The 115,343-nt window shown below is 40.8% G+C and carries 114 protein-coding genes, 8 pseudogenes and 2 riboswitches (2 of these 124 cut by a window edge); of the genes and pseudogenes, 91 read left to right on the forward strand and 31 right to left on the reverse strand.

What is annotated here, in order from left to right; translation table 11 throughout:
- The 7 genes from MUO15_RS01845 to phoU all read left to right on the forward strand — a co-directional run.
- On the forward strand, positions 1–764 hold the 3' portion of the coding sequence (locus tag MUO15_RS01845) for an MFS transporter (RefSeq protein WP_245033028.1). It extends 472 nt beyond the left edge of the window; the window shows 764 of its 1,236 coding nt (coding positions 473–1,236); the start codon falls outside the window, past its left edge; its stop codon occupies positions 762–764.
- A gap of 92 nt (positions 765–856) precedes the next feature.
- The gene (locus MUO15_RS01850) at positions 857–2,992 is read left to right on the forward strand and encodes a peptidoglycan D,D-transpeptidase FtsI family protein (protein ID WP_245033030.1); all 2,136 of its coding nucleotides are present in this window, start codon (positions 857–859) and stop codon (positions 2,990–2,992) included.
- 161 nt (positions 2,993–3,153) lie between these two features.
- On the forward strand, positions 3,154–4,149 hold the full coding sequence (locus MUO15_RS01855; RefSeq protein WP_245033032.1) for a PstS family phosphate ABC transporter substrate-binding protein: 996 nt from the start codon (positions 3,154–3,156) through the stop codon (positions 4,147–4,149).
- A 72-nt stretch (positions 4,150–4,221) separates the two neighbouring features.
- Positions 4,222–5,169, forward strand: a complete 948-nt coding sequence (gene pstC / locus MUO15_RS01860) for a phosphate ABC transporter permease subunit PstC (RefSeq protein ID WP_245033035.1) — start codon at positions 4,222–4,224, stop codon at positions 5,167–5,169.
- Positions 5,169–6,047 carry a phosphate ABC transporter permease PstA gene (pstA, locus tag MUO15_RS01865; RefSeq protein ID WP_245033037.1) on the forward strand — a complete coding sequence of 293 codons (879 nt, stop codon included), beginning with the start codon at positions 5,169–5,171 and terminating at the stop codon, positions 6,045–6,047. The genes pstC and pstA overlap by 1 nt, the downstream gene beginning before the upstream one ends.
- A 23-nt stretch (positions 6,048–6,070) precedes the next feature.
- A complete protein-coding gene (pstB, locus tag MUO15_RS01870) occupies positions 6,071–6,907 on the forward strand; it encodes a phosphate ABC transporter ATP-binding protein PstB (RefSeq protein WP_245033039.1) in 837 nt (278 codons plus the stop codon).
- Positions 6,908–6,932: 25 nt separating this feature from the next.
- Positions 6,933–7,592, forward strand: a complete 660-nt coding sequence (phoU, locus tag MUO15_RS01875) for a phosphate signaling complex protein PhoU (RefSeq protein WP_245033041.1) — start codon at positions 6,933–6,935, stop codon at positions 7,590–7,592.
- Positions 7,593–7,704: 112 nt separating this feature from the next.
- Here the strand turns inward: phoU and MUO15_RS01880 are convergent, their stop codons facing one another.
- Positions 7,705–8,163 carry a hypothetical protein gene (locus MUO15_RS01880; RefSeq protein ID WP_245033043.1) on the reverse strand — a complete coding sequence of 153 codons (459 nt, stop codon included), beginning with the start codon at positions 8,161–8,163 and terminating at the stop codon, positions 7,705–7,707.
- Complete coding sequence (locus tag MUO15_RS01885; RefSeq protein ID WP_245033045.1) at positions 8,160–8,531, reverse strand: hypothetical protein; 372 nt, start codon at positions 8,529–8,531, stop codon at positions 8,160–8,162. The genes MUO15_RS01880 and MUO15_RS01885 overlap by 4 nt, the downstream gene beginning before the upstream one ends.
- Positions 8,532–8,711: 180 nt before the next feature.
- Here MUO15_RS01885 and rpmG point away from each other — a divergent pair, with 180 nt between their 5' ends.
- The 4 genes from rpmG (at position 8,712) to MUO15_RS01905 (ending at position 11,425) form a co-directional block, all read left to right on the forward strand.
- A complete protein-coding gene (gene rpmG / locus MUO15_RS01890) occupies positions 8,712–8,861 on the forward strand; it encodes a 50S ribosomal protein L33 (RefSeq protein ID WP_079530279.1) in 150 nt (49 codons plus the stop codon).
- A gap of 51 nt (positions 8,862–8,912) precedes the next feature.
- On the forward strand, positions 8,913–9,479 hold the full coding sequence (locus MUO15_RS01895; RefSeq protein WP_245033047.1) for a 5-formyltetrahydrofolate cyclo-ligase: 567 nt from the start codon (positions 8,913–8,915) through the stop codon (positions 9,477–9,479).
- Positions 9,480–9,555: 76 nt separating this feature from the next.
- The gene (locus tag MUO15_RS01900; RefSeq protein ID WP_245033049.1) at positions 9,556–9,735 is read left to right on the forward strand and encodes an autophagy-related protein 27; all 180 of its coding nucleotides are present in this window, start codon (positions 9,556–9,558) and stop codon (positions 9,733–9,735) included.
- 151 nt (positions 9,736–9,886) lie between these two features.
- Positions 9,887–11,425, forward strand: a complete 1,539-nt coding sequence (locus MUO15_RS01905; RefSeq protein ID WP_245033051.1) for a rhomboid family intramembrane serine protease — start codon at positions 9,887–9,889, stop codon at positions 11,423–11,425.
- On the opposite strand, the gene MUO15_RS01910 is transcribed toward MUO15_RS01905, so the two are convergent.
- Positions 11,419–12,270 (reverse strand): hypothetical protein, encoded by an 852-nt coding sequence (locus tag MUO15_RS01910; RefSeq protein WP_245033053.1) that lies wholly within the window; start codon positions 12,268–12,270, stop codon positions 11,419–11,421. The genes MUO15_RS01905 and MUO15_RS01910 overlap by 7 nt on opposite strands.
- Positions 12,271–12,359: 89 nt before the next feature.
- Between MUO15_RS01910 and MUO15_RS01915 the strand changes: the two genes are divergently transcribed.
- From MUO15_RS01915 to MUO15_RS01935, 4 genes are all read left to right on the forward strand, one after another.
- Entirely contained in the window at positions 12,360–13,400 is a 1,041-nt protein-coding gene (locus MUO15_RS01915) for a M42 family metallopeptidase (protein ID WP_245033055.1), read from the forward strand.
- Between the two features lie 195 nt (positions 13,401–13,595).
- A complete protein-coding gene (locus tag MUO15_RS01925) occupies positions 13,596–13,814 on the forward strand; it encodes a YqgQ family protein (RefSeq protein WP_245033057.1) in 219 nt (72 codons plus the stop codon).
- Positions 13,811–14,761, forward strand: a complete 951-nt coding sequence (locus tag MUO15_RS01930) for an ROK family glucokinase (RefSeq protein ID WP_245033058.1) — start codon at positions 13,811–13,813, stop codon at positions 14,759–14,761. The genes MUO15_RS01925 and MUO15_RS01930 overlap by 4 nt, the downstream gene beginning before the upstream one ends.
- Before the next feature lie 267 nt (positions 14,762–15,028).
- The gene (locus MUO15_RS01935) at positions 15,029–16,897 is read left to right on the forward strand and encodes an LTA synthase family protein (protein WP_245033060.1); all 1,869 of its coding nucleotides are present in this window, start codon (positions 15,029–15,031) and stop codon (positions 16,895–16,897) included.
- An 80-nt stretch (positions 16,898–16,977) separates the two neighbouring features.
- Here MUO15_RS01935 and MUO15_RS01940 read toward each other — a convergent pair whose 3' ends face one another.
- Complete coding sequence (locus tag MUO15_RS01940) at positions 16,978–17,142, reverse strand: DUF2759 domain-containing protein (RefSeq protein ID WP_245033062.1); 165 nt, start codon at positions 17,140–17,142, stop codon at positions 16,978–16,980.
- 149 nt (positions 17,143–17,291) lie between these two features.
- On the opposite strand from MUO15_RS01940, the gene MUO15_RS01945 reads away from it, so the two are divergent.
- Entirely contained in the window at positions 17,292–17,915 is a 624-nt protein-coding gene (locus MUO15_RS01945; protein WP_245033064.1) for an MBL fold metallo-hydrolase, read from the forward strand.
- A 49-nt stretch (positions 17,916–17,964) separates the two neighbouring features.
- Here the strand turns inward: MUO15_RS01945 and MUO15_RS01950 are convergent, their stop codons facing one another.
- From MUO15_RS01950 to comGA, 8 genes are all read right to left on the reverse strand, one after another.
- Positions 17,965–18,210 carry a DUF2626 domain-containing protein gene (locus MUO15_RS01950; protein ID WP_245035802.1) on the reverse strand — a complete coding sequence of 82 codons (246 nt, stop codon included), beginning with the start codon at positions 18,208–18,210 and terminating at the stop codon, positions 17,965–17,967.
- A gap of 294 nt (positions 18,211–18,504) precedes the next feature.
- The gene (locus MUO15_RS01955) at positions 18,505–18,885 is read right to left on the reverse strand and encodes a hypothetical protein (RefSeq protein ID WP_245033066.1); all 381 of its coding nucleotides are present in this window, start codon (positions 18,883–18,885) and stop codon (positions 18,505–18,507) included.
- A complete protein-coding gene (gene comGF / locus MUO15_RS01960) occupies positions 18,857–19,270 on the reverse strand; it encodes a competence type IV pilus minor pilin ComGF (protein WP_245033068.1) in 414 nt (137 codons plus the stop codon). Before comGF ends, MUO15_RS01955 begins: the two co-directional genes overlap by 29 nt.
- On the reverse strand, positions 19,251–19,574 hold the full coding sequence (locus tag MUO15_RS01965) for a hypothetical protein (RefSeq protein WP_245033070.1): 324 nt from the start codon (positions 19,572–19,574) through the stop codon (positions 19,251–19,253). Before MUO15_RS01965 ends, comGF begins: the two co-directional genes overlap by 20 nt.
- On the reverse strand, positions 19,564–20,004 hold the full coding sequence (comGD, locus tag MUO15_RS01970) for a competence type IV pilus minor pilin ComGD (protein WP_245033072.1): 441 nt from the start codon (positions 20,002–20,004) through the stop codon (positions 19,564–19,566). Before comGD ends, MUO15_RS01965 begins: the two co-directional genes overlap by 11 nt.
- 1 nt (position 20,005) lies before the next feature.
- The gene (gene comGC / locus MUO15_RS01975; protein WP_245033074.1) at positions 20,006–20,314 is read right to left on the reverse strand and encodes a competence type IV pilus major pilin ComGC; all 309 of its coding nucleotides are present in this window, start codon (positions 20,312–20,314) and stop codon (positions 20,006–20,008) included.
- Between the two features lie 14 nt (positions 20,315–20,328).
- Positions 20,329–21,387: a competence type IV pilus assembly protein ComGB gene (gene comGB, locus MUO15_RS01980; protein ID WP_245033076.1), complete on the reverse strand. Its 1,059-nt coding sequence runs from the start codon at positions 21,385–21,387 to the stop codon at positions 20,329–20,331.
- Complete coding sequence (gene comGA, locus MUO15_RS01985; RefSeq protein WP_245033078.1) at positions 21,368–22,354, reverse strand: competence type IV pilus ATPase ComGA; 987 nt, start codon at positions 22,352–22,354, stop codon at positions 21,368–21,370. The genes comGB and comGA overlap by 20 nt, the downstream gene beginning before the upstream one ends.
- 100 nt (positions 22,355–22,454) lie before the next feature.
- On the opposite strand from comGA, the gene MUO15_RS01990 reads away from it, so the two are divergent.
- Together MUO15_RS01990 and MUO15_RS01995 are read left to right on the forward strand one after the other, a co-directional pair.
- Entirely contained in the window at positions 22,455–22,964 is a 510-nt protein-coding gene (locus MUO15_RS01990; RefSeq protein ID WP_245033081.1) for a shikimate kinase, read from the forward strand.
- 23 nt (positions 22,965–22,987) lie between these two features.
- The gene (locus MUO15_RS01995) at positions 22,988–23,170 is read left to right on the forward strand and encodes a YqzE family protein (RefSeq protein WP_245033083.1); all 183 of its coding nucleotides are present in this window, start codon (positions 22,988–22,990) and stop codon (positions 23,168–23,170) included.
- A gap of 107 nt (positions 23,171–23,277) precedes the next feature.
- On the opposite strand, the gene MUO15_RS02000 is transcribed toward MUO15_RS01995, so the two are convergent.
- On the reverse strand, positions 23,278–24,078 hold the full coding sequence (locus MUO15_RS02000; RefSeq protein ID WP_245033085.1) for a YqhG family protein: 801 nt from the start codon (positions 24,076–24,078) through the stop codon (positions 23,278–23,280).
- Positions 24,075–25,718: a DEAD/DEAH box helicase gene (locus MUO15_RS02005; protein ID WP_245033087.1), complete on the reverse strand. Its 1,644-nt coding sequence runs from the start codon at positions 25,716–25,718 to the stop codon at positions 24,075–24,077. Before MUO15_RS02005 ends, MUO15_RS02000 begins: the two co-directional genes overlap by 4 nt.
- Before the next feature lie 165 nt (positions 25,719–25,883).
- A riboswitch (glycine riboswitch) is annotated at positions 25,884–25,976 on the forward strand.
- A 3-nt stretch (positions 25,977–25,979) separates the two neighbouring features.
- Positions 25,980–26,085: riboswitch (glycine riboswitch) on the forward strand.
- Positions 26,086–26,148: 63 nt separating this feature from the next.
- Here MUO15_RS02005 and gcvT point away from each other — a divergent pair.
- The 3 genes and pseudogenes from gcvT to gcvPB all read left to right on the forward strand — a co-directional run bounded on the left by gcvT (position 26,149) and on the right by gcvPB (position 30,072).
- The gene (gcvT, locus tag MUO15_RS02010) at positions 26,149–27,249 is read left to right on the forward strand and encodes a glycine cleavage system aminomethyltransferase GcvT (RefSeq protein WP_245033089.1); all 1,101 of its coding nucleotides are present in this window, start codon (positions 26,149–26,151) and stop codon (positions 27,247–27,249) included.
- An 18-nt stretch (positions 27,250–27,267) separates the two neighbouring features.
- Positions 27,268–28,617 (forward strand): aminomethyl-transferring glycine dehydrogenase subunit GcvPA, encoded by a 1,350-nt coding sequence (gcvPA, locus tag MUO15_RS02015; RefSeq protein WP_245033091.1) that lies wholly within the window; start codon positions 27,268–27,270, stop codon positions 28,615–28,617.
- Positions 28,610–30,072 (forward strand): annotated as a pseudogene (gcvPB, locus tag MUO15_RS02020) (aminomethyl-transferring glycine dehydrogenase subunit GcvPB). The gene gcvPA and the pseudogene gcvPB overlap by 8 nt, the downstream one beginning before the upstream one ends.
- 37 nt (positions 30,073–30,109) lie before the next feature.
- Here the strand turns inward: gcvPB and MUO15_RS02025 are convergent.
- On the reverse strand, positions 30,110–30,490 hold the full coding sequence (locus MUO15_RS02025; protein ID WP_245033093.1) for a rhodanese-like domain-containing protein: 381 nt from the start codon (positions 30,488–30,490) through the stop codon (positions 30,110–30,112).
- Positions 30,491–30,907: 417 nt separating this feature from the next.
- Between MUO15_RS02025 and MUO15_RS02030 the strand changes: the two are divergent.
- The 4 genes and pseudogenes from MUO15_RS02030 to MUO15_RS02045 form a co-directional block, all read left to right on the forward strand.
- Positions 30,908–32,352: pseudogene (locus MUO15_RS02030) on the forward strand (vitamin B12-dependent ribonucleotide reductase); the annotation flags it as partial.
- Positions 32,353–32,612: 260 nt separating this feature from the next.
- Positions 32,613–33,740, forward strand: a pseudogene (locus tag MUO15_RS02035) (vitamin B12-dependent ribonucleotide reductase); the annotation flags it as partial.
- A 171-nt stretch (positions 33,741–33,911) separates the two neighbouring features.
- Entirely contained in the window at positions 33,912–34,349 is a 438-nt protein-coding gene (gene mntR / locus MUO15_RS02040) for a transcriptional regulator MntR (RefSeq protein WP_245033095.1), read from the forward strand.
- Between the two features lie 102 nt (positions 34,350–34,451).
- Positions 34,452–35,324 carry a patatin-like phospholipase family protein gene (locus MUO15_RS02045; RefSeq protein WP_318036185.1) on the forward strand — a complete coding sequence of 291 codons (873 nt, stop codon included), beginning with the start codon at positions 34,452–34,454 and terminating at the stop codon, positions 35,322–35,324.
- Positions 35,325–35,339: 15 nt separating this feature from the next.
- Here MUO15_RS02045 and MUO15_RS02050 read toward each other — a convergent pair whose 3' ends face one another.
- Together MUO15_RS02050 and MUO15_RS02055 are read right to left on the reverse strand one after the other, a co-directional pair.
- Positions 35,340–35,741, reverse strand: a complete 402-nt coding sequence (locus tag MUO15_RS02050) for an SA1362 family protein (RefSeq protein WP_245033097.1) — start codon at positions 35,739–35,741, stop codon at positions 35,340–35,342.
- Positions 35,742–35,944: 203 nt separating this feature from the next.
- On the reverse strand, positions 35,945–36,103 hold the full coding sequence (locus tag MUO15_RS02055; RefSeq protein WP_245033099.1) for a hypothetical protein: 159 nt from the start codon (positions 36,101–36,103) through the stop codon (positions 35,945–35,947).
- Positions 36,104–36,217: 114 nt separating this feature from the next.
- Here MUO15_RS02055 and MUO15_RS02060 point away from each other — a divergent pair, with 114 nt between their 5' ends.
- The 26 genes and pseudogenes from MUO15_RS02060 (at position 36,218) to MUO15_RS02185 (ending at position 60,519) form a co-directional block, all read left to right on the forward strand.
- Complete coding sequence (locus MUO15_RS02060; protein ID WP_245033101.1) at positions 36,218–36,736, forward strand: YqhR family membrane protein; 519 nt, start codon at positions 36,218–36,220, stop codon at positions 36,734–36,736.
- Between the two features lie 224 nt (positions 36,737–36,960).
- Positions 36,961–38,022 carry a M24 family metallopeptidase gene (locus MUO15_RS02065; protein ID WP_245033103.1) on the forward strand — a complete coding sequence of 354 codons (1,062 nt, stop codon included), beginning with the start codon at positions 36,961–36,963 and terminating at the stop codon, positions 38,020–38,022.
- Between the two features lie 31 nt (positions 38,023–38,053).
- Positions 38,054–38,610: pseudogene (gene efp, locus MUO15_RS02070) on the forward strand (elongation factor P).
- Between the two features lie 157 nt (positions 38,611–38,767).
- Positions 38,768–40,198: a stage III sporulation protein AA gene (spoIIIAA, locus tag MUO15_RS02075; protein ID WP_245033105.1), complete on the forward strand. Its 1,431-nt coding sequence runs from the start codon at positions 38,768–38,770 to the stop codon at positions 40,196–40,198.
- 17 nt (positions 40,199–40,215) lie between these two features.
- Positions 40,216–40,422 carry a stage III sporulation protein AC gene (gene spoIIIAC, locus MUO15_RS02080; RefSeq protein ID WP_244753321.1) on the forward strand — a complete coding sequence of 69 codons (207 nt, stop codon included), beginning with the start codon at positions 40,216–40,218 and terminating at the stop codon, positions 40,420–40,422.
- Positions 40,423–40,427: 5 nt separating this feature from the next.
- Positions 40,428–40,826 carry a stage III sporulation protein AD gene (spoIIIAD, locus tag MUO15_RS02085; protein ID WP_245033107.1) on the forward strand — a complete coding sequence of 133 codons (399 nt, stop codon included), beginning with the start codon at positions 40,428–40,430 and terminating at the stop codon, positions 40,824–40,826.
- Between the two features lie 73 nt (positions 40,827–40,899).
- Positions 40,900–42,006 (forward strand): stage III sporulation protein AE, encoded by a 1,107-nt coding sequence (gene spoIIIAE, locus MUO15_RS02090; RefSeq protein ID WP_245033109.1) that lies wholly within the window; start codon positions 40,900–40,902, stop codon positions 42,004–42,006.
- Between the two features lie 12 nt (positions 42,007–42,018).
- The gene (gene spoIIIAF / locus MUO15_RS02095; protein WP_245033111.1) at positions 42,019–42,570 is read left to right on the forward strand and encodes a stage III sporulation protein AF; all 552 of its coding nucleotides are present in this window, start codon (positions 42,019–42,021) and stop codon (positions 42,568–42,570) included.
- Positions 42,571–42,612: 42 nt separating this feature from the next.
- Positions 42,613–43,224: a stage III sporulation protein AG gene (gene spoIIIAG, locus MUO15_RS02100; RefSeq protein ID WP_245033113.1), complete on the forward strand. Its 612-nt coding sequence runs from the start codon at positions 42,613–42,615 to the stop codon at positions 43,222–43,224.
- A gap of 12 nt (positions 43,225–43,236) precedes the next feature.
- A complete protein-coding gene (locus MUO15_RS02105) occupies positions 43,237–43,779 on the forward strand; it encodes a SpoIIIAH-like family protein (RefSeq protein WP_245033115.1) in 543 nt (180 codons plus the stop codon).
- A gap of 215 nt (positions 43,780–43,994) precedes the next feature.
- Positions 43,995–44,492, forward strand: a complete 498-nt coding sequence (gene accB / locus MUO15_RS02110) for an acetyl-CoA carboxylase biotin carboxyl carrier protein (protein WP_245033117.1) — start codon at positions 43,995–43,997, stop codon at positions 44,490–44,492.
- A gap of 15 nt (positions 44,493–44,507) precedes the next feature.
- Positions 44,508–45,880, forward strand: a pseudogene (gene accC, locus MUO15_RS02115) (acetyl-CoA carboxylase biotin carboxylase subunit).
- Complete coding sequence (locus MUO15_RS02120; RefSeq protein ID WP_245033119.1) at positions 45,880–46,281, forward strand: Asp23/Gls24 family envelope stress response protein; 402 nt, start codon at positions 45,880–45,882, stop codon at positions 46,279–46,281. Before accC ends, MUO15_RS02120 begins: the two are co-directional and overlap by 1 nt.
- Before the next feature lie 242 nt (positions 46,282–46,523).
- Positions 46,524–46,901, forward strand: a complete 378-nt coding sequence (nusB, locus tag MUO15_RS02125) for a transcription antitermination factor NusB (RefSeq protein ID WP_245033121.1) — start codon at positions 46,524–46,526, stop codon at positions 46,899–46,901.
- 21 nt (positions 46,902–46,922) lie between these two features.
- Positions 46,923–47,774 (forward strand): bifunctional methylenetetrahydrofolate dehydrogenase/methenyltetrahydrofolate cyclohydrolase FolD, encoded by an 852-nt coding sequence (folD, locus tag MUO15_RS02130; RefSeq protein ID WP_245033123.1) that lies wholly within the window; start codon positions 46,923–46,925, stop codon positions 47,772–47,774.
- 13 nt (positions 47,775–47,787) lie between these two features.
- Positions 47,788–49,134 carry an exodeoxyribonuclease VII large subunit gene (gene xseA / locus MUO15_RS02135; RefSeq protein WP_245033125.1) on the forward strand — a complete coding sequence of 449 codons (1,347 nt, stop codon included), beginning with the start codon at positions 47,788–47,790 and terminating at the stop codon, positions 49,132–49,134.
- The gene (locus tag MUO15_RS02140; protein ID WP_245033127.1) at positions 49,131–49,367 is read left to right on the forward strand and encodes an exodeoxyribonuclease VII small subunit; all 237 of its coding nucleotides are present in this window, start codon (positions 49,131–49,133) and stop codon (positions 49,365–49,367) included. Before xseA ends, MUO15_RS02140 begins: the two co-directional genes overlap by 4 nt.
- On the forward strand, positions 49,368–50,249 hold the full coding sequence (locus MUO15_RS02145) for a polyprenyl synthetase family protein (protein ID WP_245033129.1): 882 nt from the start codon (positions 49,368–49,370) through the stop codon (positions 50,247–50,249).
- Between the two features lie 703 nt (positions 50,250–50,952).
- Positions 50,953–51,555 (forward strand): hypothetical protein, encoded by a 603-nt coding sequence (locus MUO15_RS02150; RefSeq protein WP_245033131.1) that lies wholly within the window; start codon positions 50,953–50,955, stop codon positions 51,553–51,555.
- 11 nt (positions 51,556–51,566) lie between these two features.
- A complete protein-coding gene (dxs, locus tag MUO15_RS02155) occupies positions 51,567–53,456 on the forward strand; it encodes a 1-deoxy-D-xylulose-5-phosphate synthase (RefSeq protein ID WP_245033133.1) in 1,890 nt (629 codons plus the stop codon).
- 1 nt (position 53,457) lies between these two features.
- Entirely contained in the window at positions 53,458–54,282 is an 825-nt protein-coding gene (locus MUO15_RS02160) for a TlyA family RNA methyltransferase (protein ID WP_245035806.1), read from the forward strand.
- A gap of 61 nt (positions 54,283–54,343) precedes the next feature.
- Entirely contained in the window at positions 54,344–54,793 is a 450-nt protein-coding gene (gene ahrC / locus MUO15_RS02165) for a transcriptional regulator AhrC/ArgR (RefSeq protein ID WP_244753305.1), read from the forward strand.
- Positions 54,794–54,811: 18 nt separating this feature from the next.
- Positions 54,812–56,539, forward strand: a complete 1,728-nt coding sequence (gene recN, locus MUO15_RS02170) for a DNA repair protein RecN (protein ID WP_245033135.1) — start codon at positions 54,812–54,814, stop codon at positions 56,537–56,539.
- A 243-nt stretch (positions 56,540–56,782) separates the two neighbouring features.
- Positions 56,783–58,045, forward strand: coding sequence for a SpoIVB peptidase (gene spoIVB, locus MUO15_RS02175; protein ID WP_256464160.1), 1,263 nt, complete (start codon positions 56,783–56,785; stop codon positions 58,043–58,045).
- 234 nt (positions 58,046–58,279) lie between these two features.
- A complete protein-coding gene (gene spo0A, locus MUO15_RS02180; RefSeq protein ID WP_245033137.1) occupies positions 58,280–59,053 on the forward strand; it encodes a sporulation transcription factor Spo0A in 774 nt (257 codons plus the stop codon).
- Positions 59,054–59,169: 116 nt separating this feature from the next.
- A complete protein-coding gene (locus tag MUO15_RS02185; RefSeq protein WP_245033139.1) occupies positions 59,170–60,519 on the forward strand; it encodes an aspartate kinase in 1,350 nt (449 codons plus the stop codon).
- 19 nt (positions 60,520–60,538) lie between these two features.
- Here the strand turns inward: MUO15_RS02185 and MUO15_RS02190 are convergent, their stop codons facing one another.
- The 3 genes from MUO15_RS02190 to MUO15_RS02200 all read right to left on the reverse strand — a co-directional run bounded on the left by MUO15_RS02190 (position 60,539) and on the right by MUO15_RS02200 (position 63,535).
- Positions 60,539–61,285 (reverse strand): 3'-5' exonuclease, encoded by a 747-nt coding sequence (locus MUO15_RS02190; protein WP_245033141.1) that lies wholly within the window; start codon positions 61,283–61,285, stop codon positions 60,539–60,541.
- Entirely contained in the window at positions 61,285–63,192 is a 1,908-nt protein-coding gene (locus tag MUO15_RS02195; RefSeq protein ID WP_245033143.1) for a DUF294 nucleotidyltransferase-like domain-containing protein, read from the reverse strand. Before MUO15_RS02195 ends, MUO15_RS02190 begins: the two co-directional genes overlap by 1 nt.
- Before the next feature lie 109 nt (positions 63,193–63,301).
- Positions 63,302–63,535: a DUF2627 domain-containing protein gene (locus MUO15_RS02200; protein WP_245033145.1), complete on the reverse strand. Its 234-nt coding sequence runs from the start codon at positions 63,533–63,535 to the stop codon at positions 63,302–63,304.
- 137 nt (positions 63,536–63,672) lie between these two features.
- Between MUO15_RS02200 and MUO15_RS02205 the strand changes: the two are divergent.
- The 12 genes and pseudogenes from MUO15_RS02205 to MUO15_RS02260 all read left to right on the forward strand — a co-directional run bounded on the left by MUO15_RS02205 (position 63,673) and on the right by MUO15_RS02260 (position 77,258).
- A pseudogene (locus MUO15_RS02205) lies at positions 63,673–65,741 on the forward strand (sigma 54-interacting transcriptional regulator).
- Between the two features lie 58 nt (positions 65,742–65,799).
- Positions 65,800–66,699, forward strand: coding sequence for a phosphate butyryltransferase (yqiS, locus tag MUO15_RS02210; RefSeq protein WP_245033147.1), 900 nt, complete (start codon positions 65,800–65,802; stop codon positions 66,697–66,699).
- Positions 66,700–66,713: 14 nt separating this feature from the next.
- Positions 66,714–67,807, forward strand: a pseudogene (gene bcd, locus MUO15_RS02215) (branched-chain amino acid dehydrogenase).
- 21 nt (positions 67,808–67,828) lie between these two features.
- Entirely contained in the window at positions 67,829–68,914 is a 1,086-nt protein-coding gene (gene buk / locus MUO15_RS02220; protein ID WP_245033149.1) for a butyrate kinase, read from the forward strand.
- 176 nt (positions 68,915–69,090) lie between these two features.
- A complete protein-coding gene (gene lpdA, locus MUO15_RS02225; RefSeq protein ID WP_245033151.1) occupies positions 69,091–70,512 on the forward strand; it encodes a dihydrolipoyl dehydrogenase in 1,422 nt (473 codons plus the stop codon).
- Positions 70,513–70,587: 75 nt separating this feature from the next.
- On the forward strand, positions 70,588–71,526 hold the full coding sequence (locus MUO15_RS02230) for a thiamine pyrophosphate-dependent dehydrogenase E1 component subunit alpha (protein WP_245035810.1): 939 nt from the start codon (positions 70,588–70,590) through the stop codon (positions 71,524–71,526).
- Positions 71,527–71,543: 17 nt separating this feature from the next.
- On the forward strand, positions 71,544–72,527 hold the full coding sequence (locus tag MUO15_RS02235; RefSeq protein WP_245033153.1) for an alpha-ketoacid dehydrogenase subunit beta: 984 nt from the start codon (positions 71,544–71,546) through the stop codon (positions 72,525–72,527).
- A gap of 18 nt (positions 72,528–72,545) precedes the next feature.
- Complete coding sequence (locus MUO15_RS02240; RefSeq protein ID WP_245033155.1) at positions 72,546–73,847, forward strand: dihydrolipoamide acetyltransferase family protein; 1,302 nt, start codon at positions 72,546–72,548, stop codon at positions 73,845–73,847.
- A 213-nt stretch (positions 73,848–74,060) separates the two neighbouring features.
- Entirely contained in the window at positions 74,061–75,005 is a 945-nt protein-coding gene (locus MUO15_RS02245) for a nuclease-related domain-containing protein (protein ID WP_245033157.1), read from the forward strand.
- Positions 75,006–75,225: 220 nt separating this feature from the next.
- Positions 75,226–75,663 carry a BrxA/BrxB family bacilliredoxin gene (locus MUO15_RS02250; RefSeq protein WP_245035812.1) on the forward strand — a complete coding sequence of 146 codons (438 nt, stop codon included), beginning with the start codon at positions 75,226–75,228 and terminating at the stop codon, positions 75,661–75,663.
- Between the two features lie 83 nt (positions 75,664–75,746).
- Entirely contained in the window at positions 75,747–76,697 is a 951-nt protein-coding gene (locus MUO15_RS02255) for an aromatic acid exporter family protein (protein ID WP_245033158.1), read from the forward strand.
- 51 nt (positions 76,698–76,748) lie between these two features.
- Positions 76,749–77,258, forward strand: coding sequence for a L,D-transpeptidase (locus tag MUO15_RS02260; RefSeq protein WP_245035814.1), 510 nt, complete (start codon positions 76,749–76,751; stop codon positions 77,256–77,258).
- 286 nt (positions 77,259–77,544) lie between these two features.
- Here the strand turns inward: MUO15_RS02260 and prli42 are convergent, their stop codons facing one another.
- Complete coding sequence (gene prli42 / locus MUO15_RS02265) at positions 77,545–77,664, reverse strand: stressosome-associated protein Prli42 (RefSeq protein WP_245033159.1); 120 nt, start codon at positions 77,662–77,664, stop codon at positions 77,545–77,547.
- Between the two features lie 177 nt (positions 77,665–77,841).
- Between prli42 and MUO15_RS02270 the strand changes: the two genes are divergently transcribed.
- The 7 genes from MUO15_RS02270 to MUO15_RS02300 all read left to right on the forward strand — a co-directional run bounded on the left by MUO15_RS02270 (position 77,842) and on the right by MUO15_RS02300 (position 86,450).
- Positions 77,842–79,497 (forward strand): acyl-CoA mutase large subunit family protein, encoded by a 1,656-nt coding sequence (locus MUO15_RS02270; protein WP_245033160.1) that lies wholly within the window; start codon positions 77,842–77,844, stop codon positions 79,495–79,497.
- Positions 79,498–79,513: 16 nt separating this feature from the next.
- Complete coding sequence (gene mce, locus MUO15_RS02275; protein ID WP_245033161.1) at positions 79,514–80,326, forward strand: methylmalonyl-CoA epimerase; 813 nt, start codon at positions 79,514–79,516, stop codon at positions 80,324–80,326.
- A gap of 2 nt (positions 80,327–80,328) precedes the next feature.
- Positions 80,329–81,879 (forward strand): acyl-CoA carboxylase subunit beta, encoded by a 1,551-nt coding sequence (locus tag MUO15_RS02280; RefSeq protein WP_245033162.1) that lies wholly within the window; start codon positions 80,329–80,331, stop codon positions 81,877–81,879.
- A 238-nt stretch (positions 81,880–82,117) separates the two neighbouring features.
- Positions 82,118–83,245 (forward strand): M20/M25/M40 family metallo-hydrolase, encoded by a 1,128-nt coding sequence (locus tag MUO15_RS02285; RefSeq protein ID WP_245033163.1) that lies wholly within the window; start codon positions 82,118–82,120, stop codon positions 83,243–83,245.
- Between the two features lie 87 nt (positions 83,246–83,332).
- Entirely contained in the window at positions 83,333–84,580 is a 1,248-nt protein-coding gene (locus MUO15_RS02290; protein WP_245033164.1) for a DNA polymerase IV, read from the forward strand.
- Between the two features lie 78 nt (positions 84,581–84,658).
- Positions 84,659–84,886: a hypothetical protein gene (locus MUO15_RS02295; RefSeq protein ID WP_245033165.1), complete on the forward strand. Its 228-nt coding sequence runs from the start codon at positions 84,659–84,661 to the stop codon at positions 84,884–84,886.
- Between the two features lie 229 nt (positions 84,887–85,115).
- Positions 85,116–86,450, forward strand: a complete 1,335-nt coding sequence (locus MUO15_RS02300) for a Glu/Leu/Phe/Val family dehydrogenase (protein ID WP_305853263.1) — start codon at positions 85,116–85,118, stop codon at positions 86,448–86,450.
- 685 nt (positions 86,451–87,135) lie between these two features.
- On the opposite strand, the gene MUO15_RS02305 is transcribed toward MUO15_RS02300, so the two are convergent.
- Together MUO15_RS02305 and MUO15_RS02310 are read right to left on the reverse strand one after the other, a co-directional pair.
- Positions 87,136–88,578 carry an aldehyde dehydrogenase family protein gene (locus tag MUO15_RS02305; RefSeq protein ID WP_245033166.1) on the reverse strand — a complete coding sequence of 481 codons (1,443 nt, stop codon included), beginning with the start codon at positions 88,576–88,578 and terminating at the stop codon, positions 87,136–87,138.
- A 12-nt stretch (positions 88,579–88,590) separates the two neighbouring features.
- Complete coding sequence (locus tag MUO15_RS02310; protein ID WP_245033167.1) at positions 88,591–90,222, reverse strand: acetolactate synthase large subunit; 1,632 nt, start codon at positions 90,220–90,222, stop codon at positions 88,591–88,593.
- 292 nt (positions 90,223–90,514) lie between these two features.
- Between MUO15_RS02310 and MUO15_RS02315 the strand changes: the two are divergent.
- Positions 90,515–90,829: pseudogene (locus tag MUO15_RS02315) on the forward strand (SDR family NAD(P)-dependent oxidoreductase); the annotation flags it as partial.
- Positions 90,830–90,917: 88 nt separating this feature from the next.
- Here the strand turns inward: MUO15_RS02315 and MUO15_RS02320 are convergent.
- Positions 90,918–91,487, reverse strand: coding sequence for a helix-turn-helix domain-containing protein (locus MUO15_RS02320; protein WP_245033168.1), 570 nt, complete (start codon positions 91,485–91,487; stop codon positions 90,918–90,920).
- 107 nt (positions 91,488–91,594) lie between these two features.
- Between MUO15_RS02320 and MUO15_RS02325 the strand changes: the two genes are divergently transcribed.
- Positions 91,595–92,569, forward strand: coding sequence for a DMT family transporter (locus MUO15_RS02325; RefSeq protein ID WP_245033169.1), 975 nt, complete (start codon positions 91,595–91,597; stop codon positions 92,567–92,569).
- 56 nt (positions 92,570–92,625) lie between these two features.
- On the opposite strand, the gene MUO15_RS02330 is transcribed toward MUO15_RS02325, so the two are convergent.
- From MUO15_RS02330 to MUO15_RS02355, 6 genes are all read right to left on the reverse strand, one after another.
- Positions 92,626–93,264 (reverse strand): YczE/YyaS/YitT family protein, encoded by a 639-nt coding sequence (locus MUO15_RS02330; protein WP_245033170.1) that lies wholly within the window; start codon positions 93,262–93,264, stop codon positions 92,626–92,628.
- A gap of 194 nt (positions 93,265–93,458) precedes the next feature.
- Positions 93,459–93,698, reverse strand: coding sequence for an aldehyde dehydrogenase family protein (locus MUO15_RS02335; protein ID WP_245033171.1), 240 nt, complete (start codon positions 93,696–93,698; stop codon positions 93,459–93,461).
- 148 nt (positions 93,699–93,846) lie between these two features.
- Positions 93,847–94,191: an aldehyde dehydrogenase family protein gene (locus MUO15_RS02340; protein WP_245033172.1), complete on the reverse strand. Its 345-nt coding sequence runs from the start codon at positions 94,189–94,191 to the stop codon at positions 93,847–93,849.
- A 363-nt stretch (positions 94,192–94,554) separates the two neighbouring features.
- Positions 94,555–95,481, reverse strand: coding sequence for a ribonuclease Z (gene rnz / locus MUO15_RS02345; protein WP_245033173.1), 927 nt, complete (start codon positions 95,479–95,481; stop codon positions 94,555–94,557).
- 164 nt (positions 95,482–95,645) lie between these two features.
- On the reverse strand, positions 95,646–96,662 hold the full coding sequence (gene namA / locus MUO15_RS02350) for an NADPH dehydrogenase NamA (protein WP_245033174.1): 1,017 nt from the start codon (positions 96,660–96,662) through the stop codon (positions 95,646–95,648).
- Between the two features lie 487 nt (positions 96,663–97,149).
- Positions 97,150–97,896: a glycerophosphodiester phosphodiesterase gene (locus MUO15_RS02355; RefSeq protein WP_318036186.1), complete on the reverse strand. Its 747-nt coding sequence runs from the start codon at positions 97,894–97,896 to the stop codon at positions 97,150–97,152.
- 81 nt (positions 97,897–97,977) lie between these two features.
- On the opposite strand from MUO15_RS02355, the gene MUO15_RS02360 reads away from it, so the two are divergent.
- From MUO15_RS02360 to MUO15_RS02380, 5 genes are all read left to right on the forward strand, one after another.
- Positions 97,978–99,594 carry a M20/M25/M40 family metallo-hydrolase gene (locus MUO15_RS02360; protein ID WP_245033175.1) on the forward strand — a complete coding sequence of 539 codons (1,617 nt, stop codon included), beginning with the start codon at positions 97,978–97,980 and terminating at the stop codon, positions 99,592–99,594.
- 128 nt (positions 99,595–99,722) lie between these two features.
- On the forward strand, positions 99,723–100,688 hold the full coding sequence (locus tag MUO15_RS02365; RefSeq protein WP_245033176.1) for an MBL fold metallo-hydrolase: 966 nt from the start codon (positions 99,723–99,725) through the stop codon (positions 100,686–100,688).
- 5 nt (positions 100,689–100,693) lie between these two features.
- On the forward strand, positions 100,694–101,488 hold the full coding sequence (locus MUO15_RS02370; RefSeq protein ID WP_245033177.1) for an SDR family NAD(P)-dependent oxidoreductase: 795 nt from the start codon (positions 100,694–100,696) through the stop codon (positions 101,486–101,488).
- A gap of 284 nt (positions 101,489–101,772) precedes the next feature.
- Positions 101,773–102,108: an iron-sulfur cluster biosynthesis family protein gene (locus tag MUO15_RS02375; RefSeq protein WP_245033178.1), complete on the forward strand. Its 336-nt coding sequence runs from the start codon at positions 101,773–101,775 to the stop codon at positions 102,106–102,108.
- Positions 102,105–102,329 (forward strand): YqkE family protein, encoded by a 225-nt coding sequence (locus tag MUO15_RS02380; protein WP_245033179.1) that lies wholly within the window; start codon positions 102,105–102,107, stop codon positions 102,327–102,329. Before MUO15_RS02375 ends, MUO15_RS02380 begins: the two co-directional genes overlap by 4 nt.
- A gap of 69 nt (positions 102,330–102,398) precedes the next feature.
- Here the strand turns inward: MUO15_RS02380 and MUO15_RS02385 are convergent, their stop codons facing one another.
- Positions 102,399–103,319 carry an aldo/keto reductase gene (locus MUO15_RS02385; protein ID WP_245033180.1) on the reverse strand — a complete coding sequence of 307 codons (921 nt, stop codon included), beginning with the start codon at positions 103,317–103,319 and terminating at the stop codon, positions 102,399–102,401.
- A 464-nt stretch (positions 103,320–103,783) separates the two neighbouring features.
- On the opposite strand from MUO15_RS02385, the gene MUO15_RS02390 reads away from it, so the two are divergent.
- The 14 genes from MUO15_RS02390 to MUO15_RS02455 form a co-directional block, all read left to right on the forward strand.
- Positions 103,784–104,332 carry an NUDIX hydrolase gene (locus MUO15_RS02390; RefSeq protein WP_245033181.1) on the forward strand — a complete coding sequence of 183 codons (549 nt, stop codon included), beginning with the start codon at positions 103,784–103,786 and terminating at the stop codon, positions 104,330–104,332.
- Positions 104,329–105,504, forward strand: coding sequence for an endonuclease Q family protein (locus tag MUO15_RS02395; protein WP_245033182.1), 1,176 nt, complete (start codon positions 104,329–104,331; stop codon positions 105,502–105,504). Before MUO15_RS02390 ends, MUO15_RS02395 begins: the two co-directional genes overlap by 4 nt.
- 71 nt (positions 105,505–105,575) lie before the next feature.
- Positions 105,576–106,214, forward strand: coding sequence for a stage II sporulation protein M (gene spoIIM / locus MUO15_RS02400; RefSeq protein ID WP_245033184.1), 639 nt, complete (start codon positions 105,576–105,578; stop codon positions 106,212–106,214).
- A gap of 113 nt (positions 106,215–106,327) precedes the next feature.
- A complete protein-coding gene (gene fur / locus MUO15_RS02405) occupies positions 106,328–106,792 on the forward strand; it encodes a ferric iron uptake transcriptional regulator (protein ID WP_245033186.1) in 465 nt (154 codons plus the stop codon).
- 350 nt (positions 106,793–107,142) lie between these two features.
- On the forward strand, positions 107,143–107,361 hold the full coding sequence (locus MUO15_RS02410; protein ID WP_245033188.1) for a YqzK family protein: 219 nt from the start codon (positions 107,143–107,145) through the stop codon (positions 107,359–107,361).
- 5 nt (positions 107,362–107,366) lie between these two features.
- Positions 107,367–108,254, forward strand: coding sequence for a site-specific tyrosine recombinase XerD (xerD, locus tag MUO15_RS02415; protein ID WP_245033190.1), 888 nt, complete (start codon positions 107,367–107,369; stop codon positions 108,252–108,254).
- A gap of 95 nt (positions 108,255–108,349) precedes the next feature.
- Positions 108,350–109,528, forward strand: coding sequence for a phosphopentomutase (gene deoB / locus MUO15_RS02420; RefSeq protein ID WP_245033192.1), 1,179 nt, complete (start codon positions 108,350–108,352; stop codon positions 109,526–109,528).
- A 14-nt stretch (positions 109,529–109,542) separates the two neighbouring features.
- Positions 109,543–110,361 carry a purine-nucleoside phosphorylase gene (locus MUO15_RS02425; protein ID WP_245033194.1) on the forward strand — a complete coding sequence of 273 codons (819 nt, stop codon included), beginning with the start codon at positions 109,543–109,545 and terminating at the stop codon, positions 110,359–110,361.
- A 14-nt stretch (positions 110,362–110,375) separates the two neighbouring features.
- Positions 110,376–111,677: a pyrimidine-nucleoside phosphorylase gene (locus MUO15_RS02430; protein ID WP_245033196.1), complete on the forward strand. Its 1,302-nt coding sequence runs from the start codon at positions 110,376–110,378 to the stop codon at positions 111,675–111,677.
- 181 nt (positions 111,678–111,858) lie between these two features.
- Positions 111,859–113,031: a D-alanyl-D-alanine carboxypeptidase family protein gene (locus tag MUO15_RS02435; protein WP_245033198.1), complete on the forward strand. Its 1,173-nt coding sequence runs from the start codon at positions 111,859–111,861 to the stop codon at positions 113,029–113,031.
- Positions 113,032–113,123: 92 nt separating this feature from the next.
- A complete protein-coding gene (spoIIAA, locus tag MUO15_RS02440) occupies positions 113,124–113,477 on the forward strand; it encodes an anti-sigma F factor antagonist (RefSeq protein WP_245033200.1) in 354 nt (117 codons plus the stop codon).
- Complete coding sequence (gene spoIIAB / locus MUO15_RS02445) at positions 113,474–113,914, forward strand: anti-sigma F factor (protein WP_245033202.1); 441 nt, start codon at positions 113,474–113,476, stop codon at positions 113,912–113,914. The genes spoIIAA and spoIIAB overlap by 4 nt, the downstream gene beginning before the upstream one ends.
- A 4-nt stretch (positions 113,915–113,918) precedes the next feature.
- The gene (gene sigF, locus MUO15_RS02450; protein ID WP_245033203.1) at positions 113,919–114,668 is read left to right on the forward strand and encodes an RNA polymerase sporulation sigma factor SigF; all 750 of its coding nucleotides are present in this window, start codon (positions 113,919–113,921) and stop codon (positions 114,666–114,668) included.
- A 176-nt stretch (positions 114,669–114,844) separates the two neighbouring features.
- Positions 114,845–115,343, forward strand: partial view of a stage V sporulation protein AA gene (locus MUO15_RS02455; protein ID WP_245033204.1) — the 5' portion only. The gene runs 119 nt beyond the window's last position; the window shows 499 of its 618 coding nt (coding positions 1–499); it begins with the start codon at positions 114,845–114,847; the stop codon falls past the right edge of the window.

Below are 115,343 nucleotides of genomic sequence, written 5' to 3' on the forward strand. Positions count from 1 at the left end.
GTCCACTTTTTGCAGGATTTGTTATTTCAAGATTGAATAATTTTACTGGATACACGGTTATTTTTACAATTTCGTTTGCTCTGTTCATTATTGCCGTTGCTGTAAGTTTTGGGCTATCAAGGCGGAAGGCGAAAGGAAACTTTTCATTTCGGAGAATTATGGATGAGAGAAAACGTAATAAAAATTGGAATCGAATTTTGCAGGCTCATGTTTCCCAGGGCTTTAGAGAAGGCTCATTCCTGTTCGCTGTGTCGATATGGATTTTCATTTTGACAAAAAGTGAGTTTTCACTTGGCTTGTATAATTTAGTATATTCAGGTTTTTCCTTCCTTTTTTTCTTTTTAGTGAGTAAGTGGCTAAGACCGAGATATAGAAAAAAGGCGATTTTCTGGGCGGGGCTGGCGCTGACCCTATCTGTGGTGCTGTTAATAGTATCGGATAGCATCGGATTCCTATTTTTGTATGCTGCCATTGCAGGACTCTTTTTCCCACTCTTCTATGTGCCTTACGTTTCTTTAACGTATGATGTGATTGGGAAGTCGTGGAATGCAGGCGAAATGCGTATCGAATACATTGTTGTTAGGGAGATTTTTCTTGATTGCGGTCGTGTTCTTTCTATCTTGTTTTTCTTGCTTGCGATTATGTTTATCCCGCCTGAAATAGGGATTCCTTACATCTTGTTAATCGTAGGAGCGGGTCATTTTGTAGTGTATTTTCTAATTAAGGATATTGATTTGAAAAAAATGAAAATCGTACAAGAATGAAACTTTTTCTTCTTAGCTTCGTCTATTCTCATACAGCCATAAATGATATACTAGAATGTGGTAACTATGTAAGGTAGGGAGAGGAAAAATCTATGGGGAAGAAGAAAAAGAAAAAATCACATGTACCTTTCCGTTTAAATATCATCTTTTTTGTTGTATTCCTGCTATTTGCGGCACTTATTTTGCAGTTAGGAGTCGTTCAAATTTTAACAGGTGAAGCGGCACAGGATAAAGTGAATCGTACAGAGAATACAACGACCACGATACCTGTTCCTAGAGGTGAAATGTATGATCGACATGGCCGACTAATCGTTAATAATGAACCACTTTATTCGATTACATATACACCACCTAAGGGAGTACAGTCCAAAGATAAACTGGAACTTGCGAAAAAATTAGCAAAGTATATTGATATGGATTTTGAAAATGTACTTACTACACGTGATTTAAAAGAATATTTTTTCCTTGAAAATGAAGAAGATATTCGAAAGCGTGTAACGGAAGAAGAAGCCAAAGGGCTGGATAATGGAGAAGTGTATCAGCTTCAGTTGGACAGTATTACAGAGGAAGAAATCAATTCGTATGATGATCAAACAAAGGAAATTATAGCGATTAAGAAGGAATTAGATAAAGCTTATGCCTTAGCACCGCATGTCATTAAAAATGAGGATATTTCTCAGAAAGAATATTCGACCGTTGCTGAGCACTTATCTGAGCTTCCAGGCATTAATGTGACTTCTGATTGGGAAAGAGAATACCCGTTCGGCACCACATTTAAGAATTACGTAGGGGACATTACCACTCGAGAGCAAGGAGTGCCGCGTGAGGAACTTGAGTACTACATGTCACTTGACTATAGCCGTAATGACCGAGTTGGTACAAGTGGTCTTGAGCAGCAATATGAAGAAGTATTGCGCGGAACGAAAGAGAAAGTGCAATATACGACAGACAGCAGTAACAATATTATTGATTCTAAAGTAATCAGACAGGGTTCCCGAGGGAAGGATCTTGTGTTAACACTAGACATGGAGCTTCAGCGTAAAGTCGATAACATTGTAAAAGAAGAACTGGTTTCAGCTGTTCAGCAAGCCCCTTACGAGAATCGTTTTTTAGAAAATGCGATTGTTGTCATGTCTGACCCTATGACAGGTGAAGTCCTTGCAATCTCTGGCCAGCACTATAATCATGACCGTGAGTCCGGGGAAGAACTAGTATCTGATTGGTCTCACACAGCTGTTTATAATGCCTATGCTCCCGGTTCTACAGTTAAAGGAGCGACCGTGCTAACCGGTTTTAATGAAGGGGTGATTACACCATCTACCACCGTTAATGACCGGCCTATTAAAATCAAGGATACACCAGAGAAAAGTTCTTACGCTTCGCTTGGACCGGTGAACTATCTAACGGCATTAAAAGAGTCCTCAAACGTCTATATGTTCTTCATTGCCATTTGGATGGGTGGAGGTCATTATGAGAGACAGGAGCCATTAGGTTTGGCGAGCGATACATTTCAACGCTTCTTGTATAACTTCCAGCAATTTGGTCTCGGTGTTGAAACGGGGATTGACTTGCCATTTGAAGCAACAGGGTTCAAAGGTGAAAACCCTGCCTCAGGTAACCTTCTTGACTTTGCGATTGGTCAGTATAGTACGTACACCGCTATGCAGCTTAACCAATACGTCTCAACAATTGCAAATGGCGGTCAAAGATTAAAGCCAAGGCTGGTAAGTGAAATACACAACCCAAGCCGTGTAGGTGAGGGGTTAGGAGACATTTATAAAGATTATGACCCTAAAGTGTTAAATACACTTGAAATGAGTGAAGAAAATATTGAACGTGTCCAAAGAGGATTTCGAGAAGTTTTCACAGGTCCCTTACCGGGATCACCGGCCGGGACAGCCTATAGCCATTTTAGAAATGTAGACTACATGCCAGCAGGTAAATCAGGAACAGCAGAAACAGCCAAATATATTCCGATTAACGGAGGGGAAGATACAAAAGTGATCGATACAGAAAACTTATCCCTTGTCGGTTATGCCCCATACAATGATCCGGAAGTTGCCTTTTCTGTTATGGTTCCATATGTGGGTAATGAAGCTAATACTCCGATCAACTATAAAATTGGCCGGAGAATTATGGATGCTTACTTCGAGTTAAAAGAGCAACGTGCAGAGGAAGGAATCGACAAGAACCTTCTCTCTGATGAGGAGAAGCAGGAAGAAGGGTGATGCACACTAGTGCATTGCTCTTTTTTTTATACAAAATTCCTTTGTTATTTACAAAACCTTTACGTTCATTTTATATCAACTTAACTTTCTATCATTAGTATACAAATTGAGAGTTGGCCGAGCTAACTCCGTATCATTTTAGAATTATAGGGGGAGAAAAAATGAAAAGCTTTAAGAATGCAGCATTGTTATTAGCTTTTATCCTAGTAGTTGGAGTGCTCTCAGCATGTGGATCGGAAGAGAATGCAAATGGTGAAAGTAGTGATGGTGGTTCCGACAGTGAATCAACCGAAAGTGTATCAGGTCCGATTACTATCGATGGTTCTTCAACCGTCTTTCCTATTATGGAAGCATTGACTTATCAATATCAAAAAGAACACCCAGAGACGGAGCCAACGGTGAACAGTTCAGGGTCTGGTGGTGGATTCAAGAAATCTACTCGTGGTGAAATTGACCTAAGTAATGCTTCTCGTGAAATTAAACCAGAAGAACAAGCGATCGCTGAGGAGAATGGTGTTAGACTTGAACCGCTTGAAATAGCAAAGGATGGTATCTCTATAGTAGTCAGTCAAAAAAATGACTTTGTAGAAAACCTAACGATTGACCAACTAAAACAAATTTTTCTAGAGTCTTCAGATGCTACGAAGTGGTCAGATATTAATCCTGAATGGCCTGATGAAACGATTAAAATCTTCAGCCCTGGTCATGATTCCGGTACATTTGATTACTTTAATGAAGTTATTCTTGAAGAACAGCCATTAAAAGAAGGGGAAAACACAACCCTCTCTGAAGATGACAACGTACTTGTCCGCGGAATTTCTAATGACCCCTATGCAATTGGATTTTTCGGTTATGCCTATTATGCGGAGAACAAAGACAAACTTAAAGTGCTAGGCGTTGACAATGGTGAAGGTGAACCTGTAAAGCCTACAGATGAAACCATTCAGAGTGGTACCTACACACCACTGTCTCGTCCACTTTACACTTACGTGAATGTTGAATCCTTAAAACAGAAACCACAGGTTCTTGATTTTGTGAAATTCACGCTTGAAAATGCAGGTGAAGCAGCACAACAAGTAGGTTATGTTGCTCTTCCAGAGGAGAAGTATCAGGAGCAGCTAGAAAAAGTGAAGCAATGGGCTTCTGAAGAAAAATAGAGAAAAAAACTTAACATGGTGAGGTGAGGCGACTCCGTCTCACCTTCCCTCATGGATGAGAGGAGTTTACACATGGACAAACTTTTACGGTCTGAGGGAACAGAGTTTAATGTCCAACAGTTAATAGAAGAAAAAAAGCAGAAGAAAGGTATTGCAAAGAGACTTGAAAAGGTCATACCTGTCTTTTTATTTTTATGTGCAAGTGTGAGTGTGTTAACAACGGTTGGTATTCTATTTACACTGTTGAGAGAATCAATAGGATTTTTTTCAGAGGTAAATATTTTTCAATTCTATACAAGTACAAATTGGTCACCATGGACGGGTGAGTTCGGTGTAGCGCCATTAATTGGAGGAACACTACTCATTACACTTATTGCTACATTAGTGGCTGTACCTTTAGGTCTTATGGCTGCCATTTTCTTGAGTGAGTATGCAAGTGACCGTGTTAGGAGAATTATAAAACCTGTTTTAGAAATTTTAGCAGGGATCCCAACGGTTGTATATGGATTCTTTGCTCTTACATTTGTTACGCCGATTCTTCAGTCGTTCATTCCTGATTTAGGTATTTTTAATGCACTTAGTGCAGGGCTGGTTGTTGGAGTAATGATTATTCCAATGGTTGCATCCCTTTCTGAAGATGCGATGAACTCTGTACCAAACAGTCTTCGTGAAGGTGCCTATGGACTTGGGGCTACGAGGCTTGAAGTAGTTATGAAGGTTGTACTTCCAGCAGCACTTTCCGGCATTGTTGCTTCCATTGTATTAGCGATCTCTCGTGCAATTGGAGAAACAATGATTGTGACGATTGCAGCAGGTGCGACACCAAATCTTACGTTAGATCCTACACAGTCGATCCAATCGATGACAGCCTTTATTGTTCAAGCAGCAACAGGGGACACGACATTTGGATCTACGATATATTACAGTCTATATGCTGTAGGGATAACATTGTTTGTTTTCACATTACTAATGAATCTGTTATCTCAGTATATTTCACGTAAGTTTAGGGAGGAATATTAATGCTTGGGCGCAATGAAGAAGCAATGGAGCGACAAGTAAAAGGAAGAGTATGGCTTAATAAACTCATGATGGCTGTCTTTTTTACGGCTACCATGATCGGTTTAATCTTTCTCGGCTTGTTAATTTACCGTGTATTGACTCAAGGAATTGGCTATTTAAGTTGGGATTATATTACAAGTTTTCCTGCGCCTTATCCAGAAGAAGCAGGAATTTGGGCTGGATTAATTGGTTCGATTATGTTGATGGTCATTATAGCAGTGTTTGCAGTGACGATTGGTGTATGTACGGCAATTTATCTAGAGGAATATGCTCCCAATAATAAACTCACTGAGTTTATCCGTATAAACATTCAGAATTTAGCTGGTGTGCCTTCTATCGTATTCGGTTTGTTAGGTTTAACTTTCTTTGTTTATATGTTTGGCATCGGCTATCGCTTGTTAGCAGGAGGGTTGACGATGGCATTGCTAGTCTTACCTGTGATTGTCGTCGCTGCCCAAGAATCAATCCGTTCGGTGCCGAATGAATTAAGAGAGGCGTCCCTTGGTATGGGAGCATCAAAATGGCAAACCATCGCACGAATTATTCTTCCAGCTGCACTTCCTGGAATGCTTACAGGTACAATTATCGCTCTTTCAAGAGCAATTGGAGAAACAGCGCCATTGATTATCGTTGGTGCAGCTACAGCTATTTATACACTGCCAGATTCCTTACTTTCGAAGTACACAGTTATGCCGATTCAAATCTATAACTGGACAGGCCGACCTCAGGAAGAGTGGCAGCACGTAGCAGCTGCAGGAATTGTCGTATTGCTTATTGTGTTATTGATGATGAATGCCATTGCAGTGGGCATTAGAAATAAATTTCAAAAACGTCTATAACATTAGATGCGGAGGGTTTCAAAATGACATTAAAATTGGATGAAAGAAGAGATAAGCAAGTGAAGAGTACTATTTTGACAAATCAAAAGACTCAACCTGAACAGGCCAGTAATGTGTTTGAGGTATCAGATTTAAATTTGTGGTATGGATCAGATCAAGCCCTGCATAAAATTAATATGGGGATTGAGGAAAAGCGTGTCACTGCGATTATCGGACCTTCCGGATGTGGAAAATCAACTTATTTAAAAGCATTAAACCGGATGGTAGAAATGATACCAGTTGTTAAAACATCTGGTTCGATAAAATATCGTGATAAGGATATCTATGATAGTAAATTTCTTGTGGAAGATCTGCGGGCAAAAGTTGGAATGGTCTTTCAAAAACCGAATCCATTCCCTAAGTCTGTTTATGACAACGTTGCCTATGGTCCGCGCGTTCACGGCATTAAAAAGAAAGCACTGCTCGATGATATTGTGGAAAAAAGCTTAAAGGATGCTGCGATTTGGGATGAACTAAAGGATCGTCTCAATGAAAATGCGTATGGTCTATCTGGTGGCCAGCAGCAACGGGTCTGTATTGCACGTGCTTTAGCTGTAGAGCCGGATGTAATACTGATGGATGAACCAACGTCCGCACTTGATCCAATCTCTACCCTTAAGGTAGAAGAACTTGTTCAAGAACTTAAGAAAAAGTACAGCATTGTCATTGTTACACACAACATGCAGCAAGCAGCTCGTATCTCCGATAAAACGGCCTTTTTCTTAAATGGGGAATTGATCGAATTTGCAGAGACAGATGATTTATTTCAAAACCCAAAAGACAAGCGTACAGAAGACTATATTACCGGACGCTTTGGATAATAAATATTAGGAAGGCGGTTTTTTCATGCCAATTCGTGTTCAGTTTGAAGAGGACCTACAAAGTATAAAAGATCAAATTAAACAGCTTTCCCTTGACGTGAAAGAATCACTGGATACGGCCATTCACGTGTTGTATCAAGGCGATGTAGACAAAGCAAAACAGATCATGAAAGATGACGTGCTGATTGATGACAAAGAAGGACAAATTAATGAAGAAGCGATTTTGACGATTGCTAAACAACAGCCTGTAGCAACAGACTTACGCCGTTTAATTGTGGCTATAAAAATATCCTCTGATCTTGAAAGAATGGCCGATCATTCAAAAAATATAGCTAAGGCTACGATTCACCTAGGCCCCAATCACGGGATTAAAATCAACCCTAATCTACGTGAAATGGCCGTTCTCGCTATGGATATGGTCGACTTAGCTATTAAAGCATTCGAACATGAAGATATTTCGTTAGCACAGAAGCTTGCGGAAATGGATGATGAGATTGATGAGCTATATGGAAAAAGTGTTCGTGAACTCCTAGAGGTCACAGCAGTTAATCCAGAGCAAATCCAGCACATTATGCAAATGGCTTATACAGCAAGATATATTGAACGATTCGCCGACCATATTACGAATATAGGGGAAAGTGTCTTCTATCTAGTAAAAGGCAAAACCTACGATTTAAATAAGTAGTTAGAAAGTGTAGAGGGGGTTTAGACCTGCATTCATAAGCGGAGGCGCCCAGTTATTGTTATCTGGAAGTAATTCCTTATAAAAAGGCTGACTCAAGATTGAGTCAGCCTTTTTAGTTTGATGTAATAACATCGGCAATTTGTTCCCTCGACATCTCTTCAGAAACTTCAAACTCACCAATTTGTATGTAGCGACTGTAACCTTCTTCACGCATATATTGATCAAAGGACTGCGCATCTTCAATCAGGCCCCGATCAGACAGTAATTCGCTAATATCAGTTGAACTCATACCAGATTCAATTTCTAAGGTTATGTTTTCTGGCTCTTTGTCACTTTGACTAGTGGTAGTTTCTCCAACATTATTGGATTCTGCTTTTGGAGCTACCATAGATTTCAACTGCTCGTCAGTTAAAACATTGTAGCCTTTATCTTCGAGATTTTGAATGATTACATTTTCCGACAGTTGTGAAGCGCCGCTTGAAGCTTCGCCGGGTCCCATCCAATAAAAAATACTTAAGATAAGCGTCGCGGCCATTAATCCTACTGAGAATGAACGTACAGTTTGCTTCATCTCGCTGCTCCCTCATTTTTAAATTGAAGAATGATGGAATGAACATCGTGTTCATTTAAATTGGTATCCTTTGCGATTTCTGATGGGGAATACCCCTTCATGTGCATGGTTTGTACCCGGGTAACTAAAGGTGGTTTCTGTGACTTTTGGTAGTGGGACTGCCTTAGAATGTCCTCCGTCAGATCGCCCGAGAGCAGCTCTTCCTCTAGAACATTTAATTTTTTCTTCATTTGATAGCTGTCTTGCATAAATTGCAGTGACAACTGCTCTACTTGGTCTTCCACATCCTTAAGCCGATCATTCATGAAAAATGAGAGAATAAACAAGATAATGGCAATTGAGGATAGTGTAACTAGTACAGGGATCATTTACTTTCACTCCTATCTCTTCCACGTTCATTTATACCATAGAATAGGAAGGATATCTATGCATATTTCGTATATTTACAAGAATACATACTTGAAAGCTGTGGGAACATTTGATACTATTATAAGGTCTGATTATGTGGATAAGACAGTGAACTGAATCATGATTTGGAGGGATAAACCATGCGTGTAAACATTACACTTGCTTGCACTGAAACCGGTGATCGTAATTATATTACTACAAAAAATAAGCGTACGAACCCTGAGCGTCTTGAGCTTAATAAATACAGCCCACGCCTAGGTAAGTACACGCTTCATCGCGAAACTAAATAAACAGCAGGAGATACTCCTGCTGTTTTTTTGTAGACAAGAAAGGAGCAGCCGATGGAGAAAAAGGAGTGGCGCATTAAAGGGAAGGACTTGTTACGTTCTTTTTCGGTGTTAGAAAAAGAACGTATCGAAGAGGCCATACATAATCAATTATTTCAATCAGAGCTATGGAGTTCAGCCGGTGTGATTGCCGTAACTGTTTCCCTTCCTGACGAGTGGTCGACTAAGCCGATCATCGAACGAGCGTGGGCTGAAGGCAAGAAGCTGGTTGTGCCTAAATGTGACCCGAAATCGAAAAGGCTCACATTTTACAGCTTAACGAGTTATGACCAATTAGAGTCTGTTTATTATGGGTTACAAGAACCGTCTCCTGTAACATCCGAAGCCATAAGCAAAGAAGAGATCGAACTATTGATCGTACCAGGGCTGATATTCGATCATAAAGGCTATCGGATTGGATTTGGCGGGGGTTTTTATGACCGATTTCTCACAGACTTCAATGGGATAACTGTTTCACTTATATCCGAGAAACAGTTAACAACCAAGCTACCGTCTGAAACATTCGATATTCCTGTACAGCATATTATTACTGAAAAGAAATGGCTTAGGATACAAACCTAAATTCCTGCATGTATTTTAGAATAATGGCTTCAAAGAAGAGAACAATAATCGTAAATGAAAATGAGGTGAGTGGAAAATGACTCGCGTTTTTACGTGGATGATTGTTGTTCTTTCTCTTGGCACAGTGATTTACCGTTATCGTTATAAAACGTTGGATTTGCTAACTGCTGTTCCCTATTTAAGACGATGGCTCATCCAGCAGACAATGAGTGTACCCTATGTGAGAAGAAAATTAGTTTCTAATATGTTTAAATAGTCTAGACTGTCAGTGTGCTGACAGTCTTTTCTTTTTCAAAAAGATCACAGTTCGACTTTTGAGCGTTTATTTTCTCTCTGATAAAGCAAGTGCTTCGCTTCGTTTTAGTATGACATGCTATGATAAATGTGTAGTAGAGAGGGGAGCAGATTTGTTTATTAAACAAGAATATTTTTTTTGGAAGCTTGCCCATGACCTCGTTAGTCATCAAGACTTTGAAATTTTACATGTAAATGTTGATAATAGTGAAGTATGGCTTGAAAAAGATAAGGGAGGCAAGGTTCAAGTTATCCGTCTATTTCACGGTCAATTTAATTGGCGGAATCAATTGATTCGCGATTTAGAAAGGGTCAAATTACAGATGAAACAAAATAAGCGTTTGTTTCGTGGCAAACGTTTATCCTTATATTGCCTTTATATTTCAGAATACCCTCCTGTTGACGAGTGGGAGAATGTTAAACAAAACGAACTTACGAATCACACGCAAACGGCTATTCATTACTTAGATGATGACCACAAAATGGATCGTGTAAACGCACTTTATGAAGAGTTAGGATTAGGAATGCAAGTGCCAGATCTATCACTTGAGATCAATGAGCATGAGGCAGAAGTGCAAGTCCATTATATGAAGCAGCTCACTGCCGCAAACCAACGTAAGAAAAAGCGCGAGGGTGAAGCATTATTTACATTTGGAAAACCAATTCTTACGTATGTACTCCTCGCGCTAAATGTGCTTGTTTATTTGTTTATCGAGTACAAAGGAAGCAGCACCTCTATTACAACATTGATTGAATATGGTGCCAAATATAACCCGGCGATTGTTGACGGGGAGTGGTGGCGCATCCTGAGCTCAATGTTTCTTCATATCGGGACATTACATCTATTAATGAATATGCTCGCCTTATACTATTTAGGGACAGCTGTAGAAAGGATATACGGAACTCTTCGTTTCACATCTATTTATTTCTTAGCCGGTATTTTTGGCGGACTAGCGAGCTTTATGTTAAATCCACAGGTGGCAGCTGGTGCATCAGGAGCGATTTTCGGGCTGTTCGGTGCACTCTTATATTTTGGCGTCCACTATAAACGGCTTTTTTTTCGAACAATGGGATATAATTTAATTTTTGTTATAGGAATTAACCTTGCTTTTGGGATACTTGTCCCTCAAGTTGACAACGGAGCCCATATGGGTGGTTTGCTAGGTGGCTTTATTGCGTCCGCTATCTGCAACCTTCCTAAAAAAAAGCAATGGGGGTTTCAAAGCCTGGCAGCTGTGGCTTACACTTTAGCTATTGTGGTGATGATCTTTCTCGGAATTCAGCAAACGGATGAGGAATCATATGCCCTCATACAGGTTCAACAATCCCAAGAGTTAAATGAGCAGCAAAATTTTCAAAAAGCCATTGATCTGACAAATGAAGCTCTGGATAAACCTGGTGATTTTGAAGCAGAACTCCTCTTTAATCGATCTTATGCTTATACGCAGACAGGACAGCTTAACCAAGCTCAAAAGGATCTAGAACAAGTTATTGAACTAGATCCGGAGTTTGCCGAGGCACATTACAATTTAGCCCTCATATACAGACAGATGGGAAAGATCGATAAGTCAGGAAGACATGCAGATGAAGCGGCAAGGCTTAAACCTGACAACGAACAGTTTCAAGAGTTAAATCAAAGTTTCAATCAATAATATTGTATGAGTTGATGTTTCTCTCCTGCATCATCTTCATAAAGGACAATTAAATGCTTGCCATTTTTATCAAGAAGAATCAGTGGAATATAACTCTGGATAGGATGCTTGGATTGTGAGTCTTCAATGCCGAGCACATAGTTTTTATATAATCCTTCCCAAAGCTGTCCTAAAATCCGGTCAAACTCTGCTCCCGTTGTACCTGGAAAAGGATTTTCTTTACTAAAAGCAGTGAGTTCAGTTAACGGGATGTGGATATATTTTTCCCTAGGTATTTGATAGTGATGAATAAGCTCGTCCCACTGTGCTTCTAATTGCTGATCAATGGCATGATCCAGCTTTCCTGTCCATTCTTTTTCTTCAGTTGACTGCGCCTTGTGAAATGCGGTTTTTTTCGAGTGTGGAGAGTCAATGATGTAAAGCGTGTCGTTAGATGTGGCTTGTATGCTTTTGATCTCATCTTTCTCCCCGTGTATTTCGCCGTGATGAAAGGAGATGGCTTCATACTTTTTACTGTCCTCGCCTTGCAGTACTGTCTGTTTTTCAATGTGTTGCGCGTTTTCCTTCCATTTGTTGACTACACCTTTTAAACGCCCATTTACATATAGCAGTGATACGTCCTGGCGCAAATACATGGAGTCATTGCTAGAGGAGGCCACGTCCCATTTTATTTCATCATTATCCTCATCATCTGAAGTAGTCAAGGTTGTGGAAGCCTCCGTAAAATAATGGCTATCATCAATTGGAAAGTATTTAATAACTGCCATGTCTCTTGAAGATATAAAAAAATACGTAAAAACGATTGCTATAAACCCTATAAATGCAAACATCCAAACATGTTTCATCTCCGAGCATCTCCTTTGTTAATAGATGGTGCTTATGCTTTTCTTGATAGAAGGTTGTATAAAAAACTTATGATACTGGAGGAATTTACATGCAAAAAAATAACAATTATATCGTTGATCATTTAAAACAACTCACTTCTATCCCGAGTCCATCGGGTTATACAAAGGAAATAATGAAATATTGTGAAAACGTATTACGTGTGAAAGGTGTAAACACATATATGACAAAAAAAGGTGCACTTATTGCAACAATAAAAGGGGCGAATGAGGAGAAGCAGCGTATGCTCACAGCCCACCTTGATACATTAGGCGCTATGGTCAAAGAAATAAAGCCTAACGGTAAACTGAAACTATCCATGATTGGCGGATTCATGTGGAATAGTGTAGAAGGCGAGTATTGCACCATTCATTCAAATAACGTCGACTATAGTGGGACGATATTGATGGAACAAGCATCTGTCCATGTTTATAGAAATGCGAAGGAAGAAAAACGTGACGATACAAATATTGAAGTAAGAATAGATGAACAAGTGGAAAACCGTGAAGATGTTCTGCAGTTAGGGATTCAGGTGGGAGATTTTGTTTCGTTTGCTCCACGCTTCGAACACTTGGATAGTGGATATATTAAGTCACGCCACTTAGATGATAAAGCAAGTGCTGCTATACTTTTGCATATGCTTGAAGAATTGATTGAGGAGCAAATTCAGCTCCCTTATACAACCCACTTTTTCTTTTCTAATAATGAAGAAATTGGCTACGGTGCAAATGCGTCGATTCCAGAGGCAGTTGAGGAATATGTAGCAGTGGATATGGGGGCAATAGGCGACGGACAAGCATCAACAGAATATGATGTGTCGATTTGTGCTAAGGATTCATCAGGTCCCTATCATTTAGAACTGAAGAATCAAATGGTACGCCTAGCTGAAGAAAATAAATTAGGTTATAAAATAGATATCTATCCTTTTTATGGTTCAGATGCGTCAGCAGCTATTCGTGCTGGGTTCGATATTAAACATGGGCTTGTCGGACCGGGGATTGATGCCTCTCATTCTTTTGAGCGGACGCATAGCGATTCTCTAATCCATACCTTTCGTTTGCTTATGAGCTACATCCAGTCTTCAATGATCTAGTTGTAAGATTTAAAACACCCTTCCTTTGGCCGTTCATGCCGTTTTCTTTTAGGGCTTACCATGATATCTTCATACGTGCACCAATCCCTCTTAAAAATCGTCGTCCTGTTTTTCTACACCCTAAAGGCCCTGACAAGAAAAGTCGGGGTTTTTTTTATTCCATGAGTACATGGTATAATAGGAACGGTGATGTAAATGAAAACAATCTATGATATTCAGCAGCTTTTAAAACAATTCGGAACGTTCATTTATGTTGGAGATCGTTTAGCTGAACTGGAGTTAATGGAGCAAGAAATACAGGAGCTTAATCAAGCACAATTTATAGCAAAAGAGGATTACCAGATGGCGATTTTACTGTTACACAGGGAAATTGCTAAAATGAAAGATGAACGAAAAGGGGAGACAGGCACATGAGTGAAAACTACTGTTTTGGTGTTGACGTTGGGGGGACAACGATAAAACTCGCAGTACTCTCTACTAAGGGAGATATTTTGAAAAAATGGGAAATTCCTACTAATAAAAGTGAACAAGGCAGATATATTCCACAGGACATCCACAAGACAATTGATTCAGCACAAACTGAATTAGCCCTACATAAGTCAAACGTTCTTGGTATTGGCGTCGGAGCACCGGGCTTTGTTGATACCAAGACTGGATATATTTACGAAGCTGTAAATATTGGATGGAAGAATTTTGATTTTGGTAAACAGCTTGCTAATTTATCAGGCTACCCTGTATGGGTGGATAATGATGCCAACTTAGCCGCTCTTGGAGAGAATTGGTTAGGAGCTGGCGGAGGAGTTGAAAATTTAATTGCTGTAACGCTCGGGACTGGCGTTGGCGGGGGAATTATCGCCAACGGGAAAATTATCAGCGGCGCAAATGGAATGGCAGCTGAAATTGGTCATATGACAGTTATCAGGAGTGGTGGAGCAGCTTGTAACTGTGGCAAATCAGGGTGTCTAGAGACAGAAACTTCTGCAACGGGAATTGTAAGAAAAGCGAAAGAAGTGTTATCAGAATATCCCAGTTCTTCACTAAATTCGTTTACATCGATCACAGCTAAAGATGTCTTTCAAGCAGCAGCTGATCACGATGAAGCAGCTAGTAAGGTCATAGCATCTGTCATAGACACGCTAGGGCTAACTATAGCAAATTTAGCAATCGCCATTAATCCAAACAAGATAGTCATCGGCGGAGGAGTCTCTAAAGCAGGGGTACAGCTTTTACAGCCGCTCAAAGAAGCTTTTAGAACCTATGCGTTAACACGTACAGCTGAAGCTTGCACGTTTGAAATAGCCGAGCTTGGAAATGATGCAGGCGTGATCGGAGGGGCTTATTTGGTAAAAGAGAATCTATAGACAGATGGGAAAGAAGCCAAAGATTGGGCTTCTTTTCTGTTTGTGTAGGGTTTCTTTTTTTACAGACGTCTATTAAAATAAATGGGTACCTGGAAACTAACATCTGATGGATCTATAAAGAAATATGAAACTTTTAAGGACCTATTTTCGTCATATAAGAGGAAACGGTTTAATAATTATGATACGTGGAATTTATTAAAGATAAAGTGTGTCCTAGTAAATTATATGTAATTTTTTATGAATGCACTGGATGAAGGAGGAAACCTGATGCAATTAAACAAATTGCGAATACCTTTATTCGTTATTGTATCTATTTTATTTGGGTTGAAAACTTATATTGTATATAGGTTCATGTTTGACCTGTCTATAGAAAATGCACTGCAAGAATTTATTTTGTTCTTCAACCCAATAGCTAGTGCGTATTTAGTTTTCGCTATCAGCGTTTGGTTGAAGCCTAAGAATCAAATGAAGTATATAAGATGGACCGCATTCATTGGTTCTGTAGTGCTCTATATTAATTTAGTCTTTTATCGAAACTTTACGGACTTCATTACAATACCTGTATTATTTCAAGGGAACAACGCCGCCGACTTAACATCAAGTATTCTTACACTGATTCATGTGGAGGATTTGTTGTTAATTTTAGATGTCGTCGTCATCTGGGTTCTTAGTAAGAAAAAGTTTGATCTGTCTGTTAGTTTTTCAAAAAGCGGAAAAATTGCCGCTACAGCTGTTACCTTCTTATTGTTAGCAGGGAATGTTGCATTAGCTGAGATGGAACGTCCAATGCTCTTTGTACGTGCATTTGATCGTGAATATTTAGTGAAGAATATCGGTGTATATAACTATCATGTTTATGATGCTATGATGCAAACGAAGACAAAGGCACAGCGCGTGTTTGCTGATAGCAGTGAAATTAGTGAAATTGAAAATTATATTCAAGAAAATGCGGATACAGATAAAAAATCAGAGCTATTTGGAATCGCCGAAGACAAGAATATGATTTTCGTAAGTATAGAATCATTTCAAAACTTTCTCTTGGACTCGAAGATTAATGGAGAAGAAACCACCCCTTTTCTTAATGATTTAAAAGAAAGACAAGACACAATATGGTTTAAGAACTTTTATCATCAAACAGCTCAAGGGAAGACATCAGATTCAGAGTTTATTGTGGAAAATTCACTCTATCCACTGGGTAGGGGAGCGGTTTACTTTACAAATGCTCAAAATGAATACAATGCTTTACCTGAAATATTAAACAAGCATGGGTACACGTCATCTGTCTTTCACGCCAACAATAAGAGTTTTTGGAACAGAGACGTCATGTATGAAAATGTTGGTTATGATAAATTTTATGGAGAACAATCGTATAATGTAACTGAAGAGAATTCTTTCGGTTGGGGTCTTGAAGATAAAGCGTTTTTCTCACAATCGATCGATGAATTGAAACAGCAGGAAGAACCTTTTTATAGTAAGTTTATTACCCTTACTCATCACTTCCCATTTGAGATACCTGAAGAAAAAGCAAGTATCGACAAGTACGATTCAGGTTCGGAGACATTAAATAATTATTTCCAAACGGCCCGCTATACGGACGAAGCACTTAAGCAATTCTTCCAACAGCTGAAGGAATCGGGAATTTATAAGGATTCGATTATTGTTCTTATGGGAGACCACTATGGAATTAGTGAATTCCATAACAATGCGATGGGGGAATTTCTGAATAAGGAAATTACTCCTTATGAACACATCCAATTGCAACGTGTTCCATTCATGATTCATATTCCAGGCTATGAGAATGGGGGGATTCGCGAAGAAGTTGTTGGACAAATCGATGTCAAACCTACATTATTAAGCCTTCTCGGTATTGAGGCTGAAAACGACTTATCTTTTGGGGTAGACATGTTTGTTGAAGGTTCGAAGAAATTTACTGCTTTAAGAGATGGAAGTTTTATAACAGAGAAATACGTTTATACGGAAGGTACGTGCTATGATCGTGAAACAGGAGAACCACTTGAATCTGAGAACGAAGCTTGTAAGCCAACGAAAAAGCAAGTTGAGAAGGAACTAAGCTATTCAGATAAAATTATTTACGGCGATTTGTTTAGATTTTATGATTTCACTGATGAAAAGTAGACAGGAGGAGCCTCCCTTAATCGGAGGCTCTTTTTTCTATACTAAAAAACCGAGCTGCTTATACAGCTCGGTTTTATCAATTATCCAAATAAGTTTGAGTAAATTGTCATAACAGAGAACCAGCCAAAAACTAGTGCTGATGCTGCCGCAAATAGTACTGCGAAGAAATTCTTTGTCTTGATTTCACGGAATACGGCACATACGCAAAGGATTGTTACGAGTAAAAGAATAATAGCTGTTACCACAAATAAGCCCTCCTATATCCCTTTTCATATTATCATTCTACATTTTATAGATGTTATACTATATGTAGTTCATTTCATTACTCACTCATTCTATAGTATCTAATTCGATTTGTCGAGCCTTTCTCAAACTTTTTTATGAGGTGATATCAATGCTCAAAATTACACGATTACCATTAGGCCCCTTGGCAACCAATGCTTATATCATTTACGAAAATCACCATGCGCTAATCATTGACCCTGGAGGTGATTTTGATAAGCTTCAGGAATTCATTTCAGAACGTGATTTAAATGTGGAAGCCATTTTATTGACTCATGCCCACTTTGATCATATTGGTGCAGTAGAGGAGACAAGAAAGGCCTACCAAGCCCCTGTATATTTACATGAAGCTGAATCCAATTGGCTCAGTGACCCGTCGCTGAATGGATCTGCGCTATTTCAAATCGGGGAGATAAAGGCAGCCCCTGCTGATCATGTTTTAGAACCCGGAATAAAAGAAATTGGTACGTTTACATTTGAAGTTCGTCATACACCAGGGCATTCCCCAGGAAGCGTGTCATTTGTCTTTCGTAACCAGCGCTTTACGATCGGTGGAGACACATTGTTTCAGCAAGGAATGGGAAGAACAGACTTGCCAGGCGGTAACAGACATGAGCTGACTAAAAGCATTCAAGAACAGCTGTTTAGTTTAAGAAATGATATGAAAATTTATCCTGGTCATGGTTTACCGACGACAATTGGGGAAGAAAAAAAGAATAATCCATTTTTCAATTAAGTACCGGGGCAAAAAAATCCTGTTATCCAATTTGGATAACAGGATTTTTTTAGTGACCACCGAAAGACGGTACAAGAATGAATGATGAATAGTAAGTAAATCCAATCATAAACACTGTCAAGTATGAGAAAAATATGTAAATATACATACGCTCAGACAGTTTAAGGTAGCCAATTGCAAGGAAAAAGGCAGTTTGAACAAGAGATAATAATGCAGCTTCCATCATGTCGCCAGCATAAAACATGACAGTAAATATCCCAGTCCAAAACGCCAACACTCGAAACATGCGATCCATGCTTCTTCCCCCTCCTTTTTCATCTTTCATCGTTAAACTATCATTAATATTATAAACGACCCATTTAAGATTGTAAATGAATCTTGTCAACAGCATAACACATCATCCTGTTGTTAAACATAGCAGTCCCTATTTTTACAATATAGGTTTTAAGCTAATATTGGTTGACCTTCGCCCCGCAGTCATACAAAAGACCAGGTATCGCAATTAGTTTTATGAAGAATACATGAACAATATACATGAATTAAGTAAAAAAGTGCGGTTGCTTGGTGGCAACCGCGTTTCATGGTGAAATTATGGTGCATCTATACGATAATAACGAGTAATTTGTTTGACTGCACCTTCAGTCAGGGATAGTTGCCATAGACAGGAGTAACCTTTCCCCTCTGGATTACATTCTACGAATGATTCCCCTAATGGAAGAGTAAAATGGTCATTGATTATTTCGTTCGCCGCAGTATGACCTTTCAATCTTAAAGCGAGTTGATCATGACTGTAGTGGAAAAGGCTTTGAAGTTGGTGGTATTCAATTACAACTTTTGTTGATAGCAGTTGATTTTTATATTCTTGAGCAGTGAACAAACATGTAAGAATAAGTAAACTGCCTATCATATAAACCCAGGGAAAGATGACACCTCTTTCATTGTTAAGAGGGGATATAGATCGCTTTATCATAAGCTGTGCCTTCCTTAAGGGTGAGATGAACAGTAAGAATGTCATCCTTCAGTTTGAATGTGATCGATTGAATGCTTGTAATAAGCAATTCATGACCAGTTTCGTTCACCTGTCTTCTTACTGTATCTCCGTATTTTGAAATACGTATATTTCGTCCCATTGTATCCGTGATGAGTAACTCGTTTTGGAGGAGGCTCACATTTGTAGATGTATTTACTTCGCTTTCGATGAAGGTGAAAAATTGAATAACCGACAGTTCATGGGAATAAGCAGGGCTTTCCATGAGTTTTAGCAAGGGAAGGATTATCGTTAACATTATAGAAAGTAATGTCAGACAGAATAACGTTTCAATTAAAGTAAAGCCTTTACTGTTTATAGCTAGCATATAAGCAAAGCTCCTTGTTACTACGACGGGTCACCCATCTTGCACAAGCTTCAACGTAAGTATCCCGCTGATCGAAGCTGACCGTCATCAATTCATATTTATTTATAAATGGAAACTCTTCGGGGGGCTCATTTTTGTGCTGAAGCAGCTCTCTTTGTAACTGAGTAGTTATGATACGTTCATCAGATAATGCTTTTTGGGAAATTCTTAATTCGGTTAACAACGGAACGATGGCAGTTGAAATCATCATTAATAATCCGAAAGCACATATGATTTCAACGATCGTAAATCCTTTATTGTTCATGAATCGTCACCCTGCTTTTTCCAAATGGAAAGGTAATCTTATAACTGGATTCTGTGGTTTTCAGGATCATTGTTCCAGGGTTCTGAATGGTACCGCTGTTATTAAAGCGTATAGGTGATTGAAGTGTGGAGAGATGAATCGACCACGTTTCAGGAAATTTACGGTGAAACACAGTTTTTCTACTTGAATAGTCATACAGATAGTAGTCATTGTTTTCAGGTCGTATCATCACCCAGTAGTGACTCTCGTGCTGCATGGATAGTTGCTGTGCCAGTAGTAGGTCATTCTCAAGTTGTTCGATATAGTGCGTAATTTTAACGGAGGTAACAACTTCACTATGCAATGGAGCGGCCATCATTAATAGAACTGAGAATGCAACGAGCACGATAATTACTTCAGTAAAGGTATAGCCTCCTTGCTTTTTAATCATTTTATTCAGAAGCTGGACTTGTGACTGCACCAGTAGTCGTATTATATACAAGCTCTTTTCCATTTGGGCAAGTTGTTTGTTTTAAAAAGTTTCCGGTTACTAGGGTGTCTAATGAAGCAGGGAATGTGCCATTTTCAATTTTATAAGCTTCTACCTGGGCTTCTGCTGTCAGAGTGAGTGCCTCACAGCCTTTAGAGCGGATGGTTTTATTATTTTCGGTTAGGTTGGGAATTGTAATAATCAGTAAAACAGAAATGATTAAGAGCACGATCAGCATTTCGATGAGCGTGAATCCTTTTTGATTGTTCAATGACTTGCCCCTTTCTATATTTGCTCCATCCACTGATACATTGGCAGCATAATGGAAGCGTAAATCAGAACGACGACACCCGCGATCCCTATAAAGAATATCGGTTGTATAAGTTGGACCGTGCGTGTTAACTTTTCTTTCAATTGATCAATGAGTAATTCGGACAGAACATGGAGCTCTAGACTCAATGTTTCGAGATCATTGGTGTGATGGAATATCGCTGTCAGTTCCCCTCTGAGTAATGTACATGAATGAAGTGATTGACCAAGTAGGGTCCCCTCATTAAGTTTTTCTAAAATCATTCTTGCGTAGTGGGTAAGGGTATTATATTTTGTCTGTTCGGCCATCATTTCGAGGGCCTGTTTAAGGGGGAGACCGGCTCTAAGGAGAGAACTTAAATGGGTGGCGAACAGGAAGCTGATCGTAAACATTTGATATTCCTTTATGACGGGTGTCTTTTCGTAGATGGAAAGCGTTTGTTCAATGGAAAGCTTAGGTAAATAAAGCCTGAAGGCGAACAAAAGAATAATTAGCAGAAGTGTGACATAACCGAAACCAGTCATTCCATAATCAATTCCTTTTAAAATAAGTAAACTGAGCGGTTTCGTGCTATCATTTTCGAATAGTGACTGGAAGCTAGGCAGGATAGTCCGCTTAATAACACCAAATGCAATGAAAACAAAGAGCAGCAGAAATAGCGGGTATCTCATCACTTGTTTTAACTTTTTCGTGTATTCGTTTTGAATGTGCAACAATTCCGCACATTGCCTAAACATTGATGGTAAATCTTTATGGATGCGTGAAAAATACAAAAATGAGATAACATTTTTTGAAAAGTTTGCTTGTTGAAAGGCTGCATCCATAGGCTGGCCCACCTTAAGCTGACTGGTAATGGTGCTTGCGATCGGAGCAAGGATTGGATCCCAGCTTGTCATCTTAAGGGACTCGAGTAATGGGAATCCTTTGTCTAGCAAATGACAGAGACGACGTAAAAACAAGATTTGTTTTGCTAAAGGAAGGACTTGTTGTCGAGGTGAGAAACGAGAAAAGAGTTTAAATGTAGCCAAGAGCATAAGCTTTTCTCCTTAAGGATGCGAATGATTGAAATTGTGTTTGATAGTAAGGGGGCCGACCTTGTATTGCTTGATAGAGCGTTTCCCCGTCAAGAAGCTCAACAATCGCGGCTCTTCTGGGAAGGGATTCATGGTTTTTGAGAGGAAGGAGCTGTTGTGCGGCAATGGCGATTAAAGTTTGTTCAAGATCAGAGGATTTAATTTTCATCTCCTCTAACCTCCTGATTGTCCCATAAGCATCCTTAGCGTGAATGGTACTGATTACTAAATGACCACTCAAAGCGGCACGAAAAGCGAAATGGGCTGTCTCCTTATCGCGGATTTCGCCAACCATGAGTAAGTCGGGGTCATGGCGCAGGGCAGCCTTTAATCCAGCATCATAGGTGATTCCCGCACGCTCATTGACTTGTACTTGAATAATGTTATTCAAGTTTTTCTCAATAGGATCTTCGAGTGTGATCGCCTGAAACGAATGTTTCTTAAGCAGGGATTGGAGCAATGCATAGAGGGTGGTAGTTTTCCCACTTCCTGTCGCCCCGGTGAATAAAATCATTCCGCTTGAATAGGAAAGACATTTTTCAATCTGTTTCAGCTGGTTCGGAAAAAGAAAGAGTCGTTCTAGTTGCAGTTGATCTTCAGGGGAGAGAATTCGGATTGCCAGGCTCTCACAGCCAATAATTGGGAGAGTGGATAAACGAAGATTAAACAGAGATTGATTCAAGCGATGTTCAATAGTACCGTTCTGCGGTTTCGTCACTTCACCGATATCCATACCGGATATAAACTTATAATAAGCAAGCAGTTTTTGGTATGATGGAATGGGTAAAGAAGAATGAAAAATTCGTTGTCCATGAATACGAAAGTGGATATCGGTCTTTTCGGTGTAGGGAGAAAAGTGGATGTCGGAGGCGGTTTGTTGAATCGCAGAAACTAAAAGGTCTTGGGCATACTTAGCAATTTGGCTCACGTTATGTTATCACCTCATTTCAAAAATTCAGCCTTATATACCTTTCGACATTTCTTCTATAAATCCTTCTTTTTTCTAAAAAAAACTTTAGGGGCATGACATGATTTTTCTAATCGGCTATATGGGTAGCGGTAAATCAACAATAGCGAAACGTTTGAGCGAAAATTTGCAATGTACATATATAGAAATGGATGAAGAGATTGAAAGGCGCGAGGGGATGACAATCCCAGAAATATTTGCAAACCATGGAGAATCGTTTTTTCGTGCAATGGAATCCCAGCTGTTAAAGGAATTAGAAGGTCAGTTAATCGTATCAACTGGAGGAGGTGTTCTTTTATCAGCTGAAAACCGGGAAACTTTAGCTGGCCATGTTGTCGTTTACTTAGAGGCTTCATTCCAAACGATTGAGGAAAGGCTAGCTCAAAGCGGAAACCGTCCGCTTTGGAGTGGCGATCTAGTTGAGAAACAAAAGCGATTTAATCAACGCAAGCCTTTATACGAACAAGTCGCCACAGAAACGATACAAGTTGACAACAAAAATCCTGAAATGATTGTAGAGGAGATTATTTTTTGTCTAAAGAACAACGATTTTGAACATACTAATGAGTAATTAATCGTAAGGAAGGGATCTCTATGAAGAAAAATGAGTATGTTCAATTTCTTACTGAAGAAACGCTGAAGTATATGCATATGTCTAAACAAGAAAAGCTCGATCGAAGGGTGGAGAGACCCTCTAAGAGGAGTTCTTCTTATTGGTTTGGAATCTTGCCTTTCGCTTTGAAAATAATGAAACGTAAATGGCAGAAACATAGTTAAAAGAGGCTCAGGGCATGAGCCTCTTTTTGTTTTGTATTAGGAAATAAACGAAATGGGATTGTTCTGAGATCTATCTCATGACTGGCCAAAGCACCTGAAGCAAATGTTCATTGCTGAAATAATTGTTGGCTGGTTTGCTGTGATAAATAAAATAATCCGCCATTTGCAATTTGTATTGAAATTCTTGGTTTATACCTTACATCAAGCTGTTCAAGTTCTTTTTCATAATATTCTTCATCAACGTCATCTGATGTAAAAAAGCGATGCAGTAAATCTTTTTCATCCTTTAGTTGATGTAATGAGTGCACTTCCCATTGATCGTCTAAAGAAGTAAGACGTTCATTTGCATATCGAATAATGCGCTGATAGCCGCTTTCGATACGTACGATGGGTGTCATTGGGAAGCTGAAATCTGATACAGTTGATTGAAAATCAATCTCCCAAATCTTGTCCATCATTTTTGTGATCAGTGCACCGTTAATTAGATTTAATCCAATAGATAGAATTTCGTCACGCGTTTGCTTGCCACGGTAGGTCACTTTTATATTCAACACCAACCACGGATGCAGGGCTTGATTCACTGACAGGGAAGGAAGATATTCATAAAGTCTTGTCGAGTAGGAGCGGTCAATAGCTAACTGGTACATTTGATGAAGCTTTGGCGTTCCTGCGTGGAGATGGATTCCACTATCTTCCTCCATAATTCCATCCGTGAAAGTTAGGCTCATTGCCTCTCCCACCCGGTTCATCTTTTTCATATAGTGCCAATAAAATGGCCGATTCATAAGTGCTTCATCCATGTCATTTGTAAGCTGGATATGCATAGACTTGTTACTTTTCTCGGTAATGGTGCATCCATGAGTTGTAAAAAAGTCTTTAGCAAATTGAAAATACATACTAGCTGTCAACTTAATTCCCTCCGCTCATTTACGGTATATTCAACGTAGCTGACAAGGTTATTTAATTTAATGTTCATTTCTCCCTGACTTTCTGATTGCTTCATAATTGACTGAATCTGGTCGTCGAAGCTGCCGCCGGGTATATGTTCTAAAATATGGTCAAGGTCTCCGACAGCCTGTTTAAATATCTCGATTTTTTCATATAAAAGGTTCAATATTTGATCCTCAATGGTGTTTTCAATCGCAAAATTATAAATATGAACGTCTTTCTCCTGCCCGAAGCGATGTATTCTGCCAATCCGTTGCTCAAGGCGCATCGGATTCCATGGTAGGTCATAGTTGATCATATTGTTGCAAAATTGCAGGTTAATGCCTTCAGCCCCAGCTTCTGTGGTCACCATGACTTGCGCCTTTGTTTTAAAGAGATGTTTCATCCAGTCACGTTTACTCTTATTAAATTTGCCACTAAAAGGAACAGAGGTAATCCCATGTTGTTGCAGATACCATTGTAAATAAAATTGACTGGCCCGATATTCTGTGAAAATAATGAACTTTTCAGCAGATTTATCCATGATTTCAACGACCCGTTTTGCTTTAACGTGGTGGGGAAGTGTGCCTAAACGATCGATTAGTTCTGCCAACATGGTAGATTTGCCTTCTTGTTTGTTCTGCATGGATTGTAATGACATATAACAAGCTTCTCTTGTCGAACAGAGTTCTTTTGCTAACGTCAGCCATGTGAAAGAAGGAGAGTTGGATTTTAAGGCTGCAAGCTCTTCGTACATTTTCTTTTCCTCATCAGTAAAAGTAAGACGGACATTTGTCACGTGTCGTTTTGATGAATCAAGCCCTGTATCTTTCCTGCGGTTACGAATCATCAGCTTACTGAGTAAGGAATGGATATGCTGGTGGGTACCGGAATGTTCAAGGGACGTTTTACGATATTTCTTTTTAAAAGTCGTTAAATCACCAAGGTATCCGGGTTTCAAGATGGAAACTAGATTGAATAAATCACTCAAATTATTTTGGATAGGTGTAGCTGTAAGTAATAAACAATATGTTTTTTTTAATTGCTTGACGAATTGGTAATTTTTTGTTTGATGATTTTTTAATTTGTGAGCTTCGTCAATAATAATCAAGTCATAAGGGATCGACAAAATTTCCTCCTTGTGAGCTTCTCTTTTAGCCATATCAATCGATGTTACAGTAATATCCCAATCCTGCCAGGCTGCCTGTTTCTTTCGGGGAGAAAAGGCCTGAATATAAAATTTCTCGTTTAATTCTTGAACCCACTGATTTACGAGGGAAGCGGGAGTTAAGACGAGAACCTTCTTTGCCATTCCTCGAATCATGTACTCTTTTAAAATAAGGCCTGCCTCCAGTGTTTTTCCAAGTCCAACTTCGTCAGCAAGAATAGCTCGTCCATTCATTTCATGGACAACCTTTTCACATGCATCGATTTGATGATCTAGAAAATTAACATGGGGCAGATGTTTTGGGGATAGTAATCCATTAAACTCTGGGATGGACCGATATTCTAAAGCCTTGTAGCCGAGCTTAAACTCGTTCCATGAACAAAGGGAATCGGGTTGAGCAAGGTTCTCTGACAGAGAGAGTATATAGTCTTGGTCGTAATGTGTCTCAACCATTTGATCAACTCCTATACTAATAATAAAAAGAATTCATATAAATTTGAAATCGGCATTCGTTCTTATGGTAGGCTATGGTATAATGAAGCAGAAATTTAAGATAGTTTGTCACATAGCTTTACAGGTTAGTATGCCCAAATTAATCTAAGAAAATACTAGTAGCGGATGATTGCAAGGGGAGAGACTACTTTTGTGGCGCCGAAGGAGCAAGCAATCAATGATTGCGAATCTCTCAGGCAAAAAGACCTTTGTAGGACGCAACTCTGGAGAGTGTTTACGATAGGTAAACCACCCAAGAAGCAAGCGGACGAAAACGTCATTGTGTACGTTTTTAAAAACGCCAAACTTTCTGGTGAAACGGACAGAGACTCCCGATAAAGCGGTAGAGTCTCTTTTTTTATGCTTAATTAGATCTTATAGGAGTGATAGGATGACTGAATTGAAGCGTACCCCCCTTTTTTCTGAGTATAAGAGGTTAGAAGCGAAAACGATTGATTTTGGAGGATGGGATTTGCCTGTCCATTTTTCAAGTATTAAAAAGGAGCATGAAGCGACTCGTACAAAGGCAGGCCTTTTTGATGTTTCCCATATGGGAGAGGTCACGGTAAAAGGAAAAGACAGTCTTGACTATTTACAAGGGATGTTAACCAACGATGTGTCAAAGCTTGAGCCGGGAAAAGCACAATATACGATTATGTGCTATGAAGATGGTGGCACGGTGGACGATTTAATTGTTTACATGTTAGCTACAGATTATTATCTTCTTGTCATCAATGCAGCAAATCGTGATAAGGATGTGCAGTGGCTTAAGGATCATCAAAAAGGAGAAGTGACCATCACAGATGTCTCTGATGATTACGTTCAACTTGCACTTCAGGGGCCACAGGCAGAACAGGCATTGCAGCAACTGACAACTGCAGATCTGTCTTCGATTAAATTTTTCCGTTTCTTGCAGGATGTTTCGTTCAGCGGTGTTGAAGATAAGGCCATCGTTTCACGTACCGGTTATACAGGTGAAGATGGCTTTGAAATTTATCTTCCTGCTGCATCAGGTCCGGCCCTGTGGCGGGCAATTTTATCTGAAGGTGAAGCTTTCGGGGTGCAGCCAATTGGGCTGGGTGCTCGTGATACGCTGCGTTTTGAAGCTAACTTGGCATTATATGGCCAAGAACTCAGTTCTGAAATCACGCCAATTGAAGCAGGACTTTCTTTTGCTGTGCGAGTGAAGAAAGATGCAGATTTTATTGGTAAAGAAGTACTGAAAAAGCAAAAAGAAGAGGGAACAGCACGCAAGCTAGTCGGTATTGAAATGATCGACAAAGGCATCCCGCGTACCCATTATGAAATATTAGATGGTGAGAAGTCGATTGGATTTGTCACAACGGGGACACAATCACCGACACTAGGAAAGAATGTCGGTCTTGCTCTGCTGGATAGTGAATATACAGACGAGGGGACAGAAGTCACTGTTGTAGTACGTAAACGTAAGTTGCAAGCAAAAGTTGTCAAAACACCTTTTTATAAACGATAAGAATGAGGGGGAAGAGTTATGGAATTCCGTTATTTACCGATGACTGAACGCGATAAACAACAGATGATGGAAACAGTTGGTGTCAAGTCAACAGACGAGCTGTTTGCAGATATACCTGAAAATGTACGCTATAAAGGCGATTTAAATATCAAAGCTCCCAAAAACGAATTTGCACTTATGAAGGAACTCACACAGCTTGCTGGGCAAAATGTCAATCTGAAATCACATACCTCATTTCTAGGGGCTGGTGTGTACGATCACTATATTCCTTCTATTGTCGATCACGTCATTTCAAGATCTGAATTTTATACAGCCTATACACCTTATCAGCCAGAGATCTCCCAAGGGGAGCTTCAGGCGATATTTGAATTTCAGACAATGATTTGTGAGCTTACAGGAATGGATGTGGCTAACTCATCCATGTATGACGGTGGAACAGCTCTTGCTGAAGCGGTTAACCTTTCGGCTGGACAAACGAAGAAGAAGAAAGTGCTCGTCTCAAAAGCGATCCACCCAGAGTCGATGGCGGTTATCCATTCATACGTCAAAGGACCTGGGGTAGAGGTTGTTGAAATCGATCATAAAGATGGTGTAACAGACCTTGATCAATTAGAAAAAGAGTTGGATGAAGATACGGCTAGTGTAGTTGTACAATACCCTAACTTTTTCGGACAAGTAGAACCACTTCAGCAGGTGCGTTCTATTGTAGATACACAAAAGAAAGCAATGCTGATCACCTCAAGCAATCCATTATCCCTAGGATATCTCACGCCACCGGGTGAATTCGGGGCCGATATCGTTGTCGGGGATGCTCAAGTATTTGGAATCCCCGCCCAATACGGTGGACCTCATTGTGGTTATTTTGCTACAACCAAGAAACTTATGCGTAAAGTACCAGGGCGTTTAGTCGGCCAGACCAAGGATGAAGAGGGCAGAAGAGGGTTCGTTTTAACACTGCAAGCTCGTGAGCAGCACATTCGTCGTGACAAGGCGACTTCAAATATCTGTTCAAATCAGGCGTTAAATGCGTTAGCTTCATCAGTAGCCATGTCATCCCTTGGGAAACAAGGATTAAGAAAAATGGCCTGGATGAACATGCAAAAGGCGGCGTACATGAAGCAGCAGCTAGAGTCTGCTGGATTTCCCATTGCTTATCAAGGAGCATTTTTTAATGAACTTGTCGTAAACATTGGCGATCATCTTGAAGAAGTAAATAAGAAGCTTTTACAAAAAGGAATCATTGGTGGGTACGATCTTGGAAAAAACTTCGACAATTTAGCAGGGCACATGCTTGTTGCAATTACAGAAATTCGTACGAAGGAAGAAATCGATCTTTTCGTTAAAGAACTGGGGGATATTCATGGCTAATCAAGACTTTCCACTAATATTTGAATTGAGTCAAGAGAGTCGTACAGGCTTCAGCTTACCTGAGTTAGATGTGCCTGAAACGAATGTGGATGAGCAGTTAGGGGAGACCTACATTAGAAAAAATGAACCCGATCTGCCCGAGGTAAGCGAACTGCAGATCATGCGCCACTACACTGCGTTATCTAAGCGAAACCATGGAGTAGATTCTGGATTTTATCCATTAGGTTCATGTACGATGAAATATAATCCGAAAATGAATGAAGATGTTGCTAGATTAGCCGGCTTCAGCCACATTCATCCATACCAAGCACCTGAGACCGTTCAGGGAGCCCTTGAACTACTGTATGATCTGCAAACGACACTAGCTGAAATTACCGGTATGGATACAGTAACTTTACAGCCGGCAGCAGGCGCCCATGGGGAATGGACTGGCTTAATGATGATCCGTGCATTTCATGAGGGAAATGGCGACTATGAACGAACTAAAGTCATTGTGCCGGATTCGGCTCACGGAACGAACCCAGCTTCAGCAACGGTAGCAGGGTTTGAAGCGGTTACAGTTAAAACAAATGAGCGAGGACTCGTTGATCTAGAAGATTTGAAGCGTGTAATCGATGAAAAAACAGCGGCCCTTATGCTTACAAACCCGAATACGCTCGGCTTATTTGAAGAGGACATTGAAGAGATGGCTGCGATCATCCATGAAGCAGGCGGGAAGCTGTACTATGATGGAGCGAATCTTAATGCCATTATGAGCTACGCCCGTCCTGGAGATATGGGCTTTGATGTCGTTCACCTTAATCTTCACAAAACATTTACAGGCCCACATGGTGGTGGGGGCCGGGATCAGGCCCTGTCGGTGTGACAGCAGAGTTTGAACCATTCCTGCCTAAGCCGATCTTAAAGAAACGTGATGACTCATTTGTATTTGAGGAGAATCGGCCACGATCAATCGGACGAGTGAAGCCTTATTATGGAAACTTCGGTATTAATGTTCGTGCTTACACGTATATCCGCACAATGGGAGCTGAAGGTTTAAGGAAAGTAAGTGAGTATGCGGTGCTGAATGCAAATTATATGATGCGCAGACTTCAAGAAGAATACGAAGTACCGTTTGACCAGCATTGTAAACATGAATTTGTGTTGTCAGGTAAACGACAGAAAAAACTCGGGGTGCGTACACTTGATATCGCTAAACGGTTGCTTGACTTTGGGTATCACCCACCAACTATCTACTTTCCAATCAACGTGGAGGAAGCTCTGATGGTTGAACCAACAGAAACAGAATCAAAAGAGACGCTTGATGCATTTGTTGATGCGATGATCCAAATTTCGCGTGAGGCTAAGGAGGACCCTGAGAAGGTTCAGGAGGCTCCTCATACAACGGTTGTCAGCCGGATGGATGAGACCACAGCTGCGAGAAAACCGATATTACGTTATATCAAAGAAGATTAACAAAAAAGACGCTGCCTTTTTGAGCAGCGTCTTTCCTTTACTTTTTAGTTTTAATTTTGCCTGTCCATTTTTTAAAGCCGCCTTTTAATTGATTAAGATCTGTGTACCCTTTCTTATTCAACATAAGTGCAGCTCTTGAGGAACGTGATCCATTTTGACAATAAAGATACACAGGCTTGTCTTTACGAATTTCAACTAAGCGATTTCTTAATTGTGATAGAGGAATATTTCGTGCACCTAAAATATGGCCGCCATCGAATTCTTTTGGTTCCCGTATATCAATTAATTGTGCCTTTCTATATCCTTGACGGAATTCATCCTCTGTTAATGTAGTCAATACTTTATTTGCCTTTATAAATCGGAACACGCCGAATGCAATTAAAAATACAACGGCACCTAATAAAATCCAAAGTTCCATTCTCTACATACCCCCTCTTCCCCTATCTATTATATGAGGGAATGCGTAGGTTTTCAAAGTATTTTTACAACACATGAAATGAAAATGAAAAATATGTAGATTCTGTTACCGGATTCAAGGCCTTAGTTTAGGCATTTTATACATGTGTGATGATGCAACAGATAAAAAAGTGAAAGAGTTATAAAAAATCAGGGGTGTTCTCTTATTAGCTAAGTTTTTCTTTTGTTTTTGTAAAATTAGTAGATTGACAAAATTGCTCGAAGTTGATCGAAACACAATATATGGGTAGATTACTTAGAAATGAGTACAATATATTGATTAACATTTTGTAAATGTGGTATGTTACCTATAGATATTAATTTAACAACACTATCAGCTTTGAATAGGCAACATGAAAGTCGAAAAGGAGAGGTATACATGCAGACAACAACCACAGGCAGTACGCCAGCAAGATTAAATGTGGATCGGCTGAATGCGGATATTCGCCAATTTGATCAAGTGCACGAAATAACACCAGATATGCACTTAACACATAGCGGAGTATCGCGGTTAGTAATGTTAGACCGCTATGCATTCAAAGATACAGAAAGGCTGACGTTGTCAGAAGGCGATTTCGTTGTTCTTACTGTTAAGGATGACCCGAAATTCCCTGCGCGAGGTTTTGGTTTTATTGAATCGATCGATTGGGAACATCACAGGGCAAAAGTTAAAGTAGAGGAAGAGTTCATCAATGTGCTCGATAAAGAAGAAGAGCGCGAAACAGGTGTGATCACGAGAAATCTTGATACTATTGATAAACCACTAGAAGTCTTCTATGAACAGATTGCTTTAAGGAATGCAACTGGATTATCAGCCGTTGAAGTGGATGCCGAGAAGAGAGAGCAAAGCTTCAAGGCCTTTTATGAAGAGCTCTCGAACCTCAATTTTATTCCAGCGGGACGAGTTCTCTATGGAGCGGGGTCAAACACGGATGTGACCTATTTTAACTGTTACGTAATGCCTTATATTCAAGACTCTCGCGAAGGGATATCTGACCATCGTAAGCAGGTAATGGAAATCATGTCGCGCGGTGGTGGTGTCGGCACAAACGGTTCAACCCTAAGGCCCCGTAATACGCTGGCTAGGGGGTTAATGGCAAGTCGTCAGGTTCTGTATCCTGGTTAGATGATATTGCTAAGTTAACTCATTTAGTTGAGCAAGGCGGATCAAGACGTGGGGCACAAATGATTATGTTATCAGATTGGCATCCTGACATCGTTGAATTCATCATTTCGAAAATGCAGAATCCACGTATTTTAAGATTTTTAATTGAAAATACCGAAGATGAACAAATTAAGGAACTGGCAGAAGAAAAACTAAAATTTACCCCGTTAACGGAAACGGAGAAAGACCTGTATCAAAGCGTAGTTAATTATAAAACCATGCCGGGTCAAGGTGGATTCACAGAAAGCAGCCTGCGCGAAGCAGAGGAAAAACTGCAAACCGGCGGAACATACACCGTCCATAACCCCGAATTCTTAACAGGGGCGAACATATCTGTTTGTATTACAAAAGAATTTATGGAAGCAGTAGAAAACGACCAGGATTATCACCTGCGTTTCCCAGATGTGGAAGCCTACTCAAAAGAGGAAATGGCCATTTACAATGCAGAATGGCAGGAGAGTGGAGATGTACGTGAATGGGAAGCAAAAGGATTTGGTGTGAAAACATATCGCACAGTCAAAGCCGCAGAACTTTGGAAATTAATTAATATATGTGCGACGTACTCTGCTGAACCTGGTATTTTCTTTATTGACAATGCCAATGAAAAAACAAACGCGAGTGCTTATGGTCAAAAGGTTGTAGCTACCAACCCATGTGGTAAAGTTGCTTAGTTTGCCTCATGTAAATCATTGCGGAATGAAGCAGGGACCCTGAGACGGGAACCCGAACCGAAGGCCTTGTTTAACAACTTGGTCAGGGGCAACGCATAGATGGTGAAACTAGTGGAGAACTAGAATATAATCCATCCACGAGGCCGCAAAACAACATGTTTATTAGAACGTTGTTAAAAGATATGCTGAACTAACAGAAATTCAACTGTTAGAACATAAGGATAAAAAGCCTTATGGGTAACAAATTGGAACAACCGTTAGCGCCTTTTTCTGTCTGTAATTTAGCAGCAGTAAACTTAGCTTCTGTTGCCGACAAGGAAGCGAAGAAAGTTAATTTTGACAAGTTGAGAAAAACAGTTGCGACAGGCGTACGCATGCAGGATAACGTTATCGATGCGACACCTTACTTCCTTGAAGAAAACAAGAAGCAGGCCTTGGGTGAGCGCCGTGTTGGTTTAGGTGTAATGGGGCTTCACGATTTGCTTATTTATTGTGAGACAGAGTATGGCTCTAAAGAGGGAAATAAACTCGTTGATGAAATCTTTGAAGTGATTGCAACAACGGCTTATCGTGAGTCCATTAATTTGGCGAAAGAAAAAGGCAGCTTCCCATTTCTACAAGGCGAGACCGAGGTGGAAACACAGCAGTTGAGACAACAGTTTGTTGAGACTGGTTATATGCGGGATATGCCTGAAGATATTCGTGAAGATGTAATCAAATACGGAATCCGTAACTCTCACTTGTTAACTGTAGCCCCTACAGGTAGTACAGGAACGATGGTAGGTGTAAGTACAGGACTCGAGCCATACTTCTCCTTCTCTTATTACAGAAGCGGGCGTCTTGGTAAGTTTATCGAAGTAAAAGCCGATATCGTTCAAGAATACTTGGACAAGCATCCTGACCAAGACCCGGACAATCTCCCAGACTGGTTCGTTACAGCTATGACGATGGCTCCCGAAGCCCATGCGGATACACAGTGTGTGATCCAGCGCTGGGTAGACAGTTCGATTTCAAAAACGGTGAACGCACCAAAAGGGTACACCGTTGAGCAAGTAGAACAAGTATATCAGCGTTTATATCATGGCGGGGCCAAAGGCGGCACGGTTTATGTTGATGGAAGTCGTGATAGTCAAGTTCTGACGCTTAAAGCAGAAGAAAATGATTTTGACGGAGAACAGACCGAATTTGAATTTGATGAGGATAGGAAACCACGTGTTGTTCTAATGGATACGGTCCATGAATTAGAAAAAACGAAGGTAACCATTGGATCAGAAGTTGGTGACACATGTCCGGTTTGCCGAAAAGGAACCGTTGAGGACATCGGCGGCTGTAACACATGTACAAATTGTAATGCACAGTTGAAGTGTGGGTTATAAAGCGAGAGTAAATGGCTTGACCATTTGGGCTGGATATATAAAGAGCAACAGGCGATCAGCGGTGACTGGTCGTCTGTTTTTTGTTGAGTAGGCTGCTTGTCAGAGAAAAGAAACTAGTGTATCATTTTTATGAAGCAACCTGCATAACACAGGCAATATTGGGGGTTTAACATGCCAACACCAAGCATGGAAGATTATATTGAACAAATTTATATCTTAATCGAAGATAAAGGATATGCACGAGTGTCTGACATTGCTGAAAACCTTCAAGTGCATCCATCCTCAGTAACTAAAATGGTTCAAAAATTAGATCGTGATCAATACTTAAACTATGAAAAATATCGCGGACTTATTTTAACTCCAAAGGGGAAAAAAGTGGGGAAACGTTTGGTCTACCGTCACGACCTTCTCGAACAGTTTCTCGAAATCATTGGAGTGGATGATGATAAAATTTATGACGATGTGGAAGGAATTGAACATCATTTAAGTTGGGATTCAATTGACCGCATTGGAGATTTAGTTCAGTATTTTGAAGAAAACGTTGCCCGAGTTGAGGATCTTCGAGCTGTCCAACAGAAAAATGAAGAACAAAATAATGAACAAAAATGAGACGCAGGTGGTTGCGTCTTTTTTGTTCATTATTTTGTTCTATCCGGCACTTTTCCCGTTTATATATGTAATAAGCGGGGTGATCGTATAAATATAGACGGGGTGTTTTCAGGCGGTGGTGTGAAAGCATTAGCATTTATTGGGGCTCTCGAAGTGTTGGATGAGAATGACTACCATTTTCGAAGAGTTGCAGGGACATCTGCCGGGGCGATTATAGCTTGCCTAATTGCTTCAGGGTATCAGGCTAAAGATCTAAAGAAGATCTTGTTCGATCTATCACTGGAAAAACTGACTGATGAACCGCTTCCTGAACGTATTTTCCCATTTTCAAAGTGGCTTTTGCTCTATTTTCGTATGGGACTATATAAGGGCAACCGTTTAGAGAATATATTAGAGAAATGGCTTGAGCAAAAAGGAGTTCGTACTTTCGCAGATCTACCCAGTGGAAGCTTGAAGGTGATCTGTTCTGACTTAACTTTAGGAAAGATGGTCGTCATTCCTGATGACCTGAAGGATTTGTACGGCATTGATCCAAGTACATTTTCAGTCGCCAAAGCAGCGCGAATAAGTGCAGGCCTGCCCTATTTTTTTATGCCTGTTAAGCTCCACGGAAAGAAGGGAAAGTCATTGCTAGTAGATGGGGGTGTTCTCAGTAATTTCCCCATATGGCTGTTTGAAAATGAGCATGGGAAGCGGAAACGGCCAATCCTCGGGATGCAGTTAAGCGACCCTCCCGATGAGCTGCCAGAGCAAAAAATTAAGAACGCCATACAAATGTTTCATGCCTTATTTCGAACTATGAAAAAAGCGCATGATGCCAGGTATATATCTGAAGATACTAGTCGGGATGTCATCTTTATTCCGGTCAAAGGTATTGAGACAACTGACTTCCTTATGAATAACGAACAAAAGGAAAAATTAATAAGTATTGGGAAAGAAAAAGCCGAACAATTTCTATGGCGTTGGAAAAAATAAAAAAAATCGAGCCGTCTAAAATGAGGCTCGATTTTTTCCTTTGCTTTTATTGCCTTCTATAACACGTAGATTAGGAGCGTTTTTGCGTTTTGGTTTCTTCTGCTTCGTGTTAGATGAAAATTTAGGTGTAGGTTTGGCTTTACTTTTAACGGGAGCCGGGGATTTATACTTTTGTTTCGACTGTTTGACCGCTTGTTTATATTTTTTCATTTCGTTACTATTTCGGCCTGCACCTGCTCCGACCCGATTACGAAGAAATAGGAAGTAAATGGCACCATATACTAGTACAGCGATCCCAATCATCATAATAATCGATGAAAGGAAGGACGAAGGATTTGTCACCATTTGATACCCTACATAAAAAACAGCCAGGGTGATAAGCGTATACATAACAAGAGTACCCCAGTTTCTTGACATTTTTAAAGTTCCCTCCTTCGCATTAGATTTTTTATAGGAAACACCTTACTATTGTGTATACCACCTATGTCTTTATTTTTATCATGTTCTAGCATCTTTTTAAGGAACATTAGACTTAGCCGTTCCTAGTTTCTTAGAGATTGTACCTGACTGTTAAATAATTTTAGATGCTTTACGCTATACCTATACTTGTTTGCCTATATTCAGGTAGTAATTCCCCAAAGTAAAGATAATGTCCTCGCTACTTTAGATTGTTTCCTTTCAAGCTGAAAATATTCAATACTCTCACCTTTTTGTTTTAACAGTTGTTGTTCACCATAGACTGGTTGTTTACTATTTGTCGTAAACCTCACTTCATTCATAGGTTCTTGCTTCTATTTTACAGTAAAAACTGATGATTCACTACCTTTTTAAAAGATAAACTCTTAGGCATGAAATAGCTCTTAATGGAGAAAATAGAAAATGAGGTGATTACAATGGCTGACAAAACAAAAGAACAAAAAGGACCAAAGGAACATGAGGAACAAAACAAACAGGAACCTCCGCATAGTGTACTTTCTAAGACATTACTAATTGGTTTCATTGCAGGAATATTATGGAGTGGACTTGGTTCAATATCGTACTATTTCAACTTCTCACAAGTATCCGCAGCTACCTTTGTTTTTCGTTCCTTCTGGCAAACAGACTGGACAAGTACGCTTCTTGCAGAAATATTGGCTATCGGAATCGTTGCCGTATTATCCATACTCACTGCGTTAATTTATTATGTCGCTTTAAAAGGAAAAAATGGAATGTGGCCAGGTTTTATTATGGGGATCATTCTATTCGGTCTCCTATTTTATGTGATGAACCCAATATTTCAAGCTGTTCCCGACTTTACTCAGCTTACAATTAACTCACTTGTAACTACAATTTGTTTATTTGTTTTATATGGGGTGTTTATAGGGTATTCGATATCATATGAGTTTCAGGAATATAATCAGCCCTCAGAATGATGATATTCAAAGAGTATGATAAGATTAGAAAAGTGGAAGTGCTTTAGTTGATACGTTAGGGAGTTTAGGCTGAAATAGTCTTGTCTTATAATAGTCGACTATAAAAGGTCTATCTATTGTGCATCCCACAGGTGGCAGGCCTAAAGGGGAATATTTGATTGTAAGGGGTTTGCCGCCTATCATCCGTGGGTTTCATAGGCTATAATTTGAAGGGAGAAATGAGTATGAATAAGTTAGAGAATTTGCGTCAAGCCATTATGGATCAAAAACTTGATGGTTTACTCATTATGAGCGGTCAAAACCGCCGCTACGTAACGAACTTTACCGGCTCATCTGGTGCTGTTTTAATTACAGCTCGGGATGCTGTTTTCATTACTGATTTTAGGTATACTGAACAGGCATCAGAACAAGCGAAAGGCTTTACTATTGTGGAGCATAAGGTCCCAATGCATGAGGAGGTTGCGTCACAGGTTAAAAGGTTAGGCTTAACGAATCTAGGATTTGAGCAGGACCATGTTACATACACTCAATATGATGTCTATCGTCAGCAGCTAGACGCGGAACTTATACCTACTTCTGGTTTAGTTGAAAAGTTACGCTTAATTAAGACAGATGAGGAGCTTACTATATTAAAGGATGCTGTGAAGATTGCGGATGATGCATTTGAACATATTTTAGGCTACATTAAGCCTGGAGTGAAGGAAATTGATGTTTCTAACGAGTTAGAATTTTTCATGAGAAAACAAGGTGCCACTTCCTCAAGTTTTGATATCATCGTTGCTTCCGGCTATCGCTCAGCGCTTCCGCACGGGGTAGCTTCTCAAAAGGAAATACAATCAGGAGAGCTTGTTACATTAGATTTTGGAGCTCTTTATCAAGGGTATTGCTCAGATATTACACGTACCGTAGCTGTAGGTGAAATTAGTGATGAATTAAAGGAAATTTATAGTACGGTACTACAGGCACAGATCAAAGGTATGGAAGGCATTAAGTCAGGCATTACCGGTAAAGAAGCAGATGCGCTTACTCGTGATTATATTGAGGAAAAAGGGTATGGTGAATATTTTGGGCATTCTACAGGTCATGGCATTGGCTTAGATGTGCATGAGGGCCCTGGGTTATCATTTAGAACTGATCAGATGCTTGAGGCTGGTATGGTTGTGACGGTAGAACCGGGAATCTATGTACCTAACGTAGGCGGCTGCAGAATTGAGGATGATACCGTCGTAACTACGACGGGTAATGAACGTCTCAGTCATTCTCGAAAAGAATTAATTATATTATAAAAAGCTTGGGCGATTTTAGAGGAGGAATAGAATGATTTCTGTAAACGACTTTCGAACAGGACTAACCATTGAGGTAGACGGAAATATTTGGCAGGTTATGGACTTTCAACATGTGAAGCCAGGAAAAGGGCTGCGTTTGTCCGCTCCAAACTTCGCAATCTTAGAAATGGCAACATCCAGGAAAAGACCTTCCGTGGCGGTGAAAAGGTAGAGCGCGCGCACATTGAGAACCGTAAAATGCAATATTTATATGCTTCGGGTGATATGCATGCCTTTATGGATTCTGAAACATTTGAGCAAGTAGAGTTGCCAACCGCACAAATTTCTGACCAACTCAACTATTTAAAAGAGAACATGGAAGTGCAAATCCAGTCCTATCATGCGGAAACAATTGGTGTTGAGCTGCCAAATAACGTCGAGCTTAAAGTGACAGAAACAGAGCCAGGAATTAAGGGAGATACGGCAAGCGGTGGAACAAAGCCTGCCACCTTAGAAACAGGTCTCATTGTACAAGTTCCGTTTTTCATTAATGAAGGTGAAGTGCTGCTCATTAATACAAGTGACGGAAAATATGTATCACGTGCATAAGCAATACTAGAACGCTTGAGCTACTCCTCTTATGGGGTAGCTCTTTTTTTATACTTAGTTTTGCTAGATTAAGGTGTGTTTTTCAAGAGAGAACTGTCATAACTCATGTACTTGTACATAGATATAAGGTAAATCAATAAAAGGAGTTTTTGGTTGAATGAAAGAGATTATTCGGTTGTTTCCAGAACATTATCAACCTCTCCTATCAAATGATGTTGATTGGACTAGTGTACAAGAAATAAGATTACGGGTTCATCAACGACTGGAGGTGCTAGATTCAACAGACGTTCATACATTTCCAAATTTACAGCTGTCGCAAGCCGATTTGACTTATGTATTAAATCAAATTAGTCAATTTTCTCTATATCGACTTCAGGATGAAATAAAAGAGGGATTCATCACCATTGAAGGTGGACATCGGGTTGGATTAGCAGGAAAAGCGAACACCATCAATCATGATATTGACACATTAAAGCATATTTCATTTATGAATATTCGCATAGCACGTCCTTCTGTGAATCGAGCGGAACAGTTCTTGCCACATTTGCTTATGCGGGGAGAGTGGATGAATACATTAATTATCGGTCCCCCTCATTCAGGAAAAACAACATTGCTTCGAGAGCTTTCTAAATCCATCGGTTCAGGAACAACATTAAAAAGGGCATCAAAGGTTGCTTTAATTGATGAACGGTCAGAGCTTGCAGCCTGTCACCGAGGTATTCCACAACTAGACGTTGGGGAACGGACAGATGTGATGGATGCCTGCCCTAAAGCTGAAGGCATGATGATGATGATCCGTTCCATGTCCCCTGATCTTATTTTAGTAGACGAATTAGGTGGAGAAAAGGATGCTGAAGCAGTTAGGGAGGCAACGTTTACAGGAGTAAAAGTCATTTGTAGCATTCATGGGGGCAGTCTTGAGACAGTTATGAAGCGGAGGGCTGCAAACGGATTAATAACAGATCAGATATTTGATCGATATATTGTGCTTAATCGCTTAACCCCTCATAGGCCAAGCTCTATTCGTATTCTTAACGCGCAAGGAGCGCAAATTACTTCCTTTGAAGGGGAGTTGGCAATGGGTTGGATCGGCGCCTTAATCGTATTAACGGTTAGTACATGGGTTGGATTTGACATAGCTGCCAAATTTAAAAAACGTCCTGGTCAAATTAGGCAATGGAAGAGTGCTTTACAAATGATCGAAGCAGAAATGGTTTATGGACAGTCTTCTCTTTGGGAAGTATGTGAGCGAATCTCAAACCAGCTCCCCACTCCCATTTGTGAGTTTTTTTCCAACTTATTATCAGAGAAAGAAACGTGTACCAATTTTGCAGAACTATGGGAAACGAAGCTTCAAAAGCATGGGCATGGAAATGCCTTAACAAAAACGGATTCAGATATAGTAGCTCAATTTGGGAGCACTTTAGGACAGCACGATCTCCTTCAGCAACAGAAGCAAATAAAGTTAACTCTTCATCATCTCGATCTGCAACTTAATGATGCAATCGAATCTTCAGGTAAACATCAGAAGGTAGCGCGGGGGATGGGGGTCTTAAGTGGGCTGTTAGTCATTATATTACTCATTTGATAAGGGGAAGGGACATTGTGCTTCAAGATGCATCCATCCTGTTTCAGATTGCTGGAGTCGGTATTATCGTAGCTATGATCCACAGTATTTTAAAACAAATGGGCAAAGAAGAAATTGCCCAAGTTGTTACATTAACAGGATTTATCATTGTTCTGTTTATCGTTATTCACCGACTTGCAGAATTGTTTCAGCAAATTAAATCAGTCTTTTTATATCAGGGGTAGAGAACATGGGGATTGTACAAATCGTTTCTCTAGGATTAGTCGCAACACTATTAATCGTTTTGTTGAAGGAACAAAAGACGTCTATTGCATTTTTACTCCTATTAATCACCGTGATCATTATCTTTACAACAGTTCTTGATCAGATCAAATACATTTTTTCCTTACTCCAGTACATGGCTGATCAAGCTCAAATAGAGTCCGTTTACTTTAAAACCATCCTAAAAATCATTGGAATTGCCTATATAACCGAATTCGGAGCTCAATTGATAAGGGATGCGGGTTTGAACGCTTTGGCTTCTAAGGTTGAACTGGTTGGAAAGCTATTCATTCTGATGCTAGCTATCCCGATTATTACAGCGGTTATTAGGACGATAATGGAATTTATTCCTGGAGCGACAGGATGAGAATTGAGAGGTACAAAATGAAACGTTTATTCTTCATAAGCTGCGTGCTGATGGGGCGATCTGTTTTCCTGTTGTGGTCTCTGCTTCCGCACCACAAGATGCTGTACCTTCCTTAATGGAGCATGTTTCTACAGAGGAGCTTGAGGAGAGTTTGCAACAGCTCAATCAACAATATGGCGATTATTTACCAGATATTTCGATAGATGATTTTCGCGACTTGGCGAAAGAGAAAGGAGCTAGTGACCCAAAAGGATGGGTGTCTGGCATACTGTCTTTTCTTTTTCATGAATTGTTGGTGAACGGAAAGTTGTTAGCCTCTCTGCTGTTTCTGACTTTATTTAGTACGCTGCTTCAAGCTATGCAGTCTTCGTTTGAAAATACAGTTGTTAGTCGGATTGCCTATATGGTGATTTATCTCGTATTAATTGCGCTTGCACTAGAAAGTTTTGGACTAGTTATTGATTACACAATCGGGGCTATTAATCAAATGAGTAGTTTCATGATTGGACTACTGCCTTTGCTCCTTGGCATTATGGCATCATTCAGCCACCTTATGTCTTTCTCGTTTTTTCACCCCATCATTGTCGTTCTTGTTCAATCGAGCGGGTTGTTAGTTAAATTCTTACTGGTCCCGCTTTTTTCCTCTTCAGCCTTACTTTTAATTGTCGGTACGTTAAATGATACCTATAAGGTGGATCAATTGGCTGAATTATTAAGGAAAACAGGAATGGCGATCATGGGTGCTTATTTAACTATATTCCTTGGGGTTATATCTGTACAAGGAACAGTAACAGCCGTTCAGGATGGTGTAACGATGAAGACAGCGCGGTTTGTCACAGGAAATTTCGTGCCTGTGGTCGGACGCTTGTTCACGGATGCTACAGACACCATCCTTGGTGCTTCTCTAGTGTTGAAAAATACTTTAGGTCTTGCTGGGGTTATTATTCTTCTCGGCATTGCAGTATTTCCGGCACTGAAAGTTTTCGCGATTGCCTTGATTTATAAATTGGCGGCCGCTCTACTGCAGCCTTTAGGTGATGGACCTGTTATTACAGCGATGGCCATCGTTAGTCGTCATATCATGTACATTTTCGCGGCGTTACTTATGGTCTCCATGATGTTTTTTCTTGTCATTGTTATTATGGTCGCTGCTAGTAATATAACCATGATGGTTCGATAAGGGTGATAAATGATGTCAGCATTTACACAATGGATCACACAAATTGTATTATTTTTGCTGCTAGCAATGGTGGCAGATGCCCTCCTACCTACAGGATCAATGAAAAAATATGCAAGGTTAGTGATGTCCATTTTGTTGCTCTTAGTTTTACTCGGTCCATTGTTAAGGGTTCTCCAGGTCGACCCGAACACTTTGTTACAATCAGCAGAAAATCAACTTGACAACCGTGCAAATTCGGAACAACTAACCGAGAAAATTGAGTCAAAGAAAAAAGAAATAATGCGTGGACAAGATGCATATACATTACAACAAGTTACAGAATCCATCACGAACAAAGTGGAGGAGCCTCTTCAAGATCAGTTCGATCTATCTCTAGAAAATGTAGACATGGAGTTTTCCGGGACACCGCATAGGTGGGATTCATTGGACAAGCTGGTTCTCTCTATTGCTTCTAAACCAGGAGAAGGGGCGGTAGATGAGGTAACCATTTCAGTTGCTGAAGAGGAAGAGACATCGAACCGAAAGCTTACAGGGAGGTTCAACAAATGGCAGCCGATTTGTTAGCGCTGAAAAAAGATCAAATTGAAATCCGCTGGGAGGAAGACTATGAGTAAATGGTGGGATAAGCTGTTCAAGCCTCTTTCTTCAAAAGACGGCCAAAAAATAAATAAGCCGAAATATTTTATCATCGTTGGCTTAATTGGCGTGCTATTCCTTATTATGAGCAATTTTTTTCAAACATCGACCAATGAGCCCCCTCCACGACAAGAGACTGTCCAAGAGCCAACGAGTAAAAAACAGGATACCTCTGCGGTCTCCATTGGTCAGCTGGAGGTTGAATATGAAAAACAGCTCGCACCTCTTCTTGAAAATATAAAGGGGGTCAGTGAAGTAGAGCTTATGATTAATCTAGCTGCCACTAAAGAAAAAGTGTTCGATAAAAATTTAATTATATCTAAGCAGACAACACAGGAGACTGATACGAATGGGGGAGAGCGAGAAATTGAGGATTATTCTAAGGAACAGCAGCTAGTTCTTGTACGTCAAGGTGATCGGGAGGTTCCGCTTTTAATTAAAACGGAGAAGCCTGAGGTAAGAGGGGTTTTTGTAACAGCGAAAGGCGTAGACCAGATGACAGTGAAGGGATGGGTGGTTGAAGCTGTTTCAAGAGTGTTGGATGTACCTAGTCATAGAGTTTCCGTTTTGCCTAAATCATAGGGAGGGATTATTTTGGTAAAAAAACAAACAGTTTGGTTGTTAACGATGTTAAGCTTGCTTATTGTTCTAAGTGTGTATTACATGACGTCACCTGATAATGGAGAAATGGCATTTATTCAAGATACTGAATTAGAACAAGCAGCGAGTGAAGGGGAAATGAATGGTGAAAATGCTGATGATACAGTAATTTCACAAGTGTCAACAGACGAACTTTTTGCAGCCGTTCGCCTAGAAATGAAAAATAAACGAGATAAAATGGAAGAGCAGTTAAATGCCGTGATGGCTTCCACAACAGCAACCATTCAAGAAAAGGCTGAAGCAACGGAAAAATTAGACTCATTACAAGATAAAAGGTCGAAAGAAGCGATACTTGAAAAGACAATTAGCGCAGGCGTGCCTTATGAAGACGTCTTAGTAAGGGCCGAAGAAAATACGGTTCACGTAACAGTAAAAGCAAACGAATTATCAAAATCTCAGACACGTGAAATTATGCAGATGGTCTCAGATGAATTTGGCGACATCCCCGTTGATGTCAAATTCCAACCTACGAAATAAGAAAAGCGCAAGCGTCCTTGCAAGAGAGCTGGACCATTGAGGAAAAATAATATAAGGTAAAGTAACAGTCCCTGACCATAATGGTCAGGGACTGTTACTTTACGAAAGGTACAACGTTTTAACGTAGTTGCAGGTATTAGACATGTAGCGTAAAATGATAAGGGGAATTATAGTACCAGATATAAAGTAAACTACATAAAAGGAGTGCCAATATTATGTTAAAGGTGCAAGAAATACGTGAGCTTATTAAGCTGATTGATGAATCCCATATTGACGAGTTCAGCTATGAGACGAATGGGACGAAAGTGTCTATGAAGAAGAACGGTGGTCAGATTATTACGGAAACACCAACTGAAACTAAGCCAGCAACTCCTCAAAAACCGCAGCCTGTACAGGAAGAGGAGCTGAAACCGCAGGAAGAAGTTGTTGAAAAGAAAGACCAGGAGACAGCAGCTGAGCAAAGCTCAAATTATGATCAAGAGATCACATCCCCGATGGTCGGGACCTTCTATCAATCACCTTCCCCTGATCAAGGTGCATATGTACAAGTAGGCGACCAAGTGAAACAGGATTCAGTTGTCTGTATTGTGGAAGCGATGAAGTTATTTAATGAAATTGAAGCGGAAGTTTCAGGAGAGGTCGTAGAAATCCTTGTTAAAGACGGCGAGCTTGTGGAATACGGCCAGCCGATGTTCCGCGTGAAAACTGTATAAATCGGGGGTTAAATCATGATAAAAAAAGTGTTGATTGCGAACCGAGGGGAAATAGCCGTTCGTATTATTCGTGCATGTAAAGAAATGGGCATCGAAACTGTAGCAGTGTATTCAGAAGCTGATAAAGAAGCGTTGCATGTCCAAATTGCTGATGAGGCGTACTGTGTTGGTCCGACCTTAAGTAAAGATAGCTATTTAAATTATACAAACATATTGAGTTTAGCTACGCTAACCGAAACAGATGCTATCCATCCTGGTTATGGTTTCTTAGCTGAGAATGCCGAATTTGCCGAAATGTGTGAAGAGTGTAATATTACGTTTGTTGGCCCTTCTTCTTATGCTATCCAAAATATGGGGATGAAAGACGTAGCGAGAGAAACGATGAGAGCTGCGGGGGTTCCGGTAGTTCCAGGCTCAGAAGGAATTATTGCTGATGCTGAGGAAGGGAAGCAAGTGGCCAACGAGATTGGCTACCCTGTAATTATTAAAGCAACGGCTGGCGGCGGCGGGAAAGGAATCCGTGTCGCCCGTACAGAAGAAGATCTTGTAAAAGGAATCAATGTGACTCAACAAGAAGCGGAAACCGCTTTTGGTAACCCTGGTGTGTACATTGAAAAATTTATAGAAGATTTCAGACATGTGGAAATTCAAGTGTTAGCTGATAATCATGGCAATGCCGTACACTTAGGTGAGCGTGATTGTACAATTCAACGACGATTGCAGAAGCTTATTGAAGAGACTCCTTCGCCTGCCGTCACGCCAGATATTCGAGAAAAAATGGGTGATGCAGCTGTTAAAGCCGCTTTAGCTGTTGATTACTCGGGGCGGGGACGGTTGAGTTCATTTTTGACAAGAGGGAGAATTCGTTCTATTTCATGGAGATGAACACACGTATTCAAGTTGAGCATCCTGTTACTGAGATGGTGACAGGAATCGATTTAATAAAAGAGCAGTTGAAAGTAGCTGACAATGAATCCCTGTCCTTTACGCAGGAAGAGATTACTTTTGAAGGCTGGGCGATGGAATGCAGAATTAATGCAGAAGATCCTCACAAAAACTTCATGCCATCTGCTGGACGTATTGATATGTACTTAGCACCTGGTGGATTAGGTGTGCGAGTGGATTCTGCAGCCTATCCAGGATATATGATTCCGCCATACTATGATTCAATGGTAGCAAAATTGATCACCTACGGCCGTGATCGAGACGAAGCGATTCGGAAGATGAGAAGAGCATTGGATGAATTCGTGATTGAAGGGGTCAAAACTACCATTCCATTCCACAGTCGTATGATGGAACATGAGGTATTTGTTGGCGGTGACTTTAACACGAAATTCTTAGAAAACTATACTATAATGGAAGACAACAAAGAGGGGAGTGGGCAGTAGTGAGTGAGAAGCAACTGCTAAACGTTACAGAGGGGTCCACACTTGGTAATGTAGAAATTGCTCCAGAAGTCATTGAAGTTATAGCTGGTATTGCTGTTTCAGAAGTCGCAGGTGTCGCTTCCATGCGAGGGAATTTTGCTTCAGGTGTGGTCGAGCGCCTTGGCAAAAAGAACCATGGTAAGGGTGTAAAAGTAGAGCTCACGGAAGAAGGAATTTTAATTGAAGCTTTTGTTGTAATGGACTATGGGATCTCCATTCCTGATACGGCAAAAAAAATTCAAGACAACACGAGGCAGGCATTGAAAAATATGACGGCACTCGAAATTAAGGAAATTAATGTCCACATTGTTGGGGTTCAAATGGAAGGTAAAGAAGAAGAATTTGAAGTTGAAGAAGTTTAATACAGAGACCAGTGAGGGTTTGTTAGCCCGACTGGTCTTTCTTTGTTAGTCAGGAATATAAGTTATTCTTGGCGGTTGTAGTGTCTATCAGGTCCTCTCTGCTTTCTGCTGCAAGGTGTAGATCTTCGCAACGTAAGCAGAGCGCTTCAGGTCTGAACACCCTCTTCCACTTTTCTTGTTATAGCTTTTCACATAGTAAAATGTTATTATTCTAACGGATATGACATTAAAGGAGAATTTATATGAAACGACGCATAGCTAGGGAAAAAGCTTTTCAGGCTCTTTTTCAAATAGATTCAAGCGAAATAAATGCAGATGAAGCGATTGAACATGTGGTAGATGAGCAAATTCACGATGCCTTTTTAAATCAACTGGTACATGGGGTTGTGACACACAAAGAAGACATTGATCAGTGGATAGGAAATCATCTTGAGAATTGGTCATTTCCTCGACTGGCCCGTGTTGAAAAAACATTACTTCGCATGGCTGCCTATGAAATGAGATACAGTGAAGATGTTCCAGCACAAGTGGCTATTAATGAAGCGATTGAGTTAGCGAAAGTTTTTGGTGAGGATCAATCAGGAAAGTTTATTAATGGTGTTTTATCGAAAATGGTCTAGTCAATAGAGGAGGACAGTTATATGTCAGCTGAAATTATTTACGGGAAACAATTAGCAGAAGAACTTCGACAAGAGATGAAGGAAGAGGTTACAGAATTATCAAAGCAGGGTATTCATCCGAAATTAGTTGTCGTAATCCTTGGTGAGGACCCAGCATCCATGTCATATGTAAAAGGGAAGCAGCGGGCTTCCGAAAAAGTAGGCATGGACTCTGAACTGATGGAGCTCTCTGAAGAAACTCCTGAGTCAGAGTTATTAACGATTATCAATCAATTAAATAACGATGAAACGGTACATGGAATTCTTGTGCAATTGCCATTGCCTAAGCAGATTGACGAGCAAAAAGTTATTGAAGCGATAGATCCTAGTAAAGATGTGGATGGCTTTCATCCTAGTAATGCAGGGCGTTTGATGACAGGGCAGGAAACGTTCTATCCTTGTACACCCTACGGAATTTTGGTCATGTTAAAGCGCGCCCATATTGATATAGAAGGCAAGCATGTAGTTATTATTGGAAGGAGTAATCTTGTCGGGAAACCGGTCGGACAACTATTGTTAAATGAACATGCAACCGTGACACACTGTCATTCTAGGACGAAAAACTTGCGTGAGCATACAAAACGGGCAGATATTCTAATTGTAGCAGCTGGAAAAGCTGATTTAGTTACAGGTGAGGATATATCTGAAGGTGCTGTGGTTATAGACGTTGGTGTAAACCGTGTGGATGGCAAGTTGACAGGGGACGTGGATTTTGAGTCGGCTAAAGAGAAAGCCTCACATATAACGCCCGTTCCTAAAGGGGTAGGACCGATGACAATCACCATGTTGCTTCATAACACTATTAAAGCCGCAAAGTGGATTCACCAAAAGTAAGGAGACATTTCTTGTGAATGATCGATATTTAACAGTTTCAGCCTTAACTAAATATATCAAACGAAAACTTTCTCACGATCCTCATCTCAAGGAAGTATGGCTAAGAGGGGAAATATCTAATTTCAAGCTTCATACCCGCGGTCATATGTATTTATCGATCAAGGACGACAAGTCTCGAATTCAAGCAGTTATGTTTGCCGGAAATAACCGCAAACTGAAATTTGCTCCGGAGAATGGGATGAATGTATTAATACGTGGTGAAATCAATGTATATGAACCTATGGGGAATTATCAGTTGTACATCCAGGACATGCAGCCAGATGGGATCGGGGCACTGTATCTGGCCTTTGAACAATTGAAGGAAAAGCTTCAAAGGGAGGGGTTGTTTGACGGTTCATTAAAGAAAGAACTGCCGAGCTATCCTGAACACATAGGTGTAATCACTTCGCAAACAGGAGCGGCTGTCCGGGATATATTAACGACAATTAAGCGTCGGTACCCAATTGTCAAAGTTTCCATTATTCCTGTACTCGTTCAAGGGAACTCAGCAGCCGTTTCCGTAGATAAAGCGATTCGATATGCTAACGAACAGTTGGATTGTGATGTTTTAATTGTAGGTCGTGGCGGTGGATCGATAGAGGATTTATGGTCTTTTAACGAAGAGATCGTGGCACGTGCCATTCATTCGTCACTCATTCCGATAATCTCTGCGGTGGGTCATGAAACCGATACAACGATTAGTGATTTTGTTGCCGATGTAAGGGCTGCAACGCCCACAGGTGCAGCCGAAATTGCTGTTCCATCATTGAAGGAACTTTCAGAACAGCTTAGATTGACAACACAGCGCCTTACACGTGCTGTAACAGTAAAGCAGGCAGAGGCAAATGAACAACTTATACGCTTAAGAAAATCATATGCATTTAAGTATCCCGAGCAGCTAATGAAGCAAAAAGAGCAAGATCTTGACCGGGTTCTTGAGCAGCTCTCCAAAGGGATACACGATCTCCAAAGGAAAAAAACAGATCGGTTAACACACATTAACAAGCGCCTCAATCAACAGCATCCTGCTTCCGATGTACAAGTGAGCCGAAAGCAACTGATTAAACAAACAAAACAGCTGGCAGGTAATTTTGACATGCAACTCCGGATTAAAAAGGATCAATTTCATACTGTATTGGACAAGCTTACATTATTAAATCCTTTAGACATCATGAAAAGAGGCTATGCTATTCCTTATAGACAGGGAGGCAGTGTGCTGAAAAGTGTTAATCAAACAGAAACCGGTGATCGGTTAACAGTAAAAGTACAGGATGGTCAGTTTCACTGTACTGTCAATGAAATTGAGGAGGATGAATCATGACGAATCAAGAGACTGAACTTACTTTTGAACAAGCAATGGAGCAATTGGAGGAACTGGTAGAAAAGCTTGAAGCAGGAGATGTTCCTTTAGAAAAAGCGATTCAGTATTACCAGGATGGGATGAGGCTATCTAAGCTATGTAATGAAAAACTTGGCCGTGTTGAAGAACAGATGCAGCAAGTGTTGAATGAACACGGAGAATTTGTTCCTTATGAAGTTCAGGAGGATGAGTAAGTGGACTCTTTCAAGAAGTATTTAATCGATTACCAGCAGATTATAAACGAGAAGCTGTTTACGTATGTGAGGGAGTATACAGATCCTGGAAGACTTCAAGAAGCCATGCTGTACTCTATTGAAGCCGGCGGAAAACGAATACGGCCGGTTCTTCTTCTTTCTACAATGGATGCACTTGGAGCTCAACATAACCGTGGTTATTCCGTGGCTTGTGCTTTAGAGATGGTTCATACATACTCACTTATTCATGACGACCTCCCGGCAATGGATGATGATGATACCAGGCGCGGACAAGCTACGAACCATAAAGCTTTTGACGAAGCAACGGCAATTCTAGCCGGTGATGCACTCCTTACCTTGAGTTTTCAAGTGATTACTGAGGATCCAAGTCTTACTGATGAAGAAAAAGTTTATCTAGTCCGTGAGCTGTCGAAAGCTAGCGGCGGTACCGGAATGGTAGCAGGGCAAATGGAAGATATGTTAAGTGAGAGTAAACAAATTTCAATTGATGCATTAAAATCAATCCATGTAAATAAAACAGGACAGCTGCTGTCTTTTGCCATTACAGCTGGTGCCTATTTGAGTCACCCAGCTGAGAAGTCACTTCAAGAACTAACAAAAATGGCTAATGTTCTTGGGCTCATCTTTCAAATACAAGATGACATCTTAGACATTACCGGAGATGCTGGTGCAATTGGAAAACCAGTCGGTAGTGATGAAGGCAATTCGAAAAGCACCTATCCTAAAATATTAGGTTTGCAAGGGGCAATTAAAGAAAAAGAGCAGTATACAGACATTGCTTTACAATCACTCAAACGGGCAGGCGTGAATGCCACATCATTATCCAGATTAATTGACTACTTAAGCTCACGGGATCGCTAAGCAAGGGAAATATATTGAGCAAATAAGTCGAATATGGTATATTATAAATTATAAAAGGGATGGTGCAGTATTCTAGTCGGTCCTCCGTTCCTGAAGGCGGGCCTAAAAATCCGCCAAAGGGCACATCGATGAAGTTCCTTGTGCCGGCTTGAGGCGCCCAGCCTTGGGTCGGTGCTGGGAGTTAAGGTCGCAGGGCGATCCACAAAGGCATGTGGGCGTTGACCCTGCTTCCGCGGAGGCCCATCTTTGTAAGAAGATCTCTAGCCGGAGATTCTTATGAAATGGGGTATGAACCTGCTTTATACGGATTAATACCTGTATAAGCAGCGTAGCCTGCCTTGAGTGGTTTTGAGGGGATTACAGTCATTAAAACATTCATTGTCTTTGGATGGCCACTGAAGATTGGATGTTTGCACTGGATGAAATCAGAGTTGCAAAAGAGGCTAAGGATCGGTCAAAGGCTGTCGGGGAAATCCCCTAGACTGTTCTTCTTGCGATGGACATGAAAAGGGAATTATAGTACGGACTCAGTGGTAATCTAGTCCAGTCATCGGAGACGAGGCTGAATCGGATTTAATGGGGAACCGCCAGAGTGGTGACACTCGGTATCTGATTGGGAAAACCTACTAGACCTAAGCCGTAATTTTTACCTTTTTCATGACCATTCCTTTCTACATACTATATTAAAATATTGAGGTTCAAAATGGATAATCAATTTAAAAAATCACTAAAATTTAGCTTGAGTATTGCCGTTATCACATTTGTGCTAGCGGCTATTTTTTCAGTTATCTCATCTTCTGCATTAAGCGGCGTTATATGGATAGTTGGGATTTTTATTGTACTAGTCATTGTATTTATAGGGGTGATTTTTGATATGCTAGGGATAGCTGCAACAGCTGCGCAAGAAACACCCTTTCATGCAATGGCCTCTGAAAAAATACGAGGGGCTAAAGAAGCGATTATTATTGTTAGGAATGCTGACCGCTTTGCGAGTTTTTGTAATGACGTTATCGGGGATATATCTGGTATAGTCAGTGGGACAGCTTCTACCGTAGTAGTGCTCCAAGTTGTTAATGTGCTCGGGTATAACGATGGATCGACCTTTCAACTAGTTCTTTCCGTTGTTGTAACCAGTGTGGTCGCTGCTATTACGGTTGGCGGGAAGGCACTTGGAAAATATTTCGCCATCCACTCTTCTACCAAGGTTATATTTGCTGCTGCACGGTTCATCGCTTTGGTAGAGGATAAAACTAAAATCAACATTCTTTCTAGTGCGTCGAACAATCAAGCTAGAAAATCACGTTAGGGGGTCCTTTAATGGATCTGTATAAAATTAAAGAGCCTTCAGTTTTGAAGGAAATGTCAATTAGTCAATTAGAAGCACTATCCCTAGATGTTCGCAAATTTCTCATTGAGAATCTATCTGCTACAGGCGGTCATTTAGGCGCTAACTTAGGTGTTGTAGAACTTACTTTAGCACTTCACAAAGTATTTGAAAGCCCGAAAGATCGTTTATTGTTTGATGTCGGACATCAGTCTTATATTCATAAAATATTGACAGGACGAGCCGGTCAATTCGATACATTAAGACAATATAAAGGTCTCTGTGGATTTCCTAAAAGGAATGAAAGTGAACACGATGTTTGGGAAACAGGGCATAGTTCTACATCATTATCAGCTGCAATGGGAATGGCCATTGCCCGCGATTTAAATAATGAATCACACTCCATTGTGCCAATTATAGGAGATGGCGCCCTTACTGGCGGGATGGCCTTAGAAGCTCTCAACCATATTGGGGATGAAAAAAAGAATGTAACCGTTATCTTAAATGATAATGAAATGTCTATTGCAAGGAACGTGGGTGCTTTACATGGCGCACTAGCACGAATGAGAAGTGCGGGTAAATATAATCGGGCGAAAGACGATCTTGAGTGGCTGTTGAAAAGAATTCCCGCTGTAGGCGGAAAGCTTGCTCAGGCTGCTGAAAGATTAAAAGACAGTATGAAATATTTTGTTGTTCCCGGAATGTTTTTTGAAGAGTTAGGGTTTACGTATTATGGTCCTGTAGACGGGCATGATTATCATGATTTGTTCGAAAATTTAACCTATGCTAAAAAGACAAGCGGCCCGGTTATCGTTCACGTTATTACTCAAAAGGGCAAAGGGTATCATCCAGCTGAAAATGATAATAAAGACAAATGGCACGGAGTAGGCCCATATAAAATTGAGTCAGGAGAAAAAATTAAACCAATTGATGCTCCACCGGCATGGAGTGAAGTCATCAGTGAAACATTGAGAAAAGAAGCAAGGGTTGATAAGAGGGTTGTAGCCGTCACCCCAGCCATGGTACTTGGTTCTAAGCTTGAGAAGTTTGGAGAGGAATTCCCGGATCGATTATTTGACGTCGGAATCGCAGAACAGCATGCAACAACCTTATCAGCGGGCCTAGCTACACAGGGGATGAAACCATTCTTAGCGATTTACTCTACATTCTTACAACGCGGGTATGATCAGCTGATTCATGATGTGGCCAGGCAAAATCTTAATGTTACATTCGGGATCGACCGTGCCGGTTTAGTTGGCGCCGATGGGGAAACCCACCAAGGTGTGTTTGATGTGGCTTTCCTTCGTTCAGTTCCTAATATGGTTGTTATGATGCCAAAGGATGAAAATGAAGGACAACACCTTGTTCATACAGCGATTTCCTATGATGATGGCCCGATTGCGATTCGTTATCCGCGGGGGAACGGACTAGGCGTTAAGATGGATGAGCGATTAAAAACCGTTCCTATCGGCAGCTGGGAGGTCCTAAAGGAAGGTACAGATGCAGTGATTCTTACATTTGGTACAACCATTCCGATGGCTCTGACTGCTAGTGAACAGCTTAGTAAAGAGGGAGTCTCCGTTCGGGTGGTCAATGCTCGCTTTATTAAACCGATGGATGAAGCCATGCTCCATGATATTATGAAGGCAAAGCTGCCTATTTTAACAATTGAAGAAGCTGTCCTTAAGGGTGGCTTTGGTTCGGGTGTGCTTGAATTTAAAGAAGAGCATAACTATGTTTCCTGGGTAAATCGTCTTGGAGTTCCTGATCGATTTATTGAACACGGCAGTGTGGCGAAGTTGTGGGAAGAAATTGGCTTAACTGAAGACAATGTAAAAAAACAGGTTAAAGCGATCATTCCAAATAAAAAACTGAGGGCCTAACATTATGAGCAAAAAGGTACGTTTAGATTTATTGTTAGTCGAGCGCGGACTTATTGAGACGAGAGAAAAGGCGAAGCGAACCATTATGGCGGGCCTGGTTTATGAACAAAATATATGTCTTGATAAACCTGGGCAAAAGGTGAATGAAGACATTGACATAACGGTAAAAGGACGAGCTATTCCGTATGTCAGCAGAGGCGGATTAAAACTGGAGAAAGCCCTCCGAACCTTTTCCTTAGATTTAAAGGGTAAAACGATGATTGATATCGGATCATCGACAGGAGGTTTTACTGACTGCGGTCTGCAAAATGGTGTTCGCTTAAGTTACGCGATTGATGTCGGTTACAATCAACTCGACTGGCGGCTTAGAAACCATCCCCAAGTGATCGTTATGGAACGGACGAATTTTCGCTATGTTATACCAGATGACCTTACAGAAGGACAGCCGAATTTCGCCTCCATCGATGTTTCGTTTATTTCGCTGCGGATAATTCTTCCGGTTTTAGCTACATTACTAGCAGCAAAGAGTGACGTTGTTGCCTTGATTAAACCACAATTTGAAGCGGGGCGAGAACAAGTAGGCAAAAAAGGAATTGTAAAGGATCCTGCTATCCATAAACAAGTGATTGAACAAATCCTTACTTTTTCTACTGACCTTGGCTTTATCGTTAAGAATTTAACGTATTCTCCAATAACAGGGGGGGACGGAAATATTGAGTTTCTTGTTCACCTATATTGGTCTGGCGAAAAAGAAGGAAAAAGGGAGCCTGATGTCGAAATGAATACAATCGTGCATGAAGCACATGAAGCACATCATAAAGGGTAATACTTGTTAACATCTAAGGGCTAACTTCTAGCCCTTTTGTTATGGGAGGGTAGTTTTCTATATGAATAAAGGCCAACGACATATTAAAATTCGGGAATTGATTACGAATGATGACATTGAAACCCAGGATGAATTAGTGGATCGTTTAAAAGCGATGGACTATAACGTAACACAGGCAACAATCTCTCGTGATATCAAAGAACTGCACCTTGTGAAAGTGCCTATGCTCGATGGACGTTATAAGTACAGTTTACCAGCGGACCAGCGTTTTAATCCATTTGAAAAATTGAAACGCTTAATGATGGATGCTTTCGTTAGTATTGATCAGGCTGGACATTTTATTATTTTAAAAACGCTGCCGGGCAATGCCAATGCAGTGGGAGCTCTAATTGATAATCTTGATTGGGAAGCAATCATGGGTACGATATGTGGCGACGATACTTGTTTAATTATATGCAGGAGCAAAGAGCAAACCGAGAGCATCAGTGAAGAATTGTTAAATATGCTATAAACTGAGGTGACTCGTTTTATGTTAACAGAATTATCCATAAAGGATTTTGCAATCATTGATCAGGTTTCCATTACTTTTAAAGAAGGACTCACAGTTCTGACCGGTGAGACAGGGGCAGGAAAGTCCATCATTATAGATGCCATTCAACTTCTATCTGGCGGACGCGGTTCTGTAGAGTATGTCCGCCACGGTGCAGCTAAGGCAGAGATTGAGGGGTTATTTACCGTCCAAACAGGGCATGCTGTTTATCAAAAGGGAAAGCAGTTTGGTGTGGAGATTGGTGAAGATGGAATGGTTGTGCTGCAACGAACCATTACACATCAAGGGAAAAGCATTTGCCGAGTCAATGGAAAACTTGTGACCTTAGGCATCCTAAAAGAGTTTGGCTACAGCTTAATTGATATCCATAGCCAACATGAAACGCAATCTTTAATGGATCCGGACCATCATATTGAATTGCTAGATATGTTTGCTAAAGACCAGCTTCGCGTTTCCTTAGATGAATACAAACAACTGTATTCAAAGTATCAAACCGTGAAAAAACGCTATAAAGAGCTTAGTGAGAATGAACAGGAAATGGCTCAACGTTTAGACTTACTTGAGTTTCAGCTGAGAGAACTTCAGGAAGCTGAATTACGTCCATATGAGGATGAGGAGCTTGAGGAAGAACGTAAGAAGCTTATGAACTATGAGAAAGTGTATCAAGGAATCCACGATGCCTATTATGCTTTATATGGAGAGCAAAAAGGGTTAGATTGGTTAAGCCTTGCAATGAATTCATTAGAAAGTACGTCAGATTATGATAACCAGCTGGCTAAGCTCTCAGAAGATATGTCAAACAGCTATTATGTTATTGAAGAATTGACTTTTCAATTAAGCACTCAAATGTCTGAACTCGAATTTGATCCTGAGCGTCTAAATGAGATAGAATCACGCTTAAATGAACTTAACCGATTAAAGAAGAAATATGGTCAAACGGTTGAGGACATGATGGAATATGCCTCAGAAATAGAAGAGGAAATGGATGAAATTAAAAATAAGGATTCTCATCTTCACAAATTAGAACAGCAAATAACGGAACTTGGTGAGGATGCTGTCTTAGAAGCTAAGAATATCCATGATATACGAAAACAGACTTCAGAACGGTTATCTGGACTTATTCATTCGGAGTTAACAGATCTTTATTTAGAAAAAGCCTCATTTCAAGCTGATATCTCAATAAAGGAAGGAAGCCAAGATAATCCCGAATTTGAAGGAAAGCATGTTCGTCTACTTCCTAATGGCTTTAACACCATTACCTTCCTAATTACAACGAATCCAGGCGAGCCTCTAAAGGAAATACATAAAGTAGCTTCTGGAGGGGAAATGTCGCGGATTATGCTAGCGTTAAAACGTATTTTTTCACGTCATCAAGGTGTAACAAGTGTTATATTTGATGAGGTGGATACAGGTGTAAGTGGAAGAGTAGCACAGGCTATTGCAGAAAAGATCCATGGTATTTCAGTCGGTTCACAGGTGCTTTGTATTTCTCATTTACCGCAGGTTGCAGCTATGGCTGATACGCATGTAAGAATTGAGAAAAATATCAGCAATCAACGCACCTCCACAGTTGTTACTGAACTATCTGAAGAGGATAAAGCAGATGAGCTATCCCGGATGATAACGGGTGCAGAATTGACTAATACGACACTTGAACATGCAAGAGAGTTGCTGAAGCTGGCTTCAAAACATAAACAAAAGGTTTAACAAACTAAGTGTGTGGGGAAATCCCATGCACTTTTTACTTATTTAACACATTGTTACAAAACACTATATATTTTTCTGCGCAGCTCAATATAGTACTATACACTTTTCTTGTTGGTGAATGTTTCTTTCAAAGGCAATGCATCCTATAATTTCTGTGATTATGCTCGTTTAAAAAGACCGCTTGAAGACCACATTATAAGTAAGCCAATTCATTGGCGCAGGAGTGAGAAGGAGTGGTCAGCATTGTTTCGTCAATTTAAAATAAAATATATTTGTGGCTCCGTTCTCCTGTTGTTGATGCTCGCTTTACCTTTATTTAGCCCATTTCAAGAATATATATCCATCCCTACGGAACTTCGTATTAGTACTTCCCAAACACCTGAGACTTCTCAAGTGTGGAGTCAATCAGATGAAGCAAGGACAGCCTTCTCATCAGAGAACGTGGATCCAACCACAAGTGACGTGTATCATGAGTTTGCAGGAATCCCATTAAAGAAAACGGATGTAAGAGAAATGAAAGACATCCACTTAATTCCTGGTGGTCACTCGGTTGGAGTACAACTACAAACAAAGGGAGTTCTTGTAGTCGGACATCATCTTGTTAATGAGAATAAGGAAGAGCCAACGTCACCGGGAGAGCGGTCAGATATAAATGTTGGAGATATTCTCTTGAAGGGGAATGGAAAAGAATTAAACAGTATGGAAGAGCTTTCTGACATTGTAGAAAGTTCTGGAGATCAAAATGAATCGATCAAACTTAAAGTTAAAAGAGGAGAAGAAACCTTTGAGACATCCTTAACTCCTTCTTTAAATAAGCAAGACGGACAATATCAAATCGGGCTTTATGTTCGCGATTCAGCTGCTGGAATAGGAACAATGAGTTTTTACCACCCTGAATCGGGTAAATATGGTGCGTTAGGTCATGTCATTGCTGATATGGATACAAGACAGCCTATCGAGATTAGTGAAGGCACAATAGTTGAATCAAATGTAACCTCGATTGAAAAGGGAAGTCAGGGGGTACCTGGAGAGAAAAAGGCAGAATTCTCTCTGCGAAAAGATCGAATAGGTACAATTACGAAGAACAGTTCATTTGGAATATTCGGTAAGTTAGATGAGGATATGGAGAACGAGAAGTATCCTGATGGCCTACCTGTTGGGTATTCTGAACAGGTTAAAGAAGGACCGGCAAAAATCTTAACGGTTCTTGAAGGAGAGAAGCTCCAAGAATTTGATGTGGAGATTGTCAGTAACATGCCTAAGGATGAACCGGTAACTAAAGGAATGATTGTGAAAGTTACCGACCCAGAGCTTTTAAAGAAAACAGGAGGAATTGTTCAAGGAATGAGCGGTAGTCCGATTATACAGGATGGAAAGATTATCGGTGCCGTAACTCATGTATTTGTTAATGATCCCACCTCAGGATATGGTGTTCACATTGAATGGATGCTGAAAGAAGCAGGCGTCGATATTTATAAAGAAGAGGAAATAAATAAAGCTGGATAATTTAGAGAGTGTCTCATGAGTGAGGCACTCTATTTTTATTCGACAAAATTCGACAATTCAGGAGTCGTTCCTGTAAGTATTTATCGAATTATAGTGAAAATGAGAGCAATTAGAAGCATTTTAAAGATAATGTTAAATAACTCGAATTTATTTGTTATAATAAAGAGGGTTATTTTTCCTGGTGTCGAATTAGTTTAGTGGAGAGTTAGGAATTTCTTGTGAGGAGGAAGTGTAATGGAAAAAATTAAAGTTTGTTTGGCAGATGATAATCGTGAGTTAATAAATCTTCTGGAGGAGAATTTTTCAGAAACTCAGGATATTGAAGTGATTGGTGCAGCATATAACGGGAAAGATTGTTTGGACATGCTAGCTAGCAAAAAGCCTGACGTACTTATATTAGACATTATTATGCCGCACATTGACGGTCTTGCTGTGCTTCAAAAGGTCAAAGAGTTCGAAAAACCGCCAGAAGTCATTATGCTTACAGCGTTTGGACAAGAAGAAGTCACCAAAAAAGCAGTTGAATTAGGCGCCGCGTACTTTATGATGAAACCATTCGACTTAGATCACTTAAGTGAGCAGGTAAGACAGATTAAACATGCTGGTGACCCGATTAATCGTGCCGTGGGAAGCAGCTATACGAAACCGAAAAAGCCAGATCTTGATACGAGCATTACGCACATTATCCATGAAGTGGGAGTACCAGCCCATATAAAAGGGTACTTGTATTTGCGAGAAGCGATCACCATGGTTTACAATGATCTTGAACTTCTAGGCTCCATTACGAAAGTACTTTATCCAGACATTGCTACGAAATATAATACGACAGCCTCTCGTGTTGAGCGCGCCATCAGGCATGCGATTGAAGTAGCCTGGAATCGTGGCAATATTGATGCCATTTCGTCACTATTTGGTTACACAATTTCTTCCACAAAAGCTAAACCAACGAACAGTGAATTTATTGCGATGGTCGCTGACCGCCTGCGTCTAGAGCATAAAGCCAGCTAGTGATTAAGGATCCCTCTCTTCATACGAGAGGGATTTTTAATTTTTAAATAGAAAGCGTTTATGATACAATTCTTAATTATTAATTACTTTAGTTCATGAATTGAGGAGTTGTACATATGAAGGTAGTAAAGTTTGGGGGAAGCTCAGTAGCTGATGCAAGCCAGTTCAAAAAAGTGACAGATATTATCAGAAGTGATGATAGGAGAAAAGTAATTGTGGTATCAGCTCCTGGTAAAAGGAATGCGAATGATACAAAAACAACAGATTTGTTAATATCCTTAGGTGAATCCATAAATAATGGAAGTAAAGATGAACAGATTTACAACAAGGTGATGGATCGTTTCGCCGAAATTGCTAAGGACTTGAATATTTCTGGCGAGGTTTTGGGAAGGATAGAAAAAAGAATTAAAGAAGCGTGTGAAGCCGTCTCTCGTGATTATATCGCCGGGTTAAATGCGCTTAAGTCTTGTGGAGAAGATGGTACGGCCTTACTTTTAAGTGCTTATCTACAATCAAGTGGACTAGAATCATCTTATGTTAACCCAAAAGAGGCTGGGATTTTCGTTAGTGATGAGCCAGGGGGAGCATTGGTACTCGATGAGAGCTTTGATCACTTATACGAACTCAGAAGACGTGACGAAATTCTAGTCATTCCGGGATTCTTTGGATATACACCAGAAGGAAAGCTGGTGACATTTTCTCGGGGAGGTTCGGATATTACAGGGTCAATCGTCGCAGCAGGTGTCAAAGCAGAGTTATATGAAAATTTCACTGATGTTGATTCTGTTTTTTGTGTTAACCCAACCATCGTAGACAATCCGAAGAAACTGTCGACATTAACTTACAAGGAGATGCGTGAGCTTTCTTACGCTGGTTTTTCCGTATTCCATGATGAAGCTTTAATTCCCGCTTTTAAGGAGAAGATTCCTGTCTGCATTAAAAATACGAATAATCCAGCTGGACAAGGTACGATGATTGTTAATAAGCGTGAGGAAAAAGACGGCCATGTCATTGGAATAGCGAGTGATAAAGGTTTTTTAAACTTATATGTGAGTAAGTATCTAATGAACCGTGAGCTCGGTTTTGGGCGCAGACTTTTGCAAATATTAGAAGATGAAGGGATTTCATTTGAACATGCTCCTTCAGGGATTGATGATATGTCTGTTATTATTCGTGAACACCAATTGCCTAAGGAGAAAGAGGCTGTTGTAACGAGGCGGATTGCGGAGGAACTGCATGTAGATACCATAACAGTAGAGAGAGATATGGCAATGATCATGCTCGTTGGTGAAGGGATGAACCAAACCATAGGCATAGCGAGTCAAGCAGCTACTGCCTTTAGACATGCGAATGTAAACATTGAGATGATTAACCAGGGTTCATCTGAAGTATCTATGATGTTTGGGATCAAGTCAGATGGATTAGCATCTGCTGTTCAGTCACTTTACCGAACGTTTTTCAGCTAATAAGAAGCGAGAAAGTCTTTTATTTAGACTTTCTCGCTTTTTTTGTATCGTTCAGCACGCTTTTTAACTCTCCATATGTTTGAATGCCATTTTGTATAGAGTGTTCGAGTAATTTGAAGAACAATTCGGAGGTCATCATCGCATCATTTAAGGCGTGATGGCGTTCTCTTTTTTCAATATGAAAATGTTTTAATAACGGGTCAAGCTGATGTCTCTTTGCAGGGAAAAGCCATTGAGCCATAATTTGTGAATCAATTACAGGCGGATGATAATGAGGAAGCTTCCAACGTTTTAGCATCGATTGCAAAAATCGCATGTCGAACTTAGCTGGGTGGGCAACAAGAACAGAACCTTTGCTAAATTCCATGAAATCCTTGAAGCTTCCAACGAAAGGATGTCCATTAGCAATCTGCTCACGGGTCAATCCAGTCAATTTAAATGTGGATTTAGAAACAGGTCTAATAGGCCTGATGATTTGGTGAAACGTGTCAATGTGACAGGTTTCAAGACCGTGAATTCTGACGGCGCCGATTGATATGATCTCATGGCCGATCTCTGGAATGAAACCGGTCGTTTCTAAGTCAAAGATGGTGTAATCAATGTCCTTCAGATTTGCTAGTCCTATATTTGGTTCCCCGTCATACAACTGCAGTCTCTCATACAACTCTTGATAAGAAGCCCATTTAAATTGAGGACGAAGTTTATAAGCGTAAATCGGTTTTTCAAAAAAAATATACTTTAAAATTTGCAAGTCAATAGGTAACATTACTTCACCCGATTTCGGTTATAGCTCAGTTCAAGCACTTGTTGGAGACGTTTAGCTATCAATAATCCGTCTTTTAAGGAACGTCGTTCAATCTTGTTAAGCTGAGTTAATTGCAAATCATTCGAGAGGGGTTTATTATTTTGCAATTGGTTTAAGTTCTCTTTTAAACGAAATAACATAAGACGATGCAATGCAAGCTTGGTATTTTCTACGTCTCTAGGATGAAATCGTTCTTGTTCTGCTAAGGCATCTAATCGATTGATTGTGTTAATGGACTCGACACCGTACTTCATGCTATAAATTCGAATCGCATTAACAATTTGCATGATGGCTGACTTTTTAATATTTAAGGTGCGTTTTTTCCCAACCGCGGAAATTCTTCCAAATGGTTGGACTGGGACTCGGAACCGCAACGTGTCCTTCATGAGTAATTGGTGTAATCCTAGGGATCGTTGCACTCGTTGTACAACATATTTTTTTAAATCATAGGCGAGTGAAAAATCCCCGGAAATAGGGCGGAAATCCATAAAAATAGTAAAATCCCTTATTTCCTCCGCATCCATTTTCTTAATCCAGTCGTTGATGTTGTTGCGCCACTCACTCATTTGTTGTCTCCACTTGTTTTCTTTCGCCATGATCCCTCCAGTACAGTAAGGGTAACCACATTCATTTAACATGGCATTAATTTTTTGTGAAAAATAGAGAAAATATTGTTCGATATGCTCCCTATTTCTCGATTGGTCATAATCGGAGAGAATCATTCCGTTATCTTGGTCTGTTGAAAAGGCTTGTTCCTTGCGACCTTCACTACCCATTACCAAGAAACAATAGTTGACTGGAGGAGTTCCGTGACCTTCTGCAATCATTTCGTCCTCTGCAATTTGCACGACTTGCTTATGAATTCGATCATTGTAGTTTGTCATTAATTCAGCAATGTCATAGGCGAACATTTGCTCATCAATTAAGCTTGCAACAAACTCCTGGAACCCTTGGTTATACACTGGAGAAAGTGCTTTGATTTCATCAACACTCGTTGCATTAGAAATTTGATAGGTCAAATCAAAATAAACAGAATTTTTTATTGTAAAGAAGGAGGACTGCCTTAGGATCCCAACAATTTTGTCCTTATGATGGACAGGGATGATTTCTGTTGGGTGGTGCTTTAAATAACTTAAGGCATCATAAATGAATTCCTGATCACTTATGGAATACGATTCTTCTGACATGTGATCGTTGACAGGATCTTGATGGTTATTCTCAAAATAGGCCTTTAGTAAATCTCCATAGCCAATCATTCCTAGTAGACTTTCACGGTCTTCACTGACAATTAGCGCTTCAATTTTTTGCTGTTGTAACATTCTCGCGGCTTTTTCCACTGATTCTGCCGGATGAATGAAGGTAGGAGGCTCCATATAAGCGCCGGCTCTTTTTTTATAAAGTTCACGATCATCCTGTTCATCTGTTGAACTTTTGTATTTAACTTCATCATAAAGGCTTTTCATAAGGTGACTGATTCCGTCCAACACTACTTTTGAAAATTGTGTATTGTTCGACATGATCTCTAGAAAAGAGGCTTGGTTAAAACGAAGTGTTTTTACAGATTCAAGTGCCTGAACAGAGAATCTCATCTCTCCGCTTGTCAGCAGAATCATTATCCCGACTAGATCTCCCGGATAGTAAAAGCGGACGGAAAGTTGTCTTCCGTTCGATCGGTGCATAATATTTTGGGCTAAGCCCGAGACGAGAAAATGAATATCTATTGTGTCCTCGTTCTCATCTTCGTGGATAATAAATTCATTCTTACTATATTCTTTAACAACCGCATTACCAAATATCTCTTCAAATTCTTTATCTGTTAATAATTCAAATGGGTATTGGCTTCTGTAAAATTCAAATGTGTGGCTCACATAGCAGCACTCCTTTTACTTAATAAGAGAGGATAGATTGTTTTGGTATCTAGCCTAAGAGGGACGCCTCGTGCCCTCAAGGAAATAAAAAAAGCAGAGCAAACAGGCTCTACTTCTTCTTAAAGCGTCCTTTGGTAAGGTTTCTTTTACGGTCACGATGAAGGATGAACCCGCCAATAAACGCAATCCCTCCCACAACAAAAAGTACCCCGATAATCCCCTGAATAGCTACATGAAAAAACATGGGATGAAACACATTAAATAAGGCATCCCGGATTAATTTTATTCCAATAACTGCAATAACCCCAGGCGTAACTAATAATAGTAGAGCAATAATCCGCATGAAACTGTTCTCCTTTGTTATTCAATCAATCCTTAGTATACCAAAAGCAGATTGAACTGAAAATAGAGCCGCCTCTTGCTAAAGTATGCATAATAAGATACGATGGAATTGCGCAAAATATTGCAGGATGTGATGATATGAAACGTGTACTCATTGTCGGAGCTGGCAAAGGCGGTATGGCCTTAATGCAGTTATTAAAAGAAACAGATCGTATGGCTGTGGTCGCTGTTACAGATATTAACCCTGAAGCTGAAGGGCTTAAGCAGGCTGTCTCATTTGGTATCGCAACAGGTGAAAACTGGCGTGACTATATACATAACAATATAGATATTGTCATCGAGGCAACAGGAAGTGATCAAGTTTTTGAGGATATTCGTGCTGAACGTTCGAGCAAAACGGTATTAATTCCCGGTGACGTTGCTTATATCACATCTGAACTATTGGAAGAGAAGGAATCTCTACTTACAGAACTAAAACAGCAAACAGATAATCAAACATTGATTTTAAATAGTATTCATGATGGTATGATCGTCATTGACGCAAATGAGCGTGTGTCTTTTATGAATAAAAGCAGTGAGCGAATCCTTCGGAAGAACAGACGCGAGGTTATTGGAGAACATGTAAATAAGGTGATTCCAGATTCAAGGCTGCCCCATTTATTATCAACACAGCGTAAAGAGGTGAATCAAAAACTTCAGCTTAAAAATGGGAATAAGGTAATCACTACGCGAATTCCTATTGTGGGAAGTAACGAGAAAGTAATTGGCGCTTATGCGGTATTTAAAGATATTACAGAAGTCGTGGATTTAGCAGAAGAGATCACCGATTTGAAAGAAGTAAAAACAATGCTTGAGGCAATAATTCAGTCTTCAGACGAGGCTATTTCCGTCGTAGATGAAAATGGAAACGGTTTAATGGTAAACCCTGCCTACACCCGAATTACTGGACTTAAAGAAAAGGAAATCATCGGCAGACCGGCGACTGTCGACATTTCTGAAGGGGAAAGTATGCACATGAAGGTTCTTAAAACACGTCGGCCAGTTCGGGGCACCCGAATGAAAGTGGGACCTTCTGATAAAGACGTACTAGTCAATGTTGCTCCTGTTATCGTTGATGGGAAACTAAAAGGAAGTGTTGGTGTTCTACATGACGTAACAGAAATTCAATCATTAACAAGTGAGTTGAGACGAGCGCGACAAATAATAAGGAGTCTCGAAGCTAAGTATACCTTTGATGATGTCATTGGCGGATCCCAGGAAATGACATTACCCCTTGAGCAAGCAAAAGTGGGTGCAAGAACACCAGCGACGGTTCTTCTCCGTGGAGAGTCTGGTACAGGTAAAGAGCTGTTTGCTCACGCCATTCATAATGAAAGTAAGCGGAGACACAATAAGTTTATCCGTGTAAATTGTGCAGCTATTGCTGAAACGATGCTTGAGAGCGAACTATTTGGTTACGAGGACGGTACTTTTGCTGGTGCAAAACGGAATGGGAGGAAAGGTTTTTTTGAAGAGGCGAACAATGGCAGTATATTTCTGGATGAAATTGGTGAACTAACCTTAACGATGCAAGCAAAACTCCTGCGTGTTTTGCAGGAAAAAGAGATTGTACGAGTTGGAGGGACGAAGCCCATCCATGTTGATGTACGAGTGATTGCCGCTACGAACATTAATTTAGAAAAAGCCATCATGAAAAAAAGCTTTAGGGAGGATCTTTATTATCGTCTCAACCGCTTACCCATTTATATCCCGCCGCTTCGGGAACGGAAAGAGGACCTCAAGCCGCTTACCACCCATTTAATTCAAAAGCTGAATGAGGATTACGGGAGAAATGTAACGTGCATTCATGAGGAAGCATTAGAGAAGCTGTGCGAATATGATTGGCCCGGGAATGTAAGAGAGCTTGAGAATATTATCGGCAGAGCAATGATTTATATGGAGAATTATCAAGATATCATTGAAAAAAAACATATTCCCTCTCTATTAAAAAATGAAACGGCTTTTTCAGATATCCAGGGTGAAGAATCTATTTGGCTTGGGGGACACTTCAAGATGCAGTCGATGAATATGAGAAGGATCTGTTGGCAGACGCGTTCCGTTCCCATAACTTTAATAAAACTAGGACCGCTAAAGCCTTAGGAATTTCGATTCGAAATCTTTATTATAAGCTTGATAAGTATAAGCTTGATAAAGAACGTGCGAAATGAATGAGTTTTGCAAAAAGTTGCATGGTCGTTAAGCGGATCGGAAAAAAGAGGTGAGAAAATGAAGTCATTAGATGATTTGCTTGAAACAATAGATCGAAACAATCTTCAAACTGTGGCCGTTGCTCAGGCGGCTGACCACGAGGTACTAAGAGCAGTTAAACATGCACTTGAGATAAACATGGCAAGGTTTCTTTTAGTTGGTGACCAAGACAACATCAAACTTCTTGCAGAGGAAGTTGGGTTAGATTTGTCACAGTCTGGTGTCAGCGTTAAGTCTTCTGCTGAAGGGCAATTTGCTGATGAAGCAGTAAAAGCTGTTCGTGAAGGAGAAGCACATGTAGTGATGAAAGGCCACATCGACACGAAACACTTACTTAAAGCTGTCTTAAACAAACAACATGGCTTACGGTCAAATCGTGTCCTTTCACACGTTGCTTTGTTTGAAGTTCCAAACAAAGACCGACTTATCTTTTTAACAGATTCAGCGATGAATATTGCTCCTACTTTAGATGAGAAGGCTCAAATCGTTAGGAATGTAGTAGAGGTAGCAAATCATGCAGGTTGGACTTTACCAAAGGTTGCACCGCTTGCTGCAGTCGAAGTAGTTAACCTGGCAATGCCTGCTACTCAAGATGCGGCGATGTTGACGCAAATGAATCGTCGCGGACAAATCAAAAATTGTATCATAGATGGTCCGCTGGCATTTGATAATGCTGTTGATTTACAAGCTGCTAAGCAAAAAGGGATCAACTCAGAAGTGGCTGGCGCTGCTGATATACTAATGGTGCCGACAATTGAAGTGGCAAATGCATTATATAAGTCGTTTATATATTTTGCCGGTGCAAAGGTGGCTGGTGTGATCAGTGGGGCCAAAGCTCCGATCGTGTTAACATCAAGAGCCGATTCTGCTCAAAGCAAAGTGTATTCATTAGCATTAGCTTTACAATCAAGCAAATAATTGGAGGAATAACAATGGAAATTTTCAAATATATGACTGAGTATGATTACGAGCAATTACTTTTCTGCCAAGATGAACAATCAGGCTTGAAAGCGATTATCGCCATTCATGATACAACGCTCGGACCTGCGTTAGGCGGGACACGTATTTGGCAATATGAAACGGAAGAAGCAGCTATTGAAGATGCACTTCGTCTTGCAAAAGGAATGACGTATAAAAATGCTGCAGCTGGACTTAACCTTGGCGGTGGAAAGACGGTCATCATGGGGGACCCTAAAACGGTGAAAAATGAAGCTTTGTTTCGTGCCTTTGGACGTTACATTCAAGGTTTAAACGGACGTTACATTACAGCAGAGGATGTCGGCACAACAGTTCAAGATATGGATCTCATTCACGAAGAGACTGATTACGTAACAGGCATCTCTGAGGCATTTGGGTCCTCAGGGAATCCATCTCCTGTAACAGCTTATGGTGTTTACCGCGGAATGAAAGCGGCAGCGAAAGAAGGATTTGGAAGTGATTCTCTTGAGGGTAAAACGATTGCTGTACAAGGTGTAGGAAATGTCGCCTTCACCCTATGCCGCCACCTTCACGAAGAAGGCGCGCATTTAATTGTAACGGACATCAATAAAGAGGCGGTTCAGCGTGCAGTAGATGAATTCGGAGCTAGGGCCGTTACAACGGAAGAAATTTATAGTGTTGATTGTGACATTTATGCCCCTTGTGCGTTGGGTGCAACGATCAACGATGATACGATTCCGCAAATTAAAGCTAAAGTAATTGCTGGTGCAGCCAACAACCAATTAAAAGAAACCAAGCATGGCGATATTCTTCATGAGAAAGGCGTTGTTTATACACCAGACTATGTAATTAATGCAGGGGGGTTATAAACGTTGCTGACGAACTAAATGGTTACAACGAAGAACGTGCCATGAAACGTGTAGAAACAATCTATGACAATGTTACACGGGTGTTCGAAATTTCTCGCCGTGACGATATTCCAACTTATAAAGCTGCTGACCGCATGGCTGAGGAGCGAATTGAGCGTATGCGTAAATCTCGTAGCCAGTTCCTACAAAATGGTCACCATATTTTAAGTAGAAGATAAGGACAACGGAGGTCAACGAATTTGCAATCACACCGAATACTTGTTATAAACCCTGGTTCCACATCTACAAAAATAGGTGTTTTTGACGATGAGCAAGTCGTATTTGAAAAAACGATCCGTCATACGCCAGAAGAAGTGAATCAGTATAAAAGAATTATTGATCAGTATGAATTTCGAAAACAGGTCATTTTGACTGTGCTAGATGAAGAGGGTATGAACATAAGTAAACTCAGCGCTGTGTGCGGGCGCGGAGGTTTGCTTCGTCCTATCGAAGGCGGCACATACGAAGTGAACGATGCTATGCTTAAGGATTTAAGAGATGGTTACAATGGAGAGCATGCCTCAAATTTGGGGGGGATTATTGCTCATGAAATTGCTAAAGGGTTAAACATAAGGGCCTACATTGTTGACCCGGTTGTTGTAGATGAGCTCCATGAATTAGCACGTATTTCCGGCGTACCCGAAATACCGAGAAAAAGCATTTTTCATGCTTTGAATCAAAAGGCTGTGGCTAGGAGAGCAGCGCAGGACCTGGATAAATCTTATAAAAAATCTCGATTAATCGTCACACACATGGGTGGAGGGATTACTGTTGGTGCCCACGCGAATGGACGAGTCATCGATGTGAACAATGGACTTCATGGTGATGGGCCTTTCTCTCCTGAACGAGCAGGAACTGTCCCTGCTGGAGATCTTGTTTCACTCTGTTATTCAGGACAATTCTATCGTGATGAAGTTATGAAGAAGCTTGTGGGGCAAGGCGGCTTAATGGCCTATCTAGATACGAATGATGCGCTCGAAGTGGAGAAAATGGTTGAACATGGTGATAGGAAAGCTAAGCTTATCTACGAGGCCATGGCGTACCAAATTGCTAAAGAGATTGGAAGTATGAGTGTTACTCTTGAAGGACGAATAGACGCGATTGCCTTAACCGGCGGTCTTGCCTACGGAAAGGCATTTATTGCTGAAATTTCAAAGCGCATCAGCTGGATTGCGGATGTTCTTGTTTATCCGGGTGAAAATGAACTAGAAGCGCTTAATGAAGGAACCCTTCGTGTCTTAAACAATGAAGAGGTTCCCAAGCACTATCCAAATTTTGCTGAATAAAAGAGGTTGTTCAAAAAGTCACCAAATGATAAGAGGCGAATCTCTTCGTTGGCTTGTTTTCGCTACTCACGTATCATTAAGCATACGTTCCGTTGCTCAAAACTACGCCGCCTCGACCTTCTTTCTTCTAATTTGGCAACTTTTTGAACACTCACTAAAAGGGAGTAGAGACAAATATGGCAGAAGAGTATGATTTAGTCGTATTAGGTGGAGGCACTGGCGGATATGTGGCTGCCATACGTGCGTCAAAGCTTGGTTTGAAAGTAGCGATCGTTGAGAAGCAAGAACTCGGGGGGACATGCTTGCATCGTGGTTGTATTCCTTCTAAAGCACTTTTGCGTAGTGCGGAAGTTTTTCGTCAAACAAAAGAAGCGGGAGACTATGGCATAACAACAAATGAGCCAACATTAAACTTTACGAGAGTCCAAGAACGAAAGCAATCGATTGTTGATACTCTACATAAAGGTGTTCAAGGTTTGATGAAAAAAGGAAAAATCGATGTTATTGAGGGGTTTGGCCGAATCCTTGGACCTTCTATTTTCTCGCCAACAGCAGGAACGATTTCTGTAGAGATGAACAATGGGGAAGAAAATGAAATGATCGTACCAAAGAATGTACTAATCGCCACAGGTTCAAGTCCAAAACCACTTCCTGGTCTTGAGGTCGACGGGGAGTTCGTGCTGACCTCAGATGAGGCTCTCCATATGGACAAGTTACCATCATCAATCATTATTGTAGGTGGAGGTGTTATTGGGATTGAATGGGCATCTATGTTGGCTGATTTTGATGTTAAGGTGACGGTACTTGAGTACTTGCCTCACATTCTCCCGACTGAGGATCAAGATGTTTCTAAAGAGATGTTGAAACAAATCAAGAAAAAAGGTGTCGAGATCATTACAGATGCCAAAGTTCTATCAGAGACATTGCAAACTGATAACGGTGTAGCTATTCAGGCAGAAGTGGATGGGGAAACCGTTACCTACAAGGCTGAGCGAATGCTCGTGTCTGTAGGACGTTCGGCAAATATCAACAATATCGGTCTTGAAAATACAGATATTGAAGTAGAAAATGGCTTCATTCAGACGAATGCAAATTATCAAACAAAAGAATCTCATATTTACGCAATTGGGGATGTCATTGGTGGAATGCAACTGGCTCACGTTGCTTCACATGAAGGTATGATTGCAGTTGAACATATGGCTAATAAACATCCACATCCAATGAACCCTGATCAAGTGCCAACATGTATTTATTCCAATCCAGAAGTTGCTAGTGTCGGTTTAACTGAGCAGCAGGCGAAAGAGCAAGGATATGAATTGAAAGTTGGCAAGTTTCCATTTCAAGCAATTGGAAAAGCTCTTGTTTTTGGTGAGACAGATGGTTTTGTGAAAATCATTGCAAATAAAGAGAATGATGACTTACTAGGGGTTCATATGATTGGTCCGCACGTAACAGATATGATTTCTGAAGCCGGGCTTGCCAAAGTACTGGACGCTACACCTTGGGAAATCTCTGAAAGTATTCACCCCCATCCAACGTTGTCTGAAGCTATTGGTGAGGCTGCAATGGCCGTTGATGGTAATCAAATACATGGTTAAGAAATAAAAGGAGGGATTCACGTGGCTAAAAATCGCCATAAATCATTAGGATTAAGTGACGATCAAGTGTTAGATATGTACCGAACGATGCTGTTAGCAAGAAAAGTCGATGAACGTATGTGGCTGTTAAACAGAGCAGGTAAAATACCGTTTGTTATCTCTTGTCAAGGCCAGGAGGCAGCACAGGTCGGTGCCTCTTACGCTCTCGATCGTGACAAGGATTATGCACTGCCTTACTATCGTGATATGGGAGTTGTGCTTTCTTTTGGAATGACAGTAAAAGACCTAATGCTCTCAGGCTTTGCTAAAGCTGAAGATCCGAACTCAGGCGGACGCCAGATGCCGGGTCACTTTGGTCAGAAGAAAAATCGTATTGTTACCGGCTCTTCACCTGTAACAACTCAAGTTCCACATGCTGTAGGCATTGCATTGGCAGGAAAAATGGAGAAGAAAGACTTTGTCTCTCTTGTAACCTTTGGGGAGGGCTCATCTAACCAGGGAGATTTCCATGAAGGAGCAAACTTTGCCGGGGTTCACAAGCTTCCTGTTATTTTCATGGTGGAGAACAACAAATACGCGATTTCCGTTCCTGTCCAAAAGCAACTGGCTTGTGAAAAGGTATCCGATAGAGCCATTGGCTACGGCATGCCAGGCCACACGGTTGATGGCAATGACCCGCTTGCTGTATATGAAGTTGTAAAAGCAGCTGCTGACCGTGGTCGCAAAGGGGAAGGTCCTTCACTCATAGAGGCAGTATCTTATCGTCTAACACCTCACTCTAGTGATGATGATGACCGCACATACCGTGAACGTGATGAAGTGGATGAAGCGAAAAAGAAAGACTCCATTGTTACATTTGCTAATTATTTACGTGAGCAAAATATTTTAACAGAAGAAAAAGAAACAGAGTTGAACGAAGAGCTGAACAAATTAGTCAATGAGGCAACAGACTATGCAGAAAATGCTGCATATGCTGAAGCTGAATCTGCATTGAACTATGTATATGAGGAGTAAGGAGGGAGAGCTTTAAAATGGCAGTCATATCTTATATTCAAGCTGTAACACAAGCATTGAAAGAAGAAATGCAACGTGATGAGAAAGTATTTGTCTTAGGCGAAGATGTTGGTAAGCGTGGAGGCGTATTCCGTGCGACCGATGGGTTATATGATGAGTTTGGGGAAGATCGTGTATTGGATACCCCATTAGCTGAGTCCGCCATCGCTGGTGTTGGAATCGGTGCAGCCATGTACGGAATGCGTCCAGTTGCCGAAATGCAATTTGCGGATTTTATTATGCCGGCTGTGAACCAAATTATTTCAGAAGCAGCAAAAACTCGTTACCGTTCCAACAACGACTGGAATGTACCTATGACGATTCGCGCTCCTTATGGTGGAGGCGTACATGGTGCCCTTTATCATTCCCAGTCTGTTGAAGCTGTTTTTGCAAATCAACCAGGATTGAAGATTGTCATGCCTTCTACTCCTTATGATGTAAAAGGCCTGCTTAAAGCATCGATTCGTGACAATGACCCTGTCCTTTTCTTTGAACATAAACGTGCCTATCGCTTAATCAAAGGTGAGGTGCCAGAGGATGACTATACACTGCCTCTAGGAAAAGCGGATGTAAAACGGGAAGGATCAGACATTACCGTGATTACTTATGGTCTTTGTGTCCACTTTGCTTTACAAGCGGCTGAGAAACTAGAAGAAGAAGGAATCGACGCCCACATCCTCGACTTAAGAACGGTTTACCCGCTGGATCAAGAAGCAATTATCGAAGCAGCTTCTAAAACTGGAAAAGTTCTGCTGGTTACAGAGGATAATAAAGAAGGCGGGATCATTTCTGAAGTGTCCGCGATCATAAGCGAGAATTGCTTGTTTGACTTAGATGCTCCTGTGAAACGACTAGCTGGACCTGATGTTCCATCCATGCCATACGCACCTACTATGGAAAAATACTTTATGATGAACCCTGATAAAGTTGAAAAAGCTATGCGTGATTTAGCGGAATTTTAATTAGAGGAGGAGTTCCTTGTGGGAGTAGAGAAAATCAACATGCCTCAGCTTGGTGAGAGTGTTACGGAAGGTACGATCAATTCGTGGCTTGTCCAGCCTGGTGACAAAGTAAATAAGTATGACCCAATTGCTGAAGTTATGACAGATAAAGTAAATGCAGAGGTTCCGTCCTCATTTACTGGAACAATTAAAGAGCTTATTGCCCAAGAAGGCGATACCATCGAAGTCGGTGAATTAATGTGCCATATCGAGGTTGAGGGTGCCGGCTCTTCTGCTAGTACGGCTGAAGAAAAGACGGATGATTCTCCTAAAGCAGAGTCACCTGAGAAACAAGTTTCAGAGAAAACGGATACGAAACCTAAACAGGAAAAAGGCAATAAGAAGCGTTATTCTCCAGCAGTCATGACTTTAGCTCAAGACAATGACATAGATTTGAATCAGGTTGAAGGGTCAGGACGGGGCGGGCGAATTACCCGTAAAGACATTGAGAAGATCATTGCAAGTGGCGATATGCCTCGAGCCAAAGAGGAGTCAGCTTCTGAACGGCCTGCAGCTGAACGGGCTCCTGAGCAAGCAGCGCCAAAAACATCGGTATCAGCTCCAAATGTACAAGCTGGTGAAGGTGACGTAGAAATTCCTGTTACAGGTGTTAGAAAAGCGATCGCACAGAACATGGTCAAATCAACAACTGAAATTCCACATGCTTGGATGATGGTGGAAGTCGATGTCACCAACTTGGTCGAGCTTCGTAATTCACTTAAGAAGCAGTTTAAAGAAAAAGAAGGCTATAGCCTAACGTTCTTCTCCTTTTTCGTTAAAGCTGTTGCTCAAGCATTGAAAGACTATCCCCAGCTTAATAGTACGTGGGCAGGAGATAAGATCATTCAACGTAAAGCGATTAATTTAAATATTGCTGTTGCCAAAGAGGACGAGCTCTTCGTGCCTGTTATAAAAGATGCTGATGAGAAGAGCATTAAAGGCATTGCACGTGATATTACCGACATTGCTGGCAAAGCACGCCAAGGCAAGTTAACTTCGAAAGATATGGAAGGTGGAACGTTTACGGTGAACAATACCGGGTCGTTTGGTTCTGTGCAATCCATGGGTGTTATTAATCATCCCCAGGCCGCGATCTTACAAGTAGAATCGATCGTGAAAAAGCCGGTTTATCAGGACGGCATGTTTGGAGCACGTGACATGGTCAATTTATGCCTATCCTTAGACCATAGAGTGTTAGATGGTCTAGTAGCTGGCAACTTCTTAGCAAGAGTCAAAGAAATTCTTGAAAACATGTCCAAAGAGCATACATCTGTTTATTAAAATTTGTGCCTCAGATTATTCTGGGGCTATTTTTTTGTCAAATATGCAATTAATCGGTTTTTCGTGCAATTAATTAGTTTTATGTGCAATTAATTCAAATTTCATGCAATTATCCTGAATTTCGCGCAATTAATTTAAATTTCATGCAATAAAGCAGGATTAATAGTTAGGGGTAGAGAATATAACACAGAACTATATTGAAGGAGTGAATCAATGATTAGAAAAAAGAGAAAACGGCCAATAAGACTTTTAAAACAAGGGGCGTTAGTAAGTAGAGTATTAGCGGATCAGTCAAAGGTATCTCTAATCGAAAAAGATTATGCAACATCACTGGCAGGTTTTCGAGGGGAAGAATCCATAGATTATCATCTTAAGTTTTTATCAAAAGAAGCTCACATCCTTCATGATCTAAGATTACCAATTGAAGATTACTTCGTTCAAATGGATACGTTATTGATAACTCCAAAATTCCTAACCATCATCGAGGTTAAAAATATCGCAGGTAAACTCACTTTTGATGAAGAACGGCATCAATTGGTTCGTTCGCATGATGGAAAAGAAGAGGGCTTTCTCGATCCCCTTATCCAAGTAAAAAGGCAGAAACTTCACCTTCAAAAGTGGCTCCGTTCAAATTCTGTGCTTACTCCCCCGATTGAAACCTTAATTGTCATTAGTAAAAATTCCACAATTCTAGATACAACAAACGAGTCAGTCATTCACAACGCTTATCTCCCATTTAAAATGAAAGAACTGCAGGATAAGTATAGAGAACATTTGCTTACTTCAAGGGAAATGGAGCAACTATGCGTTAAATTAATCGCCTGCGATACTCCATCCGATATCAATATTCTTCATTACTATGGCTTGAATGAACAAAACATTCGCAAAGGGATTCACTGTCCTAACTGCCTAGCTACTTCTATGCAAAGAAAACATGGGAAGTGGTTTTGCCAGGTCTGCAGGTTTGAGTCAGTTGAAGCCCACCTCCCGGCTTTAAAGGATTACTCCCTTCTTATAAAACCAAAAATCACAAATAGTGAGTTACGCGACTTTCTCCAGTTTTCGTCTCGAAGTATCGCCACATCAATTTTAAGATCAATGAACTTACCCACGTATGGAATGACAAAAGGGAGGGTATATGACTTGAAAAAATTGTAAATATGCAATTATCCAATAATATGTGCAATTAGTGCCTCAAATTGTGCAATTATCACTTATTATGTGCAATTAATTCAAATTTCGCGCAATTATCCTGTTTTTCCTGCGATTAAGTTCTTAATACCTCCCATTCAACCAATTGTTCCCCTCACTCGTTGCAAGTTAATTGAAAGAACCCGAAGATCTTGGTAAAATGTTGATAATATTTAAAAAAGGAGCCATGTATATGGATTTCAATATTTATATGAATGATGTTGTCACCAAAGCACGTGATGAGATTACCCAGGCAGGTTATTCAGAGCTAACGACAGCTGAACAAGTGGAGGAAGCTCTATCAAAGCAAGGTACGACACTTGTCATGATAAATTCCGTTTGTGGTTGTGCTGGAGGCATTGCCCGCCCGGCAGCTTCACATGCTATCCACTATGATAAGCGCCCGGATCATTTAGTTACTGTTTTTGCTGGACAAGATCGTGAAGCGACTGAGAGAGCGCGTCAATTCTTTGAAGGCTATCCTCCATCTTCTCCATCCTTTGCACTTATGAAGGACGGCAAGATCCAGACAATGGTTGAGCGCCATGATATTGAAGGTTTTGAACCGATGGAAGTCATCGGTAAGCTTCAACGCAACTTTGAGGAGTATTGTAAAGAGGTATAAAAAATGTGTATGATAAAAGGGATCTTTGTTTAGACAAGGATCCCTTTTTACATAGAAAGCGTTTAATTTGAGGTGACATAGGTTTGAAAATAGGATACCGTACGATTAAAACAGCTATTGGAACCCCTTTTGCCATCTGGATAGCTCAGCTGCTGCAAGTAGATAATTATGCTTCAGCTGGGATTCTCACCATTCTGTGCATTCAAATCACGAGAAAGAGATCTTTTCTGTCGGCTTGGCACCGGTTCGCTGCCTGCTTCGTAGCAATGGGTTTTTCCCTTCTCTTCTTTGAACTGATTGGCTACCATCCTTTAGCGATCGGTCTAATGTTGTTTGTCTTCATTCCTGCCACAGTATGGCTGAAGATTACCCCCGGAATTGTCACGAGTTCTGTTATTATTCTACATCTTTATGGTTCAGGTGGAATTTCAGCTTCTCTTATATGGAACGAGCTACTGCTCATGCTCGTGGGGATTGGAACGGCATTACTGCTTAATGTTTATATGCCGAGTCTTGAAGGTAAGCTTGAGGAATATCAGCAACAAACGGAGGATAACTTTGCTGTAATATTGAGAGAACTGTCACGATTCCTAAAAGATGGAAATGATGGTTGGACAGGCAAAGAATTAACTGATACTGCAGCTCTTTTGGAGGAGGCAAAATCTCTTTCCTTTCGAGACGTAGAAAATCACCTGCTCCGTACCCACAACCAGTTTTATCACTATTTTCACATGCGGACAAAGCAGTTTGAACTGCTTGAGCGCATGCTTCCGCTTGTTACCAGAATTTCAGGGCCAAATAAGCATGCGAAACGGATCGCGCAATTTTTTGAGGAGTTGGCTGAGGGCATTCACCCAGGCAACACAGCCGTGCTTTATTTACAGCAGTTAAAAGAAATGAAAGAGGATTTTAGAAATGATGAACTGCCAGTAACGAGGGACGAATTTGAAGTTAGGGCAAGTTTATTTCATTTATTGAACGAAATCGAAGAGTATTTAATTATTAAGCGCTCCTTTAAAAAGAGTGATGTATAGTGGTTTCTTTTCTCGGGGAAACTTTGAGAAAAAGGATGACAGGCTATGCAAATGATCGCCCTGATCTTAATGATGTTTAGTTCGTTTTTACCACCCTCAATTACAGAGGAACCAGTAATGCTTGTGAACAAATCATCACATGAACTTGCTGTTTACCAATCCGGAAAAGAAATATTTCATACTAAGGCAGCTACAGGCAAAACGAAGGAATTGACACCGGAAGGACATTTTTCTATTCGTGTCAAAGCGAAGGACCCTTACTATCGGAAGAAAGACATTCCAGGAGGAGTACCTGAAAATCCACTCGGAAGCCGCTGGATTGGTTTTGATGCAAACGGTACGGATGGGCGAATATTTGGTGTTCATGGTACGAATCAGCCAGAGTCAATAGGAAATGCTGTATCAGCAGGTTGTATTCGTCTTACCAATGAAAAAGTTGAACAGCTTTATGAGCTTGTGGAAGAGGGGACAGAAATTATTATTGTCGATGAATCGTCGACTTCATTTGAACAAATGTATGAGCAATGGCATAAAGGGAAACTCAAAGCGTTCTTCTCATAAAATAAGCCGCAAGCTAAGTAAATTTACACTTAACTTGCGGCGTTTTATTTGCCTAGGAAGTTATAAAAATTTGCCTGTGGATAAGCTTACATGAAGTTAGCCACATCCAGCTTCAGCGCCCAGACACTCGAGACATAAGTCAATCGCCTCCGTGGAGGAAAACCACTCCACTGCGCCGCTCGTCTTGGGCCCGCAGGACGCGGGTCAGTTCGACGTTGGCACAGGACGTGCCGTTTTTAGTCGAACTTCCTCTGTCGTGTCTACCGGGGCGCTAGCGCTTTTGTTCTTACATAAAGAAAGACGCTCCGGCAAGAAGAGAGGAGAGAACCATTGAAAGAATCATCACATAAATGATCGCCTTCATCCGGCGCTCGCGCTTGGATTTTTTTTTCTTAGAATGAGCCAAGGTAAAATGACCTCCTTTTAACAATATCCTATAAACATTTTACATGGAACCTGTGGTTTGGACAAGGGAAGAAAATCATATACAATAGAATTGTGAATTCTAATAATTTTTAAAAACGTAAGCGCTTTATATTTGGTATGCTAGAGGGGAAGATTTTTCAAGTGGGGAGGAGACAGTATGAATCAATCAAATAACTATCAACGAATTAAAGATAACTGGAAACACGATGTAAAAAAAACAGAACAACGTTTCCCAGAACGAAAGCAAACTTTTACGACTAGTTCAGAACTTGAGATTAATCGTCTATACACACCCAAAGAATCGAGTGAGACTTATACAGAAGAACTAGGTTTTCCGGGGCAATTCCCGTATACCAGGGGAATACAACCGACCATGTATCGTAGTAGGTACTGGACAATGCGCCAATATGCCGGGTTTGGTTCGGCAGAAGAAACGAATGAACGGTTTAGATATTTATTAGCACAAGGACAAACAGGGCTATCTGTTGCCTTCGACTTACCTACTCAAATTGGTTATGACTCTGATGATCCGATGGCAGAAGGGGAAGTGGGTAAGGTTGGAGTGGCAATTGATACACTGTTAGACATGGAACGTCTTTTTGACCAAATCCCGTTAGACAAGGTGAGTACGTCCATGACGATCAATGCTCCAGCATCGATTTTATTAGCGATGTACATTGCTGTCGGGGAAAAGCAAGGGGTGAGTCCAGAAAAATTAACAGGTACGATTCAAAACGATATCTTAAAAGAATATATCGCACGGGGTACATATATTTACCCGCCGAAGCCGTCTATGCGTCTGATCACAGACATTTTTGGCTATTGCCATGAGCAGTTGCCAAAATTCAATACCATAAGCATCTCAGGGTACCATATCCGTGAGGCAGGCTCGACAGCTGTTCAAGAGGTGGCATTTACAATCGCGAATGGGATGGCCTATGTGGATGCAGCCATTGAATCTGGACTTGAGGTTGATCAATTTGCACCAAGGTTGGCCTTCTTCTTTAATGCACACAATCAATTTTTTGAAGAAGCGGCCAAGTTTCGCGCAGCAAGACGAATTTGGGCAAAGATTATGAAGGATCATTATAAAGCAGAAAATCCGAAAAGCTGGAAGCTTCGATTTCATACACAAACAGGCGGGAGTACGTTAACCGCACAACAGCCGGATAACAATATTGTTCGAGTAACTGTTCAAGCTTTGTCAGCGGTTATGGGGGGAACGCAAAGCTTACATACCAATTCACGTGATGAAGCCCTGGCTTTGCCGACAGAGGACTCTGCACGGATTGCACTAAGAACGCAGCAAATCATTGCTCAAGAAAGCGGTGTAGCAGATACGATCGATCCCCTGGGCGGTTCTTATTATGTAGAGGCATTGACGGATGAAATTGAAGAGGAGGTCAACAAGTATCTTGAACGTATTAAAGAACTGGGTGGAGCGGTCCAAGCTGTTGAGGAAGGATTTATGCAAAGGGAAATCCACCAGACGGCATATGAAGCGCAGAAACGCATTGAGTCCAACGAGGATATTGTTGTTGGATTAAACGATTATAAGTTGGAGGAAGAGGTTAATCCAGACTTACTACGGGTTGATGAAGCATTAGAAACGGATCAAATTGAAAAAACTGAACAAGTCCGAAATTCACGTAATCAAACAGAGGTAGACGAATGCCTCAAAGGGCTCAAACAAGCAGCGAAAACAAATGAAAATGTCATGCCGCATATCGTTGCGGCTGTCAGGGTTTATGCAACAGTAGGTGAAATTGCGAATGTACTTCGTGACGAATTTGGAGAATATACAGGAGTGTAGGAAGGATGATGGACAGATGAAACCAATACGCGTTCTGATTGCTAAACCAGGACTTGATGGTCATGATAGAGGAGCACTTATTATTGCTCAAGCGTTAAGAGACCATGGGATGGAAGTTATTTATACAGGATTAAGACAATCACCCATTCAAATTGCTCGTGCTGCTGTGCAGGAAGACGTAGACGTTGTTGGCCTTTCCTCGCTATCAGGGGCTCACAATTCGCTTTTTCCTAAAGTAGTAGCTGCTTTAGAAAAGGAAGGGGCTTCAGACATTCCTGTTATTGGTGGAGGAGTTATCCCGGCTGAAGATATCCCGCATTTAGAAGAGCAGGGTGTGAAGAAAATTTTCACAAGCGGGGCTCCTACTGATGCAACGGCGATCTATATCAAACAATTAATGAATCAGGAAACGAGAACTGCTCCGAAGAAAGTGTCCCATATTGGAATCGCTGTTGAGAACATTGAACAGTCTCTAGCTTTTTATCAACATACGCTGGGCCTTGAAGTGGAGGCAGTTGAAGAAGTAGCCTCAGAACAAGTAAGGGTAGCTTTTCTTCCCATCGGTGACACCCGGATCGAACTGCTTGAGCCGTTAAGTGATGAATCCTCCATTCGTAAATTTATAGCAAAAAAAGGGGAAGGGATTCACCATATCGCCCTTGAGGTTGATGATATTGCTAAAAGGCTTGAACAGTATCAGGTAGAAGGTGTACCACTGATTCATAAAGAACCAAAACAAGGTGCTCATAACAGTCAAATTGCATTTTTACATCCAAAGGCTGCAGGCGGTGTCCTTTATGAGTTAACCGAACCTAAGGGGGAGCAGTAATCATGGATATTTATGATAAGATTAACGAGCTTTATGACAAAAGAAGGCAGTCCGAACTAGGTGGCGGCGACGAGCGAATTAATAGACAACATGAAAAAGGCAAGTGGACGGCGCGAGAACGAATTGACTATTTAGTTGATGAGAACAGTTTTATTGAACTTAACCCGTTTATCGAACAACGTCAAAGTGATTTTGGCATGAATGGGAATGAGGCCCACGGGGAAGGTGTTGTAACTGGTTTTGGTAAGATTGATGGCCGAGATATTTATTTATTTGCGCAAGATTTTACCGTATATGGGGGAGCTCTTGGGGAAATGCATGCCAAAAAAATTGCTGCGGTGATGGATCTAGCAGTGAAAAATGGCACGCCATTCATCGGGCTTAACGACTCTGGCGGCGCTCGCATTCAAGAAGGGGTGTCCTCCCTTGATGGTTATGGTCAAGTCTTTTATCGTAACTCGATCTACTCTGGAGTAATCCCGCAAATCTCTGTCATCATGGGACCATGTGCCGGCGGGGCGGTTTACTCCCCGGCAATCACTGACTTTGTCATTATGGTTGAAGAAACATCGCAAATGTTTATCACAGGACCTAAAGTAATTGAAACGGTTACTGGGGAACAAATTTCTGCTGAGGATTTGGGAGGAGCTAACGTACATAATACGTTGAGCGGGAATGCCCATATTAAAACAGAAGATGAAGCTTCCGCCCTTGATGCTGTACGAGATCTAGTGAAATATCTGCCTGCAAATAACAAAGAAAAACCGCAGCGTATCGAGGTGAATGACGAGAAAGACGATTACCGTGCAGATTTAACAGATAAAATCCCATTTGATCCAGTTAGACCGTATGATGTCCGTGTGATTATTGAGGAAGTGGTAGACGAAGATTCCTTTTTTGAGATCCACAAAGACTTTGCCAAGAACATTGTCGTAGGTTTCGCGCGTCTGAAAGGACAAACAGTCGGGCTAGTCTGTAACCAACCTAAATATATGGCTGGCGGCCTAGATATTGACTCAAGTGATAAAGCTGCACGTTTTATCCGTTTTTGTGATTCTTTCAATATTCCACTTATCACGTTTGAAGATGTGACCGGTTTCTTCCCTGGCATTAAGCAAGAACATGGAGGGATCATTCGTCATGGAGCGAAAATTTTATATGCCTATTCAGAGGCAACTGTCCCTAAACTGACTGTTATCACCCGTAAGGCTTATGGTGGTGCGTATGTAGCTCTTAATAGTAAATCGATTGGCGCAGATTTAGTTTATGCTTGGCCAAATGCTGAAATTGCTGTTATGGGGCCAGAGGGGGCTGCAAACATTATTTTCGCAAAAGAAATCAAAGATAGCGAGAATCCTGAAGAAACTAGACAGAATAAAATTAATGAATACCGTGAACGCTTTGCAAATCCCTATGTAGCTGCTGGGCTCGGTATGGTTGACGACGTGATCGATCCTAGAGAAACAAGAATTACCCTTATCAATGCACTTGATATGCTGAAAAATAAGCAAGAAGACCGCCCCTATAAAAAACATGGCAATATTCCTCTCTAATTGACACGTAAGTGCTGTTTGAGCTAACGTACTAAGAGTGAGTGTTCAAAAAGTTGCCAAATTAGAAGCAAGAAGGTAGAGGCGGCGTAGCTTTGAGCAACGGAACGTATGCTTATTGATACGTGAGTAGCGGAAAAGCAAGCCAACGAAGAGATTCGTCGCTTATCATTTGGTGACTTTTTGAACATCCTCTAAGAGGAATAAGTTTTTACATATACTTTGTCTGGAGGTTGAAATGATGGTAGCTGTTAATAAAGACCGTTTAATCGAAGAATTCCTTGAACTAGTTCAAGTGGATTCTGAAACAAAGGATGAAGCAAAGATTGCTCAAGTACTGATAAAGAAATTTCAGGATCTAGGTCTTGATGTCACCGAAGACGATGCCAAAGATAAAACCGGACACGGTGCCGGGAATCTTATTTGTAATTTGAAAGGAACAAAAGAAGGAATCGACACGATTTATTTCACGTCCCATATGGATACAGTTGTACCGGGGATCAATGTAAAAGCATCCATTAAAGATGATTACATCGTGACAGACGGGACAACCATTCTGGGTGCGGATGATAAAGCTGGTCTTGCCGCCATATTAGAAGCGATTCGTTCCATTAAGGAACAAGATGTTGAGCATGGCGATCTGCAATTTATCATCACTGTTGGAGAAGAAAGCGGGCTCGTTGGGGCGAAGGCGCTTGACAGTGCCCATTTGAAAGCAAAATATGGTTATGCCATTGATAGTAATGGACAGGTAGGTAACATTATCGTTGCTGCACCTACACAGGCGAAAATTAAGGCCGTTGTTAAAGGTCGTACGGCTCATGCTGGCCTTGCTCCTGAAAAAGGGGTATCTGCCATTACGCTTGCTTCTAAAGCTGTCGCAAGAATGCCTCTTGGGCGCATTGATGAGGAAACAACAGCAAATATCGGCCGCTTTGAAGGTGGAAAGCAAACGAATATTGTTTGCGACCATGTTGAAATTTTAGCAGAGGCCCGTTCACTCGTTCCCGAAAAGATGAATGAACAGGTCGATAAAATGAAGCAGGCTTTTATTGAGACAGCTGAAGAAATGGGCGGTGAAGTCGAACTTCAAGTCGACATTATGTATCCAGGCTTTAAACAGCAAGCAGGCGATCATGTTGTTGAAGTTGCTAGAGCAGCAGCGAAGAAGATTGGCCGTGAAAGCGAATTGTTAACAAGTGGTGGAGGCAGTGATGCTAACGTCATCGCTGGTCATGGTATTCCAACTGTGAACCTTGCTGTAGGATATGAAGAAATTCATACAACAAATGAACGGATGCCAGTAGGAGAGCTTGTGAAAATTGCGGAACTTGTTACAGCAATTATCGAGGAAGCTGCAGGTCAATAATAAAGTCGGCACAAGGCAGTCATGTACATGGCTGCTTTTTTCTTGTGTTATAATTTAAGAACAATTGTTCGAAAAGGAAGGATCACTATGTCGAAGTGGTACCCAAAAAACGGTCGGGTTATTTTTCACGTAGATATGAACAGTTTCTACGCATCAGTAGAAATGGCTTTTGACCCATCTTTAAAGGGCAAACCGCTAGCGATTGCGGGGAATCCTGAGGAAAGGCGTGGCATTGTCGTCACAAGCAGCTATGAAGCTCGGAAATACGGTGTGAAGACAACGATGCCAGTGGGTGAAGCTAAGCGCCTTTGCAAAAATTTAATCGTCATGTCACCAACCTTTGAGCGATATCGTGCTGCATCGAGAGAAATGTTTAAAATTCTTGCAGATGTCACTGATACTGTTCAACCTGTTTCCATTGACGAAGGCTACATGGATATCACTGCATGCCATGAGCAAGGTTCTCCTCCAGAGATTGCCGAGCGGATCCAGTCTCGTATAAAAGACGAACTGGACCTGCCATGCAGTATAGGAATCGCACCAAATAAATTTCTGGCCAAGATGGCTTCGGATATGAAAAAGCCAATGGGCATTACCATTTTGCGTAAACGGGATTTGCAGCATAAATTGTGGCCCCTCCCTATAGAGGAAATGTACGGCGTAGGTGAAAAAACAGCCTCCAAGTTAAGAAACATTGGAGTAGAAACCATTGGTGATCTAGCTGAGCACCCTGTCTTAGATCTTAAACGTGTGCTCGGTATTAATGGCGAACGCTTACAGAGTAGAGCAAATGGAATCGACGAAAAACCCGTTGATCCAGAAGCCGTTCACGAATTTAAAAGTATTGGCACATCGACAACACTTCCCCATGATACAACCGATGAAGCGGAAGTTCGTCAAGTACTTAGAAAGCTTGCTGCAAAAGTAGAAGCACGCATGAAGAATAAAGGCGTTCTTGCTCAAAATGTTCAACTCATGATCCGTTATCATGATCGTAAAACAGTAACCAGAAGTCGTCAGCTTTCCGACTTTATTGGAACAGCGGATGAGCTGTTTCAAGCCGCTTTTCAACAATTTGATGAGCATTGGAATCAACAACCTATTCGACTGCTAGGTATAACCGCCCAAGATCTAGCCGAAAAAAACGAACTTACTCAGCAACTTGACCTATTTAACTATCAACAATATGCAGAAAAAGAAAAGCTCTATCATGTGATTGATACACTAACTGAAAAGTATGGTCAAAACCCGTTTCAGAAGCTAAAAAATCCATCAGATGCTAAGATTACCACGAGTTTTCAGAAAGATTTTCTGGATGATTATAAAAATAAATAGGGTGAAATAAACGTGAATGAAACCTGAAAACTCACACACAATATCATAGTATCCATATCCAAAAGGAGGAAAATGATTATGCCACAACAACAAGCTCAACAAGCACTTCAGCAGATTGCTCAAATTGCTCAACAATTGGAGCAGCAAGAACAACAAAATGCTCAACAACTTCAAGGACAAGGACAACCCCAAGGGGCAGCTATGAATTCACAACAACAAATGGCTCAACGTGAGCAAAATGCTTCTCAGCAGTTGCAGCAAATTCAGCAACTTGTACAACAGTGTCAACAACAGTTGAATCAATAAGACTCCACCTCTGTAGGCTCAAAACAATAAAAGAAGTCTATACGGCTGTAAAATGACCCTGGTACATGTGCCAGGGTCATTTCTTTCCTAAAATGAAATTTCATTATTTTCATTATGGAAATTTAGTTAATAAGGATGCCTGTCAGCTATTTTCATTTTAGTTTGGTATAAAAAGGCGGACTTTTAGGAATTTTAGTTACTGAGAGATCCTATAATAGGGGGAATTGACATGGCAAGTGAAAAGATCAATAGAGACAAGCCTGAATCAGATATAACGACACAGGACCATAATCCTTATGATATCGTAAAAGGATTAATTAAGGAGTCCGTGACAACCCTTGGTTTGAACGAGAATGTTTATCAGGTACTTAAAAAACCGATGAGAATGCTTGAGGTGTCGCTTCCGGTTCGTATGGATGATGGGACAATTCAAAACTTTACCGGATATCGCTCCCAGCACATTGATATTCTTGGGCCAACTAAGGGAGGAATTCGCTTTCACCCGAAAGTTAACGTTGATGAGGTGAAGGCGCTTTCTATTTGGATGTCTCTAAAAGCTGCGATTCTCGATATTCCTTTTGGCGGCGGTAAAGGGGGAGTCATCGTTGATCCTGAGAAACTATCTGTACGAGAACTTGAAACATTAAGTCGTACCTATATCAGAAAAATTACACCGATCATTGGTCCACAAAAGGATATTCCGGCTCCAGATGTCAATACGAGCCCGGAGGTAATGGGCTGGATGATTGATGAATTTGATCAGCTTCGGGGGTATAACATTCCGGGTATGATTACAGGGAAACCAGTTATTATTGGTGGATCCTTAGGACGATTGGAAGCTACAGGTCGTGGAGTTGTCTTGACGATCCGTGAGGCTGCTAGGGTTTTGGAAATGGATTTAAGCAAATCTACAGCAGCCCTTCAAGGATTTGGCAATGTGGGAAGTATGACAGCTAAGTTTTTACATGAATTAGGAGTTAAGGTTGTCGCTATTACCGATGCAAAAGGTGGAATCTACAATGAGGAAGGGATAGACATTCCTGCCCTGCTTGAGTTTGTGAAAGATGGGAAAAACTATGCATCTAAATTCTCCGATGCGGAGTCGATCACGAACGAGAAAATGTTTAGCCTCCCTGTAGATATTCTCATTCCGGCGGCCATTGAAAACCAGGTAACCAAAGAGAATGCACCAAACATACAGGCGAAAATCTTAGCTGAAGCAGCCAATGGGCCAACCACACCTGAAGGGGATAAAATTCTTGAAGAAAAAGGAATTTTTGTTATTCCGGATATCCTTTGTAATGCCGGCGGTGTAACCGTATCCTATTTTGAATGGGTACAAAATACGATGAACTACTACTGGAAAGAGGAAGAAGTGAACAAGAAGCTTGAGGAGCATATGTTGTTTGGTTTTGATAAAGTATTGGACATGAAAAAGGATAAGCAATGCCGCATGAGGGATGCTGCTTATATGGTAGGGATCAATCACCTCGTAAAAGCAATGGAAGCACGCGGCTGGATTAAAGATACCGAGATGGAAAAGCATAACAATGATATGAAATAAGACTGAATGAGAACCTAATCTGCCTATGCTGTGCCAAAATTCTCATATGAAAAAAGACTATGACGTAAGCGTCATAGTCTCAGGCTGTCGAGAAAGTCTCGACAGCCTATTTTTTCTCTCTATCACCGCGGATTCCGTTATAAAAAAGGAGAAAGGTGGCGGGGAACGACTCCTTATGATCATTAAGGTTAACGGAACCGCTATATTAGATCTTGATCACTTGCTTTAGGTATTTCATTCTGCAATCATTGTGTACATTTTGACTAGTACATTCTTAACGTTTACCTTAAAGTTCTTAGCGTCATACGCACGACTTATAGTAGTGATGGCTGATCACGTGTACACCCGCTACAAGTCACGGTTCTGTTCCTATCTCTGTTTCTAACAACGGAACCGTGATTCTGTTCCTAACCTTTATTCCAGATTACGGCTTATTAATTCAATAACCATATTCCCGTTATTCCTGCCATAATTTATTCCATTATATAGTGACTTCACCTAAATATTGCGATTACAGAATTCTGCTCGGTTATACAATGGTCTTGTGGGTTTCGCTAGGAGACTCGAGAACATGAACAAGGAAGTTCGATTAAGCGCGTGGTATTTTCTTCCACGAAGGAAGGATAAAAAAACTTGTAAAAAAACTAACTAGGGGTTTCTCTACAAGCTGACTATGATGGAAATGTCAAAGTCTTTTTTCGTTAAGGTTAATCCCGATAAATTTTAACTCTGTCATATCATCGATGGCGTATTTCACACCTTCACGGCCGATTCCACTTTGCTTCACACCACCATAAGGGTGATTGTCCTGACGGTAGGTGGAGATTTCATTAATCCATACTCCACCCATTTCGAGTTCGTTAGCCACCCGAAGAGCCCGGTTAATATCTTTGGTAAACACTCCTGCTTGTAAACCGTAAATCGAATCATTGGAAAGCTTGACGACTTCTTCCTCTGTTTCAAAAGGAATGATTGACACGATCGGGGCAAATACTTCTTCTGCGATGATTTTCATGTCATTTTTTACCTCAGTCATGATCGTTGGGGTCAGCATGGTTCCGTCCAATTCACCGCCTGTCGCAATTTTGGCTCCTTTTGATGCGGCATCGTCGATCCATGTTTTAGCTCTCTCAGCAGCATCTTTATTGATCATCGGGCCAAAATCCGTATTCTCATTAGTCGGATCACCAATCGTAAGAGCCTCTGTTTGTTTGACATATTCCTTGAGAAATGAGTCGTAAAGGGAATGGTGAACATAAATCCTTTGGGCCGATATACACACTTGACCGGAGAAGGCGAAGGCACCCTTGACTAAGTCTTCGACTGCCTGCTTCATATCAGCATCTTCAAATAAAATATTAGGAGAATTTGATCCTAATTCTAACGTAACCTTCTTGAACCCGGCCTTTTCTCGGATATTCTTACCAACAGGTAAACTGCCAGTAAAGGTAACCTTATGAACTTTTTCGTGTTGAACTAGCGGGTCGCCAACTTCTTCACCTTTGCCCATGATTAGATTCATAGCTCCTGTTGGGAGGCCAGCCTCATGAAAAAGTTGGACAAGCATGTAAGCTGAAATGGGTGTTTTTTCCGCTGGTTTAAACACGACTGTATTGCCGGCCGCTATCGCTGGTGCAAGTTTGTGGAGCGACAGGTTGAGCGGGAAGTTAAACGGTGTAATCGCAGCCACAACCCCCAGAGGAGTCCGTTTCGTAAACCCTAGGCGATTTTCCCCTCCAACCGCAGCATCTAGAGGAATGACTTCACTATAAATATGTTTGGCTCTTTCCGATGCAAAACGGAGTACTTGAACAGCACGGTCCACTTCACCTCGACTATACTTTAGCGGCTTTCCTGCCTCTTTAGCTATCGTTTCGGCAAATGATTCTTTTCGGTCCTCGAGAAGGTCCGCAGTTTTTAGTAAAATGTTCGCTCGTTGATAGGCGGGCATTGTTTTCATTGTACTGTGAAAGGTATCGTAGCTTTGTTCAATCGCTTTATTTAAATCTTCGATGTTTGCTAACACAATATCAGCTATTTTTTCTTGGTTATAAGGATTATGGACAGCTAATGTTTCGCGCTGTTCCTCTTTGTATTCTTTTCCATTGATAATGGATCCAATTCTCATTATATCACCTCGTTAGCAGTTAATATTTTTAAGTTTCTCGGTCAATTTCATATTTTCCGCGTAATCGACAGGGCAATCGATTAAAACAGGTTTGTTCATGGCTATGGCTTGTTCTAGGGCTGGTTTCAAATCTTCTGCTTTTTCCATCGCCATCGCTTCAAATCCGTAAGACTTGGCCAGTTGCACAAAATCCGGGTTGCCAAAGCTAATATGGGAAGCACGTTCGAACTTTTTCAACTGATGCCATTCGATAAGCCCATAGCCGTCATCCCTCCACAGTAAAATAACAATAGGAAGGTTGAGACGGACAGCTGTTTCCAGTTCTGCGCCTGTCATTTGAAAAGCTCCATCACCGCATACAGCTACGACATTACGTTCAGGAGAAGCCAGTTTAGCTCCAATCGCTCCGGGGACAGCTACACCCATAGAGGCTAATCCATTTGAGATGAGACAAGTGTCTGGTTCGGCAGTATGGTACATCCGCGCCATCCACATCTTATGGGCCCCGACATCGGATATCGCAATATCCTCGTCTTTTAAAACAGAGCGCAGATCGGAAATGATTTTTTGTGGTTTGATTGGAAAGCCAGTATCATGCTTGTACTCTTCTAACTCAGAAAGGATTTGATTTCTAATCGAAGCAACCCAAGTTAGGTCCCGTTCTTTATTAGGTATGATATTTATTAACTCATTTAAGTTTTCTCTAATATCTCCAACCACATTCAAAGCAACAGGATAATGGGAATCAATTTCAGCTTCTTCTGTATCGATATGCAAAATTGGAGTAGAAGCTTCTGGGTTCCAGTTTTGCGGAGGTGTTTCGGCCATATCAAATCCGATACAAATGATTAAATCCGCTTGTTTGAATCCGCACGTAATATAATCTTTTCCACTAATTCCTGCTGTCAGCAAGCTTAATTCGTTCTTCCAGGAGAGTGTCCCTTTTCCCATAAAGGAATGGACAACTGGGATTTGTTTCTTTTCTACAAGCATGCGCAAACTTTCCGTTGCTTTTCCACGTTCGATCCCATTTCCGGCGAGGATAAGCGGATAGTCTGCTTTATTAATCAGTGCAGAAGCATCCTTGAGCACTTTTTCATCAGCTTGTGGGAGCGAATGGCCGGTAACTTGAAGGGGCTCTCCATCTACCTCCATCCCCGCAATATCTTCAGGGAGATCAATATGTGTAGCGCCTTGTTTTTCCTGGCTGGCTAATTGATACGCTTTCCTAACGACCTCAGGAACGATCTCTCCCGTTTTAATTTGTACATTCCACTTGGTTACAGGTTCATAAATGTCAACGAGGTCATAATATTGATGAGATGTTTTATGCTGACGATTCATGCCGGCCTGACCGGTAATCGCAATTAGTGGGCAATGGTCCATATTGGAGTTGGCCACACCTGTTAATAGGTTTGTCGCCCCAGGTCCTAGTGTAGCGAGACAAACCCCAGGCTTTCCTGTCAATTTTCCATACGTTCCCGCCATAAACGCAGCACTTGTTTCATGACGTGTGACAATAAATTCTATTTTAGAATCAACCAGGGCATCCATAAGATCAATGTTCTCTTCTCCAGGGACACCAAAAATGTATTCAACACCTTCATTTTCAAGGCATTTTACAAACAGTTCTGCAACTTTCATTTCAAACACCCTTTACCGTTTTAATTCGTTCCCCACTATTTTGTGTAAAGTTTTGGTTCTTATTAATTTTTTGAACGACCGTTACTTAATTTTTGGTCTTTTTGCCGGATTCCATATGGACCGGACAGGGAATTAGTTACAGAGTTGTTTTCCTGATTAAATCTAGAGAACAAGATAAGAGGATTACATATGGATGTAGGTTTTGTGGAAGAAACAAAGAGGATTTACCAGAAGCAAAAAGTTCCATTGATTCAGATCCTTCAAAGGTTTTAACGGTTCAAGCGATTTAACTAGACAGGAAGATGTTGATCAACTTGTCACAAACTCCATAAACGAATTCGGATCCATCGATGTGTTAGTTAGTGATGCCGGAATTACAGGCGGCTTTGATGACTTCGAGTCATTGGAAATTGAGGATTGGCAGGAGATTTTTGATGTAAACGTATTTGGAATGGTACGAATCACTAAAACTGTTATCCCTCATATGAGAAAATAAAAGAACGGAAGAATTATTAATATTTCTTCTGAATCTGGTGTGCAGCCAGATCCGGAAATAGCTTATTATAATGCGAGTAAGGCTGCACTAATTAACTTCTCCAGTCAGTAGTTAGAGAGCCAATTCCTTGTGTACTCGAGTAATAAAGCATGCCACTCATTTCTAAAGAGAGAGGAGTGGCATGCTTAAAAATAATGGTTCAATTTGAATATGTCATAACGAAATGCAAAACAGCTTCTTCCGTGCCTTTATTTAGGTAGGAATGCTTCACATCCGCCTTAAATTTTATGGAGTCATACGTATTCAATTCGTAGCCTGTCCCCTCAATGACCACCGTAGCACGTCCATCCATTACCGTGACATATTCAACAACACCCTGCTGGTGGGCACCTGGTGAGTACTCACTGCCGGCTTTTAAAAATGCCCTGTGAATTTCAACGGGTCCGTACACTTTTTCATCAAACATTGGCTCGAGTAAACATGCTTCGTTGTGACTTAAAACTTTGTTACCAGAATGGTTACGAGAAATTACAATCTCACGCGATTCGTTTAATAAAGAAGAGATGGGCATGGATAAAGCATTAGCTATTTTCCAAATGATTGATAAAGAGGGGTTAGCTTCTCCCCGTTCAATGTTGCCAAGGGTGAGCTTGCTTACACTTGAAAGATCAGCTAGTTCCTGTAAACTCAAACCTTTATCATTACGTACTTTTCTCAGTGTGGATCCCATTTGCTGGGACAGTTTTTTTACATCATTTATTGAACTCAAGAAGAAAAGACCCTCCTTACATATTAGGTTAGGAATAAATGTATGGTAATGCTATGGTATAATATAATTTATATTTAATAAATTATATTATATGAGGTGGTGTTTCCATGAAAGACATCATGATTGGAATAATGGCATCTGCTTTCTTTGCAGTGACCTTTATTTTAAATCGTTCCATGGAGGTTGCTGGAGGTAGTTGGCTTTGGTCGTCGTCATTACGGTTTTTCTCTATGTTACCACTCTTATTTCTTCTCGTGTTGTTTAGAAAAAACGTTAAGTCTTTATGGGCTGAAATCTTAAGAAATCCCATTCATTGGGCCCTATGGAGTTTCGTCGGGTTCGTCATGTTTTATGCCCCGCTAACTTACTCTGCCTCTTATGGGCCTGGTTGGCTAATTGCCGGGACATGGCAGCTTACAATTGTGGCTGGAACATTAGTAAGTGTATTTTTCTACGAAACGGTTCAAAAGGATAATGGTCCAACTAAAGTTCGTAAAAGAATACCTCTTACATCTTTAATGGTGTCTATGTTCATTCTCGTCGGTATTGTCATCATTCAAATTCCAAACGCTCAATCCTTATCTGGTAAAGAGATTCTCCTAGGAATAGGCCCAGTTTTGGTTGCTGCCTTTGCCTTCCCCTTAGGGAACCGAAAAATGATGGAAGTATGTGATGGCCGTATTGATACTTTTCAACGAGTGTTAGGAATGACCATTGTGAGTATACCGTTTTGGATGATTATTTCATTGATAGGTTTTATTAAAGTTGGTCTTCCTGCAACTAGTCAAGTAACACAATCAATTATAGTTGGAGTTTCCTCTGGAGTCATTGCAACGACCTTATTATTCTTTGCAACAAACAACGTACGCCACCATCAGGGAAAGCTGGCTGCTGTTGAAGCAACTCAATCGATGCAAGTCCTTTTTGTTATTATAGGGGAGATGATAATCTTATCCATACCCGCTCCTGGCAGTGTGGAAATATTCGGAATTGTGATCATCATCATAGGTATGGCTCTACACAGTTATATGACTTATAGGTTTAATAAAATCAGCAGGAATACCACAGTAAAAGCATCTTAAGTATAGCTTCAATAAATGCTTTTTGTTTCCCCATTCCTAAAAAAGAAGCATGCAAACTATGCATGCTTCTTCGTATATTTAACTTGTTTTGAGAGAAATTGATCAACCTGAGAAACATGTGGCATAAATAAATGGATGAGGGTCCCGCTAATAAAGGTGATCAGAACAGTACCAATCCCAATAGGGCCACTAAATATAGCTGCAAGGATAACGAGAACAATACTAATAACAGCTCTTGATACCGATACATTCCATCCCGTTAGTCTTTTTAAGACTAACATGGAACGGTCAAAAGGATTTGGAGCAAAATCAGCTTGTAAATTAATCGCAATACCTAGAGCGCTGGCTACTATTCCCAAACCTAAGCAAATAGTTTGAGTAAGCATGGATTCGGGTGTAGCCCAATCTCCAATGGCAAAAAGCCAGGCATCAATGGAAAAACCAGTTAGTAGTGACGTTATGACCGCAAAATATTCGGGACGACGTCGTTCGGCGAATGCATTACAAAGGATCATCGTCATTCCTACGATGATCTCCCAACTGCCAATAGTTAAGCCAAATGTCCGAAATAATCCAACTAGCAGGGCATCAAAAGGAGAAGTACCTAACTTTGATTGGATTGTTAGTGCAATACCGAATGTTAAAATAATGATTCCAAAAAAGTAAAACATTATTCTCCGTACTGTATTGTGCATACTGAACTCCTCCTCTTCCGTGCATACGCATTTTTCTTCTCAGAATAAAATTAAAACAAAAAACATCACACTTTAGCAAGGTTTGTGCTTATAAGTTTCTTAATCACTTTTAGTCTAAGTTGTGAACCAGGGTATCCGAATTTTGATCAAAGTTAGTTGTTTGCTTTGTTATGCTCTTTTGATGTGTAGAGGTTTCAAAGCTGGCTCTCCCGTGATAACTGCCATTCCACTTTCCCCAACTCCGCCAAAGGGAAGATGGGGGATAGAATATGATAAAGCGTATCGTTTTCTCCAAAATAATATAAGGCAAGCGGTTTGGGATGCCTGTTTACCTGTTCAATCACTTCAGCAAGCGTATTGAAGGTCAAAATAGGCAGGAGCGGGTCAAAAGCTTCATCCCACATAATCGTATCATTCCAACTTACTTGATCCATGATCGTTGGTTCAATACGTCGTTTTTCTTTGTTATATCCCCGCCAGATACAAGGCGGCCCTCGTTCAAATAGCTAAGAACTCGATCAAACTGAGCACGATTTACAATTTTTACGTACTCAGCATTCACTAATGGGTCTAGACCAAAAATTACTGGATATACTTTTGGAGCTTTTTCACGAACTTGGCTTTTACATCATGATGAACGATAGCTGGACTTTTCCCACCTCGTTCAAATGTAACGGGGATCAAGCGTTTGCGTTTGCTTGCTTTTTCCACAATTATTTTTCCTACCGACACGCTGCCTGTAAAGAAAATATAATCAACAGGCTGATCAAGCAGCTCTCGTGTTACCTTCTGTTCACCTTCAACAACGACAAAGAAGTGGTCAGGAAAGTATTGATCAACCATTTTCTTAATAGCCCATGACACGGTCGGCGTGTGTTCAGAAGGTTTCAAGATGACTGTATTACCTGCAGCCATCGCACCAATCACTGGTGCGATAGCAAGCTGGACAGGATAGTTCCATGGTGCAATGACAAGCGCCGTACCATACGTTCCTTAAAGATATAGTTTTTCGATCCTTTATGGGTGAGATGGGCTTTTACTTTTGAGTGCCATCCATCTTTTTATATGTTTTAGATAATTATTGATTTCACTTGTTAAAAAGGCAATTTCGGCTGTATAGGCTTCCTATTAAAATTCAGTTAAATCGAATCTTAAAGCATTGAGGAGGCTGTTCAAACGTTGTCACCATTTTCTAAGCTTTATTAATTGTTCTTTGCGAAAAGCATCTTATATGCCCTTCGTTGAACCATTGTTTTTGCTGACTTACAAGTAAGTTCATTGATTGCCCTCTTAATCGACTCGCTTTACTTTGTGTTGGTAAAAATCAGAAGCAATCGTTGTATTTTTAAAAATTGCTCTCGCCTCTTGTTCGAGTTGTTTAATCGCCGGCCCGTGATACCTTGACGATAAATGATTCAAAATCAACTCGCCGACCTCTGCTTCTTTAGCAAGGGTCGCCGCTTGCTTAACGGTCGAATGGAAATAATCATAGGCCATCGTTTCTTCATCACTTGCAAACGTTGCTTCATGGACAAGAATATCAATACCATGAAGTTGTTCTATTAATTCAGGTATGTATCTGGTATCACCTAAAATAGCAATTTTTCTCCCTTTTTTTGGTGGTCCTAGAACTTCTTTACGGGTAACGACTCGACCATCTGTCAAAGTAGTCGTTTCATTTTCTTTAATTTGCTGATAGATAGGACCAGGGCTTACCCCGAGTTCTTTGAGCTTATGTGGCAATAACTCGCCAAGCTTGTCTTTTTCCTTAATGATGTACCCATAGCTTTCTAATCCGTGCTTAAGTTTTATCGCATGAACTGTAAACTTCTCATCTTCAAAAAGCATGCCTTCAGTTATTTCTTCGATATGCAAAGGGTAGCGTAAACGAGTACCGCTTATTTTTAAACTAACATCCACATATTCTTTTAAACCTTTTGGTCCGTAAACGGTAACTGGCGTTTCTCCACCTTGAAAAGAACGACTGCTTAATAACCCTGGAAGTCCATATAGATGGTCACCGTGTAAATGGGTAATAAAAATCGTTTCAATACGGCGTGGCCGGATTGTTGTATTTAAAATTTGATGTTGTGTCGCTTCTCCACAATCAAATACCCATGTCGTTCCACGCTCTTCAAGCATCCGAAGGACAAGGGAGGAGACATTGCGTTCTTTTGAGGGAACACCTGACCCTGTTCCTAGAAAAAACAATTCCATTATATGCAACCTCCTTCTTCCTTATTATACCACCTGATTTAGATTTGTGACACAACAGAGACTTACGTGAATTATAAAAAAAGCCGAGGACCACATATTAGTGGGTCGCATCGACTTTAGGAATGGAAAAGGGTAAACCTTATCTACCTATTCTCAATAATTCATTACCAGGCCCTTGTGTACTGTACAGGTCCTTCTAAGTCATAACCAAGTTCATCAGCTACTTGTTTTGGCCAATAGGGGTTTCTTAATAGGGCACGGGCAAGAAAGATTAAGTCAGCACGATCATTTTGCAAAATTTCCTCAGCATGATTGCCAGAAGTAATCAGACCGACAGCACCTGTCGCAATATCTGCTCCCTCTTTAATCTGTTGAGCATAATTAACCTGATAACCAGGGTAAGGTTCAATAGAGGCAGGCACAACCCCGCCTGAGCTTACATCAACAAGGTCAACTCCTTGTTGCTTCATTTGTTTAGCAAAATAAGTGAGGTCTTCTATTGTATTCCCGCCTTCATAATATTCGTTGCCGGAAATTCGCACGAGAATGGCACCGTCCCATACTTCTTTTACAGACGCAAGCACTTCTTTGAGGAAGCGATAACGATTTTTGCGGGTACCACCATAGTGATCCTCCCGATGATTTGAAAGAGGGGAAAGAAATTGGTTAATTAAATAACCGTGAGCCCCGTGTAGTTCGATCAAATCAAAACCAGCCCATTTAGCACGGATAGCCGCTTTTTGAAAGGCATCGACTGTTTCCTTAATATCAGTAGTAGTCATTTCTTGGGGTTCCTTGAGTGAATCATTAAAGGGAATCGGGCTTGGCGCAAAGATAGGATCACGTAAATTAGCTTTTCTTCCTGCGTGGGCCAATTGAATACCTACCTTTGCCTCGTGACGGTGAACAGCATCTGTGATCGATTTTAAACCTTCAATATGGTCGTCACTCCAGATGCCGAGATCCTGATGTGAGATTCTGCCTTCAGGATGAACAGCTGTTGCTTCAGTCATAACCAAGCCGACTTGACCCGCCGCCCGACTCTCATAATGGGTGAGATGGAAAGGTTCAACTTGTCCATCTTCATTAAAGCAAGAATACATGCACATTGGGGACATGACAATTCTATTTTTTAGTGGCACATTTTGAATAGTGTAAGGTGAAAATAACTTAGGTTGCATTTTGTTCTTCCTCCTTTTTTGGCTCCATTACCCTTAAACAACGGCCACAGTAGCATTTGGTACTGACGCGAATCCCATGTAAGTAGGTGTGCTGTTTTTGCTAACTAACACGGTTGTTTCTAGGATCAGGCATAAGAATTAGCATGTGGAATCATTGTAGTTAAAGCCTATAACTAAAATAACAAAAGGATGGTGACCAAACTAGTCATTTGAACTAAGGTGATCCAATAATGTGAAAAAGGGAAGAACTGTTAAATGGTGAGACCTGTCATGGTAAATACAGCATTAAAATTGATTATCACGACTAGAAAAGGTATTTTTTCTGAAAGATCTCTCCCATTTGGATTCCTATTCAAATGAACCCCGATGTACATGCAGGTGTAATATGGAAGGATTATCTCTCTTTTTATAAAGGTCATAGTCTTAGCCGAAAAATTAAATTAAACATCCAAGTAGGGGGTGGGGCAGTACATACATACGAGGGTCGTCACCCGTCCTGTTTTTCATATAGTTCACGGTGTTCAACAGCTTCGTGAGGTACGTCTGTAAAAATAGCATCACAACCAAGTTTGAAGCATTTCGCCATCCAACTAGGCCGGTTGACTGTATAAATCCGAAGCGGCATGTGTTCTTTGTGACATTGTTTAACGAGCTTCTTATCAAGCATTCGGTATTTAATATGAAGGGAAGAAGCACCGTGAGAATGTGCATATCCAGGCAGGTGCCGACTTTTAGTTGATGTTAAAAAGGCGGTGGAAACAGACGGATTGATGATTCTCATTTTTTTAATACTTGCGATATTAAAGCTTGAAATCACGGTACGGTCTAACAGTTGATAATGCTTCAAACTATTGTACACAATTCTTTCAATTCCTTTATATTCAATCACGTTCGTCTTCAATTCTACATTTAATACGAGAGGAAGGTCTTTAAACCAGCGTAAAAAATACTCGAGTGTTATAATGGAACAATTAGAAAATTTGGAAGAAAACCAGCTGCCAGCATCTAGTTGCTTGATTTCGTCGTATGTATAGTCTTGAACAAAGCCTGTGCCATTTGTTGTTCGCCTTACGTTTTCATCATGGATTAGCACAGGAATGCGGTCTTTTGTGAGCTGAACGTCGATTTCTAATCCATCAGCCCCAGACTCGCTTGCTATTTGATAGGCAGGCATGGTATTTTCAGGAGCGAGTTTACTTGCCCCTCTGTGAGCATAAATCATAGTTTTTATCACAAAGCTTCACCTCTTCGTTAGGTTACGATTTGATTGTGGTTTATTCTTTTGTAAAAGTCAACGACAAAGGAGAGACATGACATGGGTAGATGGCAGACAAAACAACAATTAACTGATCTTTTATGTTCCTTAGTAGAATACCCGAGCGTAACAGGAAGTAAGGCTGAAATCGCAATCTTTGAATACTTATATTATATTTTAGGAGATTATGATTATTATCAAAATCACCCCTCTCACCTCAAATTACATCCGTTAGACGATGGACGTCAGCTGCTATCAGCCCTCGTTAAAAAAGGGGGAGCCAAAGAAACGATCGTGCTAATTGCCCATGCCGATGTCGTTTCTGTTCAGGATTATGGATCATGGGAAAATCTAGCTTTTTACCCGAAAGAACTGACCCGGGAATTTTATAAATACATTGACGAATTACCTGAAGATGCGGCCCATGATTTGCAGACAGGTAATTGGCTGTTTGGTCGCGGGACTATGGACATGAAGGCGGGGCTCGTTGTCCATTTATCACTTCTTGAAAAGGCAATGGGTGGTGAATTTGATGGTAATCTCTTGCTGTTAGCTGTACCGGACGAGGAAGTGAACTCCGAAGGAATGCTCGCTGCACTGCCTGTTCTTGAAAAAATGAAGCAAGAAGAAGGGCTGCAATATAAGACAGCGATTAATGGCGAACCGATGTTTAGTAAATATCCAGGTGATACGAACTATTATTTATATACGGGCTCGATAGGAAAAATGCTCCCAGGCTTTTTATGTTATGGAAAAGAAACTCATGCTGGCGAGCCGTTCGGTGGGTTGAATGCCAATCTGATGATCATCTATTTAGCGAAGGAACTGGAACTAAACGAAGCCTTTATTGAAGAAGTAAATGGAGAGAGGACGCCGCCCCCGATCAGTTTGATGCAAAGAGATTTAAAGGAAGAATATTCTGTTCAAACCCCACAGGCTGCTGTGACGATGTATAACGTTCTTTACATGAAGCAGACGATAAGTGAATTAAACAAAAAATTGCTACAAGCGGCTGAAAGAGCCAAAGAAAACATTATTGCTCACTATCATAAACAAGCATCTTTTTACTTGCAGCAGGCCCAAAGTTCTTCTTTTAGACCGTCAATCAACATATTGACATATGATCAGCTATATCATGAAGCCGTTCAACGTCATGGGAAATCAGAAGTTGAACGGAGACAAAATTTGTTGATCAAGCAGCGAGATAAAGGGGATCGCGACTTTTCCACCATGCTTGTGCAGCAGTTAGCTGCATTATGCAAAGATATTACTCCAATGATTGTGCTGTTCTACAGTCCACCTTTTTACCCGGCTGTTTCTTCCCGTAATGATCGGTTGGTGCAGGCAGCTGCATGTCAGGCGATCTCTTTTGCTAAAAAAGAGTACGGTGTGGACGTTTCTGAACAAGAATATTTTCCAGGATTGTCTGATCTAAGCTTTATTGGCCCTGCCTCTCAGCAATCACCAATTGATGAGTTACTTAGTCAGATGCCAATACAAGGGAAGGGATTTAATTTGCCATCAAATGTGATGGAGTCTGTGACGATGCCGATTATAAATATTGGTCCACTCGGTAAGGATGCCCACCAATGGACAGAAAGATTAGAGCTTACCTATAGTTTTGAGAAACTGCCAAAGATATTAACTGAAACCATACATCACTTATTCCGCTCATAGAAACCGCCATACATTGGCGGTTTTTTAAATTTCCTATAGAAAGGCATTGGCTGGTGGGACATTTTTTTCTAAAACAATGGTACAATAGAAAATAAAATGAATGACTATTCATTATTTGGAGGCATTTTATGAAAACGCTAAAAGATACGATCCATCAACTTACATTACCAACTCCGTATGCAGTTGGCGATGTTCATACATACTTACTTGAAGGTGAGATGCTTACGCTCGTTGATGCAGGTATAAAAACAAAAGAGGCATGGAAATCACTTCAAGTACAGTTAAAGCAGCTTGGGTATCGTTCGCAAGATGTGGAGCAGATTATTCTCACTCATCACCATCCTGATCATATGGGGCTGATTGAATATTTTCCACATGTTCGTAATGTGGCAGCCCACCCCAAATTGCGCCCTTGGCTTGAAAGAGAGGATCGTTTCTTTATCAAGTATGAACAGTTTTTTGAAGAGATGTATTTCGAAGCAGGTGTGCCTTCTAGCTACTTTCATTTACTTAAAGGCTTGAGGAAACCTCTACAGTGGAGTTCACAAGGTACATTGTCTCAAGAACTGCTTGAAGGAGACCATTTGCCCGGACATACGGATTGGCAAGTGATCGAAACACCAGGTCATGCCCAGTCTCATCTTTCGTTTGTAAGGGAAACTGATGGAGCAATGATTGGCGGGGACCATTTACTTGCGCACATTTCCTCCAACCCCTTGCTTGAGCCCTCCTACACAGAAGGAGAAGGACGGCCGAAACCGTTGTTGCAGTATCGTAATTCAATGCAAAAATTAGCAGATTACACCATTGATACAGTTTATCCTGGCCATGGGAAACGTTTTGGGCAAGTGGTAGAATTGATTGAAAATCGCTTAAAAAGGCAAGAAGAGCGCGCGCATAAAGTACTAGGGATGATTGAAGAAGCTCCTTTACGTGCTTATGAAGTATGTGAGAAGCTGTTTCCAAAGCAAATGGAAAGTCAATTTGGTCTGACGATGTCTGAAACAATCGGACAGCTTGATTACCTAGAGGGTCAGCATCTTGTGGAAACAACGAAGGAAGATAGACAAAAAATATATTATGTAAACAGGTGATCATTATGAACAGTCATTTAGCTGGTAAAAAGGTTTTAATTACAGGAGCTTCAAGCGGAATTGGTATGTACCTTGCTATCCATATAGCAAGGGAAGGGGGAACGCCTATACTTGCTGCCCGTTCTGTGAATCGCTTAAAAATTATTACCCAACAGGTACAGGATCGTTTTGACGTTCCTTGTTATTGGTATGAAGCGGACCTATCAAACGATGCTGCCTGGAAAGATGTTGTTGACCGCATCTGCTTTGAACACGGTCCTTTAGATGCACTTATTAACAATGCAGGGATGGCTGTTTTCGATTATGTGTCAGAAGCAAAATGGCAGGATATTGACCGGATGCTTGGTGTCAACGTCAAGTCGCTTATCCGGACTACCCATCAACTTTTGCCACACTTTTTAAATCGAAAACAAGGGCACATCGTAAATATTGCTTCCCAGGCAGGAAAAATTGCCACACCTAAGTCTGCCGTATACTCAGCATCAAAGCATGCTGTCATCGGTTTTACGAACGCTTTGCGTATGGAAGTTGAAAAGGATGGAGTGTATGTTACATCAGTCAACCTCGGCCCTGTGCGGACAAATTTCTTTAAAGAAGCAGATCCGTCTGGCGGTTACGAGCAAGCTGTTGATAAGATGATGCTTGACCCCAACAATGTGGCCTATACGGTCGTAAAACACTTGTTCACCGAGCGGCGGGAAATTAACTTGCCAGCATGGATGGATTCAGGGAGTAAGGTTTATCAACTAGCTCCGACTTTAATGGAAAAAGCATTGAAGAGACAATTTAGTAAAAAATAAATGAAAAGACATCGATGGATTCGATGTCTTTTCATTTATGGTTCCGTGCACCTTTTAGTCGAACTTGGTTGCTCCAAATAGTAAATAACTTGATACTAGCATGAGAGCAAAACAACCCAATTACCCTCTAATTGACGCAAATAGGTGAAAGTAAAAAACTTTTTATGTTGCTCAAGTAAAACTTGGATTAGAAATTACAATAGGACGCTTACACGGCTAAAAAAGCAAAACGGTTGCACAATTGCTGCGGTTTTTCTTATGATAGAGGCAAATAGGGGTGAGACATGATGAAACTAGTTATTACTAACATTGCAAAGGAACAGCTTGAACAGTTAAGAGAAGGTCAATCTTTTCTTCGGTTGTTTTACGATACAGAAGGATTAGGCTGCGGCGTAAACGGTCAGCCAACGATCAGGTTAACAGATAGGATGTTCGAAGATACTGATAACACGGTTGAAAATGAGGATTATCAGGTTATTATTGATTGTCAGCAGACTACTTTTTTTAAACCGGATATGAAATTAGATTTTGTCAAAGGTTCCTTTCGTCTTAGCAGCCCTAATGGGGTATTAAACCCGATTATTCCAACTGGAACGATTAAGAATGAGGTTCCATTATGAGCAAAAGGCCAAAAAATGAAGGTTCATTGGGGGAACACCTTAACAAAGATGTGCTACAGAAGCTTCGATCTAAAAAGTCAGAGCTGAAGCAACATGAAGAGAAGAGACAAGAACAGCAACGAAGGCAAAGAATGGAGGAGAGAGAACGTAGAGAGGCGAATAAAAGTTTTGAAGAACTGTTAAATGAAAGTGATTTGGACTGGAAGTCATTCAAGAAATAGAAACGCCCATCCTTAATAACAGGAGGGCGTTTCTTTACTTTCTTATGTTGGCTTACCATTTTTTAGGTGTTATCGATGCTTATCATATGTGATCGCTTTCGTTAAAGATTGAATGGCATCGGATAAGTGTTTAGGCAGCGGGTCAGCGTCAAGATAGCTCAAGTTATCGTTTAGCTGTTCAAGGGAGCTCGCTCCAAACACAGCTGATGCCACTGTCTGATTATGAAGAATGTACTGTAGCGCTAAAGCAGAGGCTGGTCGTGCGTCGCTTTCAAATGATTGCCACTTCTCTGTAATAGCAAGTATTTCTTCATAGCTGTAATCAAGAAATCCGTCCTTAGCTTTGTTTTGAGCGACCTGGTAACCATTAGAAGTCAGCATCCCTTTTGCCAGTGGACCGCGTGCCAGAATGCTGATTTGATTGTCCTTGAGTAAATCGAGGATTTCTTCTTCCGGTCTTCTGTCAAGTGCATTGTATTGCATCATGACACTGACTATGCTTGATTTTTTAACATACTCGCGAATGACATTTGGCCGGATGGAAGAGATGCCATACTCACGAATCAGGCCTTCTTGCTTTAACTCTTCAAAAGCTTCGATCGTTTCATCAATTGGATCGTCAATTGTACCGCCGTGCAGCTGGTACAAGTCAATATAATCCGTTTTTAACCGCTTTAGGCTTTCTTTCACGGCTGTTTTAATATGAGCTTTGGAAGGGTCCCATGACCAATCTTTTTCTCCTTGCCTGAACTTATTTCCGGCTTTCGTACCAATGATCAGATCTTCTCGTCGGCCTTGAATAGCCTCCCCCACAATCTCTTCATTTGTTCCAAAATCATAAAGATCGGCTGTATCTAAATAATTGATGCCAGCTTCGAGAGCGTGGTCAATGATGGATTTGGCTTTCGCCTTATCCTTACCGAGAGACATGCAGCCTAAGCTGAGTTCAGATACATATAAATCCGATGAACCTAACTTGCGTTTATTCATATTATCTTCCTTTCCGTTTGTAAGTCGTGTATATCTTCCTCTATGATAAACTAACATATAGAGGATGTTCAAAAAGTCACCAATTGATAAAGGGACACCTCCATCAGTGGGGTTTTCACTGATGGTTAGTTGAGGCCTACACGACGTGGGTCACACAGACCTTGCCACAGGACCTTAGTCTGTGTTCCTTGATAATCACATTTACGGACAGTTAATCCTCCCTTAGCTTCTTATTTTCATGACGATATCTTTGGGGTTTTACTGACCGTTAATGCGGGATAAACGCGAATTCCTTCGTTGCTCGGTTTTTCCGCTCCTCACGGATGAAAGGCATCCGGCTTGCGGTCCTCAAAACTGTCGCGCCTCGAACTTCTTGTGACGCACAGGACGTGCTAGTGTCGGCGTTTTCATTCGTCAACTTTTTGAACACACACATATAGATATAAAGAGAGGATGACGTTGTTTTGAATAAATTTGAAGAAAAAACAATTGATACAGAAGTCATATATAAAGGTAAGATTGTCCAGCTGCAGGTAGACAGTGTTACTTTACCCGATGGACAAACATCTAAACGGGAATTGATAAAGCATCCTGGCGCCGTAGCTGTTATCGCACTAACGGATGAAGGAAAGATCGTGTTTGTTGAGCAATACCGTAAAGCACTTGAGAAAAGCATTGTTGAAATACCCGCTGGAAAACTTGAAACGGGTGAAAAGCCGGAAATAACTGCACTTCGTGAATTGGAAGAGGAAACGGGTTACACAACTGATCAGCTCAAGCTTGTCACTTCGTTTTATACGTCTCCGGGATTTGCCGATGAGCTTGTCCATCTTTATTTCACCGATCAAGTGAAGCCGCTGGAACAAAAGGTGGATTTGGATGAGGATGAGTTTGTTGAACTGCAGGAATTAACTTTACAGGAAGCGGAACAGCTCGCATTAGATCAAAAAATTCATGATGCTAAGACAGCTTTTGCTTTACTCTATTTAAAATTGCGAGGGGAGACTAGATGAGTATCAGCTCGTATTTTGCCGACCTTCATGTGCATGTAGGAAGTGATTGGTATGGGAAACCTGTTAAGATTACCGGCTCAAAGTCATTAACGATTACAGCAATTTTGGAACAGGCGAGTCGACGGAAGGGCTTAGACATTGTCGGCGTCATTGATGCCCATGCTCCGGCCGTACAAGAAGAGCTGACCCATTTGATAGAGCATGGCGGGGCACGAGAACTTGCAGAGGGGGGCGTTCTTTTTGAAGAAACTGTCCTGCTCCTCGGCGCGGAGATTGAAATTTATGATGCAGCATCTAGCGGGCCAATCCACGTCCTTTGTTATTTTCCAACCTTAAAGAAAATGAAGGCATTCACTGAAAGGCTTTCACATAAAATGACCAACATCAACTTAAGTTCCCAACGATTTTACGGAACAGGACGAGAACTGCAAGGGTATGTTCATGAGCATGGCGGCTGGTTTATTCCGGCCCATGTGTTTACTCCGTTTAAAAGCATGTACGGAAAAGGGGTAAAAACAAGTTTGAGGGAAGTATTTGATGCAGACCGCATTGACGCAGTTGAACTTGGATTAAGTTCAGACACTGAGATGGCTGATCAAATTGAAGAACTGCACCGTTATCCTTTCCTAACGAATTCAGATGCTCACTCTGCAATTAGGATGGCAAGAGAGTATCAACTCGTTGATTTGGAGCAGGCCTCCTTTTCAGAGTTTGGAAAAGCATTGAAACAAATGGGGGGAAGAGGTGTTAGGAAAAATTTTGGGATGAATCCTAAGCTGGGCAAATACCATAGAACCGTTTGCGCTGTCTGCTTTCATCCAGGTTCACCGTCAGACCGAACGTGTAAAGCCTGCGGATCGAAGAAGATGGTTAAGGGGGTAGCGGATCGAATTGAAGAGTTGAGCAGTGCTTCATCGGCTCCACAACGTCCTGATTACATTTACCAGGTACCTTTAGATTACCTTCCAGGCGTAGGAAATAAAACGTATGAGAAGATACTCGAAGCCTTTGGTACAGAAATGGCTATCATCCATGAGGTGAGTTATCAGGATATGATAGAGGTCGTACCAAAAAATGTAGCTGCTGCTATAGTGAGCATGAGAGAAGGCGAGCTTGAGATTTTAGAAGGCGGTGGAGGAGTGTACGGAAAGGTGCAGCCAAAACTCTCGTAAATCATGGTCTATTTTTTGTTCTTTCATCATAGATTAATCATAGATCGTTTATGAGAAAGGATGGAGAATCCATGCAACAGGGCGTAAAAATGGTGAGGAAAGACGTTCACAACCATATGAGCATATTTGTGTTTATTTTCGTATTATTTATTATGGGAATGGTCTTTGGTGCTGTGATCGTCAACAGTATGAATTTTGTTCAAAAGCAGGATCTGTTCTTCTATCTAGAGCAATTCTTTGAGCAAATTGTAGGAATGGAAGGGCAAGCGAAGACGACCTTGTTGAAGGATAGCATTCTCTATCATATTAAATATATGTTGTTACTATTTTTACTGGGAATATCGATTGTTGGTATGCCGATCATTACCGTTTTGTTATTTATTAAAGGGCTGGTCGTGGGTTTTTCTGTAGGCTTTCTCGTCAATCAAATGGGCTGGTATGGATTGCTATTGTCCTCAGCTTCTATTGCCCCGCAAAACTTATTAGTTATCCCTGTTTATTTAATTGGAGGGGCATTAGCACTTATTTTTTCCTTAACACTATGTAAGCAGCTGTTTATCCGCCGCGTGCACCAGCCGATTATCCAAGCCTTTGGTCGCTATAGTGCCATGTTCGGTATCCTATTGCTTGTATTGATGGGTGCCTCCGTAGTGGAAGTGTTTATTGCTAACCCCATTTTTGAAGCTGTTATACAATGGATCTACAAATAAGAATCACACCTAATTTAAAATGATTATCATTAACACTTTGTAATTATTTTAATTTGACACTCGTTCTGTCTCTGCTTATAATGAAGTTGGAATTACGAGGGAGGGAGAACGAGATGGAGCATCGCATTGAACGGATTAAGAAGCAACTGCATTCCCAAAGCTATAAGTTAACACCACAACGTGAAGCAACAGTGAGAGTGCTTTTAGAAAATGAAGAAGACCATTTAAGTGCCGAAGACGTTTACCTCCTCGTAAAAGAGAAAGCGCCTGAGATCGGTCTTGCTACGGTATATCGTACACTAGAATTGCTATCAGAGCTTAAAGTTGTGGATAAAATAAACTTTGGTGATGGGGTATCACGTTACGACCTTCGTAAAGAAGGGGCAGAGCATTTTCACCATCATCTCGTCTGTATTGAATGTGGATCGGTCGAAGAAATAGAAGAAGATCTATTGGGTGATGTAGAGAAAATGATAGAGGGACAATGGGGGTTTCAAGTCAAAGATCACCGTTTAACCTTCCATGGAATTTGCCGTGTTTGTCAAAAGGCAGCCGTAACCTCGAACAGTACTTCGTAAAGTTAATGAATGAATTGATTCCCGTAAAGCCGCTATGAATCTACCTCATAGCGGCTTTATAAGTGTGCCGGCATGATTATAAGCTATAGGGTCAAGTCCCGAGCGGCGAAGGTCGCTGCAAAGGGAAGGGTGTCTAAGGCGATCTTGGAACCCGAAGGAAGCTTTGCAAATTTCCGCCTTAGGAATACGAATCTTATAGAAGGCTGTCTGACTGGACTGTTCCTTAGCCTTCCTATTTACAAATAAATAAAAATCATGTACGTTAATTGTATATCAGAATCCATATGTATATTTATATTGATTTTAGGCATATCCTTTTATAAACAGGTTTTGTTAGAAGGGGTGGCATCGTGTCTAAAATCAAACATAGTTTACAAGACTTAGTTAAGGTTCTTATTGTATTTACATTATGTACATGCGTTTTTTATGCGGCCTTACAAATGATTCACCAAGAATATGAGAGACAGCATCGTTATGATCCTCCAGATGGGGCTGCGGTCAAAGTTGTGAGCCCGTTAGATTCAGAGTGGACGGATCGTCTTTCGATTTTCTTTCGATTAGGAGAGTAAAGAGCATGAAATTTGCTTTGGAAGATTTCTTTCACTTTTTAACAGTTGAACGAGGGTTATCCTCAAACACAATACAGTCTTATCAGCGGGATTTACACCAATATCAAAGCTTCTTGCAAACGAAAGAAAGTATAAATGAATGGGATCATGTCTCACGCGCTCATATTATGAAATACTTATATGAACTGAATGATAAAGGAAGGTCAGCGGCGACGCTTGCCCGGTTACTTTCTTCCATCCGTTTATTTCATCAGTTCCTAGTTCGTGAAAAGGTGACGAATCAGGATCCGAGCTTACATATAGAGACTCCAAAAAAGGAACGTAAGCTTCCTAAGGTATTGTCTTCAGAAGATGTAGATAAGCTGTTAAATGTGAAAGCAAACGACCCTCTAAAGGCAAGAAATAAAGCAATGCTTGAGATGCTTTACGCCACAGGTTTGCGCGTAACAGAATTGATGACGTTAAAGGTAAGTGATTTGCATCTAACAATGGGGTTTGTACGTTGTATGGGGAAAGGGTCCAAAGAGCGGATTATCCCGCTTGGTGATCTAGCGAAAGAGGCAGTAGAAGTTTACTTGGATGGACCGCGCATGAAACTGGTTAAACAGAAAAAGACAGAAGAACTATTCGTCAATCATCATGGCAATCCACTGTCAAGACAAGGCTTTTGGAAGATATTGAAAGCGGTTGCTGTTGAGGCAGGAGTCACAAAAGAAATCACACCACATACACTAAGACACTCGTTTGCAACTCATTTATTAGAGAATGGGGCAGATTTGAGGGCCGTCCAAGAAATGCTTGGCCATGCTGATATTTCCACTACTCAAATTTATACACACGTGTCAAAAACTCGTCTCAAAGATGTTTATCGCTCGTATCACCCGCGAGCGTAAGCACTTTTTTACTTTTAGTTGTCTGACATCCTACGTCTTGTTTTGGCATATAGTTTTCCCAAGACTAGATACACTAAAATTCAGGAGGTATGAAAATGAAATCATTTAAAAGGGTATTTTTAATTGTTATGGATTCAGTGGGAATTGGGGAAGCACCAGATTCTGAAAAGTTTAATGATAAAGGAGCCCATACACTTGGGCATATTGCTGAGCATATGAATGGGCTTTCTATGCCGAATATGGAGAAGCTCGGCTTAGGAAACATTCGTCCAGTCCAGGGGATTGAGAAAGTTGCTCATCCTAAAGCTCACTATACAACGATGGCTGAAGCATCCAATGGGAAGGATACAATGACTGGGCACTGGGAGATTATGGGTTTGTACATTGACAAGCCGTTTCGAACTTTTCCAGACGGATTTCCTGATGAACTGTTAAATAAAATTAAAGAAAAAACAGGTCGTGGGGTTGTAGGGAATGAACCAGCTTCTGGAACAGAAATCATTAAAGATTTAGGGCAACATCACGTAGAGACGGGTGACCTTATTGTTTACACATCAGCAGACTCTGTACTGCAAATTGCTGCGCATGAGGAAGTCGTCCCACCAGAAGAACTTTATGAGATCTGTGAATATGCTCGTGAGTTAACTCGGGATGAAAAGTATATGGTTGGTCGGGTCATTGCCCGTCCATTCATTGGAAAATCAGGCGAGTTTGAAAGAACGTCCAATCGTCATGACTATGCATTGAAGCCATTTGGAAGAACTGTTATGAATCATATGGCGGACGCTGATTTAGATGTGATTGCGTTAGGGAAAATCTCGGATATTTACGATGGTGAAGGTGTGACAGAAGCAATTCGTACGAAGCACAATATGGATGGAATGGATCAATTGGTAACCTCAATGGATACAGACTTTGAAGGGTTAAACTTTTTGAACCTTGTAGATTTTGATGCTAAGTTCGGGCATCGCCGTGACCCGCAAGGATACGGAGAGGCGTTAGAAGCTTATGACGAACGATTGCCGGAAGTGTTAAACAAACTTAATGATGATGACTTGTTGATTATTACTGCTGACCATGGCAACGACCCGATACATCATGGTACAGACCACACGAGAGAACTTGTACCACTTATCGTTTTTCATAATGGAATAAAAGAAGGAAAAGAACTCGACCAACGGCAAACTTTTGCTGATATTGGTGCAACAATCGCAGAGAACTTTTCTGTCGAAATGCCAGCGTACGGTAAAAGTTTCTTAAATAAAATTCAATAGAGGGGGAAACACTCATGAACAATCATAATCAAGAAGCAGCAGCGTTTATTCAAGAAAAATTATCTGTCCAGCCCACTGTAGGATTAATCCTTGGATCAGGTTTAGGCGTGCTCGCCGATGAAATAGAAAACCCTGTGATGATCAGCTATAAAGATATCCCGCACTTCCCTGAGTCGACCGTATCAGGGCACAAGGGTCAGCTAGTAATAGGTCAGCTTGAAGGCCGTCAAGTGATCGCTATGCAAGGGCGTTTTCACTACTATGAAGGATATGACATGAAGCAGGTGACATTCCCGGTTCGCGTTATGAAAGAAATGGGTGTCGAAACCTTATTTGTGACCAATGCAGCTGGGGGTGTCAATGAATCCTTTGAGGCGGGGAACTTAATGGTGATTACAGATCATATTAATAACATGGGAGATAGTCCTTTGCTGGGACCTAATGACGAAGAACTTGGACCACGTTTCCCCGATATGTCTGAAGCATACGATCGTGCTCTAATTCATCATGCAGAACAGAGTGCTGAACGGTTAGGCTTGAAGATTCAAAAAGGTGTCTACGTCGGGAATACAGGTCCTGCGTATGAAACAGGAGCGGAAGTTCGAATGATCCGTACGCTCGGAGGCGATGCAGTCGGGATGTCGACGGTGCCTGAAGTTATTGTAGCGAACCATATGGGAATTCGCGTTTTAGGCATTTCCTGTATTTCGAATATGGCTGCCGGTATTCTGGATCAGCCTCTAACTCATGATGAAGTAATTGAAACTACTGCCCAAGTGAGGGAAGATTTTCTAGGGTTTGTCAAAGACTTATTAAAAACATTACCAGCATAGTAGGGGTGGACATTATGAGAATGTACGACATAATCGTAAAAAAAAGAGATGGCGGCGAATTAACGAAACAGGAAATTGAATTTTTTATTGAAGGGTACACAAACGGCGATATCCCTGATTACCAGGCTGCTGCGTTAACGATGGCTATTTACTTTCAGGGTATGACACAGGAAGAGACGGCGATTTTAACACAAGCTATGGTGGATTCAGGGGAAACCATTGATCTTTCTGCGATTAAAGGTCACAAAGTCGATAAGCACTCTACTGGTGGCGTAGGAGATAAAATCACCTTTATCGTTGGGCCACTCGTTGCATCAGTGGGTGTTCCTGTAGCTAAAATGTCAGGCCGGGGGCTAGGTCACACAGGGGGGACACTCGATAAACTAGAATCCATCAGAGGCCTTGAGATTGAGATGGAAAAGGATCAGTTCATCAAAAATGTCAATGAACATAAATTGGCCGTAGCTGGACAAACAGGGAACCTGGCTCCTGCAGATAAGAAATTGTATGCACTAAGGGACGTCATAGGGACCGTCGATTCACTCCCGCTCATCGCCGGATCAATCATGAGTAAAAAACTGGCTTCGGGTGCTGACAGCATTGTTCTTGATGTGAAAACAGGCAGTGGTGCCTTCATGAAAACACTAGAGGATTCGGAGGCACTGGCCCGCGAAATGGTGAATATTGGGAATAACCTCGGTCGAAACACAGTGGCAGTTATTAGTGATATGAACCAACCATTAGGATTTGAAGTTGGAAATGCTAACGAAATCAAAGAGGCAGCTGAAATTCTGCAAGGGAAAAAGGTAGAGGATCTTAGAAAGCTATCGCTAGAAATTGCTTCACATATGACCGTGTTAGCTGAAGTGTTTTCAAACTACGAAGAAGCCTACCAAACACTTGAACAAAACCTTGAAAATGGCAAGGCCTTTGCTGCTTTCCGCAAGTTTGTTCAAGCGCAACATGGAGATGTCTCAATGATCGATGATTTAAGTCAATTGCCATCTGCGGCACATGATATAGAAGTGAAAACTGAGCAAGGTGGTTTCGTATCTGAAATTGATGCAGAATCGATTGGTGTTGCTGCGATGTATCTTGGCGCAGGTCGTGCCACGAAAGATGATCAGATCAATCACGGTGTCGGGATTACATTGAAAAAGAAAATCGGTGACGAAGTAAAAGCAGGAGAGGCATTAGTCGTTCTTCATAGTGATGAAGAGCACCCTGACACATCCATTGAAAAGGTCAAGCAGGCTTATACGATATCGAGTAATAAAGTTGATGCCCCAACGTTAATTCATAAAGTGATTAAATAATGTACAGGAAGTTTCAGATCTGCTTATCGAAATTAGTAATTAAAAAGGTATAAACTATATTTGCATTACTCTCTTAAGAGCTCTACAACTGTGTAGGGTTCTTTTTTTAGGCTTTTTATCTTGAATAGAAGTGTCTGAACAGGGAAATATAGGAACACTTACAGAAGAAGGTGGGAAACAAATGAAACGATTACTCAGCTTACTAGTAGCAATCACTGTTTTGGGAACGCTCTATACGCCCACATCCATACATGCAGAGGAAACAGCTGAAGAGCTAGTGAAATCGGCACCGTCAGCCATTCTAATGGAGAAAAATAGTGGCATGACGTTATACGATAAACAAGCAGATAAAAAGCTTCCACCAGCAAGTATGACGAAAATTATGACTCTCTTACTTATTATGGAGGAGCTGGAAAAGGGGAATATTTCGTTAGATGAAAAAGTCCGAGTCAGTGAACATGCAGCCTCTATGGGAGGATCACAAATTTTCCTAGAAGAAGGTGAGGAAATGACAGTCAAGGACCTTCTCAAAGGGATTGCTATTGCGTCAGGAAATGATGCGAGTGTAGCGATGGCTGAAAGAATTGCCGGAAGCGAAGGGGCTTTTGTCAAAATGATGAATGAAAAAGCGAAAAGCTTAGGTTTAAAAAATACTCATTTTGAAAATCCTACAGGTCTTCCAGCAGAGGGACATTATAGTACTGCCAGAGATATGGCGGTAATGGCACGAGAACTACTGCTTCATGAAGATATTACGAACTATACGGGCATCTATGAGGATTATTTAAGAAAAGGACAGGATAATGAGTTTTGGCTTGTCAATACAAATAAGCTTATTAAAACATATCCTGGGGTGGATGGGTTAAAAACAGGTTACACCGACAAAGCAAAGTATTGCTTAACGGCTTCTGCTAAAAAAGGTGATCTTCATATGATTGCTGTTGTTATGGGAGCCGAAAGTCCAAAGAAAAGAAATGCTGACATAACAAGTATGCTTGATTATGGATTTAGTCAATATGAAGGCGTACAGCTCTATTCTAAAAATGATGTGCTTCATTCGGTAAAAACAACGAGAGGGACGCCTAAAGCATTACCATTAGCACCAGAAAAAGATGTTATCGTATTAAAGAAAAAGAATCAACCAAAAGGCCAGTACAAGGCAACACTTAAAGTTCGCAAGTCATTGGATTTACCAGTGAAAAAAGGTGATCACTTTGGCTGGGTTATCATTACAAATAATGGACAGGAAGTAACGAAGGTTAGGCTTGAGGCAACGAAGCCGATTGAACGGGCGAACCTAATCGAGTTGTTCGAGCGCTCATTTAGAAATTTGACGAGTTTTGAGAAGTTTTAGCGACATTACACTAGTATTGTTTTTAAGAAGGAAAAAGGAGAACAGTCAACGAAAGACTTAAGTGACTCTAAATGATAGAGGAGGAACAGAACTTGAGTCTTCATGTAGATTTTATTGTAAAAGAAAACGTACTGCTCGTCCGTTTAGCTGGAGAATTGGATCATCACGAGGCGATTGGGCTTCGCGAAGAATGGCAGGCACAGCTTGCACAGAATAATGTGGGTAATGTCATCGTAAACTTAGAGAAATTATCTTTCATGGACAGTTCAGGTCTGGGTGTGATGCTTGGACGTTATAAAGAGATTCAAGCATCAGGAAGTGAAATGGTTATTTGCTCCATCTCACCAGAAGTACGCAGATTATTTGACCTTTCAGGGATGTTTAAAATTGTCAAGTTGGTCGACAATGAAGATTTCGCTCTGCAAATGTTGGGGGTGGCTTCATGAGAAACCATATGAAAATTGAATTCTTAAGTGTCAGCCAAAATGAATCGTTAGCTCGCATTTCCGTCGCTGCGTTTATTAGTCAGATGAATCCAACGATGGATGAACTGACAGACATTAAGACTGTTGTTTCAGAGGCAGTGACCAATGCGATTATTCATGGTTATGAAGACAAGCCGGATCAAAAAGTTACCCTTGAGTGTTCGATGGAAAATGAACAAATTGAAATCATCATTAAAGACAACGGTATTGGGATGATGGATATCGAACAAGCAAGGGAACCACTATTTACATCCAAACCTGAGTGGGAACGATCAGGTATGGGATTTACCATTATGGAGAATTTCATGGATAAAGTGGAGATTACCTCAGATGAAGGGACAGGCACGACAATTCGTTTGGTAAAGCAACTCACGTCAACACGAGCTCTGGCTAATTAGGGCGATGAGTATGAAAACAGATATTACAAAAGAGCGTTTATCCGACAAAGAAGTAAGAGAATTAATAGAGAAGAGCCAGGCAGGGGATCAGGATGCGAGACATTATTTAGTTGAGCGAAACACAAGATTAGTGTGGTCTGTCGTTCAGCGTTATTTAAGACGAGGGTATGATCCTGATGATTTGTACCAAATTGGCTGTATCGGCTTACTGAAGTCAGTGGATAAATTTGACTTAAGTTATGACGTTAAATTTTCAACTTATGCTGTCCCGATGATCATTGGTGAAATTCAACGATTTATTAGAGATGACGGCAGTGTAAAAGTAAGCCGAAGCTTAAAAGAAACGTATCATAAAGTTCGTGGCAAAAAAGAGGAGATGCTGAAGCAGTTAGGAAGGTCTCCTACCATTAACGAAATTGCCGAGGCTCTCGATCTAACTAGTGAGGACGTAGTCCAGGCCGAAGAAGCCGGCCGCTCTCCTCAATCGATTTATGAAACAGTGTATGAAAGTGAAGGGGACCCGATTACACTCGTTGACCAAATCGCTGAAGAAGATACGCACTGGTTTGAACATTTAACGCTACACGATATGATGAATAAACTTGAGAAAAGAGAACGCTTAATTATTTATTTGCGCTACTTTAAAGACCAAACACAAAGTGAAGTCGCCGAAAGATTAGGCATCTCCCAAGTCCAAGTCTCAAGACTCGAAAAGAAAATACTTGAGTATATGAAGGAAACAATGAATGAATAAGGATAGGGAGAGAGTGTGTTTTTCCTCTTTAGATGGTAAAAAAGAAAGTCGCTGATGTTGTTTCATCACTAACTCAGAGCCCTTAAAAGTTACGCTTCTAGCGTAGCTTTTTTTGTATGTTTTTTTCCATCCCACACATACTAACAAAGAAATCTTTCAGGGGAGGCGTTACGTGTATGGCAACTCCTGTATATATTCGTTTGAGACAATCTATTCGTGTTTCTTCTGGTCATGTAATTCGTGTAAGAGATGTTGCAAAAGTAGCTGGCCCAAGCAGTTATAAACAAATCATTGAAAGTATGGCTATTCATAACATAGAGGAAAAGGACAAGAATATTGTTGTTATCGATATTCATCCTTTAATCGAACTGATTTTAAAACGATTTCCACACCTTGAACTCGAAATAATAGGGCCCAATCAATGTGTTGTTCATGTAGACAAAAAGTTAGCGAAGAAGCCCTCTCTTATTATTGTTTCAGTAATTTGGGTGCTTTTATTTATAGGAGCCGCAATGGCAATTATGAATTTTCACTATGATGTCAGTATGGAAATGGTTCAACAGAAGCTGCATTTCATGTTAACTGGTGAAAAAGAAGAACACCCCTTATGGATCCAAGTACCTTATTCCATCGGGTTAGGTTTAGGAATGATTTTATTCTTTAATCATTGGTTCC

This window comes from Halobacillus amylolyticus, from assembly GCF_022921115.1.
Classification (GTDB): Bacteria; Bacillota; Bacilli; order Bacillales; family Halobacillaceae; genus Halobacillus_A; species Halobacillus_A amylolyticus.

Excerpts from the sequence above, each read along its gene's own strand:
- MUO15_RS01850 (WP_245033030.1), top strand. The coding sequence starts at position 857 with ATGGGGAAGAAGAAAAAGAAAAAATCACATGTACCTTTCCGTTTAAAT.
- MUO15_RS01855 (WP_245033032.1), top strand. The coding sequence starts at position 3,154 with ATGAAAAGCTTTAAGAATGCAGCATTGTTATTAGCTTTTATCCTAGTA.
- pstC (WP_245033035.1), top strand. The coding sequence starts at position 4,222 with ATGGACAAACTTTTACGGTCTGAGGGAACAGAGTTTAATGTCCAACAG.
- pstA (WP_245033037.1), top strand. The coding sequence starts at position 5,169 with ATGCTTGGGCGCAATGAAGAAGCAATGGAGCGACAAGTAAAAGGAAGA.
- pstB (WP_245033039.1), top strand. The coding sequence starts at position 6,071 with ATGACATTAAAATTGGATGAAAGAAGAGATAAGCAAGTGAAGAGTACT.
- phoU (WP_245033041.1), top strand. The coding sequence starts at position 6,933 with ATGCCAATTCGTGTTCAGTTTGAAGAGGACCTACAAAGTATAAAAGAT.
- MUO15_RS01880 (WP_245033043.1), bottom strand. The coding sequence starts at position 8,163 with ATGAAGCAAACTGTACGTTCATTCTCAGTAGGATTAATGGCCGCGACG.
- MUO15_RS01885 (WP_245033045.1), bottom strand. The coding sequence starts at position 8,531 with ATGATCCCTGTACTAGTTACACTATCCTCAATTGCCATTATCTTGTTT.
- rpmG (WP_079530279.1), top strand. The coding sequence starts at position 8,712 with ATGCGTGTAAACATTACACTTGCTTGCACTGAAACCGGTGATCGTAAT.
- MUO15_RS01895 (WP_245033047.1), top strand. The coding sequence starts at position 8,913 with ATGGAGAAAAAGGAGTGGCGCATTAAAGGGAAGGACTTGTTACGTTCT.
- MUO15_RS01900 (WP_245033049.1), top strand. The coding sequence starts at position 9,556 with ATGACTCGCGTTTTTACGTGGATGATTGTTGTTCTTTCTCTTGGCACA.
- MUO15_RS01910 (WP_245033053.1), bottom strand. The coding sequence starts at position 12,270 with ATGAAACATGTTTGGATGTTTGCATTTATAGGGTTTATAGCAATCGTT.
- MUO15_RS01915 (WP_245033055.1), top strand. The coding sequence starts at position 12,360 with ATGCAAAAAAATAACAATTATATCGTTGATCATTTAAAACAACTCACT.
- MUO15_RS01925 (WP_245033057.1), top strand. The coding sequence starts at position 13,596 with ATGAAAACAATCTATGATATTCAGCAGCTTTTAAAACAATTCGGAACG.
- MUO15_RS01930 (WP_245033058.1), top strand. The coding sequence starts at position 13,811 with ATGAGTGAAAACTACTGTTTTGGTGTTGACGTTGGGGGGACAACGATA.
- MUO15_RS01935 (WP_245033060.1), top strand. The coding sequence starts at position 15,029 with ATGCAATTAAACAAATTGCGAATACCTTTATTCGTTATTGTATCTATT.
- MUO15_RS01945 (WP_245033064.1), top strand. The coding sequence starts at position 17,292 with ATGCTCAAAATTACACGATTACCATTAGGCCCCTTGGCAACCAATGCT.
- MUO15_RS01950 (WP_245035802.1), bottom strand. The coding sequence starts at position 18,210 with ATGGATCGCATGTTTCGAGTGTTGGCGTTTTGGACTGGGATATTTACT.
- MUO15_RS01955 (WP_245033066.1), bottom strand. The coding sequence starts at position 18,885 with ATGATAAAGCGATCTATATCCCCTCTTAACAATGAAAGAGGTGTCATC.
- comGF (WP_245033068.1), bottom strand. The coding sequence starts at position 19,270 with ATGCTAGCTATAAACAGTAAAGGCTTTACTTTAATTGAAACGTTATTC.
- MUO15_RS01965 (WP_245033070.1), bottom strand. The coding sequence starts at position 19,574 with ATGAACAATAAAGGATTTACGATCGTTGAAATCATATGTGCTTTCGGA.
- comGD (WP_245033072.1), bottom strand. The coding sequence starts at position 20,004 with ATGATTAAAAAGCAAGGAGGCTATACCTTTACTGAAGTAATTATCGTG.
- comGB (WP_245033076.1), bottom strand. The coding sequence starts at position 21,387 with ATGCTCTTGGCTACATTTAAACTCTTTTCTCGTTTCTCACCTCGACAA.
- MUO15_RS01990 (WP_245033081.1), top strand. The coding sequence starts at position 22,455 with ATGATTTTTCTAATCGGCTATATGGGTAGCGGTAAATCAACAATAGCG.
- MUO15_RS01995 (WP_245033083.1), top strand. The coding sequence starts at position 22,988 with ATGAAGAAAAATGAGTATGTTCAATTTCTTACTGAAGAAACGCTGAAG.
- MUO15_RS02005 (WP_245033087.1), bottom strand. The coding sequence starts at position 25,718 with ATGGTTGAGACACATTACGACCAAGACTATATACTCTCTCTGTCAGAG.
- gcvT (WP_245033089.1), top strand. The coding sequence starts at position 26,149 with ATGACTGAATTGAAGCGTACCCCCCTTTTTTCTGAGTATAAGAGGTTA.
- gcvPA (WP_245033091.1), top strand. The coding sequence starts at position 27,268 with ATGGAATTCCGTTATTTACCGATGACTGAACGCGATAAACAACAGATG.
- MUO15_RS02025 (WP_245033093.1), bottom strand. The coding sequence starts at position 30,490 with ATGGAACTTTGGATTTTATTAGGTGCCGTTGTATTTTTAATTGCATTC.
- mntR (WP_245033095.1), top strand. The coding sequence starts at position 33,912 with ATGCCAACACCAAGCATGGAAGATTATATTGAACAAATTTATATCTTA.
- MUO15_RS02050 (WP_245033097.1), bottom strand. The coding sequence starts at position 35,741 with ATGTCAAGAAACTGGGGTACTCTTGTTATGTATACGCTTATCACCCTG.
- MUO15_RS02055 (WP_245033099.1), bottom strand. The coding sequence starts at position 36,103 with ATGAATGAAGTGAGGTTTACGACAAATAGTAAACAACCAGTCTATGGT.
- MUO15_RS02060 (WP_245033101.1), top strand. The coding sequence starts at position 36,218 with ATGGCTGACAAAACAAAAGAACAAAAAGGACCAAAGGAACATGAGGAA.
- MUO15_RS02065 (WP_245033103.1), top strand. The coding sequence starts at position 36,961 with ATGAATAAGTTAGAGAATTTGCGTCAAGCCATTATGGATCAAAAACTT.
- spoIIIAA (WP_245033105.1), top strand. The coding sequence starts at position 38,768 with ATGAAAGAGATTATTCGGTTGTTTCCAGAACATTATCAACCTCTCCTA.
- spoIIIAD (WP_245033107.1), top strand. The coding sequence starts at position 40,428 with ATGGGGATTGTACAAATCGTTTCTCTAGGATTAGTCGCAACACTATTA.
- spoIIIAF (WP_245033111.1), top strand. The coding sequence starts at position 42,019 with ATGTCAGCATTTACACAATGGATCACACAAATTGTATTATTTTTGCTG.
- spoIIIAG (WP_245033113.1), top strand. The coding sequence starts at position 42,613 with ATGAGTAAATGGTGGGATAAGCTGTTCAAGCCTCTTTCTTCAAAAGAC.
- accB (WP_245033117.1), top strand. The coding sequence starts at position 43,995 with ATGTTAAAGGTGCAAGAAATACGTGAGCTTATTAAGCTGATTGATGAA.
- nusB (WP_245033121.1), top strand. The coding sequence starts at position 46,524 with ATGAAACGACGCATAGCTAGGGAAAAAGCTTTTCAGGCTCTTTTTCAA.
- folD (WP_245033123.1), top strand. The coding sequence starts at position 46,923 with ATGTCAGCTGAAATTATTTACGGGAAACAATTAGCAGAAGAACTTCGA.
- MUO15_RS02140 (WP_245033127.1), top strand. The coding sequence starts at position 49,131 with ATGACGAATCAAGAGACTGAACTTACTTTTGAACAAGCAATGGAGCAA.
- MUO15_RS02150 (WP_245033131.1), top strand. The coding sequence starts at position 50,953 with ATGGATAATCAATTTAAAAAATCACTAAAATTTAGCTTGAGTATTGCC.
- dxs (WP_245033133.1), top strand. The coding sequence starts at position 51,567 with ATGGATCTGTATAAAATTAAAGAGCCTTCAGTTTTGAAGGAAATGTCA.
- ahrC (WP_244753305.1), top strand. The coding sequence starts at position 54,344 with ATGAATAAAGGCCAACGACATATTAAAATTCGGGAATTGATTACGAAT.
- recN (WP_245033135.1), top strand. The coding sequence starts at position 54,812 with ATGTTAACAGAATTATCCATAAAGGATTTTGCAATCATTGATCAGGTT.
- spo0A (WP_245033137.1), top strand. The coding sequence starts at position 58,280 with ATGGAAAAAATTAAAGTTTGTTTGGCAGATGATAATCGTGAGTTAATA.
- MUO15_RS02185 (WP_245033139.1), top strand. The coding sequence starts at position 59,170 with ATGAAGGTAGTAAAGTTTGGGGGAAGCTCAGTAGCTGATGCAAGCCAG.
- MUO15_RS02190 (WP_245033141.1), bottom strand. The coding sequence starts at position 61,285 with ATGTTACCTATTGACTTGCAAATTTTAAAGTATATTTTTTTTGAAAAA.
- MUO15_RS02200 (WP_245033145.1), bottom strand. The coding sequence starts at position 63,535 with ATGCGGATTATTGCTCTACTATTATTAGTTACGCCTGGGGTTATTGCA.
- yqiS (WP_245033147.1), top strand. The coding sequence starts at position 65,800 with ATGAAGTCATTAGATGATTTGCTTGAAACAATAGATCGAAACAATCTT.
- lpdA (WP_245033151.1), top strand. The coding sequence starts at position 69,091 with ATGGCAGAAGAGTATGATTTAGTCGTATTAGGTGGAGGCACTGGCGGA.
- MUO15_RS02230 (WP_245035810.1), top strand. The coding sequence starts at position 70,588 with ATGTACCGAACGATGCTGTTAGCAAGAAAAGTCGATGAACGTATGTGG.
- MUO15_RS02235 (WP_245033153.1), top strand. The coding sequence starts at position 71,544 with ATGGCAGTCATATCTTATATTCAAGCTGTAACACAAGCATTGAAAGAA.
- MUO15_RS02245 (WP_245033157.1), top strand. The coding sequence starts at position 74,061 with ATGATTAGAAAAAAGAGAAAACGGCCAATAAGACTTTTAAAACAAGGG.
- MUO15_RS02250 (WP_245035812.1), top strand. The coding sequence starts at position 75,226 with ATGTATATGGATTTCAATATTTATATGAATGATGTTGTCACCAAAGCA.
- MUO15_RS02260 (WP_245035814.1), top strand. The coding sequence starts at position 76,749 with ATGATCGCCCTGATCTTAATGATGTTTAGTTCGTTTTTACCACCCTCA.
- MUO15_RS02270 (WP_245033160.1), top strand. The coding sequence starts at position 77,842 with ATGAATCAATCAAATAACTATCAACGAATTAAAGATAACTGGAAACAC.
- mce (WP_245033161.1), top strand. The coding sequence starts at position 79,514 with ATGAAACCAATACGCGTTCTGATTGCTAAACCAGGACTTGATGGTCAT.
- MUO15_RS02280 (WP_245033162.1), top strand. The coding sequence starts at position 80,329 with ATGGATATTTATGATAAGATTAACGAGCTTTATGACAAAAGAAGGCAG.
- MUO15_RS02285 (WP_245033163.1), top strand. The coding sequence starts at position 82,118 with ATGGTAGCTGTTAATAAAGACCGTTTAATCGAAGAATTCCTTGAACTA.
- MUO15_RS02290 (WP_245033164.1), top strand. The coding sequence starts at position 83,333 with ATGTCGAAGTGGTACCCAAAAAACGGTCGGGTTATTTTTCACGTAGAT.
- MUO15_RS02295 (WP_245033165.1), top strand. The coding sequence starts at position 84,659 with ATGCCACAACAACAAGCTCAACAAGCACTTCAGCAGATTGCTCAAATT.
- MUO15_RS02300 (WP_305853263.1), top strand. The coding sequence starts at position 85,116 with ATGGCAAGTGAAAAGATCAATAGAGACAAGCCTGAATCAGATATAACG.
- MUO15_RS02305 (WP_245033166.1), bottom strand. The coding sequence starts at position 88,578 with ATGAGAATTGGATCCATTATCAATGGAAAAGAATACAAAGAGGAACAG.
- MUO15_RS02310 (WP_245033167.1), bottom strand. The coding sequence starts at position 90,222 with ATGAAAGTTGCAGAACTGTTTGTAAAATGCCTTGAAAATGAAGGTGTT.
- MUO15_RS02325 (WP_245033169.1), top strand. The coding sequence starts at position 91,595 with ATGAAAGACATCATGATTGGAATAATGGCATCTGCTTTCTTTGCAGTG.
- MUO15_RS02330 (WP_245033170.1), bottom strand. The coding sequence starts at position 93,264 with ATGCACAATACAGTACGGAGAATAATGTTTTACTTTTTTGGAATCATT.
- MUO15_RS02335 (WP_245033171.1), bottom strand. The coding sequence starts at position 93,698 with ATGGATCAAGTAAGTTGGAATGATACGATTATGTGGGATGAAGCTTTT.
- rnz (WP_245033173.1), bottom strand. The coding sequence starts at position 95,481 with ATGGAATTGTTTTTTCTAGGAACAGGGTCAGGTGTTCCCTCAAAAGAA.
- namA (WP_245033174.1), bottom strand. The coding sequence starts at position 96,662 with ATGCAACCTAAGTTATTTTCACCTTACACTATTCAAAATGTGCCACTA.
- MUO15_RS02360 (WP_245033175.1), top strand. The coding sequence starts at position 97,978 with ATGGGTAGATGGCAGACAAAACAACAATTAACTGATCTTTTATGTTCC.
- MUO15_RS02365 (WP_245033176.1), top strand. The coding sequence starts at position 99,723 with ATGAAAACGCTAAAAGATACGATCCATCAACTTACATTACCAACTCCG.
- MUO15_RS02370 (WP_245033177.1), top strand. The coding sequence starts at position 100,694 with ATGAACAGTCATTTAGCTGGTAAAAAGGTTTTAATTACAGGAGCTTCA.
- MUO15_RS02375 (WP_245033178.1), top strand. The coding sequence starts at position 101,773 with ATGATGAAACTAGTTATTACTAACATTGCAAAGGAACAGCTTGAACAG.
- MUO15_RS02380 (WP_245033179.1), top strand. The coding sequence starts at position 102,105 with ATGAGCAAAAGGCCAAAAAATGAAGGTTCATTGGGGGAACACCTTAAC.
- MUO15_RS02385 (WP_245033180.1), bottom strand. The coding sequence starts at position 103,319 with ATGAATAAACGCAAGTTAGGTTCATCGGATTTATATGTATCTGAACTC.
- MUO15_RS02395 (WP_245033182.1), top strand. The coding sequence starts at position 104,329 with ATGAGTATCAGCTCGTATTTTGCCGACCTTCATGTGCATGTAGGAAGT.
- spoIIM (WP_245033184.1), top strand. The coding sequence starts at position 105,576 with ATGCAACAGGGCGTAAAAATGGTGAGGAAAGACGTTCACAACCATATG.
- fur (WP_245033186.1), top strand. The coding sequence starts at position 106,328 with ATGGAGCATCGCATTGAACGGATTAAGAAGCAACTGCATTCCCAAAGC.
- xerD (WP_245033190.1), top strand. The coding sequence starts at position 107,367 with ATGAAATTTGCTTTGGAAGATTTCTTTCACTTTTTAACAGTTGAACGA.
- deoB (WP_245033192.1), top strand. The coding sequence starts at position 108,350 with ATGAAATCATTTAAAAGGGTATTTTTAATTGTTATGGATTCAGTGGGA.
- MUO15_RS02425 (WP_245033194.1), top strand. The coding sequence starts at position 109,543 with ATGAACAATCATAATCAAGAAGCAGCAGCGTTTATTCAAGAAAAATTA.
- MUO15_RS02430 (WP_245033196.1), top strand. The coding sequence starts at position 110,376 with ATGAGAATGTACGACATAATCGTAAAAAAAAGAGATGGCGGCGAATTA.
- MUO15_RS02435 (WP_245033198.1), top strand. The coding sequence starts at position 111,859 with ATGAAACGATTACTCAGCTTACTAGTAGCAATCACTGTTTTGGGAACG.
- spoIIAB (WP_245033202.1), top strand. The coding sequence starts at position 113,474 with ATGAGAAACCATATGAAAATTGAATTCTTAAGTGTCAGCCAAAATGAA.
- sigF (WP_245033203.1), top strand. The coding sequence starts at position 113,919 with ATGAGTATGAAAACAGATATTACAAAAGAGCGTTTATCCGACAAAGAA.